The organism is Bradyrhizobium sp. WSM471 (genome assembly GCF_000244915.1).
Taxonomy (GTDB): Bacteria; Pseudomonadota; Alphaproteobacteria; order Rhizobiales; family Xanthobacteraceae; genus Bradyrhizobium.
This window is the reverse complement of the sequence record NZ_CM001442.1, coordinates 6,240,748-6,350,060: the sequence shown is the minus strand read 5'-3', so window position 1 is coordinate 6,350,060 and position 109,313 is coordinate 6,240,748. Positions and strand designations below refer to the sequence as shown.

The window sequence follows — 109,313 nt, the reverse complement described above, 5'->3', positions numbered from 1 at the left end:
GGCCGACGCCGAGTTTCTCCTCCACCGTGATCTGGATGTGGTCGATATGGTTGCGATTCCAGATCGGCTCGAACATGCCGTTGGCAAAGCGCAGCACCAGGATGTTCTGCACCGTCTCCTTGCCGAGATAGTGATCGATCCGGTAGATCTGGTGCTCGTCCATGATCTTCAGCAGTTCGCCATTCAGCGCGCGCGCCGAGGCGAGGTCGGTGCCGAACGGCTTTTCGATCACCAGTCGCCGCCACGCGCCGTTCTCCTTCATCATGCCGGTGCGGCCGAGCTCGCGCGCGGTCGGCGCGAACGCAGCCGGCGGGGTGGCGAGGTAGAACAGCCGGTTGCCGCCGGTGTCCTGCGCGCATTCCAGGGAATCCAGATGCTCGCGCAGGCGATCAAAGGATGGCGGATCCTTTGCGTCGGCTTCGACGAAGGTCACGCATTCCAGCAGCTTCTTGGCAATGTCGTCGTCCACCGGCCGGGTCGCGAACTGGCGCAAGCCCTTTAACAGGCTGTCGCGCAGCTCGTCGTCCGACTGGCCCCGGCGGGCGACGCCGACCACGCAGAACTTTTCCGGTAACAGATGCTCGGCCGCCAGATTGTAGAGCGATGGCATCACCAGCCGATGGGTGAGGTCGCCGGTGACACCAAAGATGACGAAGGCGCAATTTTCCGGCTTGCGCTTGGCTTGCGGGTCTTTTGTCACGAACGATTGGCCTTCGCTCTGCTCATTGCTATTTCGGCTTCGAAGCAGCCGGCTGCTTCGGTTCCTTGTGGCCGCCGAAGCCGGCTCGCATCGCTGAGAGAATTTTCTCGGCAAAGGTGTGTTCCTTGCGGGAACGGAACCGTGCGAACAGCGCCGCTGTCAGGACTTCGGCCGGCACGGCCTCGTCGATTGCGGCGTTCACGGTCCAGCGTCCTTCGCCGGAATCCTCGACGAAACCGGAATACTCCGTCAGTGTCGGGCTGTCGGCGAGCGCGGTCGACGTAAGGTCGAGCAGCCAGGACGGGATCACGCTGCCGCGCCGCCACACTTCGGCAATATCGGCGAGATCGAAATCGTAACGATGATCCGTCGGCAAGGCCTCGATGTTGGCGTTCTTGAGGATGTCAAACCCTTCGGCATAGGCCTGCATCAAGCCGTACTCGATGCCGTTGTGGATCATCTTGACGAAATGACCGGCGCCGACGGGGCCGGCATGGATGTAGCCCTGCTCGATGCGGGGATCGCGCCCCTCACGTCCCTCGGTGCGTGGAATGTCGCCGGCGCCGGGCGCGAGCGCGGCGAAGATCGGATCGAGCCGATCGACCACCTGTTTCTCGCCGCCGATCATCATGCAATAGCCACGGTCGAGGCCCCAGACGCCGCCGGAGGTGCCGACATCGACATAGTGGATGCCGCGCTGCTTCAGCGCCTTGCCGCGGCGGACGTCGTCCTGCCAGAACGTGTTGCCGCCGTCGATGATGACGTCGCCTTCCTGCATCGCACCCGCGATCGTCTCGATCGTTTGCTCGGTAATGCGGCCAGCAGGCAGCATCACCCAGGCGGTGCGCGGCCGTTCGAGCTTGGAGATGAATTCCTCGAGCGTCGCCGAGCCTACCGCGCCGTCGGCGGCAAGGCCGGCAACGGCCTTGGCGTCCTTGTCGTAGACCACGGTCGAATGTCCCTGGCGCATCAGGCGGCGAACGATGTTGCCGCCCATCCGGCCGAGGCCGATCATGCCGAGTTGCATTTGAGAAATTCCCTTAGTTCAGTGCGTCGTTCAGCGCCGCATTGAGCGCCGCGAGACCTTTCTTGAGCCCGCCCTTCAGGTGGACCCGCAGCGCGCGCCGGCCGCGCTCGGTGAGCACGTCGAAGTCGCCCCGTGCCTGCGCCGCCTTGATCACGCCGAAGCTGGCCTTCTGGCCGGGCACCGGCAGGTCCCTGGCATCGTCGGCGGTGATCTGGAGGAACACGCCGCTGTCGGGGCCGCCCTTGTAGGCCTGTCCTGTCGAGTGCAGGAAACGCGGTCCGAACTCGGCGCAGGTCGCGACATGTCGCTTCTCGCGCACTTCGAGCCGCATGGCCTGGAGCGCGTCGATCGTCGCCTTGTCGCGCGCGATGTAGCCGAGCAGGGCGACATAATCGCCATGGTTGGAGCGCGACAGATGCGCCTTCAGCCAAGAGGTGAGGTCGCCGTTGGCGCCGGCGGCGCGCAGGGCCGCGGCATTGGTCTCGTCGGTGTAGAGATCGGCCTCGGTGGTGCTGACCACCGGCCGTTCGGCCGGCAGCGCGCCGGTCTTTTCGAACGAGGCGGTGAGCTCCCGGGTCTTGATCTTGGCCGCTTCCACGTCCGGCTGGTCGAACGGGTTGATGCCGAGGATGCTGCCCGCCACCGCCGTTGCCATCTCGAAGCGGAAGAACTCCTGGCCGAGATGGTCGATCGACTTCATCACGATGCGCACGACGGGATGGCCGGCCGCTTCGATCGCGGCAAGCTGGGAGTCATGGGCGGCGTCCGCTTCGCCCTCGATACGAATGTCGATGAAGAGCCGGTCATTGCCGTAGACCCCGGGCTCGCCCAGCGGCTCGCCGTCGATCGGGATCAGGCCCTTGCCGTCCTTGCCGGTCGATTCCGCGATGAGCTGCTCGGCCCAGGCGCCGAAATCGGCAATCTTCTTCGACGACAGGATCGTCACCTTGTCGCGGCCTTCGAGCGCTGCATGGCCCATGGCAAGGCCGAGCTGCACGCCGGGGTTCTCACTTGGCGGCACGTCCGGTCCGCAGGAGCGGGCCATCGCAAGCGCGTGCTTGATGAAGGTCTTGATATCGACGCCCGCGGTTGCCGCCGGCACCAGGCCGAACGGCGAGAGCACCGAATAGCGCCCGCCGATGGAGGGCTCGCCGTGGAAGATGCGCGCATAGTTCAGCGTCTTCGCCGCCTTCTCCAGCGACGATCCGGGATCGGTGACCGCAATGAAGCGATGGCCGGTCTTGACCTTCGACCCGACCGCCTGCGCGACGCGCTCGTGGAAATAATCCTTCATCGCATTCGGTTCGGTAGTGCCGCCAGACTTGCTGGAGACGATGAACACGGTGTTGGCGATGTCGATCCTGGCCTCCATCGCCCGCACCTGGGCCGGATCGGTGGAATCCAGCACGTGCAGCTTCGGGAACCCGGGCTTCTTGCCGAAGGTCTCGGCCAGCACCTCCGGCCCGAGGCTTGATCCGCCCATGCCGAGCACGACGGCGTCGGAGAATTTCTGGCCCTTCACGCGACTGGCATAGTCCTCATAGTCGGCCACGTCGGCCTTGGCGGCGCTGTCGAGCCAGCCGAGCCATTTGTCCTCGTCGGTGCCGGTCCAGACCGATTTGTCGCGCTGCCACAGCCGGCGGATCTTGGCCGACGCGCGCCATTCCTCGGTGCTTTTGGCCACGGCCTTGCCGAGACCGTCGCCGAGCGAGAGCAGCTGGCGGTCGATCGCGGGCCCGAGCACGGTGGCGCGCTTGTGCGCGACCGCGCCATAGAGCTTGTCGGCGGCGTCGGCAAACTGCTTGACGCCGTCCTTGACGAGCTCCTCGGTGATGGCGTCGAGCGAGACGCCGGAGCGTTCCAGTTCTTCCAGCACGCGCCTGGCGTCGTCGACATTCTCTTCCAGGCTGTCGCGCGGCGTGCCGTGGTCGCGGAACGCATCCAGCGTCGCCGGCGGCACGGTGTTGATGGTGTCGGGACCGATCAATTCCTCGACATAGAGAACGTCGCTGTAATCCTTGTTCTTGGTGCCGGTCGAGGCCCACAGCATGCGCTGCGGTTTGGCGCCCTTGGCCGCGAGCTTGTCCCAGCGGGGACCCGAGAACAGGCGCTTGTAATCCTGGTAGGCGACCTTCGCATTGGCGATCGCGACCTTGCCCTTCAGCGCGGCGAGCCGTTCCTTTTCGCTCGGATCGTTGGCGCGGGCGATTTTCTCGTCGAGCTGCTTGTCGACCACCGAGTCGATGCGGCTGACGAAAAAGCTCGCCACGCTCGCCACGTGCGAGGGGTCGCCGCCACCTGCGACGTATTTCTCCAGACCGGCGAGATAGGCCTCGGCGACTTGCAGATAGACGTCCCTGGAGAACAACAGCGTGATGTTGATGCTGATGCCGTCGCCGATCAGGGTCTCGATCGCCGGCAGGCCCTCCGGCGTGGCCGGCACCTTCACCATCAGGTTCTTGCGGTTGACGTCCTTCCAGAGCCGCCGCGCCTCGGTGACCGTGCCGGCGGTGTCCATCGCCAGATAAGGCGAGACTTCCAGGCTGACATAGCCGTCGCCGCCCTTGAGGCGGTCGTAGACCGGGCGCAGCACGTCGGCGGCGTTCTGGATGTCCTCGACCGCGACGGCCTCGAACAGGTCGGCGACCGACCGATCGCCGCGCTTCAACGCCTTGCCGATCGGCGCGTCGTACTCGTCCGAGCTGCCGATCGCTTTCTCGAAGATCGAGGGGTTGGAGGTGACGCCCTTGACGCCGTCGGTGTCGATCAGCCGCTTCAGGTCGCCCTTGGCGATGAAGCCACGGGCCAGGAAGTCCAGCCAGACGGCTTGTCCGTGCTTTTCCAGTTCTTTGACGGGATTCATGATGCTAATTTATCTCCAAGCCTGCGGGCGAGGGGTTTCCGCGCCGGTCCTGACGCGCTATCCTCTAGCTTACATGCTTCCTTGAGGGAACCAATCAAGGGTATGAGCGTCATATCCTCCAGTGTAACTCCGTCGCGGTCATGGCGATCCGCGTAGAGGGAGCCAAGTTGCGTAAAAGGTCATTGGCCGTGAGGAATCGGCCGGGCCTCCTTGTGTAACGCCAGCTGCCTCGCCTCGCCGCTCGTGGCTGCGCGGAGTACTCATCAGCGGATTCCGGTCCGCCTGATGCATTGTGGCTCGGTCGCGAATGGCCATGCTGGGGGAAGGCATGCAAGCACATCATGACCGTCCGGCGCTCGCTGTCACGGACAGACTCAAATCGGTCACGTCGACCGGATGCGTCGATGCGTCCCACGATCTCGAAATCGGTCCATGTACGACCCGACTGCGGCTGCTGGTCGTAGCGGGCTTCGCCATGACGCTGCTCAGCGCAACGCTCGCCTTGGGCTGGTGGAACGCTCTTGGCGACTACGGCACGATGGTCGGCTATGCCGGCGTGGTGGCGTTCGCCGTGATGACCGGTCGGCTGATCTGGATGCTCCCCGCCGAGCGGGGATCGGTGGTGATCGTCACCACCTACGGCATTCGCGACCTCCGCATCGGCAATGAATTTCTGCTGTGGGACTCGATCGCGGAGATTTCGGCTGAAGAACGCCGCGGGCGCAAGGTGATCGTGCTGACGCCGACGCCGGCCTTGCAGAGGCAGCTCTGCAGCATCCGCGGCTTGGCCCGCGGTGTGACGGACGATCGCATCGTCATCCGGTCGGACGGCCTGGCGACCGATTTTGATACACTGCTGCGCGCTTGCCGCGACTGTCAGGCCGCCGGCGGTCCGCGCACCGCATTGCAGCAGGAAGATGAACGCGGCACCCAAGGCTTCGCCGTACAAGCGTCATAAGATCGCCGTTCGCAGACGGCTATGATGCGGCGCCGGATGAACGCATCCCCGGTAATGCCCGGATGTTGCGAGCGAGTGACATTTTCTGGAAATGAGCCAATATAGACAAAGATTCGCTCAAATATCAGGCAGGTGCCTGTTCGTAACTCACCCTGTGCCTACGTTGTGCGTTGCGCCGAGAAGGCGCCCGGGTGTCGAATGATCGTCATGTGCTCACGCTGATTCGAGAGTGGCGCTAAGGAACGGTCCGGTCGCTGCTTTCGTTCAATTGTGTAGCGGAACTCACGCGGAGAGGGATCATGTACAACGATTCTCTATTCAACGCTTTCGCTAAGTCGTTCGAGGCGAGAAGCCAACACGACATGTCGATGGCGGAATATCTGGAATCGTGTCGAAGCGATCCCATGAAATATGCGAACGCGGCCGAACGACTGCTAGCAGCGATCGGTGAGCCCCAGACGATTGACACGGCCAAGGACCCACGCCTTGGCCGTATTTTTTTGAACCGCACGATCCGCACCTATCCGGCCTTCGCCGGCTTCTACGGCATGGAAGAAACCATCGAGCGCATCGTCGGTTTCTTCCGTCACGCGGCGCAGGGCCTCGAAGAGCGCAAGCAGATCCTGTATCTGCTCGGTCCGGTCGGCGGCGGCAAATCCTCGCTCGCCGAGCGGCTCAAGTCGCTGATGGAAGTGCACCCGATCTACGTGCTCAAGGCCGGCGACGAGCTCTCGCCCGTGTTCGAAAGCCCGCTCAGCCTGTTCGATCCGGATCAGCTCGGACCGATGCTGGAAGAGAAATACGGCATTCCGCGCCGCCGTCTCACCGGCCTGATGAGCCCGTGGTGCTACAAGCGGCTGGAAGCCTTCGGCGGCGACATTTCCCAGTTTCGGGTCGCAAAAATCCAGCCGTCGCGGCTGCGCCAGATCGGGATCGCCAAGACCGAGCCGGGTGACGAGAACAACCAGGACATCTCCTCGCTGGTCGGCAAGGTCGACATCCGCAAGCTCGAAACCTACGCGCAGAACGATCCCGACGCCTACAGCTATTCCGGCGGCCTCAACCGCGCCAACCAGGGCGTGCTCGAGTTCGTCGAGATGTTCAAGGCGCCGATCAAGATGCTGCACCCGCTGCTCACCGCGACGCAGGAAGGCAACTACATCGGCACCGAGAACATCGGCGCGATCCCGTTCACCGGCGTCATCCTCGCGCACTCCAACGAAGCGGAGTGGTCGAGCTTCAAGGCCAACAAGAACAACGAGGCCTTCATCGACCGTATCTGCGTGATCAAGGTGCCGTACTGCCTGCGGATCACGGAGGAGCAGAAGATCTACGAGAAGCTGATCCAGGGATCCGAGCTCGCGGCCGCGCCTTGCGCGCCCGCGACGCTGGAAACGCTGGCGCGGTTCTCGGTGATGTCGCGCCTGCGCAAGCACGAAAATTCCACGACCTACGCCAAGATGAGGGTCTACGACGGCGAGAGCCTGAAGGAGACCGATCCGAAGGCGCGCAGCGTCCAGGAGTATCGCGATGCCGCCGGCGTCGACGAGGGCATGGACGGTGTGTCCACCCGCTTTGCCTTCAAGATCCTGGCTGCGACCTTCAACCACGATCCGCAGGAAGTCGCCGCCGACGCCGTTCATCTGATGTACGCGCTGGAGCAATCGATCAAGCGCGAGCAGCTGCCCGAGGAAGTCGAGAAGCGCTACCTCGAATTCATCAAGGCCGACCTTGCACCGCGTTATGCCGAGTTCATCGGCAACGAGATCCAGAAGGCTTATCTCGAATCCTACTCGGATTACGGCCAGAACCTGTTCGACCGCTACGTCGACTACGCCGATGCCTGGATCGAGGACCAGGATTTCAAGGACGCCGACACCGGCCAGCTGCTTGATCGCGAACTCTTGAACCAGGAATTGACCAAGATCGAGAAGCCGGCGGGCATCGCCAACCCCAAGGATTTCCGCAACGAGGTGGTCAAATTCTCGTTACGGTCGCGCGCCCAGAACGGCGGCAAGAATCCGACCTGGATCTCCTACGAGAAGATTCGCGATGTGATCGAAAAGCGGATATTCTCCCAGGTCGAGGACCTGCTTCCGGTCATCTCCTTCGGGTCGAAGAAGGACGGCGAGACGGAGAAGAAGCACGGCGAGTTCGTCGCACGCATGGTGGAGCGCGGCTACACCGAGCGTCAGGTTCGCCGGCTCGTCGAATGGTACATGCGCGTGAAGCAGGCCGGTTGAGGCGGATGGAAAAGTGCCGATTCACATTATTGACAGGCGCCTGAACCCAGGCGGCAAGAGTCTCGAGAACCGGCAGCGGTTCTTGCGTCGGGCCAAATCCCTGGTGCAGGGCGCCGTCAAGAAGACCTCGCAGGAACGCGACATCAAGGACGTCCTGGAGGGTGGCGAGGTCACCATTCCGCTCGACGGCATGCACGAGCCGCGGTTCCGCCGCGACGGCGGAACGCGGGACATGGTGCTGCCCGGGAACAAGAAGTTCATCGAGGGCGACTATCTCCAGCGCTCCGGCCAGGGCAGCGCCAAGGATTCCGGTCCGGGCGAAGGCGACAGCGAGGACGCCTTCCGCTTCGTGCTGAGCCGCGACGAATTCGTCGATCTCTTCCTTGACGATCTCGAACTTCCCGATCTCGCCAAGCGCAAGATCGCGCAGACCGAGAGCGAGGGCATCCAGCGCGCCGGCTACACCACGTCGGGCTCGCCATCCAACATCTCGGTGAGCCGGACGGTTCGGCGCGCAATGGCGCGCCGTATCGCGCTCAAGCGTCCCAGCAAGGAGGAGATCGAGGAGCTGGAATCCGCCATCGCCGCATGCGCGGATGAGGACGAGCGTCTGGTGCTGATGGCCCAGCTCGAGAAATTGAAGGCGAAGTCCAAGCGTATTCCCTTCATCGATCCGCTCGACATCCGCTACCGGCGCTTCGAGACGGTGCCCAAGCCCGTTGCCCAGGCCGTGATGTTCTGCCTGATGGACGTGTCGGGCTCGATGTCCGAGCACATGAAGGATCTCGCCAAGCGCTTCTACATGCTGCTCTACGTATTCCTGAAGCGCCGCTACAAGCATGTCGACATCGTCTTCATCCGCCATACCGATCGCGCCGAGGAGGTGGACGAGCAGACCTTCTTCTATGGCCCGGCTTCCGGCGGCACGCTGGTCTCCAGCGCCCTGCAGGCGATGCACGAGATCGTGCGCGAACGCTTCAGCCCGTCGGACTGGAATATCTACGCTGCGCAGGCATCCGACGGCGACAATTCCTATTCCGACGGCGAGCTCGCGGGCATGCTGCTCACCGACAAGATCCTGCCGGTCTGCCAGTTCTTCGCATATCTCGAGGTCGGCGAGTCCGGCGGCAGCGCCTTCGATCTGTCCGACTCCTCGCTCTGGACCCTCTACGAGCGCCTGCGCAACAGCGGCGCACCGCTCTCGATGCGCAAGGTCAGCGAGCGCAGCGAGATTTTTCCGGTGTTCCACGATCTGTTTCAGCGCCGCGACACTGCCCAGGAGAAAGCCGCTCCATGACGGAACGCTTGTTCGAAGGCGCCGATTGGGATTTTCACACCTTGCAGCGCATCACGGATGCCTGCGAGGAGGTGGCGACGAAAGATCTCGGGCTCGACGTCTATCCGAACCAGATCGAGGTGATCACCGCCGAGCAGATGCTGGACGCCTATTCGTCCGTCGGCATGCCGCTGTTCTACAAGCACTGGTCGTTCGGAAAACACTTCGCGTATCACGAGGCCTCATACCGCAAGGGCCTCATGGGTCTTGCCTATGAGATCGTGATCAACTCCTCGCCCTGCATCTCCTACCTGATGGAGGAGAACACGGCGACGATGCAGACCCTGGTGATCGCGCACGCCGCCTTCGGGCACAATCATTTCTTCAAGAACAACTATCTGTTCAAGCAGTGGACCGACGCCGACGGCATCCTGGATTATCTGGATTTCGCCAAGAACTACGTCATGCAATGCGAGGATCGCTACGGCCGGGTCGAGGTCGAGCGCACCCTCGATGCCGCGCATGCGCTGATGTCGCACGGGATCGATCGCTATCCCGGCAAGAAGAAGCTCGACCTCCGCGCCGAAGAGAAGCGGGCAGGGCGCCGCCGCCAGCACGAGGAGGAGGTCTTCAACGACCTCTGGCGCACCGTGCCGGCGGGAAAGAGCAAGACCCGGTCCGCGCTCAGCATCGAACGCCGCCGCAAGCTGCTCGGCCTGCCGCAAGAAAACCTGCTGTATTTCCTGGAGAAGAGCGCGCCGCGGCTGGCGCCCTGGCAGCGCGAGCTGTTGCGCATCGTCCGCCACATCGCGCAATATTTCTATCCGCAGAGCCAGACCAAGGTGATGAACGAGGGGACGGCGACCTACGTCCACTATCGCATCATGACCAAGCTGCATCAGCAGGGCCGCATCAGCGACGGCAATTTCCTCGAATTCCTGCAGTCGCACACCAACGTCGTGTTCCAGCCCGAATTCGACGACCAGCGCTTTTCCGGCTTTAATCCCTATGCGCTCGGCTTCGCCATGATGCAGGACATCGAGCGCATCGTCACCCGGCCGGAAGACGAGGACCGCGAGTGGTTCCCGGACATCGCCGGCAAGAACGACGTGATGGGCGTGCTGCGCGACGTCTGGGCCAACTACCGCGACGAGAGTTTTATCGCCCAGTTCCTGAGTCCGAAGCTGATGCGGCACCTCCGCATGTTCCACTTGCACGATGATCCCGAGGAACGCGCCGGCATCCGGGTCGACGCCATTCACGACGAGCGCGGCTTCCGCCGCGTCCGGCGCGAGTTGGCACGGCAGCACGATGTCGGCTACATCGACGCGAATATCGAGGTGGTCGACGTCGATCTCTCCGGGGACCGGCGGCTGATCCTGCATCACCATGTCATCAAGGGCGCGCAGCTCAACGAGACCGACGCCAAGCGCGTGCTCCAGCATCTGGCCGATCTCTGGACCTACGACGTCGCACTGATCGAGGTCGACGCCAACGACAAGGTGCTGCGCGAATACGTCGTGAGCCCGCGCCCGATCTCGGCGGTGGCCTGACGCTGACGTCACGCCTGGAGCTTCGATGTGGCGGACAGCTCGCCCGCTGTCCATCCTTCGAGACGCCCGCCTTTGGCGGGCCCTCAGGATGAGGACGGAGTCTGCGGCTGCAATTTCGACAGATAGGGACGCTGCCTAGCCTCATCCTGAGGAGACCGCGGAGCGGTCGTCTCGAAGGACGAGGCGCCTGCTCTGGCCGCCGCCGAGAATTCATCTCGACTCAAGTGCTCTAAGTCGATCGCTTCTTCTCCGGCTTCTTCTTGGCTTTGGACGCGTTCAGCTCCACCGCTGCGCGGATCAGCGCCTTCAACGCCTTCTCGTTGATCTTCTCACCTTCGCGAATATCGATCGCGCGCCGCACGTTGCCGTCGAGGCTGGAATTGAACAGGCCCGCCGGATCGTCCAGCGCCGCGCCCTTGGCAAAGGTCATCTTCACCACGGCCTTGTAGGTCTCGCCGGTACAGATGATGCCGTCGTGCTCCCACACCGGAACGCCGCGCCATTTCCATTCCTCGACGACATCAGGGTCGGCCTCTTTGATGAGGCCGCGGATTCGCCCGAGCATGTCGCCGCGCCAGTCACCGAGCTCCTTGATCCTGCCGTCGATCATCCTGGATGGCGAAGCGCCATCCGTCTTCGTCGCGCTGCTGGTTTTCGCGGTCACAGCCTTCTTCATGTTCACGCCTCTTGTCGGGCGCCGCGGCCGCGGCCGAGATATGGCAGCGCGACCATGTAGAGCCCGGTCGCAAGCAACGGGATCAATGGGACGAAGGCGAGCAAGCCGATCCACGTCGCCTGGACTTGCAGCGTCAGGGCGACGATGTTGGCGATGACGGCAAGCGTGAAAGCGATCGACAGCCAGCGATGGATCTGCCGAACCCACATGTTTCCGGTCAATGAAACCTCCTCTTGAGATGATCGAATGAAGGCCGGCGGCCGCTAGTCTGCCCTTGCCAGCAGTTCGTCCAGCTTGGCGAGAAACTGCTTCCAGCCGGCGTGCGCGCCGCCGAAAGCCTGCTTCTGCGTCGGGCTGAAGCCCGCTTGCTCGACACGCAGATGCGTGCCGGCGCCCGTCGGAGTCAGCGTGAAGGTCACGACGCTCTTGAGGTCGAAAGCTGCGTCGTCGTGCGAGAAATTCCAGGTGTAGGCGAGCGTCTTCTGCGGCTCGATGGTGAGGACCTCGCAGTCCAGTACGCCGCCCCACTCGCCGTGAAGGTTGAAGCGGTGGCCCACGGTCGGCTTGAAATCGTTCTTCATCAGCCATTCCTCGATCAGATGCGGCTGCGTCAGCGCGCGCCAGATCCGCTCTGCCGGAAAGGCAAATTCGCGCTCGATGACGACGGAACGGGTTTCGGTCGCGGATTCGTTCATTGGTCCATCCTCTTCAGGAGATCGTCGAGCGCGTCGAGCCGGCTTTGCCAGAATCCGGCCATCTGGCTGGTCCAGTCGATCAGCGGATTGAGCGCGCCGGGCTGGGCGCTGTAATGCGTCTGCCGCCCTTGATGCCGGTCGCGCACGAGGCCAGCCTGCTTCAACGCGCCGAGATGTTTTGAGACCGCGGGCTGAGACACACCCGACAGTGCCGTCAGAGCCCCGACCGTCTGTTCGCCCTCGCGGCACAATCGCTCGAAGATCGCCCGACGGGTGGGGTCGGCGAGCGTCCTGAACAGAAGATCGTGAGCGGCGGCGGGCATGCAATCCATAACCTGTAAGTTATGGATATATTCATAACCGTGGAGTTATGGATGTGTCAAGCGCGTTGCGAGCGTGTGGTACTCGCTCGCGCAACCCGCTCCGCCGTCATTGCGAGGAGCCCTTGCGACGAAGCAATCCAGTCTGCCTCCGTGGAGGGACTGGATTGCTTCGCTGCGCTCGCAATGACGGACGATGTAGCGGCGCCTCCCGCGCCCCTACGGCCGCAGATAGAGATAGCCCTGCGACTGGAGCTCGGCCAAACGGACCACACCGCCCTTCTCCGCGCTGACGAAGCCCGGCAGGAGATCCGCGAGCGTGACGTTTTGCGCCTTCATCGTGTTGCCGCAGGCGGCGAGCTCGACGCCGTCCTTGGAGAAATCGCCGACGCGCTTGCTGATGTCAGGATTGGCCTGCGCCGAATGAAACGCCTTCAGCGCCGGCCCGTGGATCACCAGCGCGATCGTCACATGGTCCGGGCCGCCGACGCCCTCGATGTGGTTCTGGATGTTGCCGAGCACGAAGTTGACCTTCTCGGCATCGCTCAAATGATACACCACCTTCAGCTTGTTGCCCGTGCCGGCGTCCGTCGCGGCCTTCGCGCTGGAGGCGCCAAGCGCCGCGCCCAGGCCCGAGACGGCGCTGCACAACATGTTCCGGCGGTTCATGACGATCTCCGTCGATTGCGCCGGACACATATCATTTGTGGCGGAGCGCGGCGAGTTCCTTGCGGTCGGTCACGAGCGAGGCGCATTCCTTGTTGTCCGTTCGATCTAGGCGGAAAATCCCGTCATCGGCCCCGGCGACCAGTGACAGTTCGGCATCCTCATCCGGCTTGTTGTTCTGCCAGACCCTGACCCGCGCGAGCCGCACGATCGCCGATTTGTCGTCCTTCGAGAGCGCGACGCCGATGCCGCCGCCCTCGCAGTCGACGCCGCAACCGAGGCGGATTTCGGTGCCGTCCTTGGTGAACACGGCGTGATGACAGGAGCCGCTGGAGTCGAAATCGCCGGAACGGTGACGATATCTGAAGCCGAGGCGGAAGGAGTTGTGGAGCTGCTTGTCTTCGGTGTCCATCTCCGCCGAGATCAGCAGCTTCATCGCGGCGACCTTCTGCTTCGGATGACGTGCCAGGTGCTCGGCATCGTAGCGCCGCACGAAGCAGGCATAGGCCTTGTTGCCGGGTGTGCCGGCATACATGCGCGCGTTGAAGGTCTCGGCTTCGGCCTTGCTGGCTTCGCGGATATCGTCGGCCTCCTCGGCGTGAGCGGCGCCGCCAAGCGCGGCAAACAAGACGGCAGCAACGAGAGAAAGCTTCATGATGGCCTCGAATGCAGCAGCTGAGCTGTACGCTGTAGACGCGGCCCAGGTGCGACGCGTTCAACGTTCGCACATCTGACATGATCTTAGCTGGGCGGAGGGAGGATGAGGTTCCACGCCGGGCATTAGTCATCGGTGGGGTCATGAAGGTTCATTCGATGTGGCGCCTTCGACTACCGGAACTGGACGCCCTCCGTTCGCTCCGAGATTGCCCGATTTCATCGATGTGATAGCCTTCACAGACGATCGCCTTTGGCAGTCGTAGGCTGGGGTCTGCCTTCGTGAGTGTGTGGAGTCCCCCGCAATGGGCGAAATTCGCAACTTCAGATCCGGGAATGACGAGCCGCCTTCGCACGGCCCTATGCCTCGTCGTCTCGCGGCCATCATTGTCGGTGACATCGCTTCCTACAGCCGGCTGATGCAGGCCGACGAGGAGGGCACGCACGTCCGCGTCAAACGGATCGAGCGGGATCTCATCCAGCCCAGCATCGTCGAGCACCACGGAAGTCTGGTGAAGACGACGGGCGATGGCTTCATCGCGATTTTCGACAGCCCGGTCGAGGCCGTCCGCTGCAGCATCGTCATCCAGCAGAATCTCATCGGCCGCAACGCCTCGCTTGCGAAGGAGACCCGGATCGAGTACCGGATTGGCGTCAATCTCGGTGACGTCATCGTGGAGCCTGATGACGTCTACGGCGATGGTGTCAACATCGCGACGCGCATCGAGGGCATCGCCGAGCCAGGCCAGGTCTTTATCTCCGGCGCGATCTACGAGCAGATCAAGCACAAGGTCGTGTGCGGCTACGAGTCGCTCGGGGACCGCAAAGTCAAGAACATCACCGATCCCGTGCGCGTCTATAAAGTGCTGCCGGATGCAGACGCGGTCGGCAGGACGCGGGGGCGGCGCGAGAATGCCCTGATCTTTCTGCTGGGGATCACGCTGTCGGTGATGGCCGCCGGCGTGCTGTGGTATCTGCTGGCTCAGGCACCGGGCAGGGTGGGCGAGCAGGCTGCCGTCACTACCGTTTCTCCTAACGCTTCTCCTGCCGCATCACCGAGCCCGCAGCCCTCGCCGCGCGAAGCGGCGCCTCAGACGCCGCAGCCATCTCCCCCCTCGGCTTCGTCATCTCCGTCGCCCGCTCCCGCGCCAAGTCAGTCGACAAGTCAATCGACAAGTCAATCGGCACCCCCCGCCCGCGAACCCGAGATGGTCGCCATTCGCGGGGGCAGCTTTGCGATGGGAAGCAATGACGACCCGACCGAGCGTCCTGTCCATCAGGTGACGGTCAAGCCGTTCTCGATCGGCAAATATCCGGTGACCGTGCAGGAATGGAACGAGTGCGCCGCTGCAAAGGCGTGCGGCTTCACGGCTATCGGCAAGGACGATGCGCCGGTCGGCAATGTGAGCTGGACCGACGCGCAGCAATATGCGGCCTATCTCGCTCAGGCGACGAAGAAGACTTATCGGCTTCCGAGCGAAGCCGAATGGGAATATGCCGCGCGGGGCGGAACGCAGACCAAATATTGGTGGGGCGACAAGCTGCAGCCGGGCATGGCAGGTTGCAAGGATTGCGGTGATCTCGCCGCCGAGCAGCCGGCGAAGGTCGGTAGCTTCAGGCCGAATCCGTTCGGGCTCCACGACATGGGCGGCGGTGTCGATCAATGGGTCGAGGACTGCTGGCACAAGACCTATCAGGGCGCGCCCACCGACGGCTCGGCATGGAGCAGCGGGGACTGCAGCGCTCATGTCCTGCGCTCGGGCTCCTGGAAGAACGATTCGAGATATGTGCGGCCGTCCAACCGCGATGGCTACGACACCAATGTTCGTTACCCCACGCACGGGTTCCGCGTGGCGCTCAGTCCTTGAGTGGAGGAGTTGGTTTGATGCAGATCCTTCGTTGCGTCGCGCTGGCAGCGGCGCTCGCATTGCTCCCGGGGGCAGCCTTTTCGCAAGGCAAGGCAGCTCCCAAGGACGCAAAGCTCTATTTCATCACCCCGCATGACGGGCAGAAGGTCCGCGGCGGATTCTGGGTCCGGTTCGGCTTGCGCAACATGGGAGTGACCCATGCCGGCGACGAGTATCAGAACGCCGGTCACCATCATTTGCTGATCGACGTCAACGACCCCATCGATCCCAAGGAGCCGATCCTGCAGGACAAGTCGCATCTGCATTTCGGGGCAGGGCAGACCGAAACGCTGCTCGAGCTTCCGCCCGGGACGCACACGCTTCAACTCGTGCTGGGCGATGCCAGGCACTATCCGTTCGAGCCGCCGATCGTGTCGGAGAAGATCACCATACGTGTCAGGCAGCCCGCCACGGCGCGGTAGGCGGTCACCGCAGGCTGGCGTTGAACTTGTCCAGCGCCGCCGAGCCCGGGCAGAGCGTGTCCGCTTCCAGCGTGTTGAGCGGCGTCTCCACCGTGTCGAGATGCTCGTGCAGATCTTCCGCGTCGGGATCGACGTAGAGCAGGCCGGTGACGATCTGTCCCTTGGCGGCGTGCTTTTGCAGGAAGGTCTGGGCGCCGAGCCGGTCGTGCGGATCGTAGTCGGCGTCGATCTTGCGCAGCGCGATCCTGCTGCCGTCATGCTGCTCGACCATTTGCACCGTGCCGGGTGCGTAATCCACCGCAATCGGATCGCGGCCGACCAGCACGTCGAGCCGGTTCACCGCGTCATTGTGCTCGCGGACATAGTCGAAGCTCTTGGTGGAGCCGGCGTGGTTGTTGAAGGCGATGCAGGGGCTGATGACGTCGATGAACGACGCGCCCTTGTGGCGGATCGCTGCCGCGATCAGCGGCACGAGCTGGGTCTTGTCGCCGGAGAACGAGCGCGCGACGAAAGTCGCGCCCAACTGCAGCGCGATGGCGACGAGGTCGATGGCGTTGTCGGTGTTGGTGACGCCCTTCTTGGACTTCGAGCCGCGGTCGGCGGTCGCCGAGAACTGGCCCTTGGTCAGACCGTAGACGCCGTTGTTCTCGACGATATAGGTCATGTTGACGCCGCGCCGGATCGAATGCGCGAACTGGCCGAAGCCGATCGAGGCGGAATCGCCGTCGCCGGAGACGCCGAGATAGATCAGGTCGCGATTGGCGAGATTGGCGCCGGTCAGCACGCTTGGCATGCGGCCGTGCACGGAGTTGAAGCCGTGCGAATTGCCGAGGAAATAGTCCGGCGTCTTCGACGAGCAGCCGATGCCCGAGATCTTGGCGACCCGGTGCGGCTCGATCGAGAGCTCATAGCAGGCCTCGATGATCGAGGCCGTGATCGAGTCGTGGCCGCAGCCGGCGCACAGCGTCGAGATCTTGCCCTCGTAGTCGCGATGGGTGTAGCCGAGCTCGTTCTTCTTCAGCCCGGGATGGTGGAATTTCGGCTTTGCAATGTAGGTCATGACACGGCCTTGCGGAGCGGGGTCACCTTGAGATGATCCTGGTGGTCGCCAATGGCTTTAGCGATGAAGCGGGCGGTGATCGGCGAACCGTCGTAGTGCACGATCGGCACCAGCCGCACCGGGTCGATGCCGTTTTCGTTGACGATGAGCTGGCGCAGCTGGCTGTCGCGGTTCTGTTCGACAACGTAGACGAAATCGTGCTCCGCGAGGAAGCTCGCCACGCTGGAGTGGAACGGGAAGGCGCGGATGCGCAGGCGATCGAGCTGATGGCCTCGTGCCTCCAACAATCCGATCGCCTCGTCCATCGCCGGCGTGGTCGAGCCGAAATAGATCACGCCGTATTTGGTCGGCCGTTCCGCATTGGCCTGGAGCGGCCGCGGCACCAGATCCTGCGCGGTCTCGAACTTGCGCATGAGCCGCTGCATGTTGTCGGCGTAGACTGAGCCTTCTTCGGAGTAACGCGCATAGCGGTCACGCGACGTGCCGCGGGTAAAAAAGGAGCCCTTGGTCGGATGCGTGCCGGGATAGGTTCGGTACGGGATGCCGTCGCCGTCGACGTCGAGATAGCGGCCGAAGTCGCGGCCTTCGTCCAGCATCTCCGCGGTCATCACCTTGCCGCGGTCATATTGCCTGGAATCGTCCCATTTCAGCGGACGGCAGAGCCGGTGGTTCATGCCGATGTCGAGGTCGAGCATCAGGAAGATGGTGGTCTGGAGCCGCTCGGCGAGATCGAAAGCCGCGGCCGCGAACTCGAACGCCTCGGCGGGATCCTCAGGAAACAGCAGCACATGCTTGGTGTCGCCATGCGAGGCATAGGCGCAGGCGATGATGTCGCATTGCTGGGTGCGGGTCGGCATGCCGGTCGAGGGACCGGCGCGCTGGATGTTCATGATCACGGCCGGGATTTCGGCGAAGTATGACAGGCCGATGAACTCGGTCATCAACGAGATGCCGGGGCCGGAGGTCGCGGTGAAGGCGCGCGCGCCGTTCCAGGAGGCGCCGATCACGATGCCGATCGAAGCCAGCTCGTCCTCGCCCTGCACGATCGCGTATTTCGCCTTGCCGGTTTCCGGGTCGTGCCGGTACTTCTTGCAGTGCGCGGTGAAGGCCTCCGCCACCGACGAGGACGGCGTGATCGGATACCAGGCGCACACCGTGGCACCGCCATAGACGGCGCCGAGCGCGGCGGCGCTGTTGCCTTCGATGAAGATGCGGTCGCCGACCTTGTCGGACTTTTTCACCCGCAGCCCGGTCGGGCATTTCAGATTTTGCAGAGCCCAGTCGCGGCCGAGATGCAGCGCGTGGACGTTGGACGAGAGCAGCTTCTCCTTGCCCTTGTACTGCTCGCCGATCAGCTGCTCGATCAGTTTCGGGTCCATGTCGAGCAGCGCCGAAAGCGCGCCGAGGTAGATGATGTTCTTGAACAGCTGGCGCTGGCGCGGATCGGTGTAGGTCGAGTTGGTGATCGCGGTCAGAGGGACGCCGATCACGGTGATGTCGTCGCGGAATTTGGTCGACGGCATCGGCTTGGTGGAATCGTAGAACAGATAGCCGCCGGGCTCGATGCCGGAGACGTCCTTGTCCCAGGTCTGCGGGTTCATCGCGACCATCATGTCGACGCCGCCGCGGGCGCCGAGATGGCCGTCTTCCGTCACCCGCACCTCGTACCAGGTCGGCAGGCCCTGGATGTTGGAGGGGAAGATGTTACGGGGGCTCACCGGAACGCCATGGCGCAGGATCGCGCGTGCAAACATCTCGTTGGCGCTGGCCGAGCCCGAGCCGTTGACGTTGGCGAAGCGGACGACGAAGTCGTTTACGCTGCTGATCGGCTTTTTGTCGGACATGTCGAACCCGCTTGAGTCATCTCGATCAAATATTTCTGCATGTCCCAGGCGCCGGTGGGACAACGCTCGGCGCACAGCCCGCAATGCAGGCAGACGTCCTCGTCCTTGACCATCACGCGCCCGGTCTTGAGATCGCTGGACACATAGAGATCCTGGTCCGGATGCAACGAGGGCGCTTTCAGCCGCTGACGGAGATCGCCTTCCTCGCCATTGTCCGTGAAGGTGATGCAATCCATCGGACAGATGTCGACGCAGGCATCGCACTCGATGCAGAGCGAGGTCGAGAACACGGTCTGGACGTCGCAGTTCAGGCACCGATGGGCCTCGCCCAGCGCCAGCTTGACGTCGTAGCCGAGTTCGACCTCGGTGCGGATGTCCTTTAGCGCGATCACCTTGTCGCGATGCGGCACCTTGTAGCGCTTGTCGTTGGAGATGTCGTTGTCATAGCTCCATTCGTGGATGCCCATCTTCTGCGAGGAGATGTGCACCTCGGGCAATGGACGCTCGGTGACGTCCTCGCCCGAGAGCATTTTGTGGATCGACAGCGCGGCGTCATGGCCCTGCGCCACCGCCCAGATGATATTCTTCGGCCCGAACGCGGCGTCGCCGCCGAAAAACACCTTCGGGTTGGTCGAGACGAAGGTTTGCGGATCGACCTTGGGCATGTGCCATTTGTCGAACTCGATGCCGCAGTCCTGCTCGATCCAGGGGAAGGCGTTCTCCTGGCCGACCGCGACCAGCACGTCGTCGCATTCGATGGTCTGGTCCGGCTCGCCCGAGGGCACGAGGTTGCGCCGGCCCTTGGCGTCGTATTCGGCCTTCACCTTCTGGAAGGTGATGCCGGTGAGCTTGCCGTTGTCATGGACGAAGGCTGTGGGCACGAGGAAGTTGAGGATCGGAATGTCCTCGTGCAGCGCGTCTTCCTTCTCCCAGGGCGAGGCCTTCATTTCCTCGAAGCCGGAGCGCACCACGACCTTCACCTCTTCGCCGCCGAGGCGGCGCGCGGTGCGGCAGCAATCCATCGCGGTATTGCCGCCGCCGAGCACGATGACGCGCTTGCCGATCTTGTCGGTATGACCGAACGAGACCGAGGACAGCCAATCGATGCCGATATGGACGTTGGCGGCGGCTTCCTTGCGTCCGGGAATGTCGAGCTCGCGGCCGCGCGGTGCTCCGGAGCCGACGAAGATCGCGTCGTACTTCTCCGCGAGCAGCGCCTTCATGCTCTCGATGCGGTGGCCGCCCTTGAAGTCGACGCCGAGATTCAGGATGTAGCCGGTCTCCTCGTCGATGACCGAGTCGGGCAGGCGGAATTTCGGGATCTGCGAGCGCATCATGCCGCCGGCTTGCGGATCGGCGTCGAACACGGTGCAGTGATAGCCGAGCGGCGCGAGATCGCGGGCCACTGTCAGCGAAGCGGGACCGCCGCCGACGAATGCAACGCGCTTGCCGTTCTTGGCCGAGGGCCGCGGCAGGCGTTGCGTGATGTCGTCCTTGAAGTCGGCGGCGACGCGCTTGAGGCGGCAGATCGCGACCGGGGTCTCCTCGACGCGTCCGCGGCGGCACGCCGGCTCGCATGGACGATCGCAGGTGCGGCCCAGAATTCCGGGAAACACGTTCGATTTCCAATTGATCATATAGGCGTCGCTGTAGCGGCCTTGGGCGATCAGTCGGATGTATTCGGGAACGGGAGTGTGCGCAGGACAGGCCCATTGGCAATCGACCACTTTGTGAAAGTAGTCGGGGGCCGCAATATCGGTCGGTTTCATTCCTACCCTGTCCGCGCAGGCTCAAAGACCCCGCGGCCTTTTCTTGAGCTTGCGAACGCTAACGCGCGGCGATCTGGTTTCTGAATGACGTCATTGGGTTAGCTTATTAGAACCGGTCCGAAGTACAACGGCAAATTTGGGGGATCACCGGCTTTCATAGGAGCCCAGCGCGCACATCATTAATGGCCGTGGGCAATATGTGGCGGTGCAGCATGTTGCGATGCGTCCGACGGCTTAGTTGCGCGCGATGTCGCTCTTCGCGAGGTCCCACATCAGCGCATACGTGCCGACCGACACGGGAAGCGGGAATGGCGCGGCGGCAGGGCCGGTGAAGCGCGCGGCGATCACGGCCGAGACCGCGCCGACATGCGTGCCGTCGATCAGCGCGAACCAGTCGCGCGCGCCTTCGTTGCGGACCGCCGGGATATCCGCCGTCGCGCCCGACAATTCCGGTTCGCTTTCGAGCAGATGCATCGAGATGATGCCGTCGTGCTTTTCCGGCGCCAGCCTCTCTTGCAGTGCATCACGCCACGCGGGTGCATTGTCCGGCGTCGGCCGCAGCCGCACGAGCCCGAGCGCCGCGCCCCGTCCGGTACCGTTGCTGATCGTGATGCGCGCGACCACGCGCAGCATGTCCTTGAAATGCGCCATGCTCCGCCGCGACCATTCAGTCTGATTGGCGAGCCGCGCCCGGTAGGCGGGACTGTCGAGCACGTCGAGCGTCGCGGTCGAATACAGCGACAGATATTTGGGATTGGCGGCGTGCGCGACATAGCGCCGCGCCTCCAGAAAACCCTCGATCGCAACGCGCTCTTCCAGATGCTCGCGATCGTACCAGCGATTGAAATCGGCTTCATCTGAAACGTCGATATTCATCGACGTCAGCAGCATGCCTTTTCCAGCGAGTGGCATTTTCTTGTGTCCTTCCAACTATCCCCTCATGGTGAGGAGCCACGAAGTGGCGTCTCGAACCATGAAGGCCCGGCTCTCGCGTCTCGGCCTTTCATCCTTCGAGACGCGCTCCGTCGGAGCGCTCCTCAGGATGAGGAGATAGATCGATCTAGCGCGAGATCTTCGAAGCGATGTCCGCGATCGACCTCATGACCGCGTCCCGCACGCCGGTATCATAGAGCGAATGGCCGGCTTCTTCCACGATGCGAATCTCGGAACCCGGCCACGCTGTCGCGAGCGCCTGCGACGTCTCGGGAGGGCACAACAGATCGTAGCGGCCCTGGACGATGATGCCGGGAATGCCGTCGAGCTTGCCGGCGTTCCGCAACAACTGGTTCTCCGACATGAAGCTGTCCTGGACGAAATAATGCGCCTCCATGAACGGTGTCGCCGGCAATGTGCGCCATACATTCAGCGACGCCAGGTCGATCCGCGTCTTTGCCGCCTTGTGTTCCGACAAGGCGCGCTCGGTGTCGTGCCAGGCGCGCGAGGCCGGGCCATGCACGGCCGGATCGGCATCAAGGATGCGGCGATAGTAGGCTTCCACCGGCCGCGCGCGTTCCTCGACCGGCAGCACGCTGAGAAAATCCTCGTAGAGCGCGGGGTAGAATTGCGACAGGCGCGAGGTGAAAGCGGTCTCGACTTCAACACGCGTGCCGAGAAACGTCGCGCGCAGCGCAATCCCGGAGACGCGATCGGGATGCGCCTGCGCATAAGCCAGCGCCAGCGTCGCGCCCCAGGAGCCGCCGACCACCATCCAGCGCGCGACGCCGAATTTCTCGCGGATCTTTTCCATGTCCGCGATCAGATGCTGCGTGGTGTTGTGCGCGCGCGATCCCTTCGGCCGGCTGCGGCCGCAGCCGCGCTGGTCGAACAGCACGGCATGGAAACGGTCGGGATCAAACAGCCGGCGGTGGTCGGGCTGGCAGCCGCTGCCGGGGCCGCCATGCAGGTAGACCGCGGGGATTCCATCGGTGCGGCCGACGCTCTCGACATAGAGCTCGTGGCCGTCGCCGACGTCGAGCATTTCGGAGGTCAGCGGCGCAAAGGGATCGGCGCGCTTGACTGAGCTGGCCGCGTCGGCGTCAGGCATCATTCCCGGATTCCAGAGTGCCGCCGGCGAAATTGCGGTAGACGAAGCGGTTGGTTTCGCCCTCGGCCTCGCGCTCGGCCTGCTTGAAGATGGTCTCGTGCAGCGGCGACAGCGCACAGGCGGGATCGGTGTTGGCGGCATCGCCGGTCAGCGCAAAGGCCTGGCAGCGGCAGCCGCCGAAATCGATCTCGCGGAATTCGCAGGTCTTGCACGGCTCCTTCATCCAGCCGGTGCCGCGATAGCGGTTGAAGGCGTCCGAGTTCTGCCAGATCCAGGCGATCGAATGGTTGGAGCGCACCGATTCGAAGTCGAGACCGGTGATGCTCTCGGCGGCGTGGCAGGGCAGCACCTTGCCGGCCGGCGAAATGTTGAAGAACTGCCGACCCCAGCCGCCCATGCACTTCTTCGGCCGCAGCGCATAATAGTCGGGCACGACATAGTCGATCGTCAGCCGGCCCTTCAGCCGCTCGCGCGCCTCCTCGACGATGCGGGTGCACTCGTCGAGCTGCGTCACGGTCGGCATCAGCGCGGCGCGGTTCTTCAGCGCCCAGCCGTAATATTGCACATTGGCGACCTCGAGCCGGTCGGCGTCGAGATCGATCGACATCTGGATGATATCGGGCAGTTGATGCAGGTTCTGCCGGTGCATCACCGCATTCACGGTGAGCGGCAAATCAAGCTCGCGCGTCCATTTTGCCACTTCGAGCTTCTTGCGGTGCCCGTTTTTGTAACCGCCAACGCGATCGGCCAAGCCCTCTTCGGTGCCCTGGAAGCTGATCTGCACATGGCAGAGCCCGGCATCCGCAAGCTCGCTCAGCCGCTCGCGCGTCAGCAGCACGGCCGAGGTGATGAGGTTGGTGTAGAGGCCGACGTCGCTGGCATGCTTGACCAGTTCGACGAGGTCCTTGCGCGCCGTCGGCTCGCCGCCGGAGAAATGCACCTGGAGCACGCCGATCTCGGCGAGCTCGCTCAGAACTTTCTTCCATTCCTCGGTGGTCAGCTCCTTGCCCGAGCGGTCGAGCTCGACCGGGTTGGAGCAATAGGGGCATTGCAGCGGGCAGCGATGGGTGATCTCGAGCAGCACGGCGAGCGGAATGCCGAACGCCTCCGCCGTCGAGCGGCTCTTCTCCAGCACCGCGAGGCTGTCGCTGGCGTCGGGCGGGATGGTGGGATTGCCGAGCACATCGCTCATGACGTCTTCTCCCGGGCCTCCGTGAGAAAGCCCTTGTCGGCGAGATCCTGCAGCATGACGATGACGTCGGCCAGGATCGCCTCGCGCGGCGCGGCGTATTTTGCCGCGAGCTGGTCGGACATTTCGCCGACATTGCGCTCGCCATCGCAGAGCTGCAAGACCTCGACCGCGATCTCGTCGGGCGCCAGCACGCGTTCGGGCGCCAGGATCACCCAGACTTTCCGCGTCTCGTCATATTTCAGCTTGGCGTGCCGCGGCAGAACCGGCCGGCTGGTCTCGCTGACGCTGATGTGACGCGGCCCGGCCATCGGTGTTCCTCAGCTCGCCTTTGAGTGTTCTTGGGGCACGAACGCGCCCGGCGGAATGTGGCCCTCGACATAGGCGTGTTGGAGCGCGTCGAGCTGCACCCATAGCACGTTGGTCTTGAAGATCAGCGCGTTGCAGACGGACGCGCGTTGCTCGGGCGTGGTGGCATGCGCCTTGACATAGTCGAGCGCAAAGCCGGCATCGCGCGGCGCCTGGGTCAGGCGCCGCTTGAAGTAGCTCATGATGTCGGGATTGACGAAGTCGTAGTGCTCCAGCATGCCGGCAATGCGCTCTTCGTGCAGGTTCGGCGCGAACAATTCGGTGAGCGAGGAGGCGATCGCCTCCAGCGGCGACTTCTCACGGCAATAATGCACATAGGCTTCCACGGCAAAGCGCGTCGCCGGCAGGATGCCTTCGGTCGATTCCACGTAAGCCGTGTCCAGCCCGAGGCCGTCGGTCAGCTTCAGCCAGCGTTCGATGCCGCCTTCGGAGCCAATGTCGCCGTCATGGTCCTCGATGCGGTGGCGCCATTCCACGCGCGTGGCACGATCGCGGAAGCGCGAGATCACCACCGCGTCCTTGATCGGGATGGTGCTCTGGTAATAGTAACGGTTCAGCGCCCAGGCCTGGACCTGGCCCTTGTTGAGCTTGCCGCCGTGCAGCAGCTTGTGGAACGGATGCAGGCTGTGATAGCGCGTCGCGCCGATATGGCGCAGCGTCGCCTCCAACTCCTCGGCCGAGTTGAGCCTGATGTCCTTGCCGATCGAGAGCGCGGTCATTCCAGTCAGTGACGCGGCATTCACAGTTCGATCTCCGTTCCGTCAGCGGGTATCTGCCAGCCCGCCGCTTCAGCGGCCTTGCGCTCGGGGGACGCGGGCAGCAGCGCGGGGTTCGAGTTATTGATATGCAGAAATATCTTCCTGTCGAGTGCGAGGCCGGCGAGCCGCGCGATGGCGCCGTGGTCGCCGGACATCGCGACATGGCCCATGCTCTTGCCGGTCTTGTGGCCGAGCCCGGCCTTGATCATCTCGTCGTCCTGCCACACCGTGCCGTCGAAGAACACCAGCGAAGCGCCGTCGATTTCGGCCTTGAGCGCGTCGGTGACCTCGGCGCAGGCGGCAATGAAGTAGAAGCATTTGCCGGTCGCTTTGTCGGTGATCTTCAGCCCCAGCGTATCGCCCTCGCCGGTGTCGCCGCCCGGATGCGCCTTGCCTTCCAGGTACCAGGCCGATTTGCCCGAGACCGCGAAGGGCAGCACCTCAAGCCCTGAGCGCGCCCCGTCCGGCAGCCGCGGCTCGAACGGCTCATTAATCCCGATCGGCAGGCGCTGCACGTTCTTCTCGTTCAGCACGTTGAAGATGCTGTTGGCCTTCAGGATCGCCAGCACCTTCTCATGCGCATAGACCGTGAAGGGCGAGCCCTCGCGCATCGACAGCAGGCCTGCCACTGCGTCAACTTCGCTGTTGGTCAGGATCACGCCTGCGATCGGCGTATGGCGCAGCGCGCCTGCCTTCGGATGCAGCTGCGGCGTGGCATTCAATTGCTGGCGGAGGTCGGGAGAGGCGTTGATCAAAAACCAGTGCTCGCCGTCGCCAGTGAAGGCGACCGAGGCTTGGGTCCGTTGCAGCTCTTGGCCGTTTTCACGGGCCGTCCGGCAGCCCTCGCAGCCGCAATTCCATTGCGGCACTCCGCCGCCTGCTGCGGCGCCCAGGACGACGACGCGAAGCATGATCCGTCTCCTGGAGACAATGTCGCGAGGTGGACCTCACGCCAACACAAATCCTGTCTTCCGGACATGCATCGTGACCGAAAGATCCACCTGCGCAGAACGCGAACCAACCGCTTACTTGCGGGTGGCGCTCACATACATGTTGATTTCCATGCCACAGGGCACTTCGACGATCTTTGGGGCTTTCCAGGCCATTTCGGCTCTCCATTTTCGAGATTTCGGACGTATCCGCCCGGAGCTAAGTTACTGCGAGCACAAAAGTTCGCCAGTGAAATTTTCCCGAGCAAGGGCATATTGCGCCGCGAAAAAAGCGTCGGGAACAGTACTTTCTGGTGATGCGGCTCTGCGCTTGGGCGTATTCGGTCGCGAACCCTGTCCTGATAAAGCAGTTGTGAGTGCAGTGCAGCTTTCAATCCGGTACAGGCGACCCAACTGGAACTTCGTGATGCCCAGATATTTCTTCAACACCCGTATCGGCGACGAACTGATCGTGGATCCTGAGGGAGAGGATTTGCGCAATCCCGACCGTGCCTGGGAGGTTGCCCGCCAGATGATTCTGGAGGTGCTGCGATCGGAAGGCACCCAGCCGGCCCTGCTCGAGGCCGTCATCGAGGTCACCGACCGCGAAGGCGAGATCGTGCTCGAATTCCCCTTTACCGAGGCATTGCTGGACATTCCGGACCAATCCGCGACGCGGCATTAGCCCCCGACTCTCTCCCCGTCATGGCGAGCGTAGCGAAGCAATCCAGTCTGCCTCCGCGGAGGCAGACTGGATTGCTTCGTCGCAAGCGCTCCTCGCAATGACGGAGAATGAGCCTCACCCGGCATCCCCCGCCCTTCGCCCCTGCGAAATCCGCATGGCTTTGCCGCGTTCCCGGGGCTAAAAGACGCCGGTTAAACGGAGCAAGCCATGCAAGATCTCTGGCGCCTGTCGGCGGCCGACCTCGCCAACCTCGTCAAAACCAAAAAGGTCTCCGCCAGGGAGGCCGCGCAGGCCGGCCTGGCCCGGCTCGACGCCGTCAATCCCAGCCTCAACGCCGTGATCGACCACCGCCCGGAGGACGTGCTCAAGCAGGCCGACGCCGTCGATGCCGCCCTCGCCAGGGGCGAGGACCCCGGCGTGCTCGCCGGCGTGCCCGTCACCATCAAGGCCAATGTCGACCAGGAGGGCTTTGCCACCACCAACGGCCTCAAGCTCCAGCGCGACCTGGTCGCGCGCGAGGACAATCCGGTGGTCGCCAATTTCCGCAAGGCCGGCGCCGTCCTGCTTGGGCGCACCAATTGTCCGGCCTTCTCCTATCGCTGGTTCACCACCAACTTGGTCCACGGCGACACCAAGAACCCTCGCGACGCCTCGCTGACGCCGGGCGGATCGTCCGGCGGCGCCGGTTCGGCGGTCGCGGCCGGCATCGGCCATATCGCCCATGGCACCGACATCGCCGGCTCGATCCGCTATCCCGCCTATGCCTGCGGCGTGCATGGTCTGCGCCCGACGCTCGGCCGCATCCCGGCCTTCAATCCGGCCCTGCCGGAGCGTCCGATCGGGCCGCAGATCATGGCGGTGTCGGGACCGCTGGCGCGCACCGTCAACGACATCAGGATTTCGCTCGCGGCGATGTCGGCCCGCGACATCCGCGATCCCTGGTTCGTGCCCGTGCCGCTGGAAGGCCCCGCGCGGTCCAAGCGCGCCGCGCTCTGCCTCAACCCGGATGGCCTTGCGACCGCGCCCGAGGTGAAGGCCGCGGTCATCGATGCCGGCAAACGGCTCGAGCGTGCCGGCTGGACCGTCGAGACAATCGAGAACACCCCGCCGATGCGCGAAGCAGTCGAGTGGCAGATCAAGCTCTGGCTCGGCGACGGCTACGAGGCGCAGCTCGAGATGGCCGAGCGTGAAGGCGATCCCGGCGCGCTGGCGTGCCTGCACGGCAACCGCGGCAGGGTCACGCCAATGGACCAGGCCAATTACGCCAAGGCATTGACCCGCCGCGCCACGCTGACCCGTGACTGGATGCTGTTCTTCGAGACCTATGCCGTGCTGCTGACACCGGTGTCCGGCGAGCTGCCGTTCCCCGATCATCTCGACCGCAAGGACGACGCTTCCTTCAAACGCGTCTGGGAAGCGCAACTGCCGCAGATCGCGATTCCCTTCATGGGGCTGCCAGGCCTCGTGGTCTCCACCGGTCTCGTCGGCAAGGCGCCGGTCGGCGTGCACATCGTGTCCGGCCGCTATCGCGAGGATCTCTGCCTGCTCGCAGGCGAGGCGATCGAGGCGGGCGGCGTGCCACCGTCGCCGATCGACCCCGTGGGTTAGCGATGTCCGTGATCTACGACTTCAAGGCCAACTCGCTTCTCGGCGAAGAAGTCGCCCTGCGCAGCTTCGAGGGACAGGTGCTGCTGATCGTCAACACCGCGAGCAAATGCGGCTTCACGCCGCAATATCGCGGGCTGGAGGATCTGCATCGAGATCTCAATCCGCGCGGCTTCTCGGTGCTCGGCTTTCCCTGCAACCAATTCGGTGCGCAGGAGCCGGGACCGGCGAGCGAAATCCAGGCGTTCTGCTCGACCAACTACGACGTCACCTTTCCCCTGTTCGAGAAGATCGACGTCAACGGCAGCAATGCGCATCCGTTGTATGAGTACCTGAAACGCCAGCAATCCGGCCTGCTGGGTGCCTCCATCAAATGGAATTTCACGAAATTCCTGGTGGACCGTACCGGCAAGGTGGTCGCGCGCCACGCGCCGACCGCCCGGCCCGAAGGATTGCGGCAGCAAATCGAGACCCTGTTATGAGCGAGACAATCATGAGCGACGAATTTCCGGACCGCCTTTCGGTCGATCCGAACAGCCCCTTTTACAATGCGGACATCCTGGCGCGCGACGTCGGCATCCGCTTCAAGGGTGTCGAGAAGACCAATGTCGAGGAATACTGCATCAGTGAAGGCTGGGTCCGCGTCACCGCCGGCAACGCCAAGGACCGCCACGGCAACCCGCTGACCATCAAGGTGCACGGCCCGGTCGAGCCGTATTTCAGGGATAAGAAGTGACGGCGAAGCCGTCATTCCGGGGCGCGCGATAGCGCGAACTATGGTGCGCGGTTGCGCACCTGAGAATCTCGAGATTCCGGGTTCGATGCTGCGCATCGCCCCGGAATGACAGGAGCCAACACCATGTCCGTCCGCATCGTCGACGTCCGCGAGATCACGAAACCGATCTCTTCGCCGATCCGCAACGCCTATATCGATTTCACCAAGATGACGACGAGCCTGGTGGCCGTCGTCACCGATTTCGTGCGCGACGGCAAGCGCGTCGTCGGCTACGGCTTCAACTCCAATGGCCGCTACGGCCAAGGCGGCCTGATCCGCGAGCGTTTTGCCTCGCGCATCCTGGAGGCCGATCCGAAATCGCTGCTGAACGCGGCCGGCGACAATCTCGATCCCGACAAGGTCTGGGGCGCGATGATGACCAACGAGAAGCCGGGTGGACATGGCGAGCGCTCGGTCGCGGTCGGCACCATCGACATGGCGGTGTGGGATGCCGTGGCGAAGATCGCGGGACAACCGCTGTTCCGGCTGCTGGCTGAGCGTCATGGCGTCAAAGCCAATCCGCGCGTGTTCGTCTACGCCGCCGGCGGCTATTATTATCCGGGCAAGGACCTCTCGATGCTGCGCGGCGAGATGCGCGGCTATCTCGATCGCGGCTACAACGTCGTGAAGATGAAGATCGGCGGCGCCGCTATCGAGGACGACCGCACCCGTATCGAGGCGGTGCTGAAGGAGATCGGCAACGACGCGCAGCTCGCCGTCGACGCCAACGGCCGCTTCGATCTCGAGACCGGCATCGCCTATGCCAAGATGCTGCGGGATTATCCCTTGTTCTGGTACGAGGAAGTCGGCGATCCCCTCGACTACGCGCTGCAGGCAGCCCTCGCCGAATTCTATCCGGGACCGATGGCGACAGGCGAAAACCTGTTCAGCCACCAGGACGCCCGCAATTTGATCCGCTACGGCGGCATGCGGCCCGACCGCGACTGGCTGCAATTCGACTGCGCGCTGTCCTACGGCCTGTGCGAATACCAGCGCACGCTGGAGGTGCTGAAGACCCACGGCTGGTCGCCGAGCCGCTGCATCCCGCACGGCGGCCACCAGATGTCGCTCAACATCGCAGCCGGCTTAGGCCTTGGCGGCAATGAGAGCTACCCCGACCTGTTCCAGCCCTATGGCGGCTTCCCCGACGGCATCAGCGTCGAGAATGGCCACATCACCATGCCGGAGCTGTCAGGCATCGGCTTCGAAGGCAAGTCGGATCTCTACAAGGAGATGAAGGCGCTGGCGGAGTAATTCACGCGGCTGCGGCGGCATGCGCCGTTGCGATAGTCGCGCGCCCCCTCAACGTCGTCCTGGCTTTCGCCAGGACGACGATGGAATACGAAGCGAGTGCGTCTCTACGACAACCGCATGTCCAGCAGCCGCCGCCCTTCGGCCTTCAGCAGCTTCTTCACCGCGCTGGAGGCCACGACCTCGCCGTCATTCGCATAAGCTTCGTGGTTCTTCTCGATGTCGTCGAGGCGGTAGAGGTAGTTGACCATCACGCCGGCGGACTCGCGCACGCCCTTGGGCGAGAGATCCCCTAACCAGTTGATGCGCTCGAGGCGGGCGCCGTTGCCGAGATGGAAGCGCGCGACGGAGTCGATCAGCTTGCCCTTCGGCGTGCGCGCCTTGAGGAAGTAATGCGCGGCGAGCGGTTCAATCACGCCACGCAGCAGCGTCGTGGTCTCGGGGTTCTCGAACCATTTGGGATCGTCGAGGCGCTTCAGCACTTCGCGGTCCTCGTCCGACAGCGGCAAATCCTTGTCCTGCTTCACCCAAGGCATGAAGCCCGGCACCGGCGACAGCGTCACGAAATTGTCGAGCTTGGGCAATTCGCGGCGCAGCTCCTCCACCACCTGCTTGATCAGGAAGCTGCCGAAGGAGATGCCGCCGAGACCGCGCTGGGTGTTGGAGATCGAGTAGAACACGGCGGTGCGGGCGCGCTCGATCGGGACGGAGGGGCGATCGACCGCGAGCAGCGGCGCGATCGCGCCGGGGATCGTCTCGGTCAGTGCCACCTCGACGAAGATCAGGGGCTCGTCGACCATTGCGGGATGGAAGAAGGCGTAGCAGCGGCGGTCGACCGGATCGATGCGGCGGCGCAGATCGTCCCAGTCGCTGATCTCGTGTACGGCTTCGTAACGGATGATCTTTTCGAGGATGTTGGCCGGGGTCGACCAGTCGATCCTGCGCAGCACGAGAAACCCCCTGTTGAACCATGACGAGAGAAGATGCGAGACGTCGCGATCGAGTGCGGCGAGATCGGCGTGCCCGTTCATCATGTCGAGCAGGTCGGCGCGCATCTTGACGAGATCGCCGGTGCCGCCGGGCGCGCGGTTGAGGCGACGGATCAGCTCCTGCCGGCGCGGCTCGGAGGCGAAATGCAGGGCGCTGGCATCCTCGTCGGCCGGCTTGGCGCGCCATGTCTCGATCGCCTTGGACAGGCGTTCCCGATCCGGGCCGAAATCGCGCACCAGGGCTTCGAAAAAGGCGCGACGTCCCGCCGCATCCAGGTCCTGGTAGATGTCGAGCACCTCACGCGCCATGGCGGTGCCCGAAGCTTCGCCCCGGCCCGACAGCAGCGCGCCGCAGAGCTCGATCAGCCCATCGGCGTCCGGCTTGGTGTCGGCAGAATCCCCGCGGCGAAGCAGCGTGCGGCCGCGCTCGGAGATGGTGGTGAGCAGGTCGGAGAAGAAGGCGTTGGCCATCGGGGCTTTCGTCTCAGGTTTGTGCGGTGCGGGAATCTTACACGGGATTTGGGCGGAAGCCGATCACAATCAAGCGCAAGAATTTGGCAAGTTTAGCTGGGGTGTGCGTTTCCAAAACCCAAAGAAAGCTGTCATGCCCCGGCTTGACCGGGGCATCCAGTACGCCGCAGCTTTTCGGTTCTAGCCGCGCCGTCCCGGAGTACTGGATCGCCCGGTCAAGCCGGGCGATGACACCGAGTGTGTGGCAAACTCCGTCGGCGTCCGCCCCGTCACCTGGCGGAACGCCGCCGAAAACGCCGGCACGCTGGCATAGCCGAGCTGGGTCGCGAGCTGCTTCACCGAGACATTGGCATCCGTCGACAGCCGCTGGATCGCCGCCGCAATTCTTGCGCGCTGGCACCAGCTCTTGAAGCTCAATTGTGTTTCCGTCGAAAACAGCCGCGACAGCGTGCGCGCGGAGGTTCCGACCTCGCGCGCCAGCGCGTCGAGGTCGTGCAGGCCGGTGGGATCGTCGAGCACGATCATGGCCGCGCGCCGGCAGCGCGGCTCGTGTGGCAGCGGCACGAAGGTCGCGGAATCCTCGGCCTGGACCAGTTCCAGCATCACCAGGCGAACCAGCAGATCGGTCCGCTCCTCGGTATTGCGCGCGTCGAACAGCGCGAGGATCGCCTGGTTCAGCAGCGGCGACACCCGCACCACGAATTCCCTGGTCAGTCCCTCATGGCGCTGCTCGCGCTTCAGCCAGGCGAGGTCGAAATACAGCGTGCGCATCTCGATATCGGCGAGCAGATCGATGGCGTGCTGGAGCCCGGCGGGGACCCAGACCGCGCGATCCGGCGGCACCAGCCAGCGTCCCCCGGGCGTCGTCACCTGCATGGTGCCCCTGGCGGCATAGATCAGCTGAGCCTCGCGGTGCATGTGCGGATCGATCCGCATGCCCTTCGGGTAGTCGCGCGCGACCAGATGCACGCCCGCGGGCGAGCGATGGTTGCTCCGGACCTCCCGAAGGATTGGCGTTTCCAAGACAGTCATTGGCGGCATCCCGTCATGCCCAAGACATATAACTCATTTCGGAGCAGGAGAGGATTCGGAATGAACAGCCCCAGCCGGGTGATCAGTTTCGTCAATGCGGGCCATTTCATCGACCATTACGCGATGCTGATTTTCGCCGCCGCGGTGATCATCATGGGACCGGCGCTCGGCATGGCCTATTCGGAACTCCTGCCTTATGCGACGCCGGGCTTCGTCGCCTTCGGCGCGGGCTCGCTGCTCACCGGCTGGCTCGGCGACCGCTGGAGCCGCCGCCACATGATGCTGATCTTCTTCGTCGGCATCGGCGCCTCCATGATCTCGGTCGGCTTCGTGCAGACGCAGGCGCAGCTCGGCGCGGCGCTGTTCGCGATCGGCATTTTTGCCTCGATCTATCATCCCGTCGGCACTGCGATGATCGTCTCCTACGCCGACAGGCTCGGCCGCGAGATGGGCATCAACGGCGTCTGGGGCAATCTCGGCGTCGCGTCGTCGGCGCTGGTCACCGGCGTGATCGGCCAGTATCTCGGCTGGCGGTTCGCCTTCATCGTCCCGGGCATCGTCACGATCCTGATCGGCATCGCGTTTGCGATGATGGTCGTGCACGAGGACCGCAAGGGCTCGAAGCAGGCGGCAGCGCAGGCGCGCGTCGCCAAGCAGGACATGTGGCGCGTGATCCTGTCGCTGCTGATCGTGGTGATCGCGATCTCCACCACCTTCAACGCCGTCACCGTGGCGCTGCCAAAGCTGTTCGCGGAGCGGCTCGCCGATCTCACCAAAAGCCCGGCGCTACTCGGCGTCATCGCCGCCTGCGTCTACGTGTTCGGCGCGATGACGCAGTACACGATCGGCCGGCTGCTCGACCGCTATTCGCTGAAGACGGTGGCGCTGCCGCTGTCCTTCATGCTGGCGCCGTTCCTGTATCTGGCCGCGAGCCTGTCCAATCTGCCGCTGATCCTGGTCTCGATCGGCATCGTCATGGGCGCGTTCGGACAGGTCACGGTCAACGACGCCATGGTCGGCAAATACACCAGCGAGGAATGGCGCTCGCGCGCCTATGCGGTGCGCTATTTCATCGGCTTCACCGCCGCCGGCGCGTCCGTCGGCCTGGTCGCCTGGCTCTACGAGCAGGGCGGCTTCGTCACCATGCTGCATGCCTTCGCCGCACTCTGCCTGCTCGCGATCGCAGCCGCGATCATTCTCCCGCGCGAGATCGGGACACCGCAGGCGGTGTGAGGGGAATGCTCTCGTGTCCCGGACGCGCTGCAGCGTGCAACGCTGCTGCGCAGAGCCGGGACCCAGACGCTGCGAATTCCTGTGCCGCATGGGCCCCGGCTCTGCAGCGCACCGCCGAAGAGGCGCTGCGCTGCATCCGGGGCACGAGGCCGGCACTCTCTCCACGCGTCATTGCGAGGAGCGTAGCGACGAAGCAATGACGGGGGGATGTGGCGGCGGCTCGCTTAGTCTGCCGATGATGCCATTATGCCGGTGTTTTGCCCGACGACGCAAGCAATTTCGGCAAAGCCGAAACCTGAGCTTCGTAGAGACAAAATTTTCTCCAGCCTTTTCAACCTCATCTCTACTGTGCATGGGGTTGTTTTCGCGCTTTTTGGTGTTGCCTCCCCAATCCACTGCAAGCGCGGGGAACCCGCTCCACCTCCCGCGGGTTCTATCCCCGTGATCCCGGCACCTTGCGGGGCCAGATGAAGGGGGAAAATTCCTGCATGCAGTGGAGCCTGCTCCGACCGGTCGGCCTTGTCCCCGCGGCGCTTGTCCTCACCACCATTGCGGCCAGTGCCGAGGGCGGCAAATCGGCCGGTCCCTCGGAATTCCTGCTGGTGGCGCAGATCGTGCTGTTGATCGCGGTCGGCCGCGGTCTCGGCGAGATCATGCAGCGCCTCGGCCAGCCCTCGGTGATCGGCGAATTGCTCGCCGGCATCCTGCTCGGGCCGTCGCTGTTCGGTTGGGTCTGGCCCGACGCGCAGCACGCGATCTTCCCAAGCACGCCCGAGCAGAAGGCGATGATCGACGGCATCGCGCAGTTCGGCATCCTGCTGCTGTTGCTGCTGACCGGCATGGAGACCGACCTGAAGCTGGTCAGGAAGGTCGGCAAGGCCGCGATCGCGATCTCGATCGCCGGCATCCTCGTGCCCTTCGCCTGCGGTTTTGCGCTCGGCGAGTTCCTCCCCGACGCGCTGTTGCCGAATCCGCAAGCCCGCCTGGTGGCGTCGCTGTTCATGGGCACGGCGCTGTCGATCTCCTCGGTGAAGATCGTCGCGGTGGTCGTCCGTGAGATGAACTTCATGCGCCGCAATGTCGGACAGATCATCGTCGCCACCGCCGTCATCGACGACACCATCGGCTGGATCATCATCGCCGTCATCTTCAGCCTGGCCTCGCACGGCACGCTGGATATCGCCTCGGTGGCAAAGGCCGTGCTTGGCACGCTGGCCTTCCTCGCCATCAGCTTCACCATCGGCCGCCGCCTCGCATTTCAGTTGATCCGCTGGGCCAACGACAATCTCGTCAGCACCGCGCCCGTCATCACGGTGATCTTGCTGCTGATGAGCGTGATGGCGCTGATCACGCATCTGATCGGCGTCCACACCGTGCTCGGCGCCTTCGTCGCCGGCATTCTGGTCGGCGAGTCCCCGATCCTGACGCGGCAGATCGACGAGCGTCTGCGGGGGCTGATCTCGAGCTTCTTCATGCCGGTGTTCTTCGGTCTCGCCGGCCTGAGCGCCGACCTCACGGTGCTGCGCGATCCCCATCTGTTGATGCTCACCGGCCTGCTGGTCGTGATCGCCAGCGTCGGAAAGTTCGGCGGCGCTTTCGTCGGCGGAACCGTGGGCGGGCTGAACACACGGGAGTCGCTGGCGCTCGCGAGCGGCATGAACGCGCGCGGCTCGACCGAGGTGATCATCGCCACCATCGGTCTTTCGATCGGCGTGCTCAGCCAGAACCTGTTCACGATGATCGTGACCATGGCGATCGTGACCACGATGGCCATGCCGCCGATGCTGCGCGCGGCGCTGGCGAAGCTGCCGATGAACAAGGACGAGAAGGAGCGCCTGGAGCGTGAAGAGTTCGAGAAGCGCGGCTTCGTCGCCAATCTCGAACGTCCCTTGCTCGCGATCGACGAGAGCGTCAACGCCACCTTCGCCGCCCACATTGCCGGCCTGATCGCCGGCATGCGCGGCCTGCCGATCACGGTGCTGCACATCGGCAAGCGCGCGAAGGAGCAGGAGAAGGGCCGCGACGAGGAAGAAAGCCACGAGGCGGTGGTGAAGAAGGCGGCTGAAGCGGTATCAGCGACCAGTGACCAGGACGTCCGTAACGTCGATGTCACGACGCGGGTCCGCAAATCCGGGCTCGGTGAAACCATAGGAGACGAAGCGAAGAAGGGCTTCGATCTCCTTGTCGTCGGCATCGACAAGGTCACGGCTACCAAGGAGCGATTCGACCGCAAGATCGAGGACATCGCAGCGGAGTTCGAAGGACCGCTCGCGATCGTCGCGGCCAAGGGCAAGCACCTGAAGCAGCCGATGCCCGAGGCGCTCAACATCCTCGTTCCGGTCTCCGGCAGCGGCGTCTCCAAGCGCGGCGCCGAGGTCGCGGTCGCGCTGGCGCAGGCCGGATCAGGCTCGCTCCGGGTGATCTATGTCGCGACGACCCGCGACAAGGGCGCTCAGCGCGGCGCCTCGCGTGGTCTGAACCAGGAGGCCGGCATCCTGAAGGACGCCAGCGATCTCGCCGCCCGCTACGAGGTCGACATCACCACGACCTTGCGCGCGAACCGGGCGCCTGAAGTGGCAATCCTGCGCGAGATCGAGACCACCGACGTCGATCTCGTGGTGATGGGCGTCGACCGCATCCAGGCCGACCATCTCTCCTTCGGCGGCGTCGCCGACGCCGTGCTCAGGCAGGCGAAGGTCTCTGTGCTCCTGGTCTCGAGCGGCGAGGCGCGGCAGGTGGCGGCGGAGAAGGCGTAACGGAAGGTGCGCTCCCTCTCCCGCAAGCGGGAGAGGTTGCAGTGAGTCTGTAGCGACGCCGATGTAACCCGACGGCTCCTAGGACTTCACCTCGGCCACTGCCACCGCCTTCGGCGCCTTCTTCGACGCACGCCAGTTCTCGAAGCGTTGCACCACCACGAAGAACGCTGGCACGAACAGCACCGCAAGGCAGGTCGAGGCCAGCATGCCCGAGAACACGGTGATGCCGATCGACTTGCGCGCGCTGGCGCCGGCGCCGGTCGCGATCACCAGCGGCACCACGCCGAGGATGAAGGCGAACGACGTCATCAGGATCGGGCGGAAGCGGGCGCGCGCGGCTTCAACCGCGGATTCCAGCACCGGCTTGCCGTCGCGGCCGTGCAGCTCGAGCCCGACCTCGACGATCAGGATGGCGTTCTTGGCCGACAGCGCGATCAGGAGGATCAGGCCGATCTGGCAATAGAGGTTGTTGTCGATCTTCAGGCCGTTGAGGATCAGCATGGGGCCGAGCAACGACAGCGGCACCGCCAGGATCACCGAGATCGGTGCGTACCAGCTCTCGTACTGGCCGGCGAGCACGAGGTAGACCAGCAGCATGGCGAGCCCGAACACCCAGTAGATCTGGTTGGAGACGGCCTTCTCCTGATAGGACATCGCAGTCCATTCGTAGCCGGTGCCCGGTGGCAGCGTCTTGTCGGCGATCTCCTCCATCAGCTTGAGCGACTGGCCGGAGGAGTAGCCCTGCGCCGGCAGGCCGATGACGGTCGAGGACGGATAGAGATTGTAGAGGCTGATCAGCGAGGGGCCGGTGGCCGGCGTGATCGTGGCGACGGTGCCGATCGGGATCATGTCGCCGTTCGAGTTTCGCACCATCATGTTGGCGATGTCGCGCTCGGTGACGCGGAAGGCGGGATCGGCTTGGGTGTAGACCTGGAACACGCGGCCGAACTTGTTGAACTGGTTGACATACGACGAGCCGAGATAGGTCGACAGCGCCGCGAACACCTGGTCCGTCGTGACGTGCAGCGTCTGGGTCTTGATGCGGTCGATCTCGACGTTGAACTGCGGCACCGAGGAGCGGAACGAGGACTGCACCCGCTGCAGCGCGCTCTGGCTCTGGCCGTTGGAGACCATCGCGCCCGTGATGGCCTGGAGCTTGGCGAAATCGCTGTTGCCGTCGCGCAGCTCGACCTGCATCGAGAAGCCGGCGGCATTGCCGATGCCCTGGATCGGCGGCGGCGGCAGCACCAGCGTACGCGCCTCCATGATCACAGCGAGCTTGTCGTTCAGCCCGTAGACCAGCGAGCGCAGATCCTCGCCCGGTCCTTTGCGCGCGTCCCAGTCCTTCAGGATGATGTACGCGACGCCGGCATTGGCAAGGCTGGCGCTATTGTCGAGCGCGGAGATGCCGGCGATGGTGATGACCTGCTGGACTCCAGGCGTGTCCTTGATCAGCTCGCTCGCTCTATCGAGCACCTTCTGGGTCCGCTCCAGCGCGGCACCGTCGGGCAGTTGCACCGCGGCGATCAAATAGCCCTGGTCTTCGATCGGCAGGAAGCCGGTCGGCACCCGGGACAGGCCGTAGCCGCCGATTCCGATCAGCACCAGCGCGAATGCGACCGAGATCGTGGCATGCCTGCACAGGAAGCTGATCAGCTTCGTGTAGCCGCGCTCGACGCGGTCATAGACGGCGTTGAAGCCCCGGTAGAAGAAGTTGCGCTGCGCGGGCGGCACGGTCGGCCGCAGCCAGAGCGCACATTGCGTCGGCTTCAGCGTCGCCGCGTTGATGGCGGACAGGAGCGCGGTTGCCGCAATCACCAGTGCGAATTGCGAATAGATCCGGCCCGTGAGGCCCGCGAGGAACGAGGCCGGCAAGAACACCGAGATCAGCACCAGCGTGATGCCGACGATCGGCGCGAACAGCTGGTCCATCGCCTTGATCGCGGCGTCGTGGCCGTTCATGCCCTGCTCGATGTTGTGGGCAGCGCCTTCCACCACGACGATGGCGTCGTCGACGACGATGCCGATCGCGAGCACGATCGCGAACAGGGTCGACATGTTGATGGTGAAGCCGAGCGCGGCCATGGCGGCGAAAGCGCCGATGATGGTGACGGGCACCGTGGTCGCCGGCACCAGCATCGCGCGCCAGTCCTGCAGGAACACCAGGATGACGACCAGCACCAGAAGGCCTGCCTCGATCAGCGTCATGTAGACTTCGTGGACCGAGGCCTGCACGAATTTGGTGGTGTCGAACGGCGTGTCGTACTTCATGCCCTGCGGGAAGGCCTTCGCAAGCTCCGCCATCTTCTTTTCGACGGCCTGCTCGACCTGCAGTGCATTGGCGCCCGGCGACTGGAACACGCCGATGCCGGTGGCCGGCTGCTTGTTCAGGGAGAAGATCTGGCTGTAGGTCTGCGCGCCGAGCTCGACCCAGCCGACGTCGCGCACCCGCGTGACGTCGCCGCTGGTGCCCGATTTGACGATGATGTTCTCGAACTCGGTGGTATCGTCGAGCCTGCCGTTGACGTTGAGGGTGTACTGGAAGGCCTGACCCGACGGTGTCGGCGGTGCGCCGACCTGGCCGGCGGAGACCTGCTGGCTCTGCTGCTGGATCGCCTGGATGACGTCCTGCGGCACCAGGCCACGGACCTGCAGCTTGTTCGGATCGAGCCACACCCGCATCGAATACTGGCCGGCGCCGAACACGGTGACGTTGCCGACGCCGGGCAGGCGCGAGAGTTCGTCGCGCAGGTTGATGGTGGCGTAGTTGCTCAGATAAAGGCTGTCGAACGTCTTGTCGGGCGAGGTCAGCGTCACGAACAGCAGGATCGACGTCGACCGCTTTTGCACGGTGACGCCCTGGTTCTGCACCGACTGCGGCAATTGCGACAGCGCGCTGGAGACGCGGTTCTGCACCAGCACCTGCGCGAAGTTGAGGTCGGTGCCGATCTTGAAGGTCACGGTCAGCGTATAGGTGCCGTCCGAACCGCTGTAGGACTGCATGTAGAGCATGTCCTCGACGCCGTTGACCTGTTGTTCGATCGGCAAGGCAACCGTGTCGATCACGGTCTTGGCGCTGGCGCCGGGATAGCGCGTCGTGACCTGCACCGTCGGCGGCACCACGTCGGGATATTGCGCGATCGCGAGGTTGAACAGCGCGACGCCGCCGATCAGGATCATCAGCAGCGCGATAACGTTCGAGAGGACCGGCCGCTCGATGAAGAACTTTGAGATCATGGCAGGCGCTCCTACTTACTTGGCAGACGCCTGCGGCTGCTCGATCTTCGTCACCTGCGGATCGATCTTCTGGCCCGGTATCACCCGCAGCAGCCCTGCGGTCACCACGCGATCGTCCGGTTTCAAGCCGCTCTCGATCACGCGCAGGCCGTTGTCGACGGGACCGATCTGCACCTTGCGCTGCTCGACAACGTTGTCGCCGTTGACGACGAGGAGATAGCGGCCGCCCTGATCGCTGCCGAGCGCTGTGTCGGGCACGAGCAGGGCGTCCTTCTCCTGGGTGAAGGGCACGCGTACGCGGACGAAATAGCCGGGCAGCAGGACGCGCTTGTCGTTGGGGACGAGGCCGCGCACCGCGAGCGTGCCGGTCGACTGGGTGAGGGTCGGGGCGACATAGTCGAGCTTGCCTTCATGCGGATAGCCGGCCTCCGTCTGCAGGCCGACTTGAATCGGAAATTGCTTCATGTCGGCGGCGGTCAGCCCCCGGCGAGCGGCCTCGGCGCGGATGCGCAGCACGTCCTGCTCGTTGACGGTGAAGTTCACATAGATCGGGTCCATCGCGACGATGGAGGCGAGTTGAGTCGGCGAGGAGACCCCGACGAGTTCGCCGATCGAGACCATATGCGCGCTGACGACGCCGTCGAATGGTGCGCTCACCTTGGTGTAGCCGTAGTTGACTTCGGCGAGGCGGGTGTTGGCCTGGGCCTGCTGGAGGTTGGCCTGTGCGTTGTCGCGATTCGATGTCGAGCTATCGAGCGTGGCCTGCGAGACGGCCTGGCGCTGCACGAGATCGCTCTGCCGTTTGTAGTCGGCTTCCGCCTGCCGGAGCGAGGCCTGCGCGCCGGCCTCGGCCGCCTGCGCCTGATCGAGCTTGAGCTTGTAGGTCTCGGGCTCGATCGTGAACAGCTGGGTGCCTTGTTTGACGAACGCGCCGTCCTGGTAGTCGATCGATTGCAGGAATCCCTGCACGCGCGCGACGAGATCGACATTCTTGACCGGCGCGGTGTTGCCGGTGGCCTCGACATACCGCGTCACCGGGCGCTGCACGGGCGCGGCGACGTCCACCTTGGGCGGCGGCGGGGCGACGAACGTGTTCTTGTCCTCGCAGCCGGTGAGCGCGGCCACGGCCATCGCGGCGGCCAGTGCTCGCCCGACATGTCTCCACGCTCCGTTGCGCCGTGCGGGAGAGGCGGGATTCGCGCAGGTCATTCGGTGGCCCCCGGTTGCTGTCTGTCGGGGCGGGAGGCTACCAACAAATGCCCGAACGTGGAACACCATAGCCATGGCAGTCATCGGCCTTGCACGACAGCCTGCGCTGTGGCCTTTGGCAGTTTTGCCAGTCGCTGTGCCGCTCGGTCATCCCCAAGCGCTCACGTTCGTCGCCAAATTCATGAACGAGGCCGTGACGAACGGCACCTTGCGCAACGCCTATGTCAACAACGGCGGGCTCCTCACCATGAGGGTTTGATGTCCCGCCGCAAACTGCGACCTCAGCGCGGCTTGATCTCCGCATATTTCGCCATCGCCTTCTTGAATTTCCGCTTGAACAGCCACATTGCGCCAAGGATTTCCCGGAAGCTCGCCGAGGTGCGCGCCCGGTCGGCCTGTCCGAATGCGAAGATGCTGTTGTTGCGCAAGTGTTTCATGATGGTCGGACTGGACACCCTGTAGTTCAGGAGATCGCCCGACTTGAGCGCCGCCCGCGTCGGCGTGGGAATGATCTGGATCAGCTCGAACAGCTTCATCTGGTCGATGGGGTCGGGCAGCGTCTTCACGATTCCCGGGATCTCCCGGAAAATATCTGCATGCGCGTTCATCAGGCCGTCGCGCACGTTGGTCCAGTGATTGAAGCGATGATCGGTGCCGCGGGCCCGCGCCTCCTCTTTGTCGTCGCGCGCGCTCAAGTCGGGATCGGCCGCCGCGATCTCGCCCTTGATGGCCGCCCATTTCCTGCGGCCGTTGCGGTCCTCGGACGGGCCGGTCTGGAAGCTGCCCATATAGGTGTTCGAGCGCCCGTTGCGGACGTTCTGCTTGCCGTTGGTCTCGGCGAAGAACAGCCCGAGGCTGATGCGGCCTGCGGCTTCGGCGTGGTCAGGCGCAAGCCCCTTGGCGCGCGCGATCGCGACCGCGAGATCGACCACGTCCTTGAACGGCGTCGCCGAGTTCTGCGCGCCGGCCGGCGGCGCTTCCATGATGTCGAACAGCTTTGAGTATTCGTCGACCAGCGGCTCGATGTCGGCATCGAAATAGGCCGGTGGTATCTCGAACTTGTTGGGCCTGCCGATCCGCGACGGCATGGCATCGGTGAGATCCTTGTAAGCACTGATCACGGCGACGCGTGCCAGATACAGCGCCTGGCCCGGCAGGTTCGGCAGCGGCTGCTTGGCGTCGATCTGGCGGCGCCGCTCGGCAAGAATGGATTTGAAATCGCCGAGCGCACGCTCGTAGGTCGCAACCGCTTCCGATTGCCTGGCGGTGAGCGTTTGCGCCCGGCTCGGGACGAGCGTCGTGAGGAGCAGCCCAAGCGCCCCGATGGCGAGGAGTTGACGTCGTGCAGGCATGGCCGGTTCCCCCAACGATTCGTCGGTTGGGGGATCGTAGCCTAGTCGTTGGCTTCGGGCGGCAGGAAGTCGACCTCGTGCAGCGCCGAGATGCGCACGACCTCGGCCGGGTCAGTCAGGTCATGGAGCTGGTTGAACAGCGCCTCCAGCTTCTGCATCGGCGAGACCCAGAACAACGCGCGGGCCGGTTTGTCGGATTTGTTGAAATAGCCGTGCGGGATACCGCGCGGCAGGCGCACGAGGTCGCCGGCATGGGCCTTCACCCATTTGCCGTCAAGCTTGAGGTCGAGCGTGCCTTCCTGCACCAGGATGAATTCGTCCTGGGTCGGATGGATGTGCACCGGCACGAACTGGCCTGGATCGCTGTTGGTCTCGAACGCGAAGGTGGACTCGGTGACGGCCTTCGGGAAATAGACCTGGCCCAGGATGTTCCAGGTCTTGCCGCCATAGCCCGTACCATTCGCGGTGATGCCCTTTTCGAGTGCAGTCATGGCTCGTCTCCAATGGGATTGTAACTGAGACGAGTGTTGCGCAGCAGCCATGCGCTGTCCATGCGCAAGACTGGCACTAACGCCCGTCGCGCTCAGCCGCCTGCTTGCGCAGAAAGCTTTCGACATCGGCCTGCACCGAATAGGGCGTCGGAATCGGATCGCCAGCCGCGTCGACGGCGGTGTCGAGGGAGCGGCGCAGCATGCGCGCGAGCTCGGCCTTGCGGTAGGGTTTTGTCAGAAGCGGCGCGCCCTTGGTGGCGCCTCCCTGCGCATGCGGGGCGTCGTGGGCATAGCCCGATGTGAACAGCACCCGGAGCGAGGGGCGCGCCGCCACCATCTCGTCGGCGAGCTCTCGTCCATTCAAGCTGCCGGCCATCACGATGTCGGTGAAGAGCAGATCGAAAGGCGTGCCTTTGGCTGCGATGGCGAGCGCCTCGGCCGCATTGGCGGCCGGAATCACCTTGTAGCCGAGGCTTTCGAGCTGGACCGTGACGTACTGACGGACGTCACGGTCGTCCTCGACACAGAGGATGGTTTCCGTGCCGCCCACGACCTTGCGCTCGTCATAGCCGGTGGGGCGAAGCGTGCTCGCCTCCGCCTTCGGCAGGTAGATCGTGAAAATCGTGCCGCGTTCTTCTTCGGAGGCGACCTTGATGCCGCCGCCGGACTGCTTGATGAATCCGAACACCATGCTGAGCCCGAGCCCCGTGCCCTTGCCGACGTCCTTGGTCGAGAAGAAGGGATCGAAGATCCGCTCCAGAATGGCTGGCGGAATGCCGGTGCCGGTGTCGGCGATCTCGATCTCGACATAGTCGCCGGCATAGCCGGCCCCGACCGCCACGGCCTCGCGGACGCCGAACACGACGTTGCGCGTCGTCAGCGTCAGTCTGCCGCCGTCCAGCATCGCGTCGCGAGCGTTGATCGCGAGGTTGAGAAGCGCCGAGCTCAATTGGCCGCGATCGACCAGGGCGAGCCAGATGTTGCCGTCGAGCCGGGTCACGATCTCGATCTTCTTGTCGAAGGTTGCCCGAAGCAGCTTTGCGAGTTCTTCGAGCAGTTCGTTGACGTCGCTCTCGGACGGCTTGAGCGCCTGCTTGCGGGCAAAGGACAACAGGCTCGACGTCAGCGCGGCGCCGCGATCGGCCGCGTCGCTGATCAGCTTGGTGATGGTCGCGAGCGGCGGATTATCCTTCACGGCATCGGCGAGGATCTCGATCGTGCCCGTGATCACGGTGAGCATGTTGTTGAATTCGTGGGCGATGCCGCCGGTGAGCTGGCCGACCGCCTCCATCTTCTGCGCCTGGATCAGTTGCTCCTCGGCGGCGCGCTTCCGGGTGACGTCCTTGACGAAATTGTTGATGAGGGTGCGTCCCCCAATGTGGAGCGCCGTGCTGGACGCCTCGATCAGGATCTCGTCGCCGTCCCGGTGCAGCAAGGTCGCTTCGAACCGGATGCCGATCGGCGTATCCGACAGTTCGGGCAGCAGCCGCATCATGCGTTGCCTGAAGCCGTCGCGCAGCGGCTCGGCGATCAGGAGGTTGACGACGTCGGTGCCGAGCGCCTCCTTGCGCGTCCATCCGGTCAGGGCCTCGGCCTGAAGGCTCCATTCCAGCACGATGCCGTTCTGGTCGGTCTGAACGAAGGCATCGAGCGCGGTCTTGATGACGGCTTGCGTCATCTGTGCGCTGGCCCGCGCCTGCTCGGCCAGTTGCGCGGCGGCACGTTTTTCCTGCGCGGTTTCGATCGCCCGCGTGCACAGACGAGCGAGCAGGACGGCAATGGCGCCGCTTGCGAGCAGGGCGACAATCTGGGCAATGCCAAACCCGATGCCGGTCGCGGCATAGGAGACGAGGAGAGCCGCCGCGGTCACGATGACCTGCGCGGCCATCGCGAGTGTCAGAAGCCCCCTGAGTTTCATGGTCTCACACCAACGCGTCAGTCGCGGACCCCCGTGTCCGCCCTGCCAATGTCCGGCTCCACGTGAGCTACGGATGTGAGCTACAGATTCCGCGCGGCGGCGTCGAGGGGCAATTTGCGGTGGTGCCGGGTGGGGTAGCGTTTCAACCTGCCGGCGAATCGGTCTGGCGCAGCGTCGTCACCCAGATCACGCGGGCCGTCTGCTGGGTCGGGTTGTCGAACATGTGCGGTACGATGCTCGGAAAGCGAAAGCTGTCGCCGGCCTCGAGCAGATGGGCCTGGTTGTCGAGCCACAGTCGCAGGCTGCCCGAGAGGATGTAGCCCGCCTTCTCGCCGGTGTGCTGCAGGAAGTCGGTGCCGGACGAGGCGCCGGGATTGAGCGTGAGCTCGTAGAATTCGAGCTGGCCTTTGTCTGCCGGCGTCAGCGCTTCCTTGACGACGCCGCTGGCGGTGAGCCGCAGCAGGCGCCGGCTGTTCTTGCGCACGATATAGCGCTGCACGTCGGCGGGATCGGTGGTCTCGAAGAAATAGGAGATGGGAACGTCGAGCGCGATGCTGAGCAGGCGCAGCGTGCGTATCGACGGCATGGCGCGCGCGCGTTCGAGCTGGCTGATCATGCCGTTGGAGAGGCCGGTCTTGTTGGCGACGTCCTGGATCGACAGGCCCGCACGCTGCCGCAGTAGCCGCACGGTCTCGCCGAGGCGCTGGTCGACCGCATCGTCGGCTTCGATCGCCGGGGCATCCTTCGGATCGTTGATCTCGCCGCGACCATCCATGTCGCTCTCCCATGCATCATCTCAGCCCGGACAACGCGGTCCGGAGCTTCAGTCGAAGTGAAAAGGTCGCGCATCCTAGCAATACGATTGACAGCTGTATTTAGTCGTGATGAACTTTTGATAGAAAAATTTAGAAGCACTAAAGCCCACTCCTGTCCCTTTGCCGGGGATCTCGGGGGCGCGGGAGACGGTGCCACGTGCGACAACGGAGAGTGGTCATGGCGGACGACACCGGGAAGTTCGACGTTGGGGCACTGCATCTTGGCAATCCGAATCGCCGTCAGATCTTTCAGCTCGGCGCGGGCGCCGCGGCGGGATGGACGCTTTCAGGCAACGCATTCGCGCAGACCGAACGCCCGACCCATCCGCCTGACAAGCCGCGCGGGCAGGTGATCGCGGCGCTGTCGCAGGAGCCGACGGTCTTTCATCCCCTGATGCCGGGCATCGAAGTCGATCAGGGCATCTGGTGGCAGGTGTTCTCGCCGCTCTGGTTCATCGATCCCGATGGCAAGTTCGTTCCCGACCTGGCCCGCGAGGTCCCGACGATCGAGAATGGCGGCCTCTCGGCTGACGGCCTGACCTGGAAGATCAAGCTCCGCAGCGACGTGAAATGGCACGACGGCACGTCGTTCACGGCCGACGACGTCAAGTTCTCGCTCGAGCTGATCAACAATCCCGATTTCCGCGCGCGCAGCCGCGTCGGCCATAGCCTCGTGAAGGACATCAAGGTCGTCGCGCCGGACGAGATTCACTGGCGCATGGAAGCTCCCTATTCGCCCTATATGTCGATCCTGGGATCGCTGACCTTCATCGTGCCTAAGCACATTTTGGAGAAGGTGACCGATCCGAACGCCTCGCCGTTCCACAATGCGCCTGTCGGCACCGGACCGTTCCGCTGGGGCGAGCGCGTGCCGGGCGACCACATTCAGCTGAATGCCCACACCGGCTATCACGGCAAGGGGCCGTATGTGGAACGCGTGGTGTTCAAATACATTCCAGATCTCACCGTGCTCTACACCCAGTTCCGCACCGGCCAGGTCGACTACACCGGCCTGCAAGGCATTTTGCCGAACTTCGTGCAGGAGGCGAAGACGCTGAAGGGCCGCAAGATCTTCGTCTCCTCGACGTCCTCGGTCGAGCACATCGCGCCCAATCTGGAGTTCGGCGCGCTGGCGGACCGCACCGTGCGCGAGGCGCTTTATCTCGCGATCAACAAGCAGGCGATCATCGACGCCCTGAACTACGGCTTGCCGACGCAGACCGAAAGCTTCGTGCCGCAACAGGCCTGGTCGTTCCAGCAGGGACTGCCGCAGCACAAATACGATCCGGCCAAGGCCAACACGCTGCTCGATGCGGCCGGTTGGGTTCGCGGCGCCGGCGGCGTGCGCGAGAAGGGCGGCGTCAAGCTCGAATTCGCCAATTCCACGACGTCGGGCAACGCGGTACGCGAGCAGACCCAGCAGTTGCTGATCCAGGACTGGCGCGCGATCGGTGCCGCGATGCGCGTCAACAACATGCCAGCCGCCGTGATCTGGGGCGACTTCTGGCAGCAATCGAAATTCAACTCGGTGATCGTGGGGGTGAATTTCATGCTCGGCAGCGACCCCGATGTGACGCCCCGCTTCGGCTCCGGCGCCATTCCAGCCAAGGGCGGCCGCGGCTACAACACCTATCAGTATCGCAACCCGGAGGCGGATCGGCTTCTCGCAGAAGGCGCCAAGCAGTTCGATCAGGCGCAGCGCAAGACGACCTATGGCAATCTGCAAAAGCTGATCCGCGACGACCTCGCGATCCTGCCGCTGTTCCAGGGCTTCATCGCCGAAGGCGTGAAGGAAGGGCTGCAAGGCTTCCGTCCCAACATCAACATGTCGATCAATTGCTGGAACATCCGCGAATGGTATTGGGCCTGATGGTTCAGGTGCGCGAGATCGCCTGAGATGGCCCGTTACGTCGCCAATCGCCTGGCGCAGGCGATCATGTTGCTGGTGATCGTGTCCGCGATCGGCTTCGCCATCCTGCATCTGGCGCCCGGGGGCCCGCTCTCGCAATTCGCGGCGTCCGCGCAGATGATGCAGGAGGATCTCGATCGCGTTACGAAGCAGCTCGGGCTCGATCGTTCGCTGCCGATCCAGTATCTCGACTGGTTCGGCCGGATGCTGAGGGGCGATTGGGGCCGCTCGTATCGCGACGGCGAATCGGTGCTGGCGGTGATCTCGTCGCATCTCGGCGCTACCCTTGAGCTAATGGCGACGGCGACCATCATCGCGGTGCTGCTCGGCTGCTGGATCGGCGTGCTCGGTGCGTTGCGCCGTTATTCGCTGTTCGATTCGCTCGCAACCGTCGGCGCCATGATCGCGCTGTCGATCCCGACCTTCTGGTTCGGCCTCGTCACCATCTATGTCTTCTCGGTGAAGCTCGGCTGGCTGCCGGCCGGCAACCGGCAGACCGTCGGCGACGGCTCGCCGCTCGATCTGCTCCATCATCTCATCGCGCCGGCGCTGGTGCTGGCGCTGGTGGAGACCGCGATGTGGGGCCGCTTCATGCGCTCCTCGATGCTCGAAGTCATCAACCAGGACTACATTCGCACCGCGCGCGCCAAGGGCATGCCGAAATGGCGGATCCTTACGGTTCACGCCCTGCGCAACGCGCTGCTGCCGATGATCACGGTGGGCGGCCTTCAGTTTCCGACGCTGCTCGGTGGTGCACTGGTCGCCGAGACCGTGTTCACCTGGCCCGGCATGGGCCGGCTGTTCCTCGATTCGATCGGCTATCGCGACTACCCCGTGGTGATGGGCATTTTGATGTTCTCGGCGATCATGGTGCTGATCGGGTCGCTGCTCGCCGACATCCTTTATGCCGTCGTCGATCCGCGCATCCGGGTGGGCTAGGGATGGCGACTGCGGCCCTCTCCACCAATCAACTTGCACCGGGCCAGGCGGCGTGGCGGCGCTTCCGCCGGCACCGCCTTGCGCTCGCGGGCGCGTTGATCATTCTGCTTCTCATCCTCGGTTCGGCATTCGGCCCGTACCTCCTGCCGTTCGACGACACCTATATCGACATCATGAAGCGGTTCGCACCGCCGCTGTCGGGCGCACACATCCTCGGCACCGACGAACTCGGCCGCGACGTGCTGGCGCGGCTGATGATGGGCGCGCGTGTCTCGCTGTCGATCGGCTTCGTCGCGATGGTGATCGCGATGGCGGTGGGCATCGTCGTCGGCGCCTTCGCCGGCTTCTATGGCGGCGTCATCGGCGCGGTGCTGATGCGGCTCGTCGATGCCATGCTGTGCTTTCCGACCATCTTCCTGCTGCTTGCGCTCGCGGCGCTCATCGAGCCCGGCTACGTCACCACGACCGTGCTGATCGCGGCAACCGCCTGGATGTGGGTGGCCCGCGTCGTCGAGGCCCAGGTGCGCTCGCTGCGGGAGCGCGAGTTTGCGGTTGCTGCCCTCGCGTTCGGCTCGTCGAACCTGCGGATCATGTTCCGCGAGCTCGTACCCAATGCGATTGCGCCGATCGTGGTGGCGGCGACGCTGAACGTCGCCAAGGCAATTCTGCTGGAATCCTATCTCAGCTATCTCGGTTACGGCATCCAGCCGCCGGCCGCGAGCCTCGGCAACATGCTCAACAACGCGCAGATCTATCTCACCAGCGCGCCCTGGCTCGCGATTGCGCCGGGCCTCGCCATCACGCTGGCGGTGACGAGCTTCAACTTCCTCGGCGACGGCTTGCGCGACGCGCTCGATCCGCGAATGAACATCCCATGATCTGCAAACCAGCGACGAGCCGAGCTGTCGCGATCGAATTGAATATCTGGAGTGTCCCATGTCCCCGCCGCTCACCCGCATAAACAGTGACGAACGCCTGCCGGCGCAGGTGGATGTCGTCGTCATCGGCGGCGGCGTGATCGGCGTTTCCGCGGCCTATCATCTCGCGAAAAAGGGCCTCTCCGTCGCCCTTGTCGAGAAGGGCCATGTCGGCGGCGAGCAGTCGAGCCGCAATTGGGGCTGGTGCCGCCAGCAGGGGCGTGCGCGTGAGGAGATCCCGCTGGCCCGCGAGGCGCTGCGCCTGTGGGAAGACATGCAGAACGATGCCGGCGTCGATGCCGGCTTCCGTCGTACCGGCGTGCTGTTCCTGACCAAGAGCAAGGACGAGCTCGCCAGCTGGGAGCGATGGGCCGCAACGGCGCGCGAGATGCAGGTCCACTCCACGGTGCTGACGCCGGCGGAGGTCGCCGAGCGCCTGCCCGGCAACGCCGAGGCATGGGTCGGCGGCCTGCACACGCCGAGCGACGGGCGCGCCGAGCCGTCGATGGCGGTGCCGGCGCTTGCGACCGCCGCGCGAAAGCACGGCGTCACCATTCATCAGGGCTGCGCCGCGCGTGGGTTGGAGACGCAAGGCGGACGGGTGAGCGCCGTCGTCACCGAGAAGGGCATCATTCGCACGCAATCGGTGCTGCTGTCCGGCGGAGCGTGGTCGTCGCTGTTCTGCCGCCGCCACGGCATCGAGCTGCCGATTGGCCTCGTCAACGCCACCGCGTGCCGGACCACGCCGGGGCCGGAGATCACCTCCGGCGCGCTCGGCACCGATTTCTATTGCATCCGCCGCCGCCTCGACGGCGGCTTTACGCTGGCGCTACGCAACCGCGGCACGGTCGAACTGTCGCCCGATCTGTTCCGCTATGCGCGGACCTTCTGGCCGACCTATCTGCATCGCAAGAACGGGTTGAAACTGTCGTTCGGCAAATCCTTCTTCGACCAGCTCATGCGCGGCACGAGCTGGAGCCTGGACAAGCCGTCGCCGTTCGAAACCGAGCGCGTGCGCGATCCCGCGCCTGACATGTCGCTGGTCAATGCCGCGCTGGCTTCGCTGATCAAGTCGAATCCTGAATTGAAGGACATCGAGATCGCGGAAGCGTGGGGCGGTACGATCGACTGCACGCCGGATACCATTCCGGTGATCTCGCCGGTCGACGCGATGCCCGGCTTCTTCCTGGCCACCGGCTTCTCCGGCCACGGCTTTGGCATCGGCCCTGCGGCCGGCAAGCTCGCCGCCGACATCGTGACGGGCGCGACACCGCTGGTCGATCCCGCGGCCTACAGCCACAAGCGCCTGATCGACGGCCGCCGGCTCGCGCCGGTCAGCCCGTTCTGAGGGTTTGGCGGCATGACGGTTCTGTACAAGGCCAACATGGTTCGGGGCGCTGAGTGGGCGAGCTTCTTCGCCGAGCGCGCGCCCGATCTGCCATTCCGGCTCTGGCCCGACATCGGCGATCCCGTCGACGTCCACTATCTCGTGGCGTGGGTGCCGCCGGACGACATCGCGACGACTTTCCCAAATCTCGAGCTGGTCTTCTCGGTCGGTGCGGGCGTGGACCAGTTCGACGCGTCAAAAGTTCCGCCGCACATTCCGCTGGTGCGCATGCTGGAGCCGGGCATTGCCGAGACGATGGTCGAATACGTCACCATGGCGGTGCTCGCGCTGCATCGCGACCTCCTGTACTTCATCGGCCAGCAGAAGGCGCAGGTCTGGCGCGAGATCCGGATCACGCCGGCCAAACGTCGTCGCGTCGGCGTGATGGGCCTCGGCCAGCTCGGCCAGGCCGTGGTCGAACGGCTCAGAGCTTTCGACTTTCCACTTCTCGGCTGGAATCGCTCGCCGCGCGAGATCGAGGGCGTCGCCTGTTACGCGGGCATGGAGACGTTGCCGGATTTTCTCGCGCAGACCGACCTTCTCGTCTGCCTGCTGCCTCTGACCGATGAGACCCGCGGCATCCTGAATGCGGATCTGTTTGCGCGCCTGCCGCGCGGCGCGTCGCTCGTCAATGTCGGGCGTGGCCCGCATCTGGTCGAAGCCGATTTTCTCGCGGCGCTCGACAGCGGCGCGCTGTCGGGTGCTGTCCTCGATGTCGCCGAGCCGGAGCCGCTGCCCGCGGGTCACCCTTTCTGGAGCCACCCGCGCATCCTGGTCACGCCGCACAATGCCAGCATGACGACGCCGGACACGGCGGTCGATTTCGTGCTGGACGTGATCGCGCGTCACCGCCGCGGCGAAGAGTTGCCGGGGCGTGTCGACCGTAGTCGTGGTTACTGAGGATGCGATGATGATGGTGGCATCAGTGCAGCCACGAACTCGGTTCACCTCTCCCGCTTGCGGGAGAGGTCGGCGCGTAGCGCCGGGTGAGGGCTCTCTCCTCTTGGGGGGCCTCGCTGGTGGAAGCACCCTCTCCCCAACCCTCCCCCGCAAGCGGGGGAGGGGGCGCACCTCGGCTGGGGCATGCGCGGGATTTTTCGCATGAGCATCGGCGCAAATGCATCCGAGCAGGTCGCTGCCAACGCGCAGTCGCCGGTGCTGTCGGTTTCCGGCCTGACGACGTCCTTCATGCGCGAACGGCAATGGAGTCCCGTCGTCCGCGACGTGTCGTTCGATATTGCCTCGCGGGAAACCGTGGCGATCGTCGGCGAGTCCGGTTCGGGCAAGAGCGTCACCGCGCTCTCGATCATGCGGCTCATTCCGAAGGAGAACGGCCGGGTCGAAGGCAGCGTCCGGCTTGCCGGTCGCGACCTGCTGACGCTGCCCGAAGCGAGCATGAAGGATGTTCGTGGCAACGAAATCGCTATGATCTTCCAGGAGCCGATGACGAGCCTCAATCCGGTGCTGACCATCGGCTTCCAGATTGCGGAAGCACTGATCCAGCACCGCGGTCTGTCGCGCGCGGCGGCGGAGGCCGAGACCATCCGCTTGCTCGATCGTGTTCGCATCCCCGCTGCAAAATCGCGCTTCCACGAGCATCCGCATCGTTTCTCCGGCGGCATGCGCCAGCGCGTGATGATCGCGATGGCGCTGGCCTGCAAGCCCAGGCTGCTGATTGCGGACGAGCCGACCACCGCGCTCGACGTCACGATCCAGGCCCAGATCCTGGAGCTTCTGAAGGAGCTTCAGCAGGAAGAGGAGATGTCGATCCTCTTCATCACCCACGACATGGGCGTGGTGGCCGAGATCGCGGATCGCACCGTGGTGATGTACGGCGGCCAGGCGGTGGAGACCGACGCGACCACGCGCATCTTCGCAACGCCGTCGCATCCCTATACAAGGTCATTACTCGCGGCCGTGCCGCGCCTCGGCTCGATGGACGGGCGGACGCGGCCGATGCGCTTTCCGATCGTCGACAAGGCGACGGGGACCTCGGACGAGCCGGCGGAGACGCCCGATACGGTTTCGATTGCCGAGCGACCGCTGCTCGAAGTCTCCAACCTCACGACGCGCTTTCCAATCCGCTCGGGCCTGTTCGGCAAGGTCTCGGGCCGCGTCCATGCGGTCGAGAACATCTCCTTCTCCTTGCGCGCCGGGGAGACGCTGGCGCTGGTTGGCGAATCCGGCTGCGGCAAGTCGACGACGGGCCGCTCCATTCTCAAGCTGACGGAGCCGGACAGCGGCACCGTTCTGATCGACGGGCAGGATGTGCTGGCGATGAATGCCCGCACCCTGCGCGACTTTCGCAAGCAGATGCAGATCGTGTTTCAGGATCCGTTCGCGAGCCTCAACCCGCGCATGTCGGTGGGAACGGCGATTGCGGCCCCATTGCTCGCCAACGGGCTCGCCTCGGCGTCGCAGGCGCGGGAGAGGGTCGCCGATCTGCTCGATCGCGTGGGTCTCACCGCCGACATGGCCGCGCGCTTTCCGCACGAATTCTCCGGTGGCCAGCGCCAGCGCATCTGCATTGCCCGCGCGCTTGCGCTCGGACCGAAGCTGATCGTCGCGGACGAAGCGGTCTCGGCGCTCGACGTTTCGGTCAAGGCGCAGGTCGTCAATCTGATGCTGGACCTTCAGGCCAGCATGGGACTTGCCTATCTCTTCATTTCCCACGATATCGCGGTGGTCGAGCGCATGAGCCATCGCGTCGCGGTGATGTATCTCGGCGAGATCGTCGAGACCGGTCCGCGCGCGGCCTTGTTCGGCAATCCGCAGCATCCCTATACGAAGAAACTGATGGCGGCCGTGCCGGTGCCCGATCCAGCGCGCCGCGGCACCAGGCGCGAGGTAGCGAACGACGAGATCAGAAGCCCGGTGCGCGCGCCCGACTACCAGCCGCCGGTTCGGCAATATCGCGAGGTGTCGCCGGGCCACGTCGTCCAGGTCTGGGGCGAGGAATGGTCGGTCTGAGGCAAGCGCTTCAGGAGTTCACGTGCACGAAATCCCGCAGCAGCGGGTAGATTTCGTTGTTCCAGCGCTTGCCCGAGAACACGCCGTAATGGCCGACGCCGGCCTGCATGTGGTGGACGCGGCGATAGGCGCGCACGCCGGTGCAGAGGTCTTGCGCGGCCAGCGTCTGGCCGATCGAGCAGATGTCGTCCTTCTCGCCCTCCACCGTCATCAGCCCCATGCGGCTGACCGCCTTTGTGTTCACCGGACGTCCCTGATGCATCAGCTTGCCCTGGGGCAGAAGATGCTCCTGGAACACGTCGCGCACGGTTTCGATGTAGAATTCCGCCGGCAGGTCCATCACGGCGAAATATTCGTCGTAGAAGGTCTTGATGCTGGCCGCCTTCTCCTTCTCGCCCTTGGCGATGTGATCGGCGAGATCGATGTGCTGCTTGATGTGGCGCTCGAGATTCATCGAGACGAAGGCGGTGAGCTGCACGAAGCCGGGATAGACTTTCCGCAAGGCACCGCGGCACTGCATCGGCACGTAGTTGATCAGGTTCTGCTCGAACCAGTCGATCGGCCTGCTCTTGGCGAATTCGTTGACCCTGGTCGGCTGGATGCGCGTGTCGATCGGGCCGGCCATCAGCGTCAGCGTCGCCGGTCGCGAAGGATGGTTGCCCTCGCACATGATCGCGGCGGCCGCGAGTGCAGAGACCGAGGGCTGGCAGATCGCGACCATATGCGGGCGCGGGCCCAATTGGCCGAGGAAGTCGATGAGATGCTCGGTGTAGTCGTCGAGCCCGAAACGGCCCTCGCTGCGGGGAATGTCGCGCGGATTGTGCCAGTCGGTGATGTAGACGTCGTGATCCTGGAGCAGCGTCTTCACGGTACCGCGCAGCAGCGTCGCGAAATGGCCGGACATCGGCGCCACCAGCAGCATGCGCGGCTGCTCGCCCACGCCCTCCTTCTTGAAGCGCAGCAGCGAGCCGAACGGGGTCGCGTAAGCGATCTCCTCGGTCACGGCGACCTCGCGATTGCCGACCATGACGCTGTCGATGCCGTAGGCGGGGCGGTGATAGGTGAGGGTGGAGCGGGAGATCAGCTCCAGCGCGGCCGACAGCCGGCCGACGACCTGATCCGATAAGCCCTGCGGCACCAGATTGAGGAATTTGAGCGCGGACGAAGCTCCCGACCGCCACGGCGCCGTCAGGTCCATATGGTTCTGAAAGGCCTGATAATACATCGACATCATACTGAAACGCCCACCTGTCCCGTGCTGCTATGCAATATCGAAGCCAAACCCGGGATGGGCTGCCCTCGAGATTGGCACGTCGCTTGCTGCTGTCTTCGCGGGAAGCACAGGCGGTGCGCACCCCTGCAGTCCGGGCGGGGTGCGAGTCACAGGCGTGAGGGAAGGCCACATGGCGAAGGCGACACTGACCATCAGCAGCAAGAACTATTCGTCCTGGTCGCTGCGTGGCTGGCTGCTGACGAAATTTTCCGGGCTCGATTTCGAGGAGATCGTCACCGCCCCGGACGACGCGTCGGCGCGCGCCGAAATCCTGCTGTTGTCGTCGTCGATCCTGGTGCCATGCCTGCGGCACGACGGTGCGATCGTGTGGGATACGCTGGCGATCGCCGAATATCTCAACGAGGCGATGCCGGATGCCGGGCTGTTGCCTAGGGATCGCGTTCAGCGTGCGCATTGCCGCTCGATCTGCGGCGAAATCCATTCAGGCTTCACCACCTTGCGCGCCTCGCTGCCGGTCAATTTGAAGGGGCACTTCCCCGGCTTCAAGATCTGGTCGCGCGCGCAGGCGGACATCGATCGCGTCTGGGCGATCTGGCGCGACTGCCTGGACAAATCGGGCGGGCCCTTCCTGTTCGGCGAGACCCGCACCATGGCTGACGCGATGTACGCCCCCGTGGTGACGCGCTTCGTGACCTATAACGTCAAGCTTGAGCCGCAGCTGCAGGCCTATGCCGATACCATCATGGCCATGCCGGAGATGAAGGAATGGATCGCGGCGGCAAGGGACGAGCCGGCCGAGATCGAGGAGCTTGAGGTCGAATATTAGGCAGGCCGGGTGCCATCTGCCTGTTTTGGGAGCGAGCATCCAACAGCCGCACCCAGCGGTCATGTCATTGAAGCCGTTAACTTTTGACGCCAGTGGCCGGCTGGCCCTGCTCAGGCGCTGCGCAGATATTGTGTGCGCCTGGTGGCCAGTTGCGACATCTAGCCGTGAACAGGCGCGTACGGGCCCCTGCGGCTGATTCGGACGTGATTCGTTCGGGCCGCGTTCCGAAGGTTAAGGCGGGACGCGGCCCCGTTGCATTTTGAGACAAAAATCAGTGCTCAGGCCACGCCTGAATGCTTCATGCGCGGGACGCGCCAGCCGATGACGGTAGCTTCGACTGCGACACCGGCCGTGTGGTTCTGCCATCGTCCCTCGACATAGCGGCAGGCGAACGGCAGCTGATAGGTCCCGCTGTGGTCCTCGCACAGCACTTCGACTGCAAGGCCAGGCGGCGGTTCTCCGGCGCCGTCGAATTCCGCCAGTCGTCTGTCGCGCGTTGCCATCAAAAACTCCCCTAAACAAAGCCGCGGAAGGAGCGCCCAATTCCTCCGCGTGCAGATCATCGCTCCCCGTCCGAGGGAACAGCTGCAAGCTCAACGCGAGAATGCGGTGCGAGTGTGGTAGCCTCGACAGGCCGCGTGCAAAAAGCGCACATTGCCGTGATTGATTTGACGAGGAACCTGCATGCTGCTTCGAACCGCCGGCGTCTGTTTCGCGATGCCACTGCTCGCCACGCTGGCGATTGCGCCGGTCCGCGCGCAGGACGTGCCCGGCATCGAGATCTGCACCGTCGAGAAGACCATGGAGCGCCGCACCAGCTGCCTCCAGAGCAACGTCGACTTCCTCCAGAAGACGATCACCAAGCTGAACCTCGATCACCAGCAAAAGCTGGACGCCGCGGCTCGCCAGATCGATGCGTTGAAGACGGCCGTGGCCGGATTGCAGAAGACGCTCGGCGATCTCCAGGCCGCGCAGGCGAAGACCGCGGAGGATGTGAAGAAGAAGCAGGATGCGCCACCGGCGAAGGATGCGGCGAAATAGGCGCCGCGCTCAGGCGACGCGATATCGCTCCATCACGCTGCGCTCGGGCTCATAGCCAAGTCCGGGTCCGGTCGGCACCGGGACATGGCCGGTGGCATCGACGTCGGCGCGGCCGCCCCACAGGCAGGCCTCGCGTTTCAGGTAAAACATCTCGACCAATCCGTCGTCGCGTCCCGCCAGGAGATGCAAGGTCGCCAGCAGGCCGGGGCCGAAATACGGGGAGTGCGGAACGATCTTGACGCCGAGCCGATCTGCGAGCACCGCAACCTTCAGAAATTCCGTGATGCCGCCGACCTTGATCACCGACGGCTGGGCGTGGCTGACCGCGCCCGCCTCCATCATCTGGCGGAATTGATATTCCGTGCAGGCGTTCTCGCCGGCGGCGACGTCGAGTTCGCCCTTGCTGCGGACCTCGGCGAGCGCCGCAAAATCCTCCGGCGGCCAGACCGGCTCCTCCAGGAACATCGGCTGCGCCTCCCGGCATGTCCTGGCGAACGCGATCGCCTGCTCGCCTGACAGCGGGCAGTTCATGTCCACCATCAGCGGAATGCCGGGCCCGATCGCCGCGCGCGCGGCAAACACCGCCGGTGCCGTGGTCTCGTGCAGCTTGATGGCCCCATAGCCGAGCGCCAGCGCCTTCTTGCATTCGGCGGCGATGTTGTCGGGCGAACCGATCCGCAACAGGCTCGCATAGGCCGGAATGGCCGGGCGCCTGGTGCCGCCGAGCAGGCGGTGCAGCGGCACGCCCTTGACCTTGGCGGCGAGGTCCCACAGCGCGATGTCGAGCCCGGAGATCGCGAACATGGTGATGCCGTAACGCCCGAACAGATGCAGATTGCGCTGGATCTGCTCCATCAAGGCGGGAATGCCGGCGGCATCGGGAACCTCCAGCCCGCGGGCCTGCGGTGCGATCATTTCCTCGACGGCACTGCGCGTGGTGCGGGGGCAGACATAGGCGAAGGCATCGCCCCAGCCGGTCAACCCGGCGTCGGTGCTGACCTCGACCATCACCATGTCGAGGGCGGTGATGGCGGAGGCGCCCTGACGGAAGCTCGCGACACCGGCGTCATAGGGGATGCGGATATGGTGCGCCCGCACATCGGTGATCTTCATGACGCCGTTCCTCCTGCTTTCTTGTGAGCGGTTTCAAGGACGCCCTGAGTGTAGCCATGAATGCCCGGACGTTGCCAGTGGCTGGTCCGGCGTTATCCTCTTGCGGGACCGCAACACCGATCAAGCGAAGCCCGCGGACTTCCGTGCATCATGGTCGCGCTTCGAACGAGAAACGCCATGAACCCAGCCCAACGCGCGCTCTGGTATGTCGAGAGCCATCTCGCCGAGCCGATGACGCTCGATGAGATCGCTGCGATATCGGGCGTGTCGCGGTTCCACATCGTGCGCGCGTTTGCCGCAGCCGCCGGCCTGCCGGTGATGCGGTACGTGCGCGCGCGGCGGCTGACCGAGGCGGCGCGCAGTCTTGCGAACGGCGCGCCGGATATCCTGTCGCTGGCGCTCGAGGCGGATTACGGCTCGCACGAAGCATTCACCCGCGCGTTCCGCGACCAGTTCGGCACCACGCCCGAGGCGGTGCGGGCCGCGCAATGCACCGGCCATCTCAGGCTCCAGGAGCCGATCCTCATGGACTCAACCATCTCCGACAAGCTCGCCACCCCCCGCTTCGAAACCACAAAGGCCTTTCTCGTCGCAGGTATCAACGAGCGCATCTCCTGCGACAACGGCGCGGCCATTCCGGGACTGTGGCAGCGCTTCCACCAGGAGGTCGCCGACATTCCCGCGCGCGTTGGACCGGTCGCCTATGGCGTCTGCTGCAACGGCGACGATGCCGGCAATTTCGACTACATCGCCGGCGTCGAGGTCGCCGATTTCTCCGAGCTGCCGCGCCGCTTCGGCCGTATCCGGATCCCCGAGCAGCGCTATGCGGTGTTCACCCACGCCGACCACGTCGCCTCGATCAGGCGCACCGTGAACGCGATCTGGAATCAGTGGCTGCCGGCCTCCGGCCTGAAGGCCGCCGATGCGCCGAACTTCGAGCGCTACGACGAGAAATTCGATCCCGCCACCGGCAATGGCGGCCTGGAGATTTGGATACCCGTGCGAGATTAGCGCGCAACGCTGGCATACCATCCCGCTTGCTTGGCAAGCCCCGGCGACTTTGTCATAACCACAGGCAATCTTGCGTGTGGGGCCCGTGCCGGACATCCCGTGCAAGTCATAAGAAGCAGCCGGGAGGGTCCCACATGTCCAACGTCCGCGTTCTCGCCACCGACCTCGAATTTCCCGAAGGGCCGGTCGTGATGCCGGACGGCTCGGTGGTGCTGGTGGAAATTCGCGGCCAGCGCCTGACCCGAATCCATCCCGACGGGCGCAAGGAGATCGTCGCGAAGATTCCGGGCGGCCCGAACGGCGCGGCCCTCGGCCCCGACGGCAAGATCTACATCTGCAACAATGGCGGCTTCTCCTGGATCCCGACGCGCAACATGATCATGCCGGGCCCGCAGCCCGACGATTATCTCGGCGGCTCGATCCAGCGCGTCGATCTGCAATCCGGCCAGATCGAAACCGTCGTGACGCGTTGCGGCGAGCACGATCTGCGCGGGCCGAACGATCTGGTGTTCGACAAGCAGGGCGGCCTCTGGTTCTCCGATCTCGGTAAGCGCCGCGCGCGCGAGATGGACGTCGGCGGCATGTACTATCTCAAGCCCGGCATGAAGGAGATCGTCGAAATCGTCCATGGGGTGTTGCCGGCGAACGGCATCGGCCTGTCGCCCGACGAGACCACCGTCTACATCGCGGAGACGCCGACGGGCCGGCTCTGGGCCTACGAGCTCTCCGCGCCCGGCACGCTGAAGCCGCGCGACGTGATCTATCGCGGCGAGCGGGGCAAACCGATCTGCGGCCTCGGCGGCTACCAGATGTTCGACTCGCTCGCGGTCGAAGCGAACGGCAATGTCTGCGTCGCCACCCTCGTCTCCGGCTGCATCTCGGTGATCGCGCCTGATGGTACCTTGGTTGAGCAGATCCCGACCGGCGACCGCGTCACCACCAACATCGCCTTCGGCGGCCCCGAGCTGAAGACCGCCTACATCACGCTCTCAGGCAAGGGCGAGCTGATCGCCATGGACTGGCCGCGCAGCGGTTTGCCGTTGAACTTTTTGAACAAGTGAGCCAAGCCGTCGTTGCGAGGAGCGAAGCAATCCGGCAGACCCTCACCCTGAGGAGCGCGCCCTTTGCGCGCGTCTCGAAGGGCGAGGCCACCAGCGGGGCCTTCATCCTTCGAGACGCGCGTGCCGCGCTCCACAGGATGAGGAGCTGACAGCATGGATTGCTTCGCTTCGCTCGCAATGACGCAAGGAGAGATATTCGATGCCCTGGCCTGATCCCATCACCCTGCGCGGACAGCATGCCGGTCTGGAGCCGCTGTCGCATCAGCACCGCGAGGGGCTGGTCGAGGCCGTGAAGGACGGCGAGCTCTCCACCATCTGGTACACCGCGATTCCGACGCCGGACAACATGGGCAAGGAAATCGACCGCCGGCTCGGTCTTCAGGCCGCGGGCTCGATGCTCCCCTTCACCGTGTTCGATGGCAGCGGCAAGATCGTGGGCATGACGACCTATATGAACATCGATGCCGCCAACCGCCGGGTCGAGATCGGCTCGACCTGGTATGGCAAGGGCGCGCAGCGCGGCCCGCTCAACACGCAGTGCAAGCTGCTGCTGCTCACCCATGCCTTCGAGACCCTGGACTGCATCGCGGTGGAATTCCGCACGCATTTCTTCAATCACCAGAGCCGCCGCGCCATCGAGCGCCTGGGCGCCAAGCAGGACGGCATCCTGCGCAGCCACCAGGTCGCGCCGAACGGCACGCTGCGCGACACGGTGGTCTACAGCATCACCGCCGCCGAATGGCCGACGGTGCGAACGCATTTGAATTATCAACTCAACGACAAGCCGCGCTAGAGGCGGCCGAGGCACCATGGACAGATTTGATTATGTGATCGTCGGCGCGGGCTCCGCCGGTTGCGTGCTCACCAGCCGGCTGAGCGAAGACCCTGCTACCAGCATCTGCGTGCTCGAGGCGGGCCCGAGCGACTGGCATCCCTACATCCATCTGCCGGCGGGCTTCATCAAGACCTTCCACATGAAGAGCATCAACTGGGCCTACCAGCAGGAGGTCGGGCCCTGGACCGGCGGGCGCAGCATCTACGCGCCCCGCGGCAAGACGCTCGGCGGCTCGTCCTCGATCAACGGCCATATCTACAATCGCGGCCAGCGCATGGATTTCGACACCTGGGCGCAGATGGGCAATCGCGGCTGGGGCTATGCTGACGTGCTGCCCTACTTCCGGCGGCTGGAGAAACGGGTCGGCGAGGGCGAGGACGTTTACCGCGGCCGCGACGGCAATCTCACCGTCACCACCATGAACTGGCGCGATCCGCTTTGCGAAGCCTTCATGGAAGGCGCGGTCTCGCTCGGCATTCCCCGCAACCCCGACTACAACGGCAAGACCCAGGAAGGCGTCTCCTACTGCCAGCGCACCATCGACAAGGGCCTGCGCGTCTCCGGCGCCACCGCGTTCCTCAAGCCCGCGATGAAGCGGCCGAACGTGCATGTCCACACCCACGCGCACGCGACCGAGATCATCTTCGAGGGCAAGCGCGCCGTCGGCGTGCGCTACATGAAGGGCGGCTCTGGCGGCACGCCGGTCGAGGTCCGCGCCAACAAGGAGGTGATCCTGTCCGGCGGCACCTATAATTCGCCGCAGCTCTTGCAGCTCTCCGGCATCGGCTCGCCTGATTTGCTCAGCGCCCACGGCATCCAGGTGCGTCACACGCTTCCGGTGGGCGAAGGCCTGCAAGATCATTATGCGCCGCGCACGGTCGCGCGCGTCAAAGACATCAGGACCATCAACGAGCTTCGTCGCGGCTGGCGTCTCTGGGTCGAGGCGATGAAATGGGCGACCGCGCGCAAAGGCCTGCTCTCGCTGTCGCCAACCATGGTCTATTGCTTCTGGCACTCCGGCGAGAGTGCGGATTCGTCCGATCTCCAGCTCACCTTCACCCCGGCGAGCTACAAGGAAGGCGTGCAGGGCCAGCTCGAGGATGAGCCCGGCATGACCGTAGCGTCCTGGCAGCAGCGCCCCGAGAGCCGCGGCTATGTCCGCATCCGCTCGTCAGATCCGTTCGCGCCGCCGATCATCCAGACCAACTATCTCGACGCCGAGCTCGACCGCCGGGTCATCGTCGGCGGCATGAAGCTTGCGCGCAGGCTTTTGAAGAGCGCGCCGCTGTCGCCCTATTACGCCTACGAGGATTTCCCGGGCCCCAACATCAACACCGACGACGAGTTCTTGGCCGCCGCCACCGAACGCGGCACCACCACCTTCCACCCCGGCTGCACCTGCCGCATGGGCCCGGCGGATTCCACCTGGGCGGTGGTCGACGACCAGCTCCGCGTTCACGGATTGGAAGGCCTGCGCGTCATCGATGCGTCCGTCATGCCGCGGATGATCTCGGCGAACCTCAATGCCTCCACCATGATGATCGCCGACCGCGCCTCGGACCTGATCCGCGGCAAGCAGCCGATGGAAGCCGCGCGCGTGCCGGATGCGGCGGTAGCGTGAGGATGGCGTAGGATGGGTAGAGCGCAGCGAGACCCATCATCTCGTCTTCTGCTGGAAGAATTCGATGGGTTTTGCTACGCTTTACCTATCTTACGCGGCTGCATTCCCCGGATTTCGCTACGCTCCATTCGGACGGCAGGTTGGCACGGGATACATTTGGAAGATCGTTGGCGATGAACGAAAGCTCAGATCATCCGGATGTTAGAATTCCAACCAAAAGTGCACTCGATGCTATCCGCGCCCGGCCTGATATGTATGTCGGTGAGTTTCCGACCGGCGCTCTGCTTATGGCGCGCCTTGTAGAGACCTTGCTCCTTTTGGACGCCGCGCCTCTGAAGGTCGCGTGCAACGGGGCTTGGTACTCCTTACACGCAGACCGGGATTGGCTGATGACAGAATCCGGAGTCATCTGTCTCGACGCATTCCAGCGCTTGATACCGCTGCCGAGCGGCGGTCGATTTTACGACAGAGCGGAGGTCATACTGACCGCACTGGCCGACGCCGTTGCAACATCCGATACTACCGGAGTTTCCTGGATCAGCGGCGAACCGGACAGATGGCCGCTACCTGCCGGTCTCGACCTGTCATTGCTGCCGCAGGGAGGACGGATCGTCGCCTTTCACTATTCGAAACACGATCCTGCCGGCGTCGCGTCTCGGTCATGAAGCCACTTCGGCCAATCTGAGCAACCCTAGAATGGGTAGAGCGAAACGCAATCCATCATGGTGCGGCGTTCGCGGGAAGAGTTTGATGGGTTTCGCTGCGCTCTACCCATCCTACGGCTGCCCGTCGGGCAAAACACCGCCACGCCGTCAATCCCATCCCGCAACAATATTCCACTTTACCGAAATTCGGAATTGCGGCATAAGTCGAAACAGCCCGGCCCGACGAAGAGGGGCGGTTCGCGAGTCGTTCGAAACGCGGGCCGGGTTGCGGTGGACGCAGCAGCGTCGTGCGCGAGAGGCGCGGGCAGGGCGGGTAGTCCCTGTGAGCCCGAGGCTTCGTGCGGACGAGCGGCGCCGAAGTCCGGCGAAGCCTCTTGGCGGAGCCGGATGAGCTGCGTACGGCAAAACCGTGTGGTCCTGGCCGTCGTTGCTACGGTCAAGCCTTTGCGGAGATGTGCGCGAGCCCAACCGGGCGGACGGCATCGTCAATTCGCGGGGCGAGGGAGGCCAGAAGGAAAGTTCGGCTCCCGGGAGAGCACGGCATAAGCCGTCCGACCATTGCGCAGGGAAGGCCGTGTGTTGGGCTTCGCCTGTATGCCGCTGTGCAGTCCTTTTGCGCTACATGCGCACAGCGGACCGTGGGTGCCAGCCGGCACCCGGCCTTCCCTGCACCCTCTTTGTCAAAGGGGTGACGGAGAGAGCATAGCTCGGGCGAATGCGCCGCGAGGATGCGAAGGCGTGTCTGCGATTTAGGATGCGGGTGTGTTGAAGCGTGATGCTTCACCACCGTCGTCCTGGCGAAAGCCAGGACCCACCCCAGGGAGGGGTTTGGTGGGCGGTACTGGCGCCGGAGTTTTATGGATAGATCACGCGGTATGGGTCCTGGCCTTCGCCAGGACGACACCGGTTGATATGGCCGATTGCCTCGCCCGCAACGCGGAGGAGTCGATCCTACACTTCCCTTCTGCTCAAGAACGCGAGTCGCTCGAACAGATGCACATCTTGCTCGTTCTTGAGCAGCGCGCCGTGCAGCGGCGGGATCAGCTTGCGCGGGTCGCGTTCGCGCAGCTGCTCGACGCTCATGTCTTCGTTGAGCAGCAGCTTGAGCCAGTCGAGCAGCTCGGAGGTGGACGGCTTCTTCTTCAGACCGGGCACCTCGCGGACCTCGAAGAAGATGCGCAAGGCTTCCTCGACCAGCCGCTTCTTGATGCCGGGAAAATGGACGTCGACGATCCGGGTCATGGTGTCGGCATCGGGGAACTTGATGTAGTGGAAAAAGCAGCGGCGCAGGAACGCGTCGGGCAGCTCCTTCTCGTTGTTGGAGGTGATCATCATGATCGGGCGCTGCTTGGCCTTGATCGTCTCGCCGGTCTCGTAGACATGGAATTCCATGCGGTCGAGCTCGAGCAAAAGATCGTTCGGGAATTCGATGTCGGCCTTGTCGATCTCGTCGATCAGCAGCACCGGGCGCTGCTCGGCGGTGAAGGCATCCCACAGCTTGCCGCGCTTGATGTAGTTCTTGATGTCGGACACGCGGGCATCGCCGAGCTGGCTGTCGCGCAGGCGCGACACCGCGTCGTATTCGTAGAGGCCTTGCTGTGCCTTGGTCGTGGACTTGATGTGCCAGGTCAGAAGCGGGGCGTTCAGCGCTTTCGCCACTTCCTCCGCCAGCACCGTCTTGCCGGTGCCGGGCTCGCCCTTGATGAGCAGCGGGCGCTCCAGCACGATCGAGGCGTTGACCGCGACCTTGAGATCGTCGGTCGCAACATAGTCCTTGGTGCCGGTAAATTTCATCGCGCGTCCTTGTTGGTCGTCGTCCCGGCGGTGCCCCGGTCGCGACATGGGAACGGCCGCGCATGGCGGCCGTTCCTGGTTCGGTCAGGCTTTCAGACCCGTTTTATCAGCGAAAGGATGACGAGCACAATCACCGCGCCGATCGTGGCATCCACGATGGCCCCGACCGTGCCCGTTGCGAGCTGGATATGCAGCTGAGGCAGAATCCAGCTGGCCACAAGTGCACCGATGATGCCGACGACGATGTTGCCGATCAGCCCAAATCCCGCCCCATGGACAATCTTGCCGGCAAGCCAGCCTGCGATCGCGCCAATGATGAGCGCTGCGAGAATTCCCATTGCAAACGTCCCCAAAACAACCCCGTGAGACCGCCAATTCTAGAGCAAAAACCCTCCCGGTCCAGCGCAGAGCCGTGGCCTCCGCCCCTTGACGTTCGCCCCCCGACGGGCAATCTGTCACCCATGTTCCTGCAATTCTTCACTTCTCTGCGCGATGCGCAGGTCCCCGTGACGCTGCGCGAATACCTCACGCTGATGGAGGCGCTCGACGCTGACCTCGCGGACTATTCGGTCGAGAATTTCTACTATCTCTCGCGCACCTCGCTGGTGAAGGACGAGCGCAACCTCGACAAGTTCGACCGCGTCTTCGGCACCGTCTTCAAGGGGCTGGAAAGTCTGCTCGACGCCATGGAGGGGGCCGAGATCCCCGAAGAGTGGCTGAAGAAGCTCGCCGAAAAGTACCTGACGGAAGACGAGAAGAAGCAGATCGAGGCCATGGGCTGGGACAAGCTCATGGAGACCCTGAAGAAGCGCCTCGAGGAGCAGAAGGGCCGCCATCAGGGCGGAAGCAAGTGGATCGGCACGGCCGGCACCTCGCCGTTCGGCGCCCATGGCTACAATCCCGAAGGCGTTCGCATCGGCCAGGAGAAGAACCGCAACAACCGCGCCGTGAAGGTGTGGGACAAGCGTGAGTTCAAGGATCTCGACGGCAATGTCGAGCTCGGCATCCGCAACATCAAGGTGGCGCTGCGGCGCCTGCGCAAATTCGCGCGCACTGGCGCGCCGGACGAGCTCGATCTCGATACCACCATCCGCGAGACCGCCAATCACGGCTATCTCGACGTGCACATGCGGCCCGAGCGGCGCAACGCGGTGAAGCTGCTGGTGTTCTTCGACATCGGCGGCTCGATGGACGCACATATCGAGCAGGTCGAGGAGCTGTTCTCGGCGGCGAAGAGCGAGTTCAAGCACATGGAGTATTTCTACTTCCACAACTGCCTCTATGAAGGCGTGTGGAAGCAGAACAAGCGCCGCTTCACCGACCGCACGCCGACCTGGGACGTGCTTCACAAATACCCGCACGACTACAAGATCGTGTTCGTCGGCGACGCCTCGATGTCGCCTTACGAGATCATGGTGCCCGGCGGCTCGGTCGAGCACGTCAACGAAGAGCCCGGCTCGGTCTGGCTCGACCGCATCATCCGCACCTATCCGCATTCGGTGTGGCTGAACCCGGTGCAACAGAAGCACTGGGACTATTCGGAATCCACCACGATCATCAAGCGCATCTTCGCCAACCGCATGTATCCAATCACGATCGAGGGGCTGGAAGGTGCGATGAAGGAATTGACGCACTAGCCACACACGCCGTCATTCCGGGGCGCGCGCAGCGCGAACCCGGAATCTCGCAGTTGTTGATGCCGATCGAGGTTCCGGGTTCGCTCGCTTCGCGATCGCCCCGGAACGACGGAAGAGAAGAAGGGAAGACCATGCCCCAGACCATCACCCGCGGCATCAAGGCGCTGATCGACGAGGCCAATGCCGAGATCGAGACGCTCACCGCCAAGGACGCCATCGAGATCTCGAAGAACGGCGACGTCGTCATCGTCGACATCCGCGATCCCCGCGAGATCGAGCGTGACGGCCGCATCCCCGGCGCGTTCGCCTGCACCCGCGGCATGCTCGAATTCTGGATCGATCCGCAGAGCCCTTATGCGAAGCCGGTGTTCCAGGAGGACAAGAAGTTCGTCTTCCATTGCGCCGGCGGCTTGCGCTCCGCGCTCGCCGCCAAGACTGCGCAGGACATGGGCCTCAAGCCCGTCGCCCACATCGCCGGCGGCTACGCCGCCTGGCGCGACGCCGGCGGGCCGGTCGAGCAGTGGGAGCCGAAGAAGAAGGGGTGAGATGAATACCTCTCTCACCACACACTCCGTCATGCCCGGGCAAAAGCGCGAAGCGCGTCTTCGCGCTAGATGACCCGGGCATCCACGTCTTTGTCGCGAAGAAGAACGTGGATGGCCGGGACAAGCCCGGCCATGACGACCGAGACAACTGCCGGAGCATGCAATGACCGCCACCGATCCCCTCGTTTCCACCGAATGGCTCGCCGCCCACATCAACGATGCCAACGTCAAGGTGCTCGACGCCAGCTTCAAGCTGCCGGGCGTGCTGCCGCTGCCAAAGGACGACTATCTCGCCGCGCATCTGCCTGGCGCGGTGTTCTTCGACGTCGACGCGGTGTCCGACCATTCCAACCCGCTGCCGCACATGTATCCGAGCGCCGAGCAGTTCGGTCGCGACGTGGGTCATCTCGGCATCTCCAATGCCGACACCGTCGTGATCTACGATGCCGGCGGCTGGGTCGCTGCTCCCCGCGCGTGGTGGATGTTCCTGGCTTTCGGCCACGGCAATGTGCGCATCCTCAATGGCGGCCTGAAGAAGTGGCGCGCCGAGGGGCGTCCTGTCGAGAGCGGCGAGACAAAGCCGAAGCCGGCGACATTCAAGGCGAGCTACGATTCCAAACGCGTGCGCAGCATGCAGCAATTGATCGCGAACGTCGAAAGCCGTGCCGAGCAGGTGATCGATGCGCGCGCCGCCGACCGGTTCGAGGGCCGGGCGCCGGAGCCACGCGCAGGCATCCGCTCCGGCCATATCCCGGGCGCGCGCAACGTGCCCTACAATCTCCTGTTCGACGCCGCGACCGGCACGATGAAGCCGCTCGATGATCTCCGCGTTGCCTTCACCAACGCCGGCGTCAAGCTCGATGCGCCGATCGTGACGAGCTGCGGCTCCGGGGTCTCTGCCGGCGTGCTGACGCTGGCGCTCTATCGCCTCGGCATCACCGACACCGCGCTTTACGACGGCTCATGGTCGGAATGGGGGCAGGAAAAGGGACCGCCGATCGCAACGGGGCCGGCGTAACCCTACTGATGTGCGCGCGCGGTCGTCGTTGCGGCGAGCGTGGGTTGCGGTTGTCCGAACGCATCGAGTTGCTGAACCGGCGGCGGCGGACGCCGAACAATGCGGCGGCGCTTCTTCACCCGATGCGCCCGCGGCTTGGTCGCCTTGCTCTCCGGCGAACTGCTGTCGGCCTTAGAGTCGGCCTTGACCTTCGCCGGCGGACCCTTCCAGGCCGTGGTCGCCGGGTCGTTCAATGCGGCGAACTTCGCGCTCGCCATGTCGAACCTGGACGAAGCCGAGGCTGCGCTGGGGACGGCAGGTGTTGGTTTGCTCGTGGGAGCGATCGAAACGGGCTTCGCCTCGGCGATGGATGCGCTGGCGTCGGCCGGAGTAAGCGTGTTGCTTGAGGCTGGCGCCGCGGCGTCCGTCGTCGTCTCGGCCTTGGCCTCGACATTGGCCGGTTCGGCCGGGACGTCAGCCGGAGGTGCAACGACCTGCGGCTGACCGTCGGTCTCGGTTGTCACCATGACGACCGGCTCGGGCTCGCTCATCGGCAGCGCGATGGTCGGGACTTGATCGCGCAGCGACGGCGTCGGATCGGTGGCCGCCTCCGGTTCGGCGCGGAGGACCGCGAGCACCGGCTGGGCCGGCTCGGGAGCTTGTGCAAATACCTGCTCCTGCGGACCATTCCGCCAGGAGGGGTTGCTGACATACTGCTCGTGGCTCGCCCGCAGCAGCGCGGCGGCGCCCAGGCCGAATACCAGGATGGAGGCTGACAGCAGGATCGCGGCAAACAGGAAGCGAAAGCCGGGAAGCATCGAGGGATTGCGAATTTCCGCCCCGGCGGCGAAGTGGCCAGGGCCCATGAGCCATCTGAACGCGGTGACGGTACTGCTTGCCGCGTTCGCCACGCGGGGATCGAAGCTCAAAGCGGAGGCGAATCAGGCTAATTCGAACATACCGCAACGATTCCGCGCCGTTCCGTAAAAAACGGAGCCGGCGACTCCGGCGATCTCGGGCGGGGGTTGATTTTCGTCCCCTGATGCAAGGAGGCAACGGTAGTCTTGCGGATCACAAATTGGCAAATCAGGCACAAATCCGCCTGTAGTGTCTTGAATGTGCCGCTATCTTCGGTCATCTGGCCGTTAACGGTCCGGACGGGGCCCGGGGACTATACAAGAGCGATGATGATCAAACATTTTCTGACGATATGCGCTGCCGCAACAGTCGCTGCGGCGGGAACCTCGCTCGCACAGGCCCAGAGCTATCCGGTCCAGCAGGCGCCGAGCTATGGCGCGCCGGCCGAATATCGGCCCGGCGACCGCGCGCCGAGTTTCGACGCACTGGACGATGAAGACGATTCGATGCCGCAGGCAGCGCTGCCGCCGCCTGGCCCGGATCCGCGCTACGGCCGTCCGCCCGGCGCTCCGCCGGTGTATTCCGCCGCGCCGCCGCAGGGTCCGGTGATGTCGCCCGATGATCCCCGTTATGGCCGTCCCGCCGGCGCCCCCGTCTACTCGGCCGCGCCGCCGCAGGGTCCCGTGACGTCGCCCGACGATCCGCGCTACGGCCGCCCCGCCGGCCCGCCCGCGGTGATCTACGCCGATCGTCCGGATCAAGCGCCCGGCAGTGACGGCCTGCGTCCGCCGGAGGCAGTCGGTGGTCCCGGCGCGACCGGAACGGTCCAGGCCGGGCAGCCGCCCGCGGGTGCCGACGGCCGGCCGATGGCGATCGCCTCGCTGCCGCCCGAGGAGCAGCCTGACGCTGCTCCGGCGCAGCTGCCGCAGAACCTGCGCCGCCAGGAGGTCTCGCTGGTGACCAAGGAGCCGGCCGGAACACTCATCGTCGATACCCCGAATACCTACCTCTATTACGTGCTCGGCAATGGCCGTGCGATCCGCTACGGCGTTCGCGTCGGCCGCGACGGCTTCACCTGGACCGGCGTGCAGAAGATCACCCGCAAGGCCGAGTGGCCGGATTGGCATCCGCCGACCGAGATGATCGAGCGCCAGCCCTATCTGCCGCGCTTCATGGCCGGCGGTCCCGGCAATCCGCTCGGCGCCCGCGCGATGTATCTCGGCTCGACTGTCTACCGCATCCACGGCACCAACCAGCCCTCGACCATCGGCAAGTTCGTGTCCTCCGGCTGCATCGGCATGCTGAACGAGGACGTCTCCGACCTGTTCGATCGCGTCAAGGTCGGCACCCGCGTGGTCGTGATGCCGGGTGGTCCGCCGCCGGGAACTGCGACCGCATCCGCCGCGCCCATGCCCGGCGCTGCCGGGCCCGCTCCGATGGCTGCACAGGCCGGCCCGGTCGGAGGCACCCAGCCGACGGTGGTCCCGCCGCTGCCCGCGCCCGTCACCGTGCGCTGAATCGGCCTCGCAAGAATTGATCTGATGACGGCGCGTGACCTTCGGTCACGCGCCGTCATCATTTGACGCATGCGCGCATGTCTCGCTTGCGCATGCCTCCTTGAACGGCTCCGCACCTCGATTACGTCCCGGGAGGATTGCAACGAATTGAGGAGCACAGGATGCGCATCTTTGTTGCGGGCGCGACCGGCGCGGTCGGTCAGTATCTTGTTCCGGCGCTGGTCGCCGCGGGTCATTCCGTGATCGGCACGACACGGAATGCGGCAAAAACAGACCTTGTGCGGCGATTGGGTGCGGAGCCGGTCGTCGCCGACGGCCTCGATGCCGACGGCATGCGCGCTGCGGTGATTGCAGCACAGCCCGACGCCGTCATCCACCAGATGACAGATCTCGCGGCCGCCACCGATCTCCGTCATTTCGATCGGGCCTTCGCGCGAACCAACGCGCTCCGCACCCGCGGAACCGACATTCTGCTCAACGCCGCACGCGAGGTCGGCGCCAGGCGCTTCATCGCGCAAAGCTTCTGCGGCTGGATCTTCAGTCGCGCCGGGGGAACGGTGAAGACCGAGACCGATGAGCTCGACCCGCATCCGCCGCGAGAGCTGCGACGCACGCTTGAGGCAATCCGGTATCTGGAGCGAAGCGTCACCGCTTCAACGAAGCCGGAGGGCATCGTGCTGCGCTATGGATTCTTCTATGGACCCGGCACCGGCACGCTCTCGCCGGCGATGATCGACCAGCTGCACCACCGGCGTGTGCCCGTGATCGGCGATGGCGGCGGCACGTGGTCGTTCATTCACACCGAAGATGCCGCCTCTGCCACGCTTGCCGCGCTCGAACGCGGGCGCGCGGGCAGCATCTACAATATCGTCGACGATCATCCGGCGCCGGTGAAGGACTGGTTGCCCGCGCTGGCCGAACTCCTGGGTGCCAAGCCGCCGCGTCACATTCCTGCCTGGCTCGGGCGCCTGCTCGCAGGCGAGCATATGGTTGCGATGATGACGGAGGTGCGTGGAGCCTCCAACGGCAAGGCCAAGCGCGAGCTCGGCTGGCTGCCGGCGCATGCCTCTTGGCGCGACGGCTTTGCCGACGCGGCACGGCAGCCCACCAGTCACCGCTCGGCGGCCTGAGGCTTCAGGCCAGCTTCCGCGGCAGCTCGCCGCCCTTGGTGAAGGCGTCGATCGCCTCGACCATCTGGCCGTAATGGATGCGCAAGCCGTCCTCGGTGGCGTAGCCGAGATGCGGCGTCAGCACGAGATTGTCGAGCTTGCGGAACGGATGGTTCGTCGGCAGCGGCTCGACCGAGAAGACGTCGATGCCGGCGCCTGCAATCCTCTTCTGCTGCAACGCCTCGAGCAGCGCCTGCTCGTCCACGATCGGCCCGCGCGCGGTGTTGACGAGGAAGGCCGTCGGTTTCATCCGCGCGAGGTCGGCAGCCCCGATCAGCCCGCGGGAGCGTTCGCTCAGCACCACATGGATGCTGACGATATCGGCCTTGGCGAACAGCTCCTCCTTGGTGGCGTAGCCGACGCCGGCGGCCGCGCACTTCTCCGGGGTCAGATTCGGGCTCCAGGCGATCACGTTCATGCCGAACGCCTTCGCAATGCCTGCCATCTTGCTGCCGAGCTTGCCGAGCCCGACGACGCCGAGCGTCAAGCCCTCGATCTCGACGCCGGCAAAGGCCTGCCAGGGCTCGCCCGCATGCATGCGCGCGTTCTCACGGCCGATGCCGCGGGTCAGTTCCAGGATCAGGCCCATGGTGAGGGGCGCGGTCGGATCGCGCGAATATTGCGTGCCGCCGATCGTGACGCCCCGCGCCTTGGCGGCCTCCATGTCGATCGAGGCGTTGCGCATGCCTGACGTCAGCAGCAGCCTCAGCTTCGGCAGGCTCTCGAACAGGCTCTTCGGGAACGCGGTGCGCTCGCGCATCGCGCAGACGATCTCGAAATCGGCCAGCGCGCTCGCCGCAGCCTGCTCGGAGGCGAAGGGATGGCTGAACACGGTGACGTCGATGCGGTCGGACAGGCTTTGCCAGTCGGCGAGGTCGAGGGCGAGGTTGAAATAGTCGTCGAGAATTGCACAGCGCAGCCGCGTCATCAGCGTTCATCCATGGCGAGAGGTGGAACCAGGCCATGGTTGCGCGCAATCAGGACCGTGCGCAAGCCGTTCGCGTCTTCAAAAATCCGACAGGTGGTAAAGGCTCAGAGGTCGCGGGGCTTGAGCCGGAACGGCGCATTCATGCCGTGCTTGGCGCGCCAGGCGGGGCCGGGGCCGCGCATGTAATGCAGTTCGGGCCGGTAGGGGTTGAAAGCGGTGGCGAAGAAGCGCTTCCAGAAGCCCTTGATCTCCGAGGCGAACGCGGAGGCGCTGCCGGCTTCCACCGGAACGGGAAGGGAATTGGTCTCGATCATGGCCATGACGCTGTCTCGCTGTGCTCCCGTTCATTCTGAGCGGGTGGCGCTGTTTCCGCGCGAAACCGAGCTTTGGCCTGATTTATTAAAAGATGGTTTCAATTGTCCGGATCGACGGCGGGATGGTGTCCGTCCCGTATTCATCCGTGGTGAACGGAGGGAAAACATTGCCCTTTGGGGGCGGGATCGCTACATCGGCGGCAAGCAAATTTCCTCAAATCGAAGGTTTTCGGGACCGATGGCGCGCCAGTTCATCTATTTCATGCAAGGCCTGACCAAGAGCTACCCGACCCGGAAGGTGCTCGATAACATCCATCTGTCGTTCTATCCGGACGCCAAGATCGGCGTGCTCGGTGTCAACGGCTCGGGCAAGTCGACGCTGCTCAAGATTATGGCTGGCCTCGACAAGGAGTACAACGGCGAGGCCTGGGTCGCCCAGGGCGCCCGCGTCGGCTATCTCGAGCAGGAGCCGCATCTCGATCCGGCACTCAGCGTGCGCGAGAACGTCATGCTGGGCGTCGCCAAGCAGAAGGCCATCCTCGATCGCTACAACGAGCTGGCGATGAACTACTCCGAGGAGACCGCCGACGAGATGACCAAGCTGCAGGACGAGATCGAGGCCCAGGGCCTCTGGGATCTCGACAGCAAGGTCGACCAGGCCATGGACGCGCTGCGCTGTCCGCCCGACGATGCCGACGTGTCGAAACTCTCCGGCGGTGAGCGCCGCCGCGTCGCGCTGTGCAAGCTGCTGCTCGACCAGCCCGAGCTCCTGCTGCTGGACGAGCCGACCAACCATCTCGATGCGGAGTCGGTGTCGTGGCTGGAAGGGCATCTGCGCAACTATCCCGGCGCGATCCTGATCGTCACCCATGACCGCTACTTCCTCGACAACGTCACGAGCTGGATCCTTGAGCTCGATCGCGGCAAGGGCATCCCCTACGAGGGCAATTACTCGTCCTGGCTGCAGCAGAAGCAGAAGCGGCTGGAGCAGGAGGGCCGCGAGGACGCTGCGCATCAAAAGACGCTGGCCCGCGAGCAGGAATGGATCGCGTCCTCGCCGAAAGCCCGCCAGGCCAAATCCAAGGCGCGCTATCAGCGCTATGACGAACTGTTGAAACAGGCGAGCGAAAAGCAGACACAGACCGCGCAGATCACGATTCCAGTGGCCGAGCGCCTAGGTCAGAACGTGGTCGATTTCGAAGGCCTCAGCAAAGGCTTCGGCGATCGCATGCTGATCGAGGATCTCACTTTCAAGCTGCCGCCCGGCGGTATCGTCGGCGTGATCGGCGCCAACGGCGCCGGCAAGACCACGCTGTTCAGGATGATCACCAAGCAGGAAGAGCCGGACAAGGGCACCATCACGGTCGGCGAGAGCGTTCACCTCGGTTACGTCGACCAGTCGCGCGACGCACTCGATGGCAGCAAGAACGTGTGGGAGGAGATCTCCGGCGGCAACGAGCTGATCCTGCTCGGCAAGAGGGAAGTCAATTCACGCGGCTATTGTTCGTCGTTCAACTTCAAGGGCGCCGACCAGCAGAAGAAAGTCGGCGCGCTCTCCGGCGGTGAACGCAACCGCGTGCACCTTGCGAAAATGCTGAAATCCGGCGCCAACGTTCTGCTGCTCGACGAGCCGACCAACGACCTCGACGTCGACACACTGCGTGCGCTCGAAGAGGCTCTGGAAGATTTCGCCGGCTGCGCCGTCATCATCAGCCATGATCGCTGGTTCCTCGATCGCATCGCGACCCACATCCTGGCCTTCGAAGGCGACAGCCATGTCGAATGGTTCGAGGGCAACTTCCAGGACTACGAGAAGGACAAGATGCGCCGGCTTGGCCAGGACAGCATCATCCCGCACCGGGTGAAGTACAAGAAGCTGACGCGGTGATCTCAGCATGATGCGGCGAGTGCTCGTAGCTGCGGTGATCATGATCACCTGCGGCCTGTCGCCCGCCCGCGCCGCCGACGCCGCCTTCACGCAGTTCATCGCCTCGCTCTGGCCGGAGGCGGAGGCCGCCGGCGTGTCGCGCGCGACGTTCGAGCGAGAGACGCGTGGGCTCGAGCCTGATTACAAGCTGCCCGATCTGATCCTGCCGGGGCGGCCCGCGACCGGGGCGCCGTCGCAGGCCGAGTTCGTGCAGGTGCCGGCCGACTATGTCAGGGAGGCCTCGATCGCGCGGCTTGCGGGCGAGGGGCAGCGGCTGCTGCAAAAATATCGTCAGGCCCTGACCGAGATCGAGAAAAGCTCCGGCGTGCCCGCCACCGTCATGCTGGCGATCTGGGGCCGTGAGACCGACTACGGCCGTTATACGTTGCCTTACGATCTCGTCCGCGTGCTGGCGACGCAGGCCTATGTGGGCCGCCGCAAGGACACCTATCGCAACGAGTTCATCCTCTCGCTCAAAATTCTCGGCGACGGCGTGGTGACACGCAAGGACATGCGCTCGTCCTGGGCCGGCGCGACCGGGCTCACGCAATTCCTGCCGTCCGAATATTACAAGCACGGCGTCGATTTCGATCGTGACGGCCGCATCGACATCTGGCACTCGGTGCCGGATGCGCTGGCATCCGCCGCCCAGCAGCTCGTCAACAAGGGTTGGCAGAGCGGCGTACGCTGGGCTTACGAGGTGCAGGCACCGGCCAAGGTCGATTGCACCGTCGGCGTGCCCGAGGTGACGAAGCCGATCGGCCAGTGGCTGCGCGAAGGCTTTGTGCCGGTGCGCGGACAAAAGCTCACCGCCGCCGAGCAGGCACAGCCGGCTTCGCTGCTGCAACCGGAAGGCATCTACGGCCCGTCCTTCCTGACCACGAAGAACTACTTCGTGATCAAGGAATACAATTTCTCCGATCTCTACGTGCTGTTCGTCGGCCATCTCGCCGACCGCATGACGAGCCCGCAACCGTTCGCGACGCCGTGGTCTGCCTCGAAGCAATTGCGAACCAAGGACGTCGAGGCGATGCAGCGCGGGCTCACACGCGTCGGATTCTACAAGGACAAGATAGACGGCAAGGCCGGCATGCAGACGCGCGCTGCGCTCGGCGCCTACCAGAAGTCGGCAGGGCTCAAGGTCGATTGCTGGCCGAGCGAAGAGGTGCTGCGCTCGATCCAGGCGACGCGATAACTGCTGCAGGGCCAGCTAAAAGAAAAAGCCCGGCCGAGGTGCTCGGCCGGGCTTCGATCGCGGCGCTCATGAGCGCCATGCGATCAGATCAGTAGCAAACGCGAACCGGGCGGACGGTCCAGCCGTAGCCGTCCCAGTAGCGCTGGCGCTGCCAATAGCAGGGCGGGGGCGGCGGGCCGGGCTCGGCCACGTAAACCGGTCCACCATAGGCGGGACGGCTCGATGCGATGGCACCGCCGACGATCGCGCCGCCGATCAGGCCGGCTGCGATGCCGACGCCGACGCCGTCATGGGCCTGGGCGGACGGCGTGGCGGTCACCAGCGAACCGGCGATCGTCGCAACCGTGAGGGCGGCAACTAAAGTCTTCTTCATACTCTTGGCTCTCCTGAGAGATGGATGCTCCTTGTTAGGAGCGTCCGGGGTTCAAAGGTTCACGCAGACTCTGATGGAATTGGCCTTGCAGCTAGGAAGCGCGCAAATGGTCAATCCGCGGTAAACGCACACGGAGCTGTGACGAGAAAAAGCGGTCTTTTTCAGGCCCCTGGATGAACGGCGCATCTGGAATGAACCGGCTTGCAGCGACTTCAGCCGCAGACTCTGGCGCGGCGGACGCGCCAGGCATAACCGTCCCAGAAGCGCTGCTTCTGCCAGACGCAGCCGTTGCCGTAATAGTCGTCCGCGACATAGCCCGGGCCCGGCGCATAGTAGCGCGGCGGATAGTAGCCGGGGCCATATCCGGGACCATATGCGTAGCCGGGGCCAGGGCCGGGCCCGTAATAGTACGGAGAGGCCAGCGCCCCACCGACAATGGCGCCGCCGATGATCCCCGCCGCCACGCCCGCGGCGACGCCGCGTTGCGCCTGGGCTGGTGTAGCGGCGCTAAGGGCCACAGCGGCGACGGCAGCGATTGCCAGGAGCGACTTCTTCATTGGCAGACCTTTCGAACAAAACACGCGGGAACTCTTGAGGGTAAAGTTCCATATTTCGTTTGAATGATCAATGAACGGCACCTTTGCCAGGGGCGACCAATTAACATGGACCGCAGCTCAGCCAGGGGAGGGTGATGGTGGGCAACGCGATGATAAATGCATTGATCGCTGCCGGGATCGTCTCCGCGATCGGCTACGGCTGGATCACCCATCTCCAGAACCGCGGCCAGCGGCGCTCCCGCGCCGAGGCCGGCGGCAATAGCGGTGGCGAGACCGCCACCGGCTCGAGCGACGGCTTCTCGTTGGGGAGCTGGTTTTCCAGCGATAGTTCCGGCAGCGCGGCCGACGGCGGCAACTGCTCCAGCAGCGATAGCGGCAGTAGTGGCGGAGATTGCGGGGGCGGCGGCGATGGTGGAGGAGGCGGCGGCGACTAGATCCACCGCATCTTGATCCAGCGCAAAGCGCTATTTTAGAGCCGTTCTAGGCTGTTTACGGGGCCAGTTTGGAATAGCTTCAAATTCCGCTTTTTCCTTTTGCATCCGGCCGGCCCCTTAAATATCGATGATGGCGCATCACCAAAGGGCCTGCCGCTTCCATGATCGTTTGTTCCTGTAACGTGCTGAGCGATGACGACATCCGCGCCGCCGTCGCCGAGTCCGACGACGCCGTGCGCCACGCCAAGCAGGTCTATGGCTGTCTCGGCTGTAGCGCCGAATGCGGCCGCTGCGCCCGGACGATCAAGACCATTATCGACGAAGCGCTCGGCCCCTGTGCCACGTCCTGCTGCTCCGGCTGTCCGCACAATCACAGTGTGGCCGCCAATGACGAGACGGCCCAGCCGGCCGAGTTTGCCCTCGCGGCCTGCTGAAATCTTCCGCAACCTGGCTGAGCTTTTCCCCGGCTGCGTCCCCGTAGCCGGTTGTCCCAGTCTTTAAACTCATTTAGAAGCGTTCTAAATTCGGTTTACGGCCGATTTGGACTGCAAGAGCTGGAGTGAACCATGCAGGGCGACGCAAAAGTTATCGACTATCTCAACAAGGCACTGCGTCACGAGCTGACTGCGATCAACCAGTACTGGCTGCACTACCGCTTCCTCGACAATTGGGGCCTGCGGGACATGTCCAAGGTCTGGCGCAAGGAGTCCATCGAGGAGATGGAGCACGCCGACAAGCTCACCGAGCGGATCCTGTTCTTCGACGGCTTCCCGAACATGCAGGTGCTCGATCCCTTGCGTATCGGCCAGAACGTCAAGGAGATCATCGAGTGCGATCTCGCCGCCGAGATGAGCGCGCGGGCGCTCTACCAGGAAGCGGCGACCTACTGTCATAGCGTCAAGGACTACGTCACGCGCGACCTGTTCGAGAAGCTGATGAGCGACGAGGAGCACCACATCGACTTCCTCGAGACCCAGCTCGACCTGATCGGCCGCATCGGCCTCGAGCTCTACACCCAGAAGCACGTCGGCGGGCTCGAGGGCGAGGGACATTAGGCCCCTAACTCCGCACTCTCCATTCGTCATGGCCGGGCTTGTCCCGGCCATCCACGTGCTACCCGGATGCCCGGGACAAGCCCACGGCATGACGGCCGTGCGCGGTCGGAAAGCCCGGCTATAGCTGCGTCTTGTAGAGCGCTTCCACCACGTCCTGACTCTGCGGCTCACCAAGGCCGGTCTGCTCGTGGACCACCTCGACGATGCTCGGCATCACCGAGCGCGGCACCTTCTCGGATGACCACAGCTTCGAGCGCATCAGGGCCTTGCCGCAGTGGAAATAGACTTCGCTGACGGCGATGTTCAGCACCGCGCGCGGCGACTTGCCAAACTCCACCATCGAGGCGAGCAGGTCGGGATCGGCCGACAGCGTGCCGCGGCCGCCGACGCGCAGCGTCTCGTCGATGCCGGGGACGAAGAACAGCAGATGCACGAAGCCCGAGCCCTCGACGACGTTCCGGAAACTGTCGATCCGGTTGTTGCCGGAGCGATCAGGCATCAGCAGCTGGTTGGGGCCGGCGACGTGGACGAAGCCAACGCCGCCACCGCGTGGTGAGGCATCGACGCTGCCGTCCGATCCCGATGTCGCGAGCACGCAGAACGGCGACATCTCGATGAATTTCTTCGCATGCGCATCGATTGCGGGGCGGGCTTTCGCGATCACTCGCGGGCTCGGCTGGGCATAGATGGTGGCGAGGTCTTCGGCGCAAAGATCAGTCACGAAGGTCTCCCTGGTGGAATGCCTGAGAATATCACCTCTCGGCCCGATCGCTATGCCCCTTGTCGCCGCCACGGCCAGTCGATCACGCCAGCGCAATACAGAGCCCACCAGATCAGGATTGGCTGCAGCGCCAGCCGCGGTCCGTGGTAGAGCCAGCTGTTGGGGACGGGTGGAAGGTCGATGCCCTGCAGGGCATGCTTGATGTTTGCCGGCCACACGCAAAGCGCATAGAGCGCGAGCGCAACGCCCGCCCACCAGCGCAGAGGCTTCGTCACCAGCGCAATCGCGCCCGCGATCTCGCATACGCCAGTGATGAGGATCAGCTGTGTTGCAAACGGAACCCAGGCCGGCGTGATCGCAAGCAGCTTGTCGGGGGCCAGGAGATGCGCGATGCCGGCCGCGATGTAAAACGCTGCCAGCACAAGGCGCATCACAGCGCGCGTTCTGTCGTTCGCAGGAGCCATCGGCCGAACTAGCACGCGCGGCGCCGAGGCGCTACCGCGCGCTACACCGCATCGGCCGGCACGAAGCAACTGATGATGATGGCGCCGCGGTGATGGACGTACCACACCACGGCCTCGCCGACCGGATTGCCGCGGTCGCGGATGACGGCGCGCTCGGGCACCTCCATCCATTGTCCCTCGATCGGCACCCAATAGGCACCGCTGCGCACGTCGTACTCGGTGCGATGGCCGTCGGAGACGTCGCAGCAGGGTACGCCGTTCGGTGCGATCACGCTCTTGAACCAGGCGCGGATGTCGGGCGGGACGTGATCATATTGCCCGTTGTCGAACGCGAACGCGGCGCTTGTCAGCGCGGCCAGCCAAACGCACAGTACGAGCCTGTGCATGCGATTCTCCTCATCGCGTGTCGTGCCATTGGTGCGCGATTGTCCCGCGCGTCGATTCGTATATCGATGCGATTAAGCCCGAGCCGTCAGCCTAATGCATGCTCAAATAATATGCGGGTAGATGGCCCTTGATGCGATGCAAAATCAGCGGCGCGCAGATTCGATCGTTTGCTGCGGCGCGGCTTGCAGAAACTGCCGGACCTGCTCGCTGTAAAATTTGGCGTTCCCGGTGGTGCCGTGGCCGCGCGTCTCCGTGCTTGCCGGGATGAGATACAGCTTGCCGTTCTTGACCCGCGTCATCGCAGCGTCCGTGATGCCGGTCTCAGGCGGGTTGCGTTCGTCGTCGGCGGAATTGATCAGCAGCAGCGACGCCTCGATGGCCTCCAGCTTCTCGCCGGCGTTGTAGTCATGCGAGGACTCCCACTGGTAGACGAAGTCGTTGGCATCTGCCGCGATCGGCATGGCCAGTCGCTCGTCGACGATCTTGTCGGCCTTGGCCGCCGTCGGCGCCTGCGATTGATAGGCCAGCGTTCCACCGATGCTCGCGATGCCGTAGGCGGTGATGGCGTATTTCATCATGCGCGGCTGGCCGGTGTAATTGCCGCCGTTGTAGTCGGGGTCGCTGCGGATGGTGTCGAGCATGATCCGCCGCAGCATCCAGTTGCGTGACGCCATTTCGGTCGGCTGCGAGGCCATCGGGATCAGCGCGTCCATCGCCATCGGGTATTTCTCGCCCCACAGCCAGGTGTGCATGCCGCCCATCGAATTGCCGATGATGAGCCGCAGGTGCTTGACCCCGAGCCCTTCCGTCACCAGGCGATACTGGGCTTCGACCATGTCCTCGTAATCGTATTTCGGGAAGCTCATCTTCATCCCGTCGGACGGTTTTGACGATTTGCCATGACCGATATTGTCGGGGATGATGATGTAATATTTGGAGGCATCGAGTGGCTGCCCCGCGCCGAACAGCTCGCCGGCAAAGGCTGATGACAGCATGCTCGCGCCCGAGCCGCCGGTGCCGTGCAGCACCAGGACCGGTTGGCCGCTCGGCTCACCCACGGTGGTGTAGTGCAGCTTCAGCTCCGGCATGGTCTCGCCGGTGTGGAACTTGAAATCCCTGGCAATCCAGTCGCCCTGCTTCGGCGCCGGATAATCGGCCGCCCATGCGGATGTCGAGATGGCCGCCAACGAGACGGAGAACAGGATGGCTGACAGCGCCGCGCAAGAAGCTTTCATGTCTATTTCCCCCGTGCGGCTCTGGTCGGCGGCCGCGTTGCGGCGGAACTTAGCAGAACTGTCCGGAAGGATGTAGGATTTCGTTTTCGCCGGTCGTCCTCGAGGGAAAGGTCAGGAGAGACTGCATGTGCCGCAACATCAAGACGCTGTTCAACTTCGAGCCGGAGGCGACCGAGGATGAGATCCACGCGAGCGCGCTCCAGTTCGTTCGCAAACTGTCCGGCTTCAACAAGCCTTCGCAGGCCAACGAGGAGGCCTTCGATCGTGCGGTGGCGGAGGTCTCGAAGGCAGCGCGAAAACTCCTGATATCACTGCACACCCATGCCCCGGCACGCGACCGCGAGGTCGAGGCGGAAAAGGCCAAGGAACGTTCGCGGCTGCGGTTCGGTTAGGCGTCTCGAAGGTCCGTTCCGTGACCTGGCTCACGGTGAAAGCGGTCGCAACGCGCGATGATGTTCGCCGGGCTTTTGACACCCCGGAGCACGACCATGAGCCGCCCCCTTCTTCCGCTGAAAGCAGGTGCCATCGTTTTCACGCTGCTGTGGACAGCGTGGATGACGTGGTGGAGCGGCTCGTTCTCGAGCGCGAGCGTCGTGATCCTGGCCTTGTGCGGCGCAGCAGTCGGCTATCTCTGGTACCGCGCCATGCGCTGGCAGTTCGAGCGCATGGGCATGCTGCCGCGACGCGAGAATGGGACGAAATAGATTCGTCTGTCATTCCTTGCCGTGCTTCTTCTTTTTCTTCTTTTTCCTGTGAGCGTCGCCTTCGCTGCCGTCGTCCTCGTCATCGATGGGCATTTCGTCAGTCTCCTGCACGGCGGCTTCCAGCGCCTCGCGCTCCGCGGCTTCACGCTCGCGCTGGCGGCGGCGCTCGTCCCAGGCGTCGAACAGCTGATCGAGCCACGGCAGCACCTGCTCGATTGACGGGAGTTGGCCCGGAGGCCCGGCTTCACCACGCCGGCCTTGCGGCCCCGCCGGCCCTTGGGGTCCCGCAGGTCCCTGTGCACCGGCCGCCCCGCGCGGGCCGGCTTCGCCCTGCTTGCCTTGCGGGCCGGGCTTGCCCAGCGGTCCGGCCTTTCCGATCGGACCCGGCTTGCCCTGCGGACCCGGCTTGCCGCGCGCCCCGTCGGGGCCCCGCTTGCCCGGATGACCCTGCGGGCCCGGCCGCCCCGGTTCGCCCTGCCGTCCGCGCGGTCCCTGAGGTCCCTGCCGTTTTTGTTCGTCTGCCACGCCACTGCTCCCTTGACCGGAGCAAGCTAATTAGCGGCGTTTGACGACAGCGGCAATTCGGTCCGGGCATGGCGTAGGGCTTGATCAACATCAATCGACGGCACGGAGCGCCGTGTCATTGATTATGCGCGGCCACAATCCCAGCGAGGGGCGACCGATGCGCGCAGCGTGGAACGTCTTTTGCCTGTTCGCTGTCATTCTTGTGGCGGCGCTCGGCCTCGCTCACCTGCTGGTGCCTGACATTGTCCCAGTCGCATTCGCCGAGGAGCCGCAGCCGACCTGGGCGGTCATGACGGCCTTCCTGCTCCGCACGATCGAGATGATCGCAGCGGCGGTTGCGATCATCTCCCTTGCGCTCTTCGCCGGCGCACATTTGCGGCACGAGCTGCGCCGCTGGTCGCGCAGCGCATCGTCACGCAAGGCGTCGCAGGCAGACTGACGTCGCGCGCTAGTCGTGATAGGCCGGCACCTCGATGCCGGAGGCGGCGTAGAGCCTGATCTTGTTGCGCAGCGTGCGCACCGAGAGGCCGAGCACGCGCGAGGCGCGCGTGCGATTGCCGTCGCAGCGGGCGAGCGTCTGCAGCACGAGCTCACGCTCGACCTCGTCGACGGTCGCGCCGATCAGCAGCGGAACGATCTGGTTCGGTGAAAGGACATACGCGCCCGGTTCGGACGCAGCGACATGAACAGTGGTCATCGACACACTCCCCGATCAACGCCCGCTTCCGTCTTTGGAAGCGGATCGAGAACAAACGACCCCCAAGCCGTAGATCTACGGTGGGCGGGTTTGGTTAACGAAAGATTAACCGAAGGCGATCGCACCAATTGACCTTGGGAATGCCGCCGCACCGCCGCGATTGGCACGGATTGCATATTCCTACGAGCATACCCCGCGTTACTAAGAAGGCATCATCTCGCTCACACCGTCCGGTATCCGCCGTCCACCATCACGATCGTTCCTGTGACGTAGGCCGACATGTCCGACGCAAGGAAGATCGCGGGACCCACGATGTCCTCGGGCTTGCCGGTGCGCGCCAGCGGGGTGTGATCGAGGAAGGCCTGCACCAGCGCCGGATTTGTCGCGCGCACATTGGCGTTGATGTTGGTCTCGATGAAGCCCGGCCCGATCGCATTGACGCGCACGCCCTCCTTGCCGAGCTCGACCGCGAGCGCCTTGGTGAAGCCGAGCACGCCGTGTTTCGAGGTGGTGTAGGCCGCCGAGCTCGGCGTGCGCAGATGCACGAAGGACTGGATCGAGCCGATATTGACGATGCGGCCCTTGGCTGCTCGCAAGGGGCTGAGAAACGCCTGCGTCATGTTGAAGACGCCGTTGAGGTTGAGCGAGATGATGTCGTTCCAGTCCTTCGCCACCGTCTCCGGCTCCGCGGTGAAGGCGTTGCGGCGGGTGATGCCGGCATTGTTGACGAGGATCGAGACCTGCCCGACCTTGTCGGCGACCTCTTTGGCGAGCGCAAAGCAGTCGTCGCGTTTGGTCACGTCGAGCGCAAAGCTCTCGGCCTTGCCGCCGGACTTGCGGATCCCCTCGGCTGCTTCCGCGGCCGTGTCGGCGTTGACGTCGAGCAGCACCACCTGCGCGCCCTCGCGGGCGTAGCCGGCCGCGATGGCCCGGCCGATGCCCGAACCGGCGCCCGTGATGACGGCGATATGATTTGCGAGCAATGCCATGACAATTTCCTCCCGATTTATTTTCGAAGTTTCATGAAACGCTAACTCGAAATTAAGGGGTCGGAAACGGCGGCCTTGGCATACTGGTCTCGATTGCTAAACGTTGCGCGCATGATGGAACGGCTTGAATCCTGGAAACTCGCACTCGAACGCCTGCGGTCGGCGCAAGGCGCCGATTGGGCCGAGGCGGGCCGCCTCGTGACCGAGATCGCGCGGATGAGCACCGACACCATGCTGCGCCAGGCTGCCGAGCAGGCACTTCCGGTGCTGCGCCAGGCCGTGGACAATGATGATCACAGTGTCACGTTGGCGGCCCGGCGCCGTCTCGGCGTGGTGCTCGATGTCGTTCACGATCTGACCGCGCCGCGCTTCGGCCGCCGCAATGCTGCGCCGAAAAAAATGTCCAGCGAGGATCGCGCCCGCAAGGTGCTCGGCCTGCCGCTCGCGGTGCAGCTCACCTGCGAGGACATCAACCAGGCCTATCGCCGCGCCGCCAAGGGCATGCACCCCGACCAGGGCGGCAGCGCGCAAGCGTTCATCGACCTCGCCGCCGCACGTGATGTCCTGATCCATCCTCGCGCCTACAAGGACGCGTGAGACCTCATGTGCTATCCTGTAGCCCGGATGAGCGAAGCGACATCCGGGACGGGTCTAGCCCATGGTTCTGTATCGCAGAAATTTTCTTCCCGGCGGCACCTACTTTTTCACTGTAACGTTCTTCGACCGCCGATCGACCATTTTGATTGAAAATGTTGGCGCCCTGCGCGATGCCTTTCGGGCCGCTCGCAGGGAGCGCCCGTTTGAGGTCGATGCGATCGTGATCCTTCCGGACCATCTGCATGTCGTCATGAACCTCCCGCCGCATGACGCCGATTTCGCGGGACGTTGGCGAAGGATCAAAGGGCATTTCAGCACCGCACTGCTGCATGCGGGTATCGACGTGGCCCGCCACTCCAATGGAGAATTGGCTCTGTGGCAACGACGCTACTGGGAGCACACAGTTCGCGACGAAGATGATTTCGCCCGCCACGTGGATTACATTCACTTCAACCCCGTCAAGCATCGCTACGTCCAGCGCGTTTGCGATTGGCCGCATTCGTCCTTTCACCGATATGTGCGGGCGGAATTGCTCTCGGAAGATTGGGCGGGCAATGCCGGCGAAAGTGGGATTGCTTTCGGCGAGCGGGCCGAAGGAGGCTGACCGGGCGTAGGTTGAATTCCCGGATATCGCTTCGCTCATCCGGGCTACGGACGTCGGACTTGGAGTCGAGACCTCAGCTCTTGTTCACGCAGCTTGGATAGGGCGCGGCTTCGCCTGCTACAATGGGGCAGAGCTCGATCGGGCTGAGCGCACGCAAACGCGCTTGCCAGCGGTCGTCGTTCACCGGCGGCTCGTCGCTTTCGGGGCCGCGCTCGGCCCACTGGACGGTGTAATAGTCGCTCGTGCCCTTGAGCGTGACCAGGAGTGCGGTCTCGCTGTGCCGGGTCGGGCCGCTGTCGATGCGGCCGCAGCCGATCACGGCGACGAAACCTTCGAAGCGGCCGAACCTGCTGGCTCCGAGCGGCCTTGCCGCGAAGCTGTCGGGGCAGGCGGATTTGAAACCGCTTGCGATCGAGCCCGCGAACTTCTCCGGCGATGACCCTGGAGCGAGCGTCATGCCCTTCTCGCCGGTCACGGTGATCATCTCGGTCCAGCGTTCGGGCGTCTCGCCCTTCAGCACGGCCTCGCGGATGTAGTGGCCGCCCTTGGTGTTCTCGAACACCACGGAAAAATTCGAAGGCATCGCGAAGCTGACCAACTGGCCGAAGACCGGCGAGATCACGCGAAAGGATTGCGGGGCCTGCGCGTACGCCGTTGCGGTGAGCAGGAGCGATGCGGCGAGAATGGTTGTTGTCGCCGGTGCGCGCATCGATTGGCTCCAAAGGTGAAAAAACGAGCGGGCAAAAACAAGCAGGCAAAAACAAGCAGGCAAGGATGCTGGCATCGCATCCTTGCCTGGACCTTGTCGTCCGCCGATCGAATTCCTACCAGGTGCAGTGGCCGTTCTTCAACGCGTGATCCTTCAGCATGATCGCGTCGCCAAGGGTCGGCACGGTTGCGCTGACGCGGGAATAGCCGGAGGGCCACGGCGTGGTCGGGATGCCCTCGTCCCAGATCTGGCAGAAGCCGGTGTCCTGCCAGCGGATCAGGTGATAGCTGGCCTCGGCAGGGCTTGCGGCGACGAAGGCGGTGACGGCAAGGCCCACAGCAGCGCACAGCACGGAAATACGACGCATGATCAGCTCCTCGAAATGAAAGTTGTGATGCGCCTCCCGACAATGATGGGGAGGGCGGCGCGGGACGCTTGGGGTGCGCCCCGGACAAGATGTGAGTAGGTCCGCCAGCTGGCCAGGTTCAAAGCGGGTGCGCGGAAAATGCGTGATTTCGGCGGAAAAAATCAGTGGCGCGTCCAAAGAGAAAGGGCAGACCGCTTGCGCGATCCGCCCTTTGAAATCCGGTCTGTTGCCTCACGCCTAGAGCGTGCAGCGGCGCTCAGCGCGCAGCTTGATCTGGAGCTCCGAGGCGGCCGTGAAGGTCGGGAGCGGCTTGCTGACGACCTTGTAGGTCGACACGCCCCACTGGAACGGCTTGTACTTGAGGTCCTCGTTCCAGACCTGGCAGATGCCGGTGTTGTCCCAGCGGATCACGTAATAGCCGACCGCCGCGGAGGCCGGCACGGCGAACACGGAGGTGGCGATGCCGGCAACGGCACAGAGGGCGAGAACGCGACGCATGAAATATCTCCTGATGGGGAACGTGAGACGGAAACTGGTGCGGCAAAATGGTGCGGGTGGCAAGCGGGGCGGCGACCGTTCACGGACATGTCAGCCGTTGGTCGGCTGTTCGGATGAGCCTTATCGCTTGACTGTCGCTTGTCTATCACTCGTCTACCCCTAGGCCAGCGACGCCACCGCCTCGATCTCGATCAGCATCTTCGGATCCGGCAGTGCGTGGACCACGCAGGTGGTGCGGGCGGGGTAGGGCGGCGGGCCGAAGGCGCCGGCATAGAGCGCGTTCATGGCGGCCACGTCGGAGGCGCGGGTCAGCAGCACGTTGACCTTGACGAGATCGCGGATCTCGGCGCCGGCCTCCGCCAGCACGCGCTTGATGTTGACGGCGACGTTGGCGAACTGCGCCTCGAATCCATCAGGGAGCGCGCCGCTCGCGTCGAAGCCGGGAATGCCGGAGACGAACAGGAGGTCGCCGGTGCGCGTGGCAAAGGAAAGCGGCGGCGCCTTGACGTGCGGCGGGGGTGCGAAATGCTGGATCGGCATGGGATCACCTCGGATGGACGGCTGGACGCGCAAGCGTAGCGGCAGGTCGGGGCGCCTCCAACAAAAAACGCGAAAACAACCCCATGCACAGTAGACATCCGGCGAGAATCATTGAGCTTTCCTTTTGGATTCGGGAAAAGCAAAATAATCGCTTGCTCCGTCGGGCAAAACAGGGGCAGAATGGCATGATGGCGGGTGAGCGTCTCGTCGCGCCAAACTCCGCCGTCATGCCCCGGCCCGACCGGGGCATCCAGTACGCCGCGGCTTCTCGGTTCACCATCGCCCCTCTGGAATACTGGATCGCCCGGTTAAACCGGGCGATGACAGTTGAATGCGCTGCTGCACCTTGGCCCTGAGAGCCGCCCCCCATCATGTTGCCGCCGCGATGCATCGGATACATTCGCTGCGTCTGATTCGTTGCCCTCCTTGAAGAATAGCCCCCGGAGACCCTCATGAAGTTCGCATCCACTCTTCGCGCCGCGCTGGTCGGCATTGCCGCGCTCGCCGGCCTCTCGACCTCGGCGCTGGCCGATGGCGGCACTGTGGTGCTGACGATCTACAAGGCGGGCTGGATCATCGGCGGCTCCGGCGGCTCCGGCGTGCTGAACTTCCGTGGCCGGGCCTATTCGCTCTCGACCGGCGGTCTCGATTACGGCCTCGTCTTCGGCGGCTCCAAGACCGTGCTGCGCGGCCGCGTGTCCAACATCAACCGGCCCTCCGACATCGCCGGCGTCTACGGCGCCGCCGGTGCGGGCATCGCGGTGGGCCGCGGCGCGCGCGCCATCGTGCTGAGCAACCAGAAGGGCGCCGTGCTCGAGCTGTCCGGCACGCAAGTCGGCCTGATGGCGAATGCGGATCTCAGCGGCCTTGCGATCACGATGCGGTAGGGACGGCGATCAGCTCAATTCGTAGCCCGCATGAGCGACAGCGACATGCGGGTCACCCTCAGCCCCGGATGTCGCTGTCGCTCATCCGGGCTACGTTCCCCTCACCGCCGCGTGAATCCGCTCGCAATGCGCGACGAGATTGGCGTGCGCATCGACGAAGGCCTTCAGCGGCGTCGGGATCGGAAAGAATAAAATGTTGGCGATGAAGCCGTAGATGCCGGCGTCGATGCTAGTCGACGCCGCGCCGTGCACGAAGCCGGTCGTCGGCACGATCTCCGCCAGCACCTGCAGATCGGCGAGCCCCCGCGCGTAGGCCTGCTCGGGCGTGTAGCGGCCGATGCCCTGGTAGTGATAGCGCTGCGCGTTGTAGGCCTTCGCCTTCTCGAACCCTGCCGCGTCGATCTGCGGATGTTGCGCGATGAAGGCGTCACGGAATGCCGGATAATAGCGCTCGTCCTTCCAGCGCGAATACGACATCACCCAATAGAGATCGTCGAGCATCCGCGTGACGAAGTGGTTGGTCCGCTTCTGCTCCGCGGTGAGTGCGGCATCGATGGTGAGGCGGTATTTCGCGGTCGCGTGCGCGATGATGGTCTCGCTGTCGCCGATGGTCTCGCCGTCATCCACGATATAGGGCAGCTGCCCGCGCGGCGCGGCGGAGGCATCGAACACATGCTCGTGCACGAAGGGCACGCCCGCGAGCTTCAGGAAAGCATAGACCTTGAGGCCGTAGCCGTTGTTGTCGGCGACGCCGAACAGGTCTGGATAGGAGTAGAGGGTCAGCATGGGACGCTCCTCTGCGTTGGAGGGCAGCATGCAGGTGTGCCCCGGGGGACGCAATGGGGAGAGTGCGCCTACGAATGCGATGCCGCCGTAAAGACCGCAAATTGCGCCTCGAATGCCCGCCTGAAAGCCGGCCGCGCTTCGCCGCGAGCGACATAGGCGGCAATATCTGGATATTCATCCAGCAGGCCTGATGCGTTCAACCTGCGCAGCACTGTCACCATCATGAGGTCGCCGGCGCTGAACGCACCGTCGAGCCAGTCGGCATCGCCGAGGCGGCGGGACAATTCACCGAGCCTGACACGGACGCGATCCTGCAGCAGCGGCAGTCGCTCCGCGTACCAGCCCTTGTCGCGCTCGAACAGCATGGCCATCCCGAGTTCGACGATCGGCGGCTCCAGCGTGCTCAGCGCGGCAAACATCCACGCGATCGCGCGGCTCCTGGCGTTTGGCTCAAGCGGCAGCAGTCCGGCATGGCGCTCGGCGATATGGAGCACGATCGCGCCGGATTCGAACAAGGCGAGGTCGCCGTCCTCATAGGTCGGAATCTGCCCGAACGGATGCAGCGCGAGATGGGCGGGTTCTTTCATCGCTGCGAACGAGACGAGGCGAACGTCGTAAGGCTGGCCGATCTCTTCCAGCGCCCAGCGCACCCGCATGTCGCGGGCTTGCCCCTTGCCGCGGTCGGGCGAGCTTTCGAAGGCGGTAATGGTGGGGGGCATCGGGAGGGGCTTCGGGGTTGATCGCGTTTTGCGTTCGGAGGACGAATGGAATGAGTGGATTCCGACAGGTTAATGCGTTTTCGTGGACCCCGTAGCCCGCATGAGCGATAGCGATATGCGGGGCAGTTGCCGGCCCCGGATGTCGCTGTCGCTCATCCGGGCTACAAGAAAATCCTGCCGCCACTGTCGGATCGTTGCGCCCTGCCTCGTCCTTGGAACACCGGGCACCCTGCCGCGCATCCAGCCCGAGGCAAAAGGATTTCCATTCATGACCTCCATCACGCCGTTTCTCTGGTTCGACAACAACGTGCCGGAGGCCGTCGCCTTCTACAAATCGGTGTTCCCCAACGCCAAGGTTGAGACGGTCAGCGACTTCATGGCGGTGTTCGAGCTCGAAGGCCAGCGCTTCAACGCGCTCAATGGCGGGCCGCAATACAAGTTCAACGAGGCGGTGTCGTTCTTCATCAGCGTGGAGACGCAAGCGGAAGTCGATTATTTCTGGGACAAGCTCACCGCCGACGGCGGCGAAGAATCCCGCTGCGGCTGGCTCAAGGACAAGTTCGGGCTCTCCTGGCAGGTGATCCCATCAGCGCTCGGCCGCTACCTCGGCGACCCCGACCGCAGCAAGGCGAACCGCGTCATGCAGGCGATGATGCAAATGAGAAAGATCGTGATTGCGGATTTGGACAAGGCGTATGCTGGGTGAGGCAGGTGCCCGTGCCCCGGACGCAGCGCATCGCGCCGCTCTTCGCGGCGTGGTGCGCTGCAGAGCCGGGGCCCATGCCGCATCCGTGCCGGAGCTTCTGGGTCCCGGGTCTGCGCTTCGCTTGCCCGGGACACGCGAGCAGGCCAAAGCGGGGACACTCTCGACTATTCCGTTGCCGCGATCCACACCGCAAGCTCGCGCCACGGCTCCAGCGTCCAATGCCCGGACGCCGCGCCGGACGGCGAGGGCAGCACGAACATTTCGGGTAAACTCTCATCGCGCGGCTGCCGCCCCAACACAATCGCGGCCGACGGCTTGCCGTAAAACAAGCTCGCCGCCTTCTTGCTCGTGAACGCAATCGTCCTCGGGCGATACCGCTCGATCTTGGCCCTGAAGCCGGGCACGTCGATCGTCTCGGCCGCGATCTGGTGATCCATCCCGGCGCCCGACTTGGACAGATCGGTGAAGCCGATCCCGAGTTCGATCAGCGCGGCGAACTCGCCCGGCTGATAGCGCCGCGGCGTGATCCCGGCCTCATGGATCGCGCGCCAGAAGCGGTTGCCGGGATGGGCATAGTAGTGCCCGAGCTCGGCCGAGCGCGTGCTGGCTGCGGTGCCGACGAAGACGAGGCGGAGGTTGGGGCGGAGCTGGTCGGGGAGGCGGTGAGGGGCGGGCACGTCAATTATCCACGGCGGTAGCCCGCATGAGCGGAGCGATATGCGGGATGGTATCGACCTCGGATGCCGCTGCGCTCATCTGGGCTATGCTTGGTACTCCTAAGATTTGGGCGTTGGTCTCGCGACAACCTCACGCGCTCTGCTCATGTCGGCCTGGTAAATAGCGTTGAGGCATTGCCCGTTTGAGAGGTTGAGCTGAAAAGGAACCCAGGCGTCCTGGATAGGAGTCCATGCCTCGCCAGATAGTTCCAGCCCGCTTTTCTTGAGACCACGAAAGCCATCCCATGAAATCCGTGGACTGTGCCATTTGGTATTGTCCGCAGCGATCGCGCAGAAATCAACTATGCTGCGAAACACAACGGACTTCTCTTCTTCGAGAACAAAGATCTCCTCGATTTGAGCCCCGATACGGTCGCGCAAGGTGCGTGTCTCGGGATCGACGATAACGGCTTCGCCCATCGCGATAACGATTACGTCGCTTCCATTCGGATGATGCAGAACCGAACTGAATTTGGTCAATCCACCAAGAAAATTACCAACCCACGGTTCCGAATCCGATGGATAGAAGCGAACAACTTGGCCCTCGCGCCATTCGCGAGGGCCGTTCTCGGTGAACGATACGGCTGGGGGGCCGTACGGCGGCAATCCAGGTAGGACTTCAAACCGCATAGTGAGCACGCCGAGTTAGAGCGTCGTTCACAACACCCGATTGCTCTCCTTCACCTTCTCCGCATCCAGATAAACACTGCTGCCCATCTCCTTGAACTTCGCGCTCATCTGCTTCATGCCGTCCTCGGCCGTGCCGCTCATCGACATCCCCACGCCGTTCGGATCATTCAGCGTCGCCGCGTAATCCCGGACGTCCTGCGTGATCTTCATTGAGCAGAACTTTGGCCCGCACATCGAGCAGAAATGGGCGACCTTGTGGGCTTCCTTCGGCAGGGTCTCGTCGTGGAAGTTCTTCGCGGTCTCGGGGTCGAGGCCGAGGTTGAACTGGTCGCTCCAGCGGAAGTCGAAACGGGCGCGGGAGAGCGCGTCGTCGCGCAGCTGGGCGGCCGGGTGACCCTTGGCGAGATCGGACGCGTGCGCGGCGATCTTGTAGGTGATGACGCCGACCTTGACGTCGTTGCGGTCGGGTAGCCCAAGATGCTCCTTCGGCGTGACGTAGCAGAGCATGGCGCAGCCGAACCAGCCGATCATGGCGGCGCCGATGCCGGAGGTGATGTGATCGTAACCCGGCGCGATGTCGGTGGTCAGGGGCCCGAGAGTGTAGAACGGCGCCTCGCCGCATTCCTTGAGCTGCTTGTCCATGTTGATCTTGATCTTGTGCATCGGCACATGGCCGGGGCCTTCGATCATGACCTGGCAGCCCTTGTCCCACGCGATCTTGGTGAGTTCTCCGAGCGTCTCGAGTTCGGCAAACTGCGCGCGATCGTTGGCATCCGCAATCGAGCCCGGACGCAGGCCGTCGCCGAGCGAGAACGAGACGTCATACTTGCGCATGAGATCGCAGATCTCGTCGAAATGGGTGTAGAGGAAGCTTTCCTTGTGATGCGCCAGGCACCACTTCGCCATGATCGAGCCGCCGCGGGACACGATGCCGGTGACGCGGTTGGCGGTGAGGTGGATGTATTGCAGGCGCACGCCGGCGTGGATGGTGAAATAGTCGACGCCCTGCTCGCACTGCTCGATCAGCGTGTCCTTGTAGAGCTCCCAGGTCAGCTTGACCGGATCGCCGTCGCACTTCTCCAGCGCCTGATAAATCGGAACGGTGCCGATCGGCACCGGCGCGTTGCGCAAAATCCATTCGCGGGTGGTGTGAATGTTGCGCCCCGTCGAGAGGTCCATCACGGTGTCGGCGCCCCAGCGGATCGCCCACACCATCTTCTCGACCTCTTCCTCGACCGATGACGTCACCGCCGAGTTGCCGATATTGGCGTTGATCTTGGTGAGGAAGTTGCGGCCGATGATCATCGGCTCGAGCTCACTGTGGTTGATGTTGCAGGGGATGATGGCGCGGCCGCGTGCGATCTCTGAGCGGACGAACTCCGGGGTGATGAAGGCGGGCACTTCCGCACCGAAGCTTTCGCCATCGGCAAGGGCCGCTTCGGCGCGCTCGAGCTGCTCCTTGCGGCCGAGATTTTCGCGGGCGGCGACGTAGATCATCTCCTTGGTGATGATGCCGGCACGGGCGAATTCGAGCTGCGTGATCTTGTGGCCGTCGAGGCCGCGCAGCGGCTGGTGATACGCCGAGAAAGCGCGCGCGGCCTTGTCGGTGGAGACGCTGCCATTGTCCTCCGGCTTGATCTGCCGGCCCTGATATTCCTCGACGCCGCCGCGCTCCAGCACCCAGGCCTTGCGGCCGCGCGCCAGACCGGCGTTGACGTCGATGGTCACGCTGGGGTCGGTGTAGGGGCCGGAGGTGTCGTACACCGGCAGGTTCGGCTCGCCGGCGCCCTCGGACAGGATGATCTCGCGCAAGGGCACGCGCAGATCAGGCGCGGCGTCGGGCGAGGCAAAGATCTTTCGCGACGACGGCAGCGGGCCGGTGGTGACGGCGGGGACGGTCTTGTCGGGATTGGAGCGGATGTTCATGGGATCCTCCTTGATTCAGTTCGTTGGCGTCGCTGCGCGAGAGACAAATCGGCTGTCATCCCCGCGAAAGCGGGGATCCAGTACTCCGAGGCAGTGCGGCCAGAGCCGAGAGGCCGCGGCGTACTGGATCGCCCGGTCAAGCCGGGCAATGACAGAGGTGTGTGGGTGAGGGCGAGGCGCATCACGCGGCCTCCTTCGCCTGGCCGAGCCATTGCCGCACCCGCGCATCCGGGTCGGCGTTCTGGGTGATGTCGGAAACCACGGCGATGGAATCCGCGCCCGCGGCAAAGATCTCCGCGGCGTGCTCGAACTTGATGCCGCCGATCGCGACCAGCGGGATATTGCCGATGCGCTTCTTCCATTCCGTGATCTTCGGAATGCCCTGCGGCTCGAAGCGCATGGATTTGAGCGTGGTGAAGAAGATCGGCCCCAGCGCGACATAATCGGGCTCGGCGGCCAGCGCGGTGTCCAGCTCGGCATCGTCATGGGTGGAGACGCCGAGCGACAGGCCGGCCTCGCGGATGGCAGCGAGGTCGGCGTCCGCCAGGTCCTCCTGGCCGAGATGCAGATATTTTGCGCCGGCGACGATCGCCGCGCGCCAATAGTCGTTGACGACGAGTTTGGCTTGCGTGCCCGCGGTGATCGCCAGCGCATCGGTGACCATCTGCAGCGATTGCGAATCGTCGAGGTCTTTTGCGCGCAGCTGGATGGTGCCGACGCCGAGTTTTGTCAGCCGCTCGACCCAGGCGAGGCTGTCGACGACGGGATAGAAGCGATCAGGATACGGCATGCCAAAAAGGTGTCCCAACGACAGGGGTGGAAGGAGAGGCGAAATCGCGGGCGTTCATCAGCCCGGCCTCAAAAGCGGTGCGGCCGGCCTCGATGCCGAGGCGGAAGGCGTTGGCCATCGCGACGGGATCGGCGGCTTTGGCGATGGCGGTGTTGAGCAGCACGGCGTCGTAGCCAAGCTCCAGCGCTTCGGCGGCGTGCGACGGCGCGCCGATGCCGGCATCGACCACCAGTGTGATGTCGGGCAGCCGCTCGCGCATCAGCTTGAGCGCGTCACGGTTGATGATGCCTTTCGCGCTGCCGATGGGCGCCGCCCACGGCATCACCACCTTGCAGCCGGCATCGACCAGGCGGTTGGCGACCGAGAGATCCTCGGTGCAATAGGGGAACACCTCGAAGCCGTCCTTGATCAGGATGGTTGCTGCTTCCACAAGTCCGACCACGTCGGGCTGCAGCGTGTCGTTGTCGGCGATGACTTCCAGCTTGATCCAGGACGTCGCAAACAATTCACGCGCGAGCTTGGCCGTCGTCACCGCCTCGCGCACGCTGCGGCAGCCGGCGGTGTTCGGCAGCACGGTGACGTCGAGCTCGCGGATCAGATTCCAGAACGCATCGCCGGTCTTGCCGCCGGCGGATTCGCGCCGCAGCGACACCGTGACGATGTTCGAGCCCGAGGCGCGGATCGCCGCCTGCATGATCGCAGGCGAGGGATAGAGCGCGCTGCCGATGAGGAGGCGGGAGGGGAAGGTCTTGCCGTAGAAATTGACCATCATCAGTGTCTCCGCGATTTGCGGTCTGCTCCCTCGCCCCGCTCTTCGCGGGGAGAGGGTTGGGGTGAGGGGCTGTATCCGCAATGGAGGTGGGAGTCGGACTCGCGGAGAGTCCCCCTCACCCGAAAAAATTCGCGCTCGCGCGAATTTCGACCTCTCCCCGCAAGCGGGGCGAGGTGAAGAAAGGCGACAGCGTCGTTCACATCATCCTCCCTGCCGCGGTGTGATGATCTCGATCTCGTCGCCGGCCTTCAGCGCGGTTTCGGCCCAGCGGCTTTTCGGCACGACGTCGTAGTTGAGCGCGATGGCGAAATGGGTGCCTTCGTAGTCGAGCTCGGCGAGCAGCGCGTCCACGCTGGCCGAATTCACCTCGCGCTGCTCGCCGTTCACCATCACGCGCATTGCATCACCTCATTGTCGATCTGGCCGCGCTCGACAAAGCCAAGCGTCAGCTCGGCCAGCGCCGGCGCGATCAGGAAGCCGTGGCGGTAGAGGCCGTTGACGCTGATCGTGTTGCCGTGGATGCCGATGCGCGGCAGATTGTCGGGGAAAGCGGGGCGCAGGCCGGAGCCGAATTCGACGATGCGGGCCTCGCCGAAGGCGGGATGCACGGCATAGGCCGCGCCCAACAGCTCCAGCGCCGAACGGACGCTGACGCCGGTGTCCTCGGCCTCGATCGAGGTCGCGCCGAGCATGAACAGATTGTCCTCGCGCGGGATCACGTAGAGCGGCCAGCGCGGATGGATCAGCCGCACCGGGCGCGCGAGCTGCACCTCGGCGGTTTCGATCAGGATCATCTCGCCCTTGACGCCGCGCAAGCCAGGCTGCTCGTCGCGCGCAGCAAGGCCGCGGCAGTCGATCACGATGCCTTTAGGATCAAGTTTTGCGAGTTCGGCCGCGGCGACATCGCTTTCGAATTTGATGGTGCCGCCGGCGGCGCGGATGCGCGCGTGCAGTTTCGGCAGCACGCGGCGCGGCTCGACATGGCCCTCGGTCGGGAAGAACAGCGCGTCGCGGAAGCGGCCTTCGAGCGACGGCTCGAGCTCGGCCAGCGCCGCCGCATCGAGCCGGCGGTGGCCCGCGGTCATCCGGGCAAAGCGCTCGAAATCGTTGCGCTCGCGCGGGTGGGCGACCACCAGCGAACCGTTGAAGGGCGTGTCGGGCAGCTCGCGCCGCCAGATGTCGAGCGAGCGCAGGCCGAGCCTGGAGATGATCGGTTCGGAAACTTCCGCCTCGCAATAAGGCGCGAGCATGCCGCCGGCCCAATGGCTGGTGGCATCGGTCATGTCGGCGTCACCGCGCTCGTGCAGGGTGACGGCATGGCCGGCCTGCGCGAACAGCAAGGCCTGCCAGGCGCCAGCAATGCCCGCGCCGATGATGGATACCGGGGAATCCGGTCGCTTGGTCGTCTGCAACATCCCTGTCCCTTCGCCGGTATGACCCGGATCAGGTTCAAAGGGTCACCGCGGTCCTGGGCGGATTTGCCCATTTAGCGGTATCTCAGCTCCTCCTCGGAGCACCCCTCGGAACGGCTCTAATGTAGGCCAGCAGGACTGGGTGGTCAACGCGCTTGGCGGGAACCCACCGCTCTCGTGCCCCGGACGCAGCGCAGTGCGTCGCCTTCTTGGCGACGTGGTGCGCTGCTGAGCCGGGGCCCATTGCTGTGGGAGTAAGTGGGTCCCGGCTCTGCGCAGCAGCGTTGCACGCTGCAGCGCGTCCGGGACACGGAGAGAGCTATCTCGGCGCCTGCGCCCGGGCGTTGCGAACGCGCTGGGCGAGCTTCCGGTGTGGGGCGGCGCCGAATATCGGCTGCGGATTGCCGTTCGGCTCGAGCCAAGGGGCGCCCATATTGGCCTCGCTCATATTGGCGACCTGCACGGCCTCCTGCCGCTGCCGCTTTGCGGCGTAGTAATAGCCGCCGGCGAAATAACGAACGGCCCGGGCGTGATCGCCATTGGCGGCGTGATAGGCGCCGGCGAGATATTTCACGGCATAGGTGAGGTTGGTATTGGGATCGCGCAGGCCGGCGGCGTCGCCGGTGTAGCCGACCCCGCGGGCCGTCGCGAGCTTGATCTGCATCAGCCCGATGGTGCCGCCATGGCCGACCAGCCCGGGCTGGTAGCGGCTCTCGCGCATGATGACGCGATGCACCAGCGCCTCCGGCACACCGTTGGCGCGCGCATGGGCCGCGACCATCTCGGCGTACTCCGCTTGGCCCGCGAATGCGGCCTGTGGCAACGTCAGTCCGGCCGCGAGCAGCGCGGCAACATGTAAAATTTTCATCAGATATCCCGGAGGTCCTGAGACTGATTGAAGGCCTGCGCCCGGCTGCCGTTTAGGCCCCCGAACGCGGCAATGATGTGACCAAACGCCGCCGTAAATTTTTTCGCGGCGCCGAGCCGCAGTGACGGCTCAATGCTGGCGCAGGAGTTCCCTCAGGCGGACAACTCGCGACAGAAGGCCTGTCTATTCGCATGGGCGCACGAAAGCGAGTATGTCACGGCCAGCGAATCGGGAGAGGTGCCATGACAAAATCAACCATGGTCAAGGCCCACAGCGGCGACATGTCAGAACACGATTTGCCCAGAAACAACCCCTGTGCCCAATGCGGCACGCCGATCGCGCAGCCCGACTGGATCGAGCCGGGCGAGGGGCGCGTCTCGTATCTCTGGACATGCCACGCCTGCAGTTATCGCTTCGAGGCGATTGCGATCTTCGACGAGGCTGCCTTCGAGCACCCGCCGCTCGCGGCCTGAGTTTTGTTCTTCGGGCATGATTTCGGAAAACCGCTGCACACTTTGCGTTGGCGCGGCCCTTCGGGTCCGGATCATGCCTTAAGCCGAAGCTGCGGCTGTTGCCATGCCGGCAATTGTATCCGCACGATCACGCGCACGGCGATCGTCGGTGAGAACGATGCGCTGCAAAATGTTCCTGGGTGACTTAGGAACAATGCACGCGGCTCCGATACTCGCGCAGCACGCGACGAAATTGCAGCACGCGCGGAACTGGGATTGATCCGAGCTGTTTTCTCCGCACGAGTTTTCTGCTGAAGGAGAGGACAATATGTTGATGAAATCGCTCGCGGCCGGTCTCGCCGGTACCGCACTGCTCGCAACCGTTGCGTTCGCGCAAAATCCGACCGCCACCACCGACAAGGCGCCGGCTGCCGCCGCCTCGACGACGACCACGACCGCGTCGGGACAGTGGCGTACGTCCAAGATGGACGGCATCAAGGTCTATAACGACGCCAACGAGAACATCGGCTCGATCAATGATCTGCTGATGGACAAGAGCGGCAACATCAAGATCGCCGTGATCGGCGTCGGCGGCTTCCTCGGCCTGGGCGAGCATCTGGTCGCGGTGCCCTATGAGAAGCTGAAGTTCGTCAACGAGGCGGTTGCCTACACCGGCTCTGCCAGCAACAACCCGAACAGCGCGGCCAACCGGCCCGCGGCGACCACCACGACGGGTGCCGCGACCGGCACCGACAACAAGCCCGCGACCACGACGACCGCGTCGTCCTCGTCGAAATGGTATCCGGACCACGCCGTGTTCAATGCGAGCAAGGACGAGCTGAAGAACATGCCCGAGTTCAAGTACTCGGAGTAACGCGACTCTTAACGTCTAACGAGGCGCGCCCGGTTTTTGCCGGGCGCGCTGTCGTGTTTTTTTATCATGCTAGCTGTTGACCCTCACCCTGAGGAGCGCGCCTTTGCGCGCGTCTCGAAGGGCGAGGCCACCGGCCGGGCCTTCATCCTTCGAGACGCGCGAAGACGCGCTCCTCAGGATGAGGAATTGATGCCGGCCCGTTATCTATCCCTAGTTTCCCTTCACCAGCGGGCAGCCGCCCTTGTCGAGCGGTCGGAAGGCCTCGTCGCCTGGCACGGTGGCGATCAGCTTGTAGAGGTCCCACTCGCCCTTGGAATCCTCGGGCTTCTTGACCTCGAACAGATACATGTCGTGGACCATGCGGCCGTCGATGCGGATCTTGCCGTTCTTGGCGAAGAAGTCGTTGACCGGCGTTTTGCGCATCTGCTCCATCACCTTCGGTGCCTCGTCGGACTTGATGGCGTCGATCGCCTTTAGGTAATGCATGGTCGCCGAATAGAGCCCCGCCTGGATCATGGTCGGCATGTGGCCGACCTTCTCGTTGAAGCGCCTGGAGAAAGCGCGCGTCTCCTCGTTGGTGTCCCAGTAGAACGCGTCGGTGATGATCAGGCCTTGCGTCGACTTGATGCCGAGCGAATGAACGTCGGTGATTTCCATGAGCAAGGCGATCATCTTCTGGCCGCCCTGCGTCAGGCCGAACTCGGCCGCCTGTTTCAGCGCATTGGTGGTGTCGCCGCCGGCATTGGCCAGCGCGACCACCTTGGCCTTGGAGGCCTGGGCCTGGAGCAGGAAGGAGGAGAAGTCCGACGAGTTGAGCGGGTGTCGGACCTCGCCGAGAACCTTGCCGCCGCTCTCCTTGACGACGTTGGCTGCGTCGCGCTGCAGCGCCATGCCGAAGGCGTAGTCGGCGGTGACGAAGAACCAGGTGTCCTCGCCGCGCTTGACCATCGCCTTGCCGGCGACGTTCGACAGCGCATAGGTGTCGTAGGTCCAGTGCACCGTGTTGGGCGAGCAGGCGACGCCCGTGATATCGGATGAGCCGCCGCCGGAATTGATGTGGATCTTATTCTTCTCGCGCGTCAGCGCCGAGATCGGCAGCGCCACCGACGAGGTTGGCACGTCGAAGATCGCGTCGACCTTGTCGTTGTCGTACCAGTTGCGCGCGATGTTGACGCCGACGTCGGGCTTGTTCTGGTGATCGGCGGAGACCACTGCGACAGGCTTGCCCGCGACCTTGGCGCCGTAATCGGCGACCGCCATCTCGACGGCGGCGAGCGAGCCTTTGCCGGTCGCGTCCGCATAGAGGCTCGACATGTCCGTGAGCACGCCGATCTTGACGACGTCGTCGGAAATCTGCGCCTGCGCGGCGCCTGAGGTGGCGGCGAGAGCGAGACCGGCCGCGATCGCGGCGATGAGTTTTTGCATTTTGTTTTTCTCCCTTTGTGTTGTTGTTCGGGTTTGTTGCGGGCACGTTCTAGCGACAAACCGACGCGGCAGCAAAGCCCGCGATGCCTGAGGGGGTTGAGAAATAAGCAGGGCTGTTTCCGTCATTCCGGGGCGCGCCCTTAGGCGCGAACCCGGAATCCATTCATCCACCGTCGCTGCGGCACGATGGATTCCGGGCTCGCGCTACGCGCGCCCCGGAATGACGATGAGACAGCTCACGCGCTGCTGCCCTTGAGCCGTTCGTTGCGTCGGCGCAAGCCTTCCAGGGTGGCGAGCAGGATGACCGAGACGGTCGTCAGGATCACCGCCGCTGCCGTGATGGTCGGGCTGATGTTCTCGCGGATGCCGCTGAACATCTCGCGCGGCAGGGTTCGCTGTTCCGGACCTGCCATGAACAGCACGATCACCACTTCGTCGAAGCTGGTCGCGAAGGCGAACAGCGCCCCCGACGCCACGCCGGGCAGGATCAGCGGCAGGATCACCCGGCGGAAGGCATCAAGCGGCGAGGCGCCGAGTGAGGCGGCGGCGCGTGCCAGATTGGTGTCGAAGCTCTGCAGCGTCGCGCCGACCGTGATCACCACGAAGGGCGTCGCCAGAGCGGTGTGAGCCAGGATCAAGCCGAGATAGCTGCCGGTCAGTCCGATCGGCGCGAAGAAGAAATACAGGCCGACCGCGGTGATGACGCCGGGCACGACGACCGGCGACAGCACGAAGGCCAGCACGAGGGGCTTGAACCGGCTCTTCCACTGCGCCAGCCCCAGCGCGGCCAGCGTGCCGAGCACCATCGACAGCAGGGTCGAGGCCACACCGATGATCATGCTGTTCTTCAGCGAATTCATCCAGCGCGGCGAATTGATGAAGTCGTCGTACCAGCGCAGCGAGAGGCCCGGCAGCGGATAGGTGAGGTACGAGCCCGAGCTGAAGGACAGCGGCATGATCGCAAGGATCGGTGCGATCAGGAAGATGAACACCAGCGTGGAGACAATGATCGTCGCGGTCCACGCGATGCGCTGGCTCGGCGTGCGGAGGGAGGAATTGTCGCTCAATTCTTCATCCCTCCCGTCACCTGCTGTCCCTGCACCAGCTTGCCGTAGATGAGCGCGAGCAGAATGGTGGCGAGCAGCAGCACCGCACCTAGTGCCGACGCAAGGCCCCAATTGGCGGTCTCGGTCGTGTAGAGCGCGATGAAGTAGCTGATCATTTGATCGGCGGCGCCACCGACCAGTGCCGGCGTGATGTAGTAGCCGAGCGCCAGGATGAAGACGAGCAGGCTTCCCGCGCCGATGCCGGGCAGCGTCTGAGGCAGGTAGATGCGCAGGAAGGCGGTGAGGGGTGGCGCACCGAGCGAGGCGGCGGCACGCATGTAAGCAGGCGAGATCGCCTTCATGCTGCTGTACAGCGGCAGGATCATGAACGGCAGGAGAACGTGGGTCATGGCCACGCAGACACCGAAGCGGTTGTAGATCAGGCGCAACGGCGCGTCGATGATGCCAAGCCAGAGCAGGCTGTCGTTCACGACGCCTTTGCCCTGCAACAGAACGATCCAGGCGCAGGTGCGGACCAGAAGCGACGTCCAGAAAGGCAGCAGGACGAAGATCATCAGCAGATTCGACCGGCCGGGCGGCAGCGCCGCCAGTAAATAGGCGACCGGAAAGCCCAGGATCAGGCACAGCGCCGTGACACTGAGGCTGATGAGGAAGGTGCGGACGAAAACGTCGCGGTAGATGGCCTGATCCGGCGGGGCTGCGACGATCGTTCCGTCCACGTTCCGCGTCAGGTCGAGCGCCGACAAAAGGTAGAAGCCGGTCACGGGGCCGCTGGCGTCCTTGATCGTGGTCCAGGTGGCGCGTTCACGCCAGGCCGGATTGATCTTGCCCAGCGTCTCCCTGGCCGTGCCAGGCTCGGGCGCGGTCTTCAGGTTGCGTGCGGTGCTGGTGAGGATCGTACGGAAGCCGTTCAGCGCGTAGTTCAGCCGCTTGGCCGCAATCGCAATGGTGCCGGAAGCGCGCGCCGCCAGGATGTCGCTTGCCAGCGCAGCGTAAGCCTTCTCGTCCGGCAGGTCCTTGCCGTCCCAGTCGGCGAGAGCAGCCACGGTTTGAGGCAGAACCTGACGCACCTCCCGGTCATCGACCGCGCGCAACAGCATTCCGGCGATCGGGCCCGCGAAGGTGAAGAGCAGAAAGGCGAGAAGCGGCAGAATGAGTGCCAATGCCTTGATCTGGCGCGCGCGCTCCGCCTGCTTCAAACGGCGCTTGAGCGGCACCTCGGTCCGGGCATCGGCGCCGGTCAGGAGCGAGGCTGTCATGGGATGAGCCTCTTTGACCGGGCATCCCTCGCCATTTCAGTCAGCGCTATCCCACATGGTGTTTTGGAGCGGTCTGAGCGCGCGCCTCGTCCTTCGAGACGACCGCGGAGCCTGTCATCGGGCCGCGCTTTGCGCGGACCCGGTGGCGGTCTCCTCAGGATGAGGCTCATCGACATTGGTGCCTGTCTTGAAATCGCCGCCGCACGCTCCCTCCTCATCCTGAGGAGCCCGCCTAAGGCGGGCGTCTCGAAGGATGGCCGCGACGAAACTGCTGCCAATGCGCTCCGCACGCCGGTTCGGCCGTGCGCTACTTCGCTGCCCATTTGTTGAAGCGCTCGGTCAGGCGGTCGATGTTCTCGAGCCAGAAGGCAACGTTGATCTCGACCGCGTTCTTGATGTTGTCAGGCGCTGTCGGCAGGTCCTTCAGTACAGCGGGCGCGAGCAGGGCGGCTGCGTTCTTATTCGAGGTGCCATAAGCAATGTTCTCCGACAATTTCGATTGGTTCTCCGCTTTGCCGACGAAGTCCAGGAACTTGTAGGCCGCGTCCTTGTTCGGGCTGCCTTTCAGGATCACCCAGCTGTCGAGGGTGAAGAGCGCTCCGTCCCAGACCATGCCGAAATTCTTCTTCTCGTTCTTGTTCGCTGTGTCGATGCGGCCATTGTAGACCGAGGTCATCGCCACCTCGCCCGAGGCGAGCAATTGCGGCGGCTGAGCGCCGGCCTTCCACCAGACGATGTCGCCCTTGATGGTGTCCAGCTTCTTGAACGCGCGCTCGATGCCTTCGTCGGTCGCCAGCACCTTGTAGACGTCCTTTGGCGCGACGCCGTCGGCCATGAGGGCGATCTCCAGTGTGGTCTTCGGCCCCTGACGAAGGGCGCGCTTGCCCGGGATCTTCTTGGTGTCGAAGAAGTCGGCCCAGCCCTTTGGGGCCTCCTTCAGCTTGTCCTTGTCGTAGCCGAGAACGAAATCGTAGAGGATGGCGCCAACGCCGCAAGCGTTGACTGACGGTGGGATATAGGCTGCCTCGCCGCCGATCTTCGAATAGTCGAGCTTCTCGAACAGGCCTTCCTCGCAGCCGACTGCGAGCTCGTCGCTTTCGACCTGGACCACGTCCCAGGTGGCGGCACCACCCTGCACCTTGGCGCGCAGCACGCCGACGCCGCCGTCCCAAGATTCGTCGTTCATGGGCACACCGACCGCTTTCTTGAACGGCTCGAAATAGACCTTCTTCTGGGCATCCTGATAGGCGCCGCCCCACGACACGACGGTGAGGTCACGCGCCTGCGCGACCGTGGCCAGCGCCGCGCTGGCGGTGAGTGCCGCGGCGAAACCCAGAACAATCTTGCGCTTCAGCATGGTCTTTGTCCTTCTTCTTCAAGTGACTTGCGTTGAGCTTGGTTGGTGCAGGTCCGCCCGCGTTGGAGCGATGCTGCATGACTGGATCAGACGGGATCGAGGGCCAGGCAGTCCTCGGGGCGGAAGGTGATGAACACGTCATCGCCAGGTGTAAGGCTGCCAGCTCTCAGACTGTCATGCGTCCCCGGCTGAAGCTTGACCATGAACTCCCTGTTGTCGGCGACGTCGAGCACGGCCAACGCGTGGTCGCCGAGATAAATGGTGTTCTGCACCTTGGCCGGCAGTCGGTTCGGTTCGTCGCCGGAGGTGCCGTCCGGGATAATGGCGATCCGCTCCGGCCGCACCGACAGCGAGGTCGATGCGCCCGCGCCTGATACGTTGACCGCTCGTGCGGTCACGGCGCCGCCGCCCGCCAGCGCAACGCGGCAATATTGTTTTTCGAGCGTCTCGACGGTGCCGGACAGCACATTGTTCTCGCCGATGAAATGGGCGACGAAGCTGTTCACCGGATGCTCATACAGCGCGTCGGGCCTGTCGATCTGCTGCACGATGCCGTCGTTGAATACGGCGATGCGGTCCGACATGGTGAGCGCTTCACTTTGATCGTGGGTGACGTAGACGACGGTGATGCCCATCGTCTCGTGCAATTGCTTGATCTCCAGCTGCATCTGCTCCCGCAGGCGCTTGTCCAGGGCGCCCAGGGGCTCGTCCATCAGCACGAGTTGCGGATTGAAAACGAGCGCGCGGGCCAGCGCCACGCGCTGCTGCTGACCGCCGGACAGCTGCCCGGGCCGCCGGTGCGCCAGGGCTTCCATCTTGATCATACGCAACGCCGCTCCCACGCGCGCCTGCGCTTCGGCCTTGTTCGTGTTGCGGACGGACAGCGGGAAGGCGATATTCTCCGCAATCGTCAAGTGCGGAAACAAGGCATAGTTCTGGAACACCATGCCGATATCGCGCTTGTGTGGCGGTACGTTCTTGATGGGCCGGTCCGCCAGGTAGATCTCGCCATGGGTCGGAACCTCGAAGCCGGCCAGCATCATCAGCGTGGTCGTCTTGCCCGAGCCCGACGGACCAAGCAGCGTGACGAACTCGCCCTTCCTGATGTCGAGATCGAGGTTCTTCACCACGAGGTGCTCGCCATCGTAGGTCTTCTGAATGCCGGAAAAGCGCACCAGTGCCGGCGCAGGCGTGACCATGCCGGCTTCCATGTCGTCCTCGCGTTGTCAGCACCTCGTCCCCGGGGGTGCGAGGAACAGCTTAGCATCCTCCGTCCAGATTGCCAGCGGCGCAAGTGACTGAGCGCACGGAGCCGTCGAGGAAAGGCGCGCTACATCCCGGACAATTTCGTCACGAACACATTCAGCGAGCCGCCGGCTTCCGCGATCACACGCAGCGTCTTGGAATCGAAGGCGATATCGGCGAGAGTCAGGCTGTCGATCTTCGCCTCGACCTTGATGCCGTCCTCGTTCTTCTGGTAGTCGGCGATCGCGGCGGCGATCTTCTCGCGTGCGTTGGCGGCAATCGGCTTCAGATCGACCGTCGCTTTCTGCACCAGCGCCTGCTGCATCTGCGGCACCACCGCGCGCGCCGCGGCACCCAGCAGGCCGAAGGCCGCCTCGGACTCCACCGCGAGCTGGATATCGGCGAGCCGCAGCGTCTGCTGCGCCTGGTCGAGCATCGGCCGGCCCCAGATGTGCACGGTCGCTTCGGCGCCGAGACCGAGCCAGCTCTTCTTCTCCTTGGCGCGCACCAGCAGCGAGATCAGGAGGCGCTCGCCCGACGGGATCACGTTGACGCTCTTGACGGTGACGTCCACGGGACCGGAGCCGTCCTCGGGATAGGTGTGGCCGACCATCTGCGCCGCGATCAGCTTGTTGATCTCGGTGAAGGGGACGTCGATCGGTACGCCGATGTTCACGCCGGTGCCGGTCGGCGGCACGATCGAGATCTTGTCGGGGAACGGGCAGTCGGGCTTGGTCGGCGTCGAGGTGACGCGCGTCTCCGCTTCCAGGCCCAGCAGCAGGGTCACGGCCTGAGCGTCGACGCGCGGCTGCGCCGCGATGGCGCGGATCGGCTTCATCTCCAGCCAGAGTGGCGGCAGCGCGGCCGAGGAGCCCGAGCCTTGCAGCGGGATCGAGCGGCAGGCCTTGACCCATTGCAGCTTCGCGTTCTCCCGCAAGGTCGGATCGTTGCGCATGCGTTCGGAGACGGCGTTGATTTGTTCGCCGACGGTCTTGTCGATCAGCGGCTTCACCTGCGCCGGCACGTTGACCTTGGCGCCCGAGATGTTGAGGTTGGTGTCGCCAAGATTGACCTGGGCGTCGAGATTGGGCTCGAGATGCCAGTTGGCCGCGAGCTTCGGCCGCGAGGTGACGACGACGTTGCCCTTGATCTCGGCGCTGGCGTTCAGGTTCTTGATGTTGACCGCGCCGATCTGTTTCGCAGCATTGCCGCCGAGCACGCTGCCGAGCGCCTCGCCGAGCGCGCCGGTGGCTTTCGACGACAGCGAGCCCGTCACGTTCAGCTTGCCCGTGAGCGGCGTCGAGATTGTCAGCACGTCCTTGTCGCCGGCAGTCGCCATCGCCCCACGTACGGCCGACCAGCCGATGTCGGCGTTCTCCAGGATTTGCGAAATCGGGTTCTCGGCCTTGCCGGCGAAATTGCGCGGGGCGGCCTTCTCGGCCCGCTCGCGGATCGCCGACAGCGCGATGGCGACCGGCGCCACCACGATCGAGCTCTTCGCGACCGGCGGCAGCGGCGGCAGTTGCGCCACCGGCGGTGCGGAATTCGTCGCACGCGGCGACAGCCAGTCCATCGCCTTCAGGCTGATGAAAAACGACGCCGCGAGCACCGCGACGGCGATCAGGACAGTTTTCAAGTTCAGCGTCAGTCGCATCAATCCCCCAGGCCGCCCCGGGGCAGAAGTCTACAGGGCAGGCGAGGAGGGCGCTAGAGCCCACCAATGGGGTGGGATTGGGGCGAACATATTAACGGCTGCGAACGCGCCGTTGCCGCGCATTCGTCCTTACGCAGCTAGCTGCGCTTCGGACGGCGTACCGTTCTCACATTGCCGCGATCCCCGCCACCGCAGAAGAAGCGGTCGCCGCCATCGGACTCCAATCCTGACACCATCGTCCCGGCGGGCAGGTCGAGCTGCTCCAGCACCTTGCCCGTATCGGGGTCGATCCGCCTGATGTCGCTGTCCTCGCCTTCCCACGTGCCGTGCCAGAGCTCGCCGTCGACCCAGGTCACGCCGGTGACGAAGCGCTTACTTTCGATGGTGCGGAGAATCTTTCCCGTCTGGGGGTCGACCTGATGGATCTTGCGTTCCCGATACTGCCCGACCCAGAGCGAGCCCTCGGCCCAGGCCAATCCGGAGTCACCACCGCCGCCGGGTGCAGGGATGGTGGCGAGCACCTTGCCGGTCGCCGCGTCAATCTTCTGGATGCGGTCCTCGGCGATCTGGAACAGGTGGTGCCCGTCGAACGCCGTTCCCGCATGCGCGGCGACATCGATGGAGCGGGTGATCTTGCCATCGGCCGGATCGACCGCGTTCAATCTGTCGCCGGACGCGAACCACATATGGCTGCCGTCATAGGTGACGCCGTGCACGGCTTCGACCCCCGCAAAGGGCCCGTATTCCCTGACGATCTCGGCGGCTGAACGTTTCATCTGCTCGGTCCCTGTGGGGTGAATTCCACCTTACGTCTTCAGGAGCGGTCCGGGGAGTAACAAGCCTGTCGGGAAACCCGGCACGGGCGGCGTCATCCAGCGCCGCGCCCGTCCGTGTCCGAAGGACTGCACCTTGTTCGATCGCGCCAGTTCTTCGAGGGCCCGCTGCACGGTGCGCGCGCTCGTTCCCAGCGCCAGCGCGAGCGCCGAGCTCGACCAGGGCTCGCCATCGGAGAGGAAGGCGAGCACATTGGCGTGCTTTTCCTCGACGGGTCGTGCCAGCACCAGAACCTGCGGCGTCTTGCGCGGTGTCTTGCGCGGCGTCAGCGCAAAACCTTGCCTGGTCGCGCTGACATCGGCGAGAGGCTTGAGCTTGGTGCGGAGCCGCCCGATTTCAACACGCAGCCGGGCGCGATGCGATTCATCGACGTGCCTTGCCTGAAACGCTCCTGTGATCAACGCCTCCCGCGAGACGTCCGAGGGCCAGGCCTGCGCCAGCATGCGGGCGAGCGCGAACAGCACCGGCCGCCTTCCAAGCGGCACGAGGATGCCTCGCCTGCGAACCGTATGATGGAACGTGTCCACCACGAGCGCCTCCGATGTCGCGAGGTCCTCGACCTCTTCGAGCAGTAACGGCCGTTCGTGCCCGCGCGTGACCAGGCGCGCTGCGGGCGTGTCGAGCACGCGGCTCGTGCCTTCGACCTCGGCTGCAAGCGCTGGAATGCCGGCCTGCCGTGCTGCGCTCGCCGCGCGCCCGAGCGCCGCGCGCGCGGCTTTCGTTCTGAGCCGCCTGATGGCAATGCCGGCAATCACGAGCTCGCGGGCGACCTGCGCAGCCGGGGGCAGCGGAGTGGACTTGATCTCGGCCAGCGTGCGCTCGGCCTCGTCGAGGCGTCCGAGAAGGAGAAGTCGGCGCGCCTCGATGTGACCCGCATGGGCGGCGTTGGCGAGGTCACCGTGGCTTGCGAGCGTCGCCCGCGCCGCCGCGAGCGTCTTCGCCGGCCAGTTCAGGTCGCGCGAGACGAGCGCGATCTCGGCCTCCGCCACCACACATCTGGCGCGCGCGACCGCCTCTCTCGGGCCGAAGGCGCGTGCGGCGCTGCGCAGCAACGTCTTCGCCTTCGCGAGATCGCCGAGCTGCGCCATCGCGATGCCGCGCAGCGCCAGCGAAGGTGCATCGTTGCGCAGCGCGACGCGGTTCAGCGCGCCGAGCGGATCGCCGGCTTGGAGCGCGCGCGCCGCGGCCGTGATCAGCGACTCCATTCAAATCCCGCCACACTTGTTACTCCCACCACGCAACCGTCCGGTGCGAGAGATCGTTGACGGCCGACAATGTGCGGCGAGGGGCGAGCGGTTCCGCATCTTGCATAGCGAGATACGGAACG

The 109,313-nt window shown here is 64.3% G+C and carries 112 protein-coding genes and 1 riboswitch (1 of these 113 running past the window's edge); of the genes, 46 read left to right on the top strand and 66 right to left on the bottom strand.

The window, feature by feature from the left end; all coding sequences use genetic code 11:
- The 3 genes in view from zwf to BRA471DRAFT_RS28925 are tightly spaced (at most 28 nt apart) and all read right to left on the bottom strand, a layout consistent with a single transcriptional unit that may run on beyond the window.
- A protein-coding gene (gene zwf, locus BRA471DRAFT_RS28935) for a glucose-6-phosphate dehydrogenase (protein ID WP_007613799.1) crosses the window boundary here: on the bottom strand, nt 1-700 show its start. It extends 812 nt beyond the left edge of the window; only the first 700 of its 1,512 coding nucleotides appear in the window; it begins with the start codon at nt 698-700; its stop codon lies beyond the left edge, outside the window.
- A gap of 28 nt (nt 701-728) precedes the next feature.
- On the bottom strand, nt 729-1,727 hold the full coding sequence (gnd, locus tag BRA471DRAFT_RS28930) for a phosphogluconate dehydrogenase (NAD(+)-dependent, decarboxylating) (RefSeq protein ID WP_007613798.1): 999 nt from the start codon (nt 1,725-1,727) through the stop codon (nt 729-731).
- A 13-nt stretch (nt 1,728-1,740) separates the two neighbouring features.
- Complete coding sequence (locus BRA471DRAFT_RS28925; RefSeq protein ID WP_007613797.1) at nt 1,741-4,590, bottom strand: bifunctional transaldolase/phosoglucose isomerase; 2,850 nt, start codon at nt 4,588-4,590, stop codon at nt 1,741-1,743.
- 328 nt (nt 4,591-4,918) lie between these two features.
- On the opposite strand from BRA471DRAFT_RS28925, the gene BRA471DRAFT_RS28920 reads away from it, so the two are divergent.
- From BRA471DRAFT_RS28920 to BRA471DRAFT_RS28905, 4 genes are all read left to right on the top strand, one after another.
- Nucleotides 4,919-5,548: a hypothetical protein gene (locus tag BRA471DRAFT_RS28920; protein ID WP_007613795.1), complete on the top strand. Its 630-nt coding sequence runs from the start codon at nt 4,919-4,921 to the stop codon at nt 5,546-5,548.
- 299 nt (nt 5,549-5,847) lie between these two features.
- Nucleotides 5,848-7,791, top strand: coding sequence for a PrkA family serine protein kinase (locus BRA471DRAFT_RS28915; RefSeq protein WP_007595704.1), 1,944 nt, complete (start codon nt 5,848-5,850; stop codon nt 7,789-7,791).
- A gap of 19 nt (nt 7,792-7,810) precedes the next feature.
- A complete protein-coding gene (locus tag BRA471DRAFT_RS28910; RefSeq protein WP_179950138.1) occupies nt 7,811-9,088 on the top strand; it encodes a YeaH/YhbH family protein in 1,278 nt (425 codons plus the stop codon).
- Complete coding sequence (locus tag BRA471DRAFT_RS28905) at nt 9,085-10,620, top strand: SpoVR family protein (RefSeq protein WP_007613791.1); 1,536 nt, start codon at nt 9,085-9,087, stop codon at nt 10,618-10,620. Before BRA471DRAFT_RS28910 ends, BRA471DRAFT_RS28905 begins: the two co-directional genes overlap by 4 nt.
- A gap of 229 nt (nt 10,621-10,849) precedes the next feature.
- On the opposite strand, the gene BRA471DRAFT_RS28900 is transcribed toward BRA471DRAFT_RS28905, so the two are convergent.
- From BRA471DRAFT_RS28900 to BRA471DRAFT_RS28875, 6 genes are all read right to left on the bottom strand, one after another.
- Nucleotides 10,850-11,296 (bottom strand): DUF1801 domain-containing protein, encoded by a 447-nt coding sequence (locus BRA471DRAFT_RS28900; RefSeq protein WP_007613789.1) that lies wholly within the window; start codon nt 11,294-11,296, stop codon nt 10,850-10,852.
- A 2-nt stretch (nt 11,297-11,298) separates the two neighbouring features.
- Nucleotides 11,299-11,517, bottom strand: a complete 219-nt coding sequence (locus tag BRA471DRAFT_RS28895) for a hypothetical protein (protein ID WP_007613787.1) — start codon at nt 11,515-11,517, stop codon at nt 11,299-11,301.
- 42 nt (nt 11,518-11,559) lie between these two features.
- Nucleotides 11,560-11,991 (bottom strand): SRPBCC domain-containing protein, encoded by a 432-nt coding sequence (locus tag BRA471DRAFT_RS28890; RefSeq protein ID WP_007613786.1) that lies wholly within the window; start codon nt 11,989-11,991, stop codon nt 11,560-11,562.
- Nucleotides 11,988-12,314 (bottom strand): helix-turn-helix transcriptional regulator, encoded by a 327-nt coding sequence (locus BRA471DRAFT_RS28885; RefSeq protein ID WP_007613785.1) that lies wholly within the window; start codon nt 12,312-12,314, stop codon nt 11,988-11,990. Before BRA471DRAFT_RS28885 ends, BRA471DRAFT_RS28890 begins: the two co-directional genes overlap by 4 nt.
- A 216-nt stretch (nt 12,315-12,530) precedes the next feature.
- Entirely contained in the window at nt 12,531-12,980 is a 450-nt protein-coding gene (locus tag BRA471DRAFT_RS28880) for a DsrE family protein (protein WP_007613784.1), read from the bottom strand.
- Between the two features lie 31 nt (nt 12,981-13,011).
- Nucleotides 13,012-13,632 carry a hypothetical protein gene (locus BRA471DRAFT_RS28875; protein ID WP_007613782.1) on the bottom strand — a complete coding sequence of 207 codons (621 nt, stop codon included), beginning with the start codon at nt 13,630-13,632 and terminating at the stop codon, nt 13,012-13,014.
- 304 nt (nt 13,633-13,936) lie between these two features.
- Between BRA471DRAFT_RS28875 and BRA471DRAFT_RS28870 the strand changes: the two genes are divergently transcribed.
- Complete coding sequence (locus BRA471DRAFT_RS28870) at nt 13,937-15,499, top strand: SUMF1/EgtB/PvdO family nonheme iron enzyme (protein WP_007613780.1); 1,563 nt, start codon at nt 13,937-13,939, stop codon at nt 15,497-15,499.
- 17 nt (nt 15,500-15,516) lie between these two features.
- Nucleotides 15,517-15,960, top strand: coding sequence for a DUF4399 domain-containing protein (locus BRA471DRAFT_RS28865; RefSeq protein ID WP_007613778.1), 444 nt, complete (start codon nt 15,517-15,519; stop codon nt 15,958-15,960).
- 4 nt (nt 15,961-15,964) lie between these two features.
- On the opposite strand, the gene BRA471DRAFT_RS28860 is transcribed toward BRA471DRAFT_RS28865, so the two are convergent.
- The 10 genes from BRA471DRAFT_RS28860 to pqqA all read right to left on the bottom strand — a co-directional run bounded on the left by BRA471DRAFT_RS28860 (nt 15,965) and on the right by pqqA (nt 26,099).
- On the bottom strand, nt 15,965-17,020 hold the full coding sequence (locus tag BRA471DRAFT_RS28860) for a 2-oxoacid:ferredoxin oxidoreductase subunit beta (protein ID WP_007613776.1): 1,056 nt from the start codon (nt 17,018-17,020) through the stop codon (nt 15,965-15,967).
- Nucleotides 17,017-18,864 (bottom strand): 2-oxoacid:acceptor oxidoreductase subunit alpha, encoded by a 1,848-nt coding sequence (locus tag BRA471DRAFT_RS28855; RefSeq protein ID WP_007613775.1) that lies wholly within the window; start codon nt 18,862-18,864, stop codon nt 17,017-17,019. Before BRA471DRAFT_RS28855 ends, BRA471DRAFT_RS28860 begins: the two co-directional genes overlap by 4 nt.
- Entirely contained in the window at nt 18,834-20,633 is a 1,800-nt protein-coding gene (locus tag BRA471DRAFT_RS28850) for an FAD-dependent oxidoreductase (protein WP_007613774.1), read from the bottom strand. Before BRA471DRAFT_RS28850 ends, BRA471DRAFT_RS28855 begins: the two co-directional genes overlap by 31 nt.
- Nucleotides 20,634-20,867: 234 nt before the next feature.
- Complete coding sequence (locus tag BRA471DRAFT_RS28845; RefSeq protein ID WP_007613773.1) at nt 20,868-21,545, bottom strand: DUF4286 family protein; 678 nt, start codon at nt 21,543-21,545, stop codon at nt 20,868-20,870.
- Between the two features lie 148 nt (nt 21,546-21,693).
- Nucleotides 21,694-22,680, bottom strand: coding sequence for a prolyl aminopeptidase (pip, locus tag BRA471DRAFT_RS28840; RefSeq protein ID WP_007613772.1), 987 nt, complete (start codon nt 22,678-22,680; stop codon nt 21,694-21,696).
- The gene (gene pqqE / locus BRA471DRAFT_RS28835) at nt 22,670-23,869 is read right to left on the bottom strand and encodes a pyrroloquinoline quinone biosynthesis protein PqqE (protein ID WP_007613771.1); all 1,200 of its coding nucleotides are present in this window, start codon (nt 23,867-23,869) and stop codon (nt 22,670-22,672) included. The genes pip and pqqE overlap by 11 nt, the downstream gene beginning before the upstream one ends.
- Nucleotides 23,866-24,177 (bottom strand): pyrroloquinoline quinone biosynthesis peptide chaperone PqqD, encoded by a 312-nt coding sequence (gene pqqD, locus BRA471DRAFT_RS28830; protein WP_007613770.1) that lies wholly within the window; start codon nt 24,175-24,177, stop codon nt 23,866-23,868. Before pqqD ends, pqqE begins: the two co-directional genes overlap by 4 nt.
- 9 nt (nt 24,178-24,186) lie before the next feature.
- Nucleotides 24,187-24,954 carry a pyrroloquinoline-quinone synthase PqqC gene (pqqC, locus tag BRA471DRAFT_RS28825; RefSeq protein WP_371258333.1) on the bottom strand — a complete coding sequence of 256 codons (768 nt, stop codon included), beginning with the start codon at nt 24,952-24,954 and terminating at the stop codon, nt 24,187-24,189.
- Between the two features lie 20 nt (nt 24,955-24,974).
- Nucleotides 24,975-25,904 carry a pyrroloquinoline quinone biosynthesis protein PqqB gene (gene pqqB / locus BRA471DRAFT_RS28820; protein ID WP_007613761.1) on the bottom strand — a complete coding sequence of 310 codons (930 nt, stop codon included), beginning with the start codon at nt 25,902-25,904 and terminating at the stop codon, nt 24,975-24,977.
- 114 nt (nt 25,905-26,018) lie between these two features.
- On the bottom strand, nt 26,019-26,099 hold the full coding sequence (gene pqqA, locus BRA471DRAFT_RS28815) for a pyrroloquinoline quinone precursor peptide PqqA (RefSeq protein ID WP_007595659.1): 81 nt from the start codon (nt 26,097-26,099) through the stop codon (nt 26,019-26,021).
- A gap of 250 nt (nt 26,100-26,349) precedes the next feature.
- On the opposite strand from pqqA, the gene BRA471DRAFT_RS28810 reads away from it, so the two are divergent.
- From BRA471DRAFT_RS28810 to tarD, 5 genes are all read left to right on the top strand, one after another.
- Nucleotides 26,350-26,607 carry a hypothetical protein gene (locus tag BRA471DRAFT_RS28810; protein WP_007613759.1) on the top strand — a complete coding sequence of 86 codons (258 nt, stop codon included), beginning with the start codon at nt 26,350-26,352 and terminating at the stop codon, nt 26,605-26,607.
- Between the two features lie 207 nt (nt 26,608-26,814).
- Complete coding sequence (locus tag BRA471DRAFT_RS28805; RefSeq protein ID WP_007613758.1) at nt 26,815-28,215, top strand: amidase family protein; 1,401 nt, start codon at nt 26,815-26,817, stop codon at nt 28,213-28,215.
- A gap of 2 nt (nt 28,216-28,217) precedes the next feature.
- Complete coding sequence (locus tag BRA471DRAFT_RS28800) at nt 28,218-28,694, top strand: glutathione peroxidase (RefSeq protein ID WP_007613757.1); 477 nt, start codon at nt 28,218-28,220, stop codon at nt 28,692-28,694.
- On the top strand, nt 28,691-28,948 hold the full coding sequence (locus BRA471DRAFT_RS28795; protein ID WP_007613756.1) for a DUF3297 family protein: 258 nt from the start codon (nt 28,691-28,693) through the stop codon (nt 28,946-28,948). The genes BRA471DRAFT_RS28800 and BRA471DRAFT_RS28795 overlap by 4 nt, the downstream gene beginning before the upstream one ends.
- A 123-nt stretch (nt 28,949-29,071) precedes the next feature.
- Nucleotides 29,072-30,241 (top strand): D(-)-tartrate dehydratase, encoded by a 1,170-nt coding sequence (tarD, locus tag BRA471DRAFT_RS28790; RefSeq protein ID WP_007613755.1) that lies wholly within the window; start codon nt 29,072-29,074, stop codon nt 30,239-30,241.
- A gap of 104 nt (nt 30,242-30,345) precedes the next feature.
- Here the strand turns inward: tarD and BRA471DRAFT_RS28785 are convergent, their stop codons facing one another.
- Together BRA471DRAFT_RS28785 and BRA471DRAFT_RS28780 are read right to left on the bottom strand one after the other, a co-directional pair.
- Nucleotides 30,346-31,698, bottom strand: a complete 1,353-nt coding sequence (locus tag BRA471DRAFT_RS28785; protein ID WP_007613754.1) for a malonyl-CoA decarboxylase — start codon at nt 31,696-31,698, stop codon at nt 30,346-30,348.
- Nucleotides 31,699-31,878: 180 nt separating this feature from the next.
- The gene (locus BRA471DRAFT_RS28780; RefSeq protein ID WP_007613753.1) at nt 31,879-32,730 is read right to left on the bottom strand and encodes a helix-turn-helix transcriptional regulator; all 852 of its coding nucleotides are present in this window, start codon (nt 32,728-32,730) and stop codon (nt 31,879-31,881) included.
- A gap of 60 nt (nt 32,731-32,790) precedes the next feature.
- Between BRA471DRAFT_RS28780 and BRA471DRAFT_RS28775 the strand changes: the two genes are divergently transcribed.
- Both BRA471DRAFT_RS28775 and BRA471DRAFT_RS28770 read left to right on the top strand, forming a co-directional pair.
- Complete coding sequence (locus BRA471DRAFT_RS28775; protein WP_007613752.1) at nt 32,791-33,963, top strand: MFS transporter; 1,173 nt, start codon at nt 32,791-32,793, stop codon at nt 33,961-33,963.
- 488 nt (nt 33,964-34,451) lie between these two features.
- The gene (locus BRA471DRAFT_RS28770; protein ID WP_007613751.1) at nt 34,452-36,719 is read left to right on the top strand and encodes a cation:proton antiporter; all 2,268 of its coding nucleotides are present in this window, start codon (nt 34,452-34,454) and stop codon (nt 36,717-36,719) included.
- 78 nt (nt 36,720-36,797) lie between these two features.
- Here BRA471DRAFT_RS28770 and BRA471DRAFT_RS28765 read toward each other — a convergent pair whose 3' ends face one another.
- Both BRA471DRAFT_RS28765 and BRA471DRAFT_RS28760 read right to left on the bottom strand, forming a co-directional pair.
- A complete protein-coding gene (locus BRA471DRAFT_RS28765) occupies nt 36,798-39,956 on the bottom strand; it encodes an efflux RND transporter permease subunit (RefSeq protein ID WP_007613750.1) in 3,159 nt (1,052 codons plus the stop codon).
- A 15-nt stretch (nt 39,957-39,971) separates the two neighbouring features.
- Complete coding sequence (locus BRA471DRAFT_RS28760) at nt 39,972-41,165, bottom strand: efflux RND transporter periplasmic adaptor subunit (protein ID WP_007613748.1); 1,194 nt, start codon at nt 41,163-41,165, stop codon at nt 39,972-39,974.
- A gap of 73 nt (nt 41,166-41,238) precedes the next feature.
- On the opposite strand from BRA471DRAFT_RS28760, the gene BRA471DRAFT_RS38530 reads away from it, so the two are divergent.
- Nucleotides 41,239-41,424: a hypothetical protein gene (locus tag BRA471DRAFT_RS38530; protein WP_063995145.1), complete on the top strand. Its 186-nt coding sequence runs from the start codon at nt 41,239-41,241 to the stop codon at nt 41,422-41,424.
- Between the two features lie 22 nt (nt 41,425-41,446).
- On the opposite strand, the gene BRA471DRAFT_RS28755 is transcribed toward BRA471DRAFT_RS38530, so the two are convergent.
- The 4 genes from BRA471DRAFT_RS28755 to BRA471DRAFT_RS28740 form a co-directional block, all read right to left on the bottom strand.
- The gene (locus BRA471DRAFT_RS28755; RefSeq protein ID WP_007613747.1) at nt 41,447-42,517 is read right to left on the bottom strand and encodes a hypothetical protein; all 1,071 of its coding nucleotides are present in this window, start codon (nt 42,515-42,517) and stop codon (nt 41,447-41,449) included.
- 41 nt (nt 42,518-42,558) lie between these two features.
- A complete protein-coding gene (locus BRA471DRAFT_RS28750) occupies nt 42,559-43,008 on the bottom strand; it encodes a cupin domain-containing protein (protein ID WP_007595617.1) in 450 nt (149 codons plus the stop codon).
- 76 nt (nt 43,009-43,084) lie between these two features.
- Nucleotides 43,085-44,926, bottom strand: a complete 1,842-nt coding sequence (locus BRA471DRAFT_RS28745; protein WP_007613746.1) for an ATP-binding protein — start codon at nt 44,924-44,926, stop codon at nt 43,085-43,087.
- A 142-nt stretch (nt 44,927-45,068) separates the two neighbouring features.
- Nucleotides 45,069-45,701 carry a cupin domain-containing protein gene (locus BRA471DRAFT_RS28740; RefSeq protein ID WP_007613745.1) on the bottom strand — a complete coding sequence of 211 codons (633 nt, stop codon included), beginning with the start codon at nt 45,699-45,701 and terminating at the stop codon, nt 45,069-45,071.
- A gap of 218 nt (nt 45,702-45,919) precedes the next feature.
- Here BRA471DRAFT_RS28740 and BRA471DRAFT_RS28735 point away from each other — a divergent pair, with 218 nt between their 5' ends.
- The 6 genes from BRA471DRAFT_RS28735 to BRA471DRAFT_RS28710 all read left to right on the top strand — a co-directional run bounded on the left by BRA471DRAFT_RS28735 (nt 45,920) and on the right by BRA471DRAFT_RS28710 (nt 53,863).
- Nucleotides 45,920-47,611: a peptide ABC transporter substrate-binding protein gene (locus BRA471DRAFT_RS28735; RefSeq protein ID WP_007613744.1), complete on the top strand. Its 1,692-nt coding sequence runs from the start codon at nt 45,920-45,922 to the stop codon at nt 47,609-47,611.
- Between the two features lie 27 nt (nt 47,612-47,638).
- Nucleotides 47,639-48,589, top strand: a complete 951-nt coding sequence (locus tag BRA471DRAFT_RS28730) for an ABC transporter permease (protein ID WP_007613742.1) — start codon at nt 47,639-47,641, stop codon at nt 48,587-48,589.
- Between the two features lie 2 nt (nt 48,590-48,591).
- On the top strand, nt 48,592-49,467 hold the full coding sequence (locus tag BRA471DRAFT_RS28725) for an ABC transporter permease (RefSeq protein ID WP_007613740.1): 876 nt from the start codon (nt 48,592-48,594) through the stop codon (nt 49,465-49,467).
- A 58-nt stretch (nt 49,468-49,525) separates the two neighbouring features.
- Nucleotides 49,526-50,854, top strand: a complete 1,329-nt coding sequence (locus BRA471DRAFT_RS28720; protein WP_007613739.1) for an FAD-binding oxidoreductase — start codon at nt 49,526-49,528, stop codon at nt 50,852-50,854.
- A 12-nt stretch (nt 50,855-50,866) separates the two neighbouring features.
- Nucleotides 50,867-51,793, top strand: a complete 927-nt coding sequence (locus BRA471DRAFT_RS28715) for a glyoxylate/hydroxypyruvate reductase A (RefSeq protein ID WP_007613733.1) — start codon at nt 50,867-50,869, stop codon at nt 51,791-51,793.
- 201 nt (nt 51,794-51,994) lie between these two features.
- Nucleotides 51,995-53,863 carry an ABC transporter ATP-binding protein gene (locus BRA471DRAFT_RS28710; protein ID WP_007613731.1) on the top strand — a complete coding sequence of 623 codons (1,869 nt, stop codon included), beginning with the start codon at nt 51,995-51,997 and terminating at the stop codon, nt 53,861-53,863.
- Nucleotides 53,864-53,873: 10 nt separating this feature from the next.
- Here BRA471DRAFT_RS28710 and BRA471DRAFT_RS28705 read toward each other — a convergent pair whose 3' ends face one another.
- Complete coding sequence (locus BRA471DRAFT_RS28705) at nt 53,874-55,097, bottom strand: polyhydroxyalkanoate depolymerase (protein WP_007613729.1); 1,224 nt, start codon at nt 55,095-55,097, stop codon at nt 53,874-53,876.
- 169 nt (nt 55,098-55,266) lie between these two features.
- On the opposite strand from BRA471DRAFT_RS28705, the gene BRA471DRAFT_RS28700 reads away from it, so the two are divergent.
- On the top strand, nt 55,267-55,923 hold the full coding sequence (locus BRA471DRAFT_RS28700; RefSeq protein ID WP_007613727.1) for a glutathione S-transferase family protein: 657 nt from the start codon (nt 55,267-55,269) through the stop codon (nt 55,921-55,923).
- A gap of 278 nt (nt 55,924-56,201) precedes the next feature.
- Here BRA471DRAFT_RS28700 and BRA471DRAFT_RS28695 read toward each other — a convergent pair whose 3' ends face one another.
- Nucleotides 56,202-56,426 (bottom strand): hypothetical protein, encoded by a 225-nt coding sequence (locus BRA471DRAFT_RS28695; RefSeq protein ID WP_007595594.1) that lies wholly within the window; start codon nt 56,424-56,426, stop codon nt 56,202-56,204.
- 181 nt (nt 56,427-56,607) lie between these two features.
- On the opposite strand from BRA471DRAFT_RS28695, the gene BRA471DRAFT_RS28690 reads away from it, so the two are divergent.
- Nucleotides 56,608-56,964, top strand: coding sequence for a hypothetical protein (locus tag BRA471DRAFT_RS28690; protein ID WP_007613726.1), 357 nt, complete (start codon nt 56,608-56,610; stop codon nt 56,962-56,964).
- Nucleotides 56,965-56,973: 9 nt separating this feature from the next.
- Here the strand turns inward: BRA471DRAFT_RS28690 and BRA471DRAFT_RS28685 are convergent, their stop codons facing one another.
- Nucleotides 56,974-58,077 carry a mandelate racemase/muconate lactonizing enzyme family protein gene (locus tag BRA471DRAFT_RS28685; RefSeq protein ID WP_007613724.1) on the bottom strand — a complete coding sequence of 368 codons (1,104 nt, stop codon included), beginning with the start codon at nt 58,075-58,077 and terminating at the stop codon, nt 56,974-56,976.
- Between the two features lie 177 nt (nt 58,078-58,254).
- Here BRA471DRAFT_RS28685 and BRA471DRAFT_RS28680 point away from each other — a divergent pair, with 177 nt between their 5' ends.
- From BRA471DRAFT_RS28680 to BRA471DRAFT_RS28660, 5 genes are all read left to right on the top strand, one after another.
- Nucleotides 58,255-59,088 carry an AraC family transcriptional regulator gene (locus tag BRA471DRAFT_RS28680; RefSeq protein ID WP_007613721.1) on the top strand — a complete coding sequence of 278 codons (834 nt, stop codon included), beginning with the start codon at nt 58,255-58,257 and terminating at the stop codon, nt 59,086-59,088.
- Nucleotides 59,089-59,222: 134 nt separating this feature from the next.
- Nucleotides 59,223-60,149: an SMP-30/gluconolactonase/LRE family protein gene (locus tag BRA471DRAFT_RS28675; RefSeq protein WP_007613719.1), complete on the top strand. Its 927-nt coding sequence runs from the start codon at nt 59,223-59,225 to the stop codon at nt 60,147-60,149.
- Between the two features lie 199 nt (nt 60,150-60,348).
- The gene (locus BRA471DRAFT_RS28670; RefSeq protein ID WP_007613716.1) at nt 60,349-60,942 is read left to right on the top strand and encodes a GNAT family N-acetyltransferase; all 594 of its coding nucleotides are present in this window, start codon (nt 60,349-60,351) and stop codon (nt 60,940-60,942) included.
- 16 nt (nt 60,943-60,958) lie between these two features.
- The gene (locus BRA471DRAFT_RS28665; RefSeq protein ID WP_007613714.1) at nt 60,959-62,605 is read left to right on the top strand and encodes a GMC family oxidoreductase; all 1,647 of its coding nucleotides are present in this window, start codon (nt 60,959-60,961) and stop codon (nt 62,603-62,605) included.
- 167 nt (nt 62,606-62,772) lie between these two features.
- Nucleotides 62,773-63,270, top strand: coding sequence for a hypothetical protein (locus tag BRA471DRAFT_RS28660; RefSeq protein WP_157234104.1), 498 nt, complete (start codon nt 62,773-62,775; stop codon nt 63,268-63,270).
- A 951-nt stretch (nt 63,271-64,221) separates the two neighbouring features.
- On the opposite strand, the gene BRA471DRAFT_RS28655 is transcribed toward BRA471DRAFT_RS28660, so the two are convergent.
- The gene (locus tag BRA471DRAFT_RS28655) at nt 64,222-65,064 is read right to left on the bottom strand and encodes a MoxR family ATPase (RefSeq protein WP_007600695.1); all 843 of its coding nucleotides are present in this window, start codon (nt 65,062-65,064) and stop codon (nt 64,222-64,224) included.
- Nucleotides 65,065-65,156: 92 nt separating this feature from the next.
- Nucleotides 65,157-65,402 carry a GlsB/YeaQ/YmgE family stress response membrane protein gene (locus BRA471DRAFT_RS28650; RefSeq protein ID WP_007613712.1) on the bottom strand — a complete coding sequence of 82 codons (246 nt, stop codon included), beginning with the start codon at nt 65,400-65,402 and terminating at the stop codon, nt 65,157-65,159.
- A 123-nt stretch (nt 65,403-65,525) separates the two neighbouring features.
- Between BRA471DRAFT_RS28650 and BRA471DRAFT_RS28645 the strand changes: the two genes are divergently transcribed.
- The 3 genes from BRA471DRAFT_RS28645 to sseA all read left to right on the top strand — a co-directional run bounded on the left by BRA471DRAFT_RS28645 (nt 65,526) and on the right by sseA (nt 68,264).
- Nucleotides 65,526-66,701, top strand: coding sequence for a VWA domain-containing protein (locus BRA471DRAFT_RS28645; RefSeq protein ID WP_007613710.1), 1,176 nt, complete (start codon nt 65,526-65,528; stop codon nt 66,699-66,701).
- Between the two features lie 131 nt (nt 66,702-66,832).
- A complete protein-coding gene (locus BRA471DRAFT_RS28640; RefSeq protein ID WP_007613708.1) occupies nt 66,833-67,246 on the top strand; it encodes a rhodanese-like domain-containing protein in 414 nt (137 codons plus the stop codon).
- Between the two features lie 163 nt (nt 67,247-67,409).
- On the top strand, nt 67,410-68,264 hold the full coding sequence (sseA, locus tag BRA471DRAFT_RS28635) for a 3-mercaptopyruvate sulfurtransferase (protein WP_007613706.1): 855 nt from the start codon (nt 67,410-67,412) through the stop codon (nt 68,262-68,264).
- Nucleotides 68,265-68,266: 2 nt separating this feature from the next.
- On the opposite strand, the gene BRA471DRAFT_RS28630 is transcribed toward sseA, so the two are convergent.
- Nucleotides 68,267-69,109, bottom strand: coding sequence for a hypothetical protein (locus BRA471DRAFT_RS28630; RefSeq protein ID WP_007613705.1), 843 nt, complete (start codon nt 69,107-69,109; stop codon nt 68,267-68,269).
- Nucleotides 69,110-69,430: 321 nt separating this feature from the next.
- Here BRA471DRAFT_RS28630 and BRA471DRAFT_RS28625 point away from each other — a divergent pair, with 321 nt between their 5' ends.
- Both BRA471DRAFT_RS28625 and BRA471DRAFT_RS28620 read left to right on the top strand, forming a co-directional pair.
- A complete protein-coding gene (locus BRA471DRAFT_RS28625) occupies nt 69,431-70,618 on the top strand; it encodes a L,D-transpeptidase (RefSeq protein WP_007613704.1) in 1,188 nt (395 codons plus the stop codon).
- 161 nt (nt 70,619-70,779) lie between these two features.
- Nucleotides 70,780-71,748 carry an NAD(P)-dependent oxidoreductase gene (locus tag BRA471DRAFT_RS28620; RefSeq protein ID WP_007613703.1) on the top strand — a complete coding sequence of 323 codons (969 nt, stop codon included), beginning with the start codon at nt 70,780-70,782 and terminating at the stop codon, nt 71,746-71,748.
- 4 nt (nt 71,749-71,752) lie between these two features.
- Here BRA471DRAFT_RS28620 and BRA471DRAFT_RS28615 read toward each other — a convergent pair whose 3' ends face one another.
- Both BRA471DRAFT_RS28615 and BRA471DRAFT_RS28610 read right to left on the bottom strand, forming a co-directional pair.
- A complete protein-coding gene (locus tag BRA471DRAFT_RS28615) occupies nt 71,753-72,715 on the bottom strand; it encodes a D-2-hydroxyacid dehydrogenase family protein (protein ID WP_007613702.1) in 963 nt (320 codons plus the stop codon).
- 104 nt (nt 72,716-72,819) lie between these two features.
- On the bottom strand, nt 72,820-73,035 hold the full coding sequence (locus BRA471DRAFT_RS28610) for a hypothetical protein (RefSeq protein WP_007613701.1): 216 nt from the start codon (nt 73,033-73,035) through the stop codon (nt 72,820-72,822).
- Between the two features lie 232 nt (nt 73,036-73,267).
- Between BRA471DRAFT_RS28610 and ettA the strand changes: the two genes are divergently transcribed.
- Complete coding sequence (ettA, locus tag BRA471DRAFT_RS28605) at nt 73,268-74,917, top strand: energy-dependent translational throttle protein EttA (protein WP_007613699.1); 1,650 nt, start codon at nt 73,268-73,270, stop codon at nt 74,915-74,917.
- Nucleotides 74,918-74,924: 7 nt separating this feature from the next.
- Nucleotides 74,925-76,151: a lytic murein transglycosylase gene (locus tag BRA471DRAFT_RS28600; protein ID WP_007613697.1), complete on the top strand. Its 1,227-nt coding sequence runs from the start codon at nt 74,925-74,927 to the stop codon at nt 76,149-76,151.
- An 88-nt stretch (nt 76,152-76,239) separates the two neighbouring features.
- Here the strand turns inward: BRA471DRAFT_RS28600 and BRA471DRAFT_RS28595 are convergent, their stop codons facing one another.
- Together BRA471DRAFT_RS28595 and BRA471DRAFT_RS28590 are read right to left on the bottom strand one after the other, a co-directional pair.
- A complete protein-coding gene (locus BRA471DRAFT_RS28595; protein WP_007613695.1) occupies nt 76,240-76,524 on the bottom strand; it encodes a hypothetical protein in 285 nt (94 codons plus the stop codon).
- A 212-nt stretch (nt 76,525-76,736) separates the two neighbouring features.
- Nucleotides 76,737-77,081 (bottom strand): hypothetical protein, encoded by a 345-nt coding sequence (locus BRA471DRAFT_RS28590; RefSeq protein WP_007613694.1) that lies wholly within the window; start codon nt 77,079-77,081, stop codon nt 76,737-76,739.
- A 134-nt stretch (nt 77,082-77,215) separates the two neighbouring features.
- Between BRA471DRAFT_RS28590 and BRA471DRAFT_RS28585 the strand changes: the two genes are divergently transcribed.
- From BRA471DRAFT_RS28585 to bfr, 3 genes are all read left to right on the top strand, one after another.
- Nucleotides 77,216-77,515: a hypothetical protein gene (locus tag BRA471DRAFT_RS28585; protein WP_007613693.1), complete on the top strand. Its 300-nt coding sequence runs from the start codon at nt 77,216-77,218 to the stop codon at nt 77,513-77,515.
- A 161-nt stretch (nt 77,516-77,676) separates the two neighbouring features.
- Nucleotides 77,677-77,949, top strand: a complete 273-nt coding sequence (locus tag BRA471DRAFT_RS28580; protein ID WP_007613692.1) for a bacterioferritin-associated ferredoxin — start codon at nt 77,677-77,679, stop codon at nt 77,947-77,949.
- A 132-nt stretch (nt 77,950-78,081) separates the two neighbouring features.
- Nucleotides 78,082-78,570, top strand: coding sequence for a bacterioferritin (bfr, locus tag BRA471DRAFT_RS28575; RefSeq protein WP_007600720.1), 489 nt, complete (start codon nt 78,082-78,084; stop codon nt 78,568-78,570).
- 118 nt (nt 78,571-78,688) lie between these two features.
- Here bfr and BRA471DRAFT_RS28570 read toward each other — a convergent pair whose 3' ends face one another.
- The 4 genes from BRA471DRAFT_RS28570 to BRA471DRAFT_RS28555 form a co-directional block, all read right to left on the bottom strand.
- Entirely contained in the window at nt 78,689-79,291 is a 603-nt protein-coding gene (locus BRA471DRAFT_RS28570) for an MSMEG_1061 family FMN-dependent PPOX-type flavoprotein (RefSeq protein ID WP_007613690.1), read from the bottom strand.
- A gap of 50 nt (nt 79,292-79,341) precedes the next feature.
- Nucleotides 79,342-79,755 (bottom strand): DoxX family protein, encoded by a 414-nt coding sequence (locus BRA471DRAFT_RS28565; RefSeq protein ID WP_007613688.1) that lies wholly within the window; start codon nt 79,753-79,755, stop codon nt 79,342-79,344.
- A 41-nt stretch (nt 79,756-79,796) separates the two neighbouring features.
- Complete coding sequence (locus BRA471DRAFT_RS28560; RefSeq protein WP_007613686.1) at nt 79,797-80,141, bottom strand: hypothetical protein; 345 nt, start codon at nt 80,139-80,141, stop codon at nt 79,797-79,799.
- Nucleotides 80,142-80,285: 144 nt separating this feature from the next.
- The gene (locus BRA471DRAFT_RS28555) at nt 80,286-81,377 is read right to left on the bottom strand and encodes an alpha/beta fold hydrolase (RefSeq protein WP_007613684.1); all 1,092 of its coding nucleotides are present in this window, start codon (nt 81,375-81,377) and stop codon (nt 80,286-80,288) included.
- Nucleotides 81,378-81,502: 125 nt separating this feature from the next.
- Here BRA471DRAFT_RS28555 and BRA471DRAFT_RS28550 point away from each other — a divergent pair, with 125 nt between their 5' ends.
- Both BRA471DRAFT_RS28550 and BRA471DRAFT_RS28545 read left to right on the top strand, forming a co-directional pair.
- Entirely contained in the window at nt 81,503-81,769 is a 267-nt protein-coding gene (locus BRA471DRAFT_RS28550) for a DUF2277 domain-containing protein (RefSeq protein WP_007613683.1), read from the top strand.
- Between the two features lie 96 nt (nt 81,770-81,865).
- The gene (locus tag BRA471DRAFT_RS28545) at nt 81,866-82,081 is read left to right on the top strand and encodes a hypothetical protein (RefSeq protein WP_007613682.1); all 216 of its coding nucleotides are present in this window, start codon (nt 81,866-81,868) and stop codon (nt 82,079-82,081) included.
- A gap of 9 nt (nt 82,082-82,090) precedes the next feature.
- Here BRA471DRAFT_RS28545 and BRA471DRAFT_RS28540 read toward each other — a convergent pair whose 3' ends face one another.
- Entirely contained in the window at nt 82,091-82,606 is a 516-nt protein-coding gene (locus BRA471DRAFT_RS28540; RefSeq protein WP_035974363.1) for a collagen-like protein, read from the bottom strand.
- A 157-nt stretch (nt 82,607-82,763) separates the two neighbouring features.
- Between BRA471DRAFT_RS28540 and BRA471DRAFT_RS28535 the strand changes: the two genes are divergently transcribed.
- Nucleotides 82,764-83,045: a hypothetical protein gene (locus BRA471DRAFT_RS28535; protein ID WP_007613681.1), complete on the top strand. Its 282-nt coding sequence runs from the start codon at nt 82,764-82,766 to the stop codon at nt 83,043-83,045.
- Nucleotides 83,046-83,054: 9 nt separating this feature from the next.
- Here the strand turns inward: BRA471DRAFT_RS28535 and BRA471DRAFT_RS28530 are convergent, their stop codons facing one another.
- Nucleotides 83,055-83,303 (bottom strand): helix-turn-helix domain-containing protein, encoded by a 249-nt coding sequence (locus BRA471DRAFT_RS28530; RefSeq protein ID WP_018454141.1) that lies wholly within the window; start codon nt 83,301-83,303, stop codon nt 83,055-83,057.
- Between the two features lie 221 nt (nt 83,304-83,524).
- Nucleotides 83,525-84,292, bottom strand: coding sequence for an SDR family NAD(P)-dependent oxidoreductase (locus tag BRA471DRAFT_RS28525; RefSeq protein WP_007613680.1), 768 nt, complete (start codon nt 84,290-84,292; stop codon nt 83,525-83,527).
- Nucleotides 84,293-84,403: 111 nt separating this feature from the next.
- On the opposite strand from BRA471DRAFT_RS28525, the gene BRA471DRAFT_RS28520 reads away from it, so the two are divergent.
- Complete coding sequence (locus BRA471DRAFT_RS28520; protein ID WP_035974361.1) at nt 84,404-84,889, top strand: molecular chaperone DnaJ; 486 nt, start codon at nt 84,404-84,406, stop codon at nt 84,887-84,889.
- Nucleotides 84,890-84,950: 61 nt separating this feature from the next.
- Complete coding sequence (locus BRA471DRAFT_RS28515) at nt 84,951-85,493, top strand: transposase (RefSeq protein ID WP_007613677.1); 543 nt, start codon at nt 84,951-84,953, stop codon at nt 85,491-85,493.
- Between the two features lie 73 nt (nt 85,494-85,566).
- Here the strand turns inward: BRA471DRAFT_RS28515 and BRA471DRAFT_RS28510 are convergent, their stop codons facing one another.
- The 4 genes from BRA471DRAFT_RS28510 to BRA471DRAFT_RS28495 all read right to left on the bottom strand — a co-directional run bounded on the left by BRA471DRAFT_RS28510 (nt 85,567) and on the right by BRA471DRAFT_RS28495 (nt 87,607).
- Complete coding sequence (locus BRA471DRAFT_RS28510; RefSeq protein ID WP_007613675.1) at nt 85,567-86,202, bottom strand: hypothetical protein; 636 nt, start codon at nt 86,200-86,202, stop codon at nt 85,567-85,569.
- A gap of 115 nt (nt 86,203-86,317) precedes the next feature.
- Nucleotides 86,318-86,569: a hypothetical protein gene (locus BRA471DRAFT_RS28505; protein ID WP_007613674.1), complete on the bottom strand. Its 252-nt coding sequence runs from the start codon at nt 86,567-86,569 to the stop codon at nt 86,318-86,320.
- A gap of 237 nt (nt 86,570-86,806) precedes the next feature.
- The gene (locus tag BRA471DRAFT_RS39155; protein WP_007613673.1) at nt 86,807-87,067 is read right to left on the bottom strand and encodes a hypothetical protein; all 261 of its coding nucleotides are present in this window, start codon (nt 87,065-87,067) and stop codon (nt 86,807-86,809) included.
- A gap of 159 nt (nt 87,068-87,226) precedes the next feature.
- Nucleotides 87,227-87,607 carry a RidA family protein gene (locus BRA471DRAFT_RS28495; protein ID WP_007613672.1) on the bottom strand — a complete coding sequence of 127 codons (381 nt, stop codon included), beginning with the start codon at nt 87,605-87,607 and terminating at the stop codon, nt 87,227-87,229.
- Between the two features lie 452 nt (nt 87,608-88,059).
- Here BRA471DRAFT_RS28495 and BRA471DRAFT_RS28490 point away from each other — a divergent pair, with 452 nt between their 5' ends.
- Nucleotides 88,060-88,494: a hypothetical protein gene (locus tag BRA471DRAFT_RS28490; protein ID WP_007613671.1), complete on the top strand. Its 435-nt coding sequence runs from the start codon at nt 88,060-88,062 to the stop codon at nt 88,492-88,494.
- A gap of 90 nt (nt 88,495-88,584) precedes the next feature.
- Here the strand turns inward: BRA471DRAFT_RS28490 and BRA471DRAFT_RS28485 are convergent, their stop codons facing one another.
- A complete protein-coding gene (locus BRA471DRAFT_RS28485) occupies nt 88,585-89,280 on the bottom strand; it encodes a glutathione S-transferase family protein (protein ID WP_007613670.1) in 696 nt (231 codons plus the stop codon).
- A 68-nt stretch (nt 89,281-89,348) separates the two neighbouring features.
- Nucleotides 89,349-89,999, bottom strand: coding sequence for a glutathione S-transferase family protein (locus BRA471DRAFT_RS28480; protein WP_007613668.1), 651 nt, complete (start codon nt 89,997-89,999; stop codon nt 89,349-89,351).
- A 268-nt stretch (nt 90,000-90,267) separates the two neighbouring features.
- On the opposite strand from BRA471DRAFT_RS28480, the gene BRA471DRAFT_RS28475 reads away from it, so the two are divergent.
- Nucleotides 90,268-90,705: a VOC family protein gene (locus tag BRA471DRAFT_RS28475; protein ID WP_007613665.1), complete on the top strand. Its 438-nt coding sequence runs from the start codon at nt 90,268-90,270 to the stop codon at nt 90,703-90,705.
- Nucleotides 90,706-90,869: 164 nt separating this feature from the next.
- On the opposite strand, the gene BRA471DRAFT_RS28470 is transcribed toward BRA471DRAFT_RS28475, so the two are convergent.
- The 8 genes from BRA471DRAFT_RS28470 to BRA471DRAFT_RS28435 form a co-directional block, all read right to left on the bottom strand.
- A complete protein-coding gene (locus BRA471DRAFT_RS28470) occupies nt 90,870-91,382 on the bottom strand; it encodes a mismatch-specific DNA-glycosylase (RefSeq protein WP_007613664.1) in 513 nt (170 codons plus the stop codon).
- A 99-nt stretch (nt 91,383-91,481) separates the two neighbouring features.
- Complete coding sequence (locus BRA471DRAFT_RS38525) at nt 91,482-92,051, bottom strand: hypothetical protein (protein WP_007613663.1); 570 nt, start codon at nt 92,049-92,051, stop codon at nt 91,482-91,484.
- A gap of 27 nt (nt 92,052-92,078) precedes the next feature.
- Nucleotides 92,079-93,977, bottom strand: coding sequence for a phosphomethylpyrimidine synthase ThiC (gene thiC, locus BRA471DRAFT_RS28460; protein ID WP_007613661.1), 1,899 nt, complete (start codon nt 93,975-93,977; stop codon nt 92,079-92,081).
- A 181-nt stretch (nt 93,978-94,158) separates the two neighbouring features.
- On the bottom strand, nt 94,159-94,767 hold the full coding sequence (locus BRA471DRAFT_RS28455; RefSeq protein WP_007613660.1) for a thiamine phosphate synthase: 609 nt from the start codon (nt 94,765-94,767) through the stop codon (nt 94,159-94,161).
- Entirely contained in the window at nt 94,754-95,536 is a 783-nt protein-coding gene (locus tag BRA471DRAFT_RS28450) for a thiazole synthase (protein WP_035975203.1), read from the bottom strand. Before BRA471DRAFT_RS28450 ends, BRA471DRAFT_RS28455 begins: the two co-directional genes overlap by 14 nt.
- A gap of 204 nt (nt 95,537-95,740) precedes the next feature.
- Nucleotides 95,741-95,938, bottom strand: a complete 198-nt coding sequence (gene thiS / locus BRA471DRAFT_RS28445) for a sulfur carrier protein ThiS (RefSeq protein WP_007613658.1) — start codon at nt 95,936-95,938, stop codon at nt 95,741-95,743.
- Nucleotides 95,929-96,954: an FAD-dependent oxidoreductase gene (locus BRA471DRAFT_RS28440; protein WP_007613657.1), complete on the bottom strand. Its 1,026-nt coding sequence runs from the start codon at nt 96,952-96,954 to the stop codon at nt 95,929-95,931. The genes thiS and BRA471DRAFT_RS28440 overlap by 10 nt, the downstream gene beginning before the upstream one ends.
- A riboswitch (TPP riboswitch) is annotated at nt 96,942-97,070 on the bottom strand. (Overlaps the previous gene by 13 nt.)
- A 200-nt stretch (nt 97,071-97,270) precedes the next feature.
- Nucleotides 97,271-97,819, bottom strand: a complete 549-nt coding sequence (locus BRA471DRAFT_RS28435; protein WP_007613656.1) for a lytic transglycosylase domain-containing protein — start codon at nt 97,817-97,819, stop codon at nt 97,271-97,273.
- 242 nt (nt 97,820-98,061) lie between these two features.
- Here BRA471DRAFT_RS28435 and BRA471DRAFT_RS28430 point away from each other — a divergent pair, with 242 nt between their 5' ends.
- Nucleotides 98,062-98,292, top strand: coding sequence for a hypothetical protein (locus BRA471DRAFT_RS28430; RefSeq protein WP_007613655.1), 231 nt, complete (start codon nt 98,062-98,064; stop codon nt 98,290-98,292).
- 307 nt (nt 98,293-98,599) lie between these two features.
- A complete protein-coding gene (locus BRA471DRAFT_RS28425; RefSeq protein WP_007613653.1) occupies nt 98,600-99,145 on the top strand; it encodes a PRC-barrel domain-containing protein in 546 nt (181 codons plus the stop codon).
- Between the two features lie 210 nt (nt 99,146-99,355).
- On the opposite strand, the gene BRA471DRAFT_RS28420 is transcribed toward BRA471DRAFT_RS28425, so the two are convergent.
- The 8 genes from BRA471DRAFT_RS28420 to BRA471DRAFT_RS28385 all read right to left on the bottom strand — a co-directional run bounded on the left by BRA471DRAFT_RS28420 (nt 99,356) and on the right by BRA471DRAFT_RS28385 (nt 109,191).
- Nucleotides 99,356-100,570, bottom strand: a complete 1,215-nt coding sequence (locus BRA471DRAFT_RS28420) for an ABC transporter substrate-binding protein (protein ID WP_007613648.1) — start codon at nt 100,568-100,570, stop codon at nt 99,356-99,358.
- A gap of 236 nt (nt 100,571-100,806) precedes the next feature.
- Complete coding sequence (locus BRA471DRAFT_RS28415) at nt 100,807-101,637, bottom strand: ABC transporter permease (protein ID WP_007613647.1); 831 nt, start codon at nt 101,635-101,637, stop codon at nt 100,807-100,809.
- Complete coding sequence (locus BRA471DRAFT_RS28410) at nt 101,634-102,896, bottom strand: ABC transporter permease (RefSeq protein WP_007613646.1); 1,263 nt, start codon at nt 102,894-102,896, stop codon at nt 101,634-101,636. The genes BRA471DRAFT_RS28415 and BRA471DRAFT_RS28410 overlap by 4 nt, the downstream gene beginning before the upstream one ends.
- Nucleotides 102,897-103,203: 307 nt before the next feature.
- Complete coding sequence (locus BRA471DRAFT_RS28405; RefSeq protein ID WP_007613645.1) at nt 103,204-104,253, bottom strand: ABC transporter substrate-binding protein; 1,050 nt, start codon at nt 104,251-104,253, stop codon at nt 103,204-103,206.
- 86 nt (nt 104,254-104,339) lie between these two features.
- Nucleotides 104,340-105,464, bottom strand: a complete 1,125-nt coding sequence (locus tag BRA471DRAFT_RS28400) for an ABC transporter ATP-binding protein (RefSeq protein WP_007613644.1) — start codon at nt 105,462-105,464, stop codon at nt 104,340-104,342.
- A gap of 119 nt (nt 105,465-105,583) precedes the next feature.
- A complete protein-coding gene (locus tag BRA471DRAFT_RS28395; RefSeq protein ID WP_007613642.1) occupies nt 105,584-107,152 on the bottom strand; it encodes a DUF4403 family protein in 1,569 nt (522 codons plus the stop codon).
- 137 nt (nt 107,153-107,289) lie between these two features.
- Nucleotides 107,290-107,928: a PQQ-binding-like beta-propeller repeat protein gene (locus tag BRA471DRAFT_RS28390; protein WP_007613640.1), complete on the bottom strand. Its 639-nt coding sequence runs from the start codon at nt 107,926-107,928 to the stop codon at nt 107,290-107,292.
- Between the two features lie 30 nt (nt 107,929-107,958).
- Nucleotides 107,959-109,191 carry a hypothetical protein gene (locus BRA471DRAFT_RS28385; RefSeq protein WP_007613639.1) on the bottom strand — a complete coding sequence of 411 codons (1,233 nt, stop codon included), beginning with the start codon at nt 109,189-109,191 and terminating at the stop codon, nt 107,959-107,961.
- Between the last annotated feature and the right edge of the window lie 122 nt (nt 109,192-109,313).

Coding starts and splice junctions, on each gene's coding strand:
- gnd (WP_007613798.1), bottom strand. CDS start 1,727: ATGCAACTCGGCATGATCGGCCTCGGCCGGATGGGCGGCAACATCGTT.
- BRA471DRAFT_RS28925 (WP_007613797.1), bottom strand. CDS start 4,590: ATGAATCCCGTCAAAGAACTGGAAAAGCACGGACAAGCCGTCTGGCTG.
- BRA471DRAFT_RS28920 (WP_007613795.1), top strand. CDS start 4,919: ATGCAAGCACATCATGACCGTCCGGCGCTCGCTGTCACGGACAGACTC.
- BRA471DRAFT_RS28915 (WP_007595704.1), top strand. CDS start 5,848: ATGTACAACGATTCTCTATTCAACGCTTTCGCTAAGTCGTTCGAGGCG.
- BRA471DRAFT_RS28905 (WP_007613791.1), top strand. CDS start 9,085: ATGACGGAACGCTTGTTCGAAGGCGCCGATTGGGATTTTCACACCTTG.
- BRA471DRAFT_RS28900 (WP_007613789.1), bottom strand. CDS start 11,296: ATGAAGAAGGCTGTGACCGCGAAAACCAGCAGCGCGACGAAGACGGAT.
- BRA471DRAFT_RS28890 (WP_007613786.1), bottom strand. CDS start 11,991: ATGAACGAATCCGCGACCGAAACCCGTTCCGTCGTCATCGAGCGCGAA.
- BRA471DRAFT_RS28885 (WP_007613785.1), bottom strand. CDS start 12,314: ATGCCCGCCGCCGCTCACGATCTTCTGTTCAGGACGCTCGCCGACCCC.
- BRA471DRAFT_RS28880 (WP_007613784.1), bottom strand. CDS start 12,980: ATGAACCGCCGGAACATGTTGTGCAGCGCCGTCTCGGGCCTGGGCGCG.
- BRA471DRAFT_RS28875 (WP_007613782.1), bottom strand. CDS start 13,632: ATGAAGCTTTCTCTCGTTGCTGCCGTCTTGTTTGCCGCGCTTGGCGGC.
- BRA471DRAFT_RS28870 (WP_007613780.1), top strand. CDS start 13,937: ATGGGCGAAATTCGCAACTTCAGATCCGGGAATGACGAGCCGCCTTCG.
- BRA471DRAFT_RS28865 (WP_007613778.1), top strand. CDS start 15,517: ATGCAGATCCTTCGTTGCGTCGCGCTGGCAGCGGCGCTCGCATTGCTC.
- BRA471DRAFT_RS28860 (WP_007613776.1), bottom strand. CDS start 17,020: ATGACCTACATTGCAAAGCCGAAATTCCACCATCCCGGGCTGAAGAAG.
- BRA471DRAFT_RS28855 (WP_007613775.1), bottom strand. CDS start 18,864: ATGTCCGACAAAAAGCCGATCAGCAGCGTAAACGACTTCGTCGTCCGC.
- BRA471DRAFT_RS28850 (WP_007613774.1), bottom strand. CDS start 20,633: ATGAAACCGACCGATATTGCGGCCCCCGACTACTTTCACAAAGTGGTC.
- BRA471DRAFT_RS28845 (WP_007613773.1), bottom strand. CDS start 21,545: ATGCCACTCGCTGGAAAAGGCATGCTGCTGACGTCGATGAATATCGAC.
- pip (WP_007613772.1), bottom strand. CDS start 22,680: ATGATGCCTGACGCCGACGCGGCCAGCTCAGTCAAGCGCGCCGATCCC.
- pqqE (WP_007613771.1), bottom strand. CDS start 23,869: ATGAGCGATGTGCTCGGCAATCCCACCATCCCGCCCGACGCCAGCGAC.
- pqqD (WP_007613770.1), bottom strand. CDS start 24,177: ATGGCCGGGCCGCGTCACATCAGCGTCAGCGAGACCAGCCGGCCGGTT.
- pqqC (WP_371258333.1), bottom strand. CDS start 24,954: ATGACCGCGCTCTCGATCGGCAAGGACATCAGGCTCAACTCGGCCGAG.
- pqqB (WP_007613761.1), bottom strand. CDS start 25,904: ATGCTTCGCGTCGTCGTCCTGGGCGCCGCAGCAGGCGGCGGAGTGCCG.
- pqqA (WP_007595659.1), bottom strand. CDS start 26,099: ATGGCCTGGAAAGCCCCAAAGATCGTCGAAGTGCCCTGTGGCATGGAA.
- BRA471DRAFT_RS28810 (WP_007613759.1), top strand. CDS start 26,350: ATGCCCAGATATTTCTTCAACACCCGTATCGGCGACGAACTGATCGTG.
- BRA471DRAFT_RS28805 (WP_007613758.1), top strand. CDS start 26,815: ATGCAAGATCTCTGGCGCCTGTCGGCGGCCGACCTCGCCAACCTCGTC.
- BRA471DRAFT_RS28800 (WP_007613757.1), top strand. CDS start 28,218: ATGTCCGTGATCTACGACTTCAAGGCCAACTCGCTTCTCGGCGAAGAA.
- BRA471DRAFT_RS28795 (WP_007613756.1), top strand. CDS start 28,691: ATGAGCGAGACAATCATGAGCGACGAATTTCCGGACCGCCTTTCGGTC.
- tarD (WP_007613755.1), top strand. CDS start 29,072: ATGTCCGTCCGCATCGTCGACGTCCGCGAGATCACGAAACCGATCTCT.
- BRA471DRAFT_RS28785 (WP_007613754.1), bottom strand. CDS start 31,698: ATGGCCAACGCCTTCTTCTCCGACCTGCTCACCACCATCTCCGAGCGC.
- BRA471DRAFT_RS28780 (WP_007613753.1), bottom strand. CDS start 32,730: ATGACTGTCTTGGAAACGCCAATCCTTCGGGAGGTCCGGAGCAACCAT.
- BRA471DRAFT_RS28775 (WP_007613752.1), top strand. CDS start 32,791: ATGAACAGCCCCAGCCGGGTGATCAGTTTCGTCAATGCGGGCCATTTC.
- BRA471DRAFT_RS28770 (WP_007613751.1), top strand. CDS start 34,452: ATGCAGTGGAGCCTGCTCCGACCGGTCGGCCTTGTCCCCGCGGCGCTT.
- BRA471DRAFT_RS28765 (WP_007613750.1), bottom strand. CDS start 39,956: ATGATCTCAAAGTTCTTCATCGAGCGGCCGGTCCTCTCGAACGTTATC.
- BRA471DRAFT_RS28760 (WP_007613748.1), bottom strand. CDS start 41,165: ATGACCTGCGCGAATCCCGCCTCTCCCGCACGGCGCAACGGAGCGTGG.
- BRA471DRAFT_RS38530 (WP_063995145.1), top strand. CDS start 41,239: ATGGCAGTCATCGGCCTTGCACGACAGCCTGCGCTGTGGCCTTTGGCA.
- BRA471DRAFT_RS28755 (WP_007613747.1), bottom strand. CDS start 42,517: ATGCCTGCACGACGTCAACTCCTCGCCATCGGGGCGCTTGGGCTGCTC.
- BRA471DRAFT_RS28750 (WP_007595617.1), bottom strand. CDS start 43,008: ATGACTGCACTCGAAAAGGGCATCACCGCGAATGGTACGGGCTATGGC.
- BRA471DRAFT_RS28745 (WP_007613746.1), bottom strand. CDS start 44,926: ATGAAACTCAGGGGGCTTCTGACACTCGCGATGGCCGCGCAGGTCATC.
- BRA471DRAFT_RS28740 (WP_007613745.1), bottom strand. CDS start 45,701: ATGGATGGTCGCGGCGAGATCAACGATCCGAAGGATGCCCCGGCGATC.
- BRA471DRAFT_RS28735 (WP_007613744.1), top strand. CDS start 45,920: ATGGCGGACGACACCGGGAAGTTCGACGTTGGGGCACTGCATCTTGGC.
- BRA471DRAFT_RS28730 (WP_007613742.1), top strand. CDS start 47,639: ATGGCCCGTTACGTCGCCAATCGCCTGGCGCAGGCGATCATGTTGCTG.
- BRA471DRAFT_RS28725 (WP_007613740.1), top strand. CDS start 48,592: ATGGCGACTGCGGCCCTCTCCACCAATCAACTTGCACCGGGCCAGGCG.
- BRA471DRAFT_RS28720 (WP_007613739.1), top strand. CDS start 49,526: ATGTCCCCGCCGCTCACCCGCATAAACAGTGACGAACGCCTGCCGGCG.
- BRA471DRAFT_RS28715 (WP_007613733.1), top strand. CDS start 50,867: ATGACGGTTCTGTACAAGGCCAACATGGTTCGGGGCGCTGAGTGGGCG.
- BRA471DRAFT_RS28710 (WP_007613731.1), top strand. CDS start 51,995: ATGAGCATCGGCGCAAATGCATCCGAGCAGGTCGCTGCCAACGCGCAG.
- BRA471DRAFT_RS28705 (WP_007613729.1), bottom strand. CDS start 55,097: ATGATGTCGATGTATTATCAGGCCTTTCAGAACCATATGGACCTGACG.
- BRA471DRAFT_RS28700 (WP_007613727.1), top strand. CDS start 55,267: ATGGCGAAGGCGACACTGACCATCAGCAGCAAGAACTATTCGTCCTGG.
- BRA471DRAFT_RS28695 (WP_007595594.1), bottom strand. CDS start 56,426: ATGGCAACGCGCGACAGACGACTGGCGGAATTCGACGGCGCCGGAGAA.
- BRA471DRAFT_RS28690 (WP_007613726.1), top strand. CDS start 56,608: ATGCTGCTTCGAACCGCCGGCGTCTGTTTCGCGATGCCACTGCTCGCC.
- BRA471DRAFT_RS28685 (WP_007613724.1), bottom strand. CDS start 58,077: ATGAAGATCACCGATGTGCGGGCGCACCATATCCGCATCCCCTATGAC.
- BRA471DRAFT_RS28680 (WP_007613721.1), top strand. CDS start 58,255: ATGAACCCAGCCCAACGCGCGCTCTGGTATGTCGAGAGCCATCTCGCC.
- BRA471DRAFT_RS28675 (WP_007613719.1), top strand. CDS start 59,223: ATGTCCAACGTCCGCGTTCTCGCCACCGACCTCGAATTTCCCGAAGGG.
- BRA471DRAFT_RS28670 (WP_007613716.1), top strand. CDS start 60,349: ATGCCCTGGCCTGATCCCATCACCCTGCGCGGACAGCATGCCGGTCTG.
- BRA471DRAFT_RS28665 (WP_007613714.1), top strand. CDS start 60,959: ATGGACAGATTTGATTATGTGATCGTCGGCGCGGGCTCCGCCGGTTGC.
- BRA471DRAFT_RS28655 (WP_007600695.1), bottom strand. CDS start 65,064: ATGAAATTTACCGGCACCAAGGACTATGTTGCGACCGACGATCTCAAG.
- BRA471DRAFT_RS28650 (WP_007613712.1), bottom strand. CDS start 65,402: ATGGGAATTCTCGCAGCGCTCATCATTGGCGCGATCGCAGGCTGGCTT.
- BRA471DRAFT_RS28645 (WP_007613710.1), top strand. CDS start 65,526: ATGTTCCTGCAATTCTTCACTTCTCTGCGCGATGCGCAGGTCCCCGTG.
- BRA471DRAFT_RS28640 (WP_007613708.1), top strand. CDS start 66,833: ATGCCCCAGACCATCACCCGCGGCATCAAGGCGCTGATCGACGAGGCC.
- sseA (WP_007613706.1), top strand. CDS start 67,410: ATGACCGCCACCGATCCCCTCGTTTCCACCGAATGGCTCGCCGCCCAC.
- BRA471DRAFT_RS28630 (WP_007613705.1), bottom strand. CDS start 69,109: ATGGGCCCTGGCCACTTCGCCGCCGGGGCGGAAATTCGCAATCCCTCG.
- BRA471DRAFT_RS28625 (WP_007613704.1), top strand. CDS start 69,431: ATGATCAAACATTTTCTGACGATATGCGCTGCCGCAACAGTCGCTGCG.
- BRA471DRAFT_RS28620 (WP_007613703.1), top strand. CDS start 70,780: ATGCGCATCTTTGTTGCGGGCGCGACCGGCGCGGTCGGTCAGTATCTT.
- BRA471DRAFT_RS28615 (WP_007613702.1), bottom strand. CDS start 72,715: ATGACGCGGCTGCGCTGTGCAATTCTCGACGACTATTTCAACCTCGCC.
- BRA471DRAFT_RS28610 (WP_007613701.1), bottom strand. CDS start 73,035: ATGGCCATGATCGAGACCAATTCCCTTCCCGTTCCGGTGGAAGCCGGC.
- ettA (WP_007613699.1), top strand. CDS start 73,268: ATGGCGCGCCAGTTCATCTATTTCATGCAAGGCCTGACCAAGAGCTAC.
- BRA471DRAFT_RS28600 (WP_007613697.1), top strand. CDS start 74,925: ATGATGCGGCGAGTGCTCGTAGCTGCGGTGATCATGATCACCTGCGGC.
- BRA471DRAFT_RS28595 (WP_007613695.1), bottom strand. CDS start 76,524: ATGAAGAAGACTTTAGTTGCCGCCCTCACGGTTGCGACGATCGCCGGT.
- BRA471DRAFT_RS28590 (WP_007613694.1), bottom strand. CDS start 77,081: ATGAAGAAGTCGCTCCTGGCAATCGCTGCCGTCGCCGCTGTGGCCCTT.
- BRA471DRAFT_RS28585 (WP_007613693.1), top strand. CDS start 77,216: ATGGTGGGCAACGCGATGATAAATGCATTGATCGCTGCCGGGATCGTC.
- BRA471DRAFT_RS28580 (WP_007613692.1), top strand. CDS start 77,677: ATGATCGTTTGTTCCTGTAACGTGCTGAGCGATGACGACATCCGCGCC.
- bfr (WP_007600720.1), top strand. CDS start 78,082: ATGCAGGGCGACGCAAAAGTTATCGACTATCTCAACAAGGCACTGCGT.
- BRA471DRAFT_RS28565 (WP_007613688.1), bottom strand. CDS start 79,755: ATGGCTCCTGCGAACGACAGAACGCGCGCTGTGATGCGCCTTGTGCTG.
- BRA471DRAFT_RS28560 (WP_007613686.1), bottom strand. CDS start 80,141: ATGCACAGGCTCGTACTGTGCGTTTGGCTGGCCGCGCTGACAAGCGCC.
- BRA471DRAFT_RS28555 (WP_007613684.1), bottom strand. CDS start 81,377: ATGAAAGCTTCTTGCGCGGCGCTGTCAGCCATCCTGTTCTCCGTCTCG.
- BRA471DRAFT_RS28550 (WP_007613683.1), top strand. CDS start 81,503: ATGTGCCGCAACATCAAGACGCTGTTCAACTTCGAGCCGGAGGCGACC.
- BRA471DRAFT_RS28545 (WP_007613682.1), top strand. CDS start 81,866: ATGAGCCGCCCCCTTCTTCCGCTGAAAGCAGGTGCCATCGTTTTCACG.
- BRA471DRAFT_RS28535 (WP_007613681.1), top strand. CDS start 82,764: ATGCGCGCAGCGTGGAACGTCTTTTGCCTGTTCGCTGTCATTCTTGTG.
- BRA471DRAFT_RS28530 (WP_018454141.1), bottom strand. CDS start 83,303: ATGACCACTGTTCATGTCGCTGCGTCCGAACCGGGCGCGTATGTCCTT.
- BRA471DRAFT_RS28525 (WP_007613680.1), bottom strand. CDS start 84,292: ATGGCATTGCTCGCAAATCATATCGCCGTCATCACGGGCGCCGGTTCG.
- BRA471DRAFT_RS28520 (WP_035974361.1), top strand. CDS start 84,404: ATGATGGAACGGCTTGAATCCTGGAAACTCGCACTCGAACGCCTGCGG.
- BRA471DRAFT_RS28515 (WP_007613677.1), top strand. CDS start 84,951: ATGGTTCTGTATCGCAGAAATTTTCTTCCCGGCGGCACCTACTTTTTC.
- BRA471DRAFT_RS28510 (WP_007613675.1), bottom strand. CDS start 86,202: ATGCGCGCACCGGCGACAACAACCATTCTCGCCGCATCGCTCCTGCTC.
- BRA471DRAFT_RS28505 (WP_007613674.1), bottom strand. CDS start 86,569: ATGCGTCGTATTTCCGTGCTGTGCGCTGCTGTGGGCCTTGCCGTCACC.
- BRA471DRAFT_RS39155 (WP_007613673.1), bottom strand. CDS start 87,067: ATGCGTCGCGTTCTCGCCCTCTGTGCCGTTGCCGGCATCGCCACCTCC.
- BRA471DRAFT_RS28495 (WP_007613672.1), bottom strand. CDS start 87,607: ATGCCGATCCAGCATTTCGCACCCCCGCCGCACGTCAAGGCGCCGCCG.
- BRA471DRAFT_RS28490 (WP_007613671.1), top strand. CDS start 88,060: ATGAAGTTCGCATCCACTCTTCGCGCCGCGCTGGTCGGCATTGCCGCG.
- BRA471DRAFT_RS28485 (WP_007613670.1), bottom strand. CDS start 89,280: ATGCTGACCCTCTACTCCTATCCAGACCTGTTCGGCGTCGCCGACAAC.
- BRA471DRAFT_RS28480 (WP_007613668.1), bottom strand. CDS start 89,999: ATGCCCCCCACCATTACCGCCTTCGAAAGCTCGCCCGACCGCGGCAAG.
- BRA471DRAFT_RS28475 (WP_007613665.1), top strand. CDS start 90,268: ATGACCTCCATCACGCCGTTTCTCTGGTTCGACAACAACGTGCCGGAG.
- BRA471DRAFT_RS38525 (WP_007613663.1), bottom strand. CDS start 92,051: ATGCGGTTTGAAGTCCTACCTGGATTGCCGCCGTACGGCCCCCCAGCC.
- thiC (WP_007613661.1), bottom strand. CDS start 93,977: ATGAACATCCGCTCCAATCCCGACAAGACCGTCCCCGCCGTCACCACC.
- BRA471DRAFT_RS28455 (WP_007613660.1), bottom strand. CDS start 94,767: ATGCCGTATCCTGATCGCTTCTATCCCGTCGTCGACAGCCTCGCCTGG.
- BRA471DRAFT_RS28450 (WP_035975203.1), bottom strand. CDS start 95,536: ATGGTCAATTTCTACGGCAAGACCTTCCCCTCCCGCCTCCTCATCGGC.
- thiS (WP_007613658.1), bottom strand. CDS start 95,938: ATGCGCGTGATGGTGAACGGCGAGCAGCGCGAGGTGAATTCGGCCAGC.
- BRA471DRAFT_RS28440 (WP_007613657.1), bottom strand. CDS start 96,954: ATGTTGCAGACGACCAAGCGACCGGATTCCCCGGTATCCATCATCGGC.
- BRA471DRAFT_RS28435 (WP_007613656.1), bottom strand. CDS start 97,819: ATGAAAATTTTACATGTTGCCGCGCTGCTCGCGGCCGGACTGACGTTG.
- BRA471DRAFT_RS28430 (WP_007613655.1), top strand. CDS start 98,062: ATGACAAAATCAACCATGGTCAAGGCCCACAGCGGCGACATGTCAGAA.
- BRA471DRAFT_RS28425 (WP_007613653.1), top strand. CDS start 98,600: ATGTTGATGAAATCGCTCGCGGCCGGTCTCGCCGGTACCGCACTGCTC.
- BRA471DRAFT_RS28420 (WP_007613648.1), bottom strand. CDS start 100,570: ATGCAAAAACTCATCGCCGCGATCGCGGCCGGTCTCGCTCTCGCCGCC.
- BRA471DRAFT_RS28410 (WP_007613646.1), bottom strand. CDS start 102,896: ATGACAGCCTCGCTCCTGACCGGCGCCGATGCCCGGACCGAGGTGCCG.
- BRA471DRAFT_RS28405 (WP_007613645.1), bottom strand. CDS start 104,253: ATGCTGAAGCGCAAGATTGTTCTGGGTTTCGCCGCGGCACTCACCGCC.
- BRA471DRAFT_RS28400 (WP_007613644.1), bottom strand. CDS start 105,464: ATGGAAGCCGGCATGGTCACGCCTGCGCCGGCACTGGTGCGCTTTTCC.
- BRA471DRAFT_RS28395 (WP_007613642.1), bottom strand. CDS start 107,152: ATGCGACTGACGCTGAACTTGAAAACTGTCCTGATCGCCGTCGCGGTG.
- BRA471DRAFT_RS28390 (WP_007613640.1), bottom strand. CDS start 107,928: ATGAAACGTTCAGCCGCCGAGATCGTCAGGGAATACGGGCCCTTTGCG.
- BRA471DRAFT_RS28385 (WP_007613639.1), bottom strand. CDS start 109,191: ATGGAGTCGCTGATCACGGCCGCGGCGCGCGCGCTCCAAGCCGGCGAT.